The organism is Nocardia sp. JMUB6875, from assembly GCF_041154655.1.
Lineage (GTDB): Bacteria > Actinomycetota > Actinomycetes > Mycobacteriales > Mycobacteriaceae > Nocardia.
Genome location: NZ_BAAFGR010000007.1, coordinates 1 through 87875 on the forward strand (window position 1 = coordinate 1; position 87875 = coordinate 87875).

Annotated in this window: 88 protein-coding genes; 34 read left to right on the forward strand and 54 right to left on the reverse strand. The window is 67.9% G+C overall.

What is annotated here, in order from left to right; translation table 11 throughout:
• On the forward strand, window positions 1–163 hold a 163-nt coding region (locus ACAM49_RS03190), incomplete at its 5' end, for a VOC family protein (protein WP_369634014.1).
• Window positions 164–207: 44 nt separating this feature from the next.
• Here ACAM49_RS03190 and ACAM49_RS03195 read toward each other — a convergent pair.
• The 8 genes from ACAM49_RS03195 to ACAM49_RS03230 all read right to left on the reverse strand — a co-directional run bounded on the left by ACAM49_RS03195 (window position 208) and on the right by ACAM49_RS03230 (window position 5449).
• On the reverse strand, window positions 208–645 hold the full coding sequence (locus ACAM49_RS03195; RefSeq protein ID WP_369633939.1) for a GNAT family N-acetyltransferase: 438 nt from the start codon (window positions 643–645) through the stop codon (window positions 208–210).
• A 137-nt stretch (window positions 646–782) separates the two neighbouring features.
• Window positions 783–1355 (reverse strand): hypothetical protein, encoded by a 573-nt coding sequence (locus ACAM49_RS03200; RefSeq protein ID WP_369633940.1) that lies wholly within the window; start codon window positions 1353–1355, stop codon window positions 783–785.
• Window positions 1352–1858, reverse strand: a complete 507-nt coding sequence (locus ACAM49_RS03205) for a F0F1 ATP synthase subunit B (RefSeq protein WP_369633941.1) — start codon at window positions 1856–1858, stop codon at window positions 1352–1354. Before ACAM49_RS03205 ends, ACAM49_RS03200 begins: the two co-directional genes overlap by 4 nt.
• A gap of 8 nt (window positions 1859–1866) precedes the next feature.
• Window positions 1867–2124: a F0F1 ATP synthase subunit C gene (locus tag ACAM49_RS03210; protein WP_040810042.1), complete on the reverse strand. Its 258-nt coding sequence runs from the start codon at window positions 2122–2124 to the stop codon at window positions 1867–1869.
• Between the two features lie 47 nt (window positions 2125–2171).
• Window positions 2172–2846: a F0F1 ATP synthase subunit A gene (gene atpB / locus ACAM49_RS03215; protein WP_245568682.1), complete on the reverse strand. Its 675-nt coding sequence runs from the start codon at window positions 2844–2846 to the stop codon at window positions 2172–2174.
• Window positions 2847–2956: 110 nt separating this feature from the next.
• The gene (locus ACAM49_RS03220; RefSeq protein WP_245568681.1) at window positions 2957–3268 is read right to left on the reverse strand and encodes a hypothetical protein; all 312 of its coding nucleotides are present in this window, start codon (window positions 3266–3268) and stop codon (window positions 2957–2959) included.
• A gap of 232 nt (window positions 3269–3500) precedes the next feature.
• Complete coding sequence (locus ACAM49_RS03225) at window positions 3501–5114, reverse strand: cation acetate symporter (protein WP_369633942.1); 1614 nt, start codon at window positions 5112–5114, stop codon at window positions 3501–3503.
• Window positions 5111–5449 carry a DUF485 domain-containing protein gene (locus tag ACAM49_RS03230; protein WP_369633943.1) on the reverse strand — a complete coding sequence of 113 codons (339 nt, stop codon included), beginning with the start codon at window positions 5447–5449 and terminating at the stop codon, window positions 5111–5113. The genes ACAM49_RS03225 and ACAM49_RS03230 overlap by 4 nt, the downstream gene beginning before the upstream one ends.
• 212 nt (window positions 5450–5661) lie before the next feature.
• Here ACAM49_RS03230 and ACAM49_RS03235 point away from each other — a divergent pair, with 212 nt between their 5' ends.
• From ACAM49_RS03235 to ACAM49_RS03245, 3 genes are all read left to right on the forward strand, one after another.
• Window positions 5662–7197: a methyltransferase gene (locus tag ACAM49_RS03235; RefSeq protein ID WP_369633944.1), complete on the forward strand. Its 1536-nt coding sequence runs from the start codon at window positions 5662–5664 to the stop codon at window positions 7195–7197.
• Window positions 7198–7593: 396 nt separating this feature from the next.
• On the forward strand, window positions 7594–8562 hold the full coding sequence (locus ACAM49_RS03240; RefSeq protein ID WP_040810046.1) for a sigma-70 family RNA polymerase sigma factor: 969 nt from the start codon (window positions 7594–7596) through the stop codon (window positions 8560–8562).
• A 232-nt stretch (window positions 8563–8794) separates the two neighbouring features.
• Window positions 8795–9169, forward strand: coding sequence for a hypothetical protein (locus ACAM49_RS03245; protein WP_369633945.1), 375 nt, complete (start codon window positions 8795–8797; stop codon window positions 9167–9169).
• Between the two features lie 8 nt (window positions 9170–9177).
• On the opposite strand, the gene ACAM49_RS03250 is transcribed toward ACAM49_RS03245, so the two are convergent.
• Window positions 9178–9996 carry a helix-turn-helix domain-containing protein gene (locus ACAM49_RS03250; RefSeq protein WP_369633946.1) on the reverse strand — a complete coding sequence of 273 codons (819 nt, stop codon included), beginning with the start codon at window positions 9994–9996 and terminating at the stop codon, window positions 9178–9180.
• Window positions 9997–10082: 86 nt separating this feature from the next.
• Between ACAM49_RS03250 and ACAM49_RS03255 the strand changes: the two genes are divergently transcribed.
• Window positions 10083–10934, forward strand: coding sequence for an NAD(P)H-binding protein (locus tag ACAM49_RS03255; protein WP_369633947.1), 852 nt, complete (start codon window positions 10083–10085; stop codon window positions 10932–10934).
• 6 nt (window positions 10935–10940) lie between these two features.
• On the opposite strand, the gene ACAM49_RS03260 is transcribed toward ACAM49_RS03255, so the two are convergent.
• Entirely contained in the window at window positions 10941–11513 is a 573-nt protein-coding gene (locus tag ACAM49_RS03260) for a TetR/AcrR family transcriptional regulator (protein ID WP_369633948.1), read from the reverse strand.
• A gap of 135 nt (window positions 11514–11648) precedes the next feature.
• Between ACAM49_RS03260 and ACAM49_RS03265 the strand changes: the two genes are divergently transcribed.
• Window positions 11649–13100: a DHA2 family efflux MFS transporter permease subunit gene (locus ACAM49_RS03265; protein ID WP_369633949.1), complete on the forward strand. Its 1452-nt coding sequence runs from the start codon at window positions 11649–11651 to the stop codon at window positions 13098–13100.
• 20 nt (window positions 13101–13120) lie between these two features.
• Here the strand turns inward: ACAM49_RS03265 and ACAM49_RS03270 are convergent, their stop codons facing one another.
• The 6 genes from ACAM49_RS03270 to ACAM49_RS03295 all read right to left on the reverse strand — a co-directional run bounded on the left by ACAM49_RS03270 (window position 13121) and on the right by ACAM49_RS03295 (window position 21466).
• Window positions 13121–13564, reverse strand: a complete 444-nt coding sequence (locus ACAM49_RS03270; RefSeq protein WP_369633950.1) for an SRPBCC domain-containing protein — start codon at window positions 13562–13564, stop codon at window positions 13121–13123.
• Window positions 13564–13929, reverse strand: a complete 366-nt coding sequence (locus ACAM49_RS03275; protein WP_369633951.1) for an ArsR/SmtB family transcription factor — start codon at window positions 13927–13929, stop codon at window positions 13564–13566. Before ACAM49_RS03275 ends, ACAM49_RS03270 begins: the two co-directional genes overlap by 1 nt.
• A gap of 118 nt (window positions 13930–14047) precedes the next feature.
• On the reverse strand, window positions 14048–14458 hold the full coding sequence (locus tag ACAM49_RS03280; protein WP_369633952.1) for a hypothetical protein: 411 nt from the start codon (window positions 14456–14458) through the stop codon (window positions 14048–14050).
• A gap of 188 nt (window positions 14459–14646) precedes the next feature.
• Window positions 14647–17409, reverse strand: coding sequence for a phosphoenolpyruvate carboxylase (gene ppc, locus ACAM49_RS03285; RefSeq protein WP_369633953.1), 2763 nt, complete (start codon window positions 17407–17409; stop codon window positions 14647–14649).
• Between the two features lie 60 nt (window positions 17410–17469).
• Window positions 17470–20148, reverse strand: a complete 2679-nt coding sequence (locus tag ACAM49_RS03290) for a GNAT family N-acetyltransferase (protein WP_369634015.1) — start codon at window positions 20146–20148, stop codon at window positions 17470–17472.
• Window positions 20149–20227: 79 nt separating this feature from the next.
• A complete protein-coding gene (locus ACAM49_RS03295) occupies window positions 20228–21466 on the reverse strand; it encodes an acetoin utilization protein AcuC (protein WP_369633954.1) in 1239 nt (412 codons plus the stop codon).
• 252 nt (window positions 21467–21718) lie between these two features.
• On the opposite strand from ACAM49_RS03295, the gene ACAM49_RS03300 reads away from it, so the two are divergent.
• Together ACAM49_RS03300 and galE are read left to right on the forward strand one after the other, a co-directional pair.
• Window positions 21719–22405 (forward strand): metal-dependent transcriptional regulator, encoded by a 687-nt coding sequence (locus tag ACAM49_RS03300; RefSeq protein WP_040810066.1) that lies wholly within the window; start codon window positions 21719–21721, stop codon window positions 22403–22405.
• Between the two features lie 3 nt (window positions 22406–22408).
• The gene (gene galE, locus ACAM49_RS03305) at window positions 22409–23389 is read left to right on the forward strand and encodes a UDP-glucose 4-epimerase GalE (protein WP_369633955.1); all 981 of its coding nucleotides are present in this window, start codon (window positions 22409–22411) and stop codon (window positions 23387–23389) included.
• A 31-nt stretch (window positions 23390–23420) separates the two neighbouring features.
• Here the strand turns inward: galE and ACAM49_RS03310 are convergent, their stop codons facing one another.
• Window positions 23421–24557 carry a DUF4192 domain-containing protein gene (locus tag ACAM49_RS03310; RefSeq protein WP_369633956.1) on the reverse strand — a complete coding sequence of 379 codons (1137 nt, stop codon included), beginning with the start codon at window positions 24555–24557 and terminating at the stop codon, window positions 23421–23423.
• Between the two features lie 282 nt (window positions 24558–24839).
• Between ACAM49_RS03310 and ACAM49_RS03315 the strand changes: the two genes are divergently transcribed.
• Entirely contained in the window at window positions 24840–25277 is a 438-nt protein-coding gene (locus tag ACAM49_RS03315; protein ID WP_369633957.1) for a hypothetical protein, read from the forward strand.
• 3 nt (window positions 25278–25280) lie between these two features.
• Here ACAM49_RS03315 and ACAM49_RS03320 read toward each other — a convergent pair whose 3' ends face one another.
• Window positions 25281–25688 carry a VOC family protein gene (locus tag ACAM49_RS03320; RefSeq protein WP_369633958.1) on the reverse strand — a complete coding sequence of 136 codons (408 nt, stop codon included), beginning with the start codon at window positions 25686–25688 and terminating at the stop codon, window positions 25281–25283.
• Window positions 25689–25781: 93 nt separating this feature from the next.
• Between ACAM49_RS03320 and ACAM49_RS03325 the strand changes: the two genes are divergently transcribed.
• Window positions 25782–26732, forward strand: coding sequence for a helix-turn-helix transcriptional regulator (locus tag ACAM49_RS03325; RefSeq protein WP_369634016.1), 951 nt, complete (start codon window positions 25782–25784; stop codon window positions 26730–26732).
• A 124-nt stretch (window positions 26733–26856) separates the two neighbouring features.
• A complete protein-coding gene (locus ACAM49_RS03330; protein WP_369633959.1) occupies window positions 26857–27441 on the forward strand; it encodes a hypothetical protein in 585 nt (194 codons plus the stop codon).
• Window positions 27442–27505: 64 nt separating this feature from the next.
• Here ACAM49_RS03330 and ACAM49_RS03335 read toward each other — a convergent pair whose 3' ends face one another.
• Window positions 27506–28219 carry a sensor domain-containing protein gene (locus tag ACAM49_RS03335; RefSeq protein WP_369633960.1) on the reverse strand — a complete coding sequence of 238 codons (714 nt, stop codon included), beginning with the start codon at window positions 28217–28219 and terminating at the stop codon, window positions 27506–27508.
• Between the two features lie 182 nt (window positions 28220–28401).
• On the opposite strand from ACAM49_RS03335, the gene ACAM49_RS03340 reads away from it, so the two are divergent.
• From ACAM49_RS03340 to speD, 4 genes are all read left to right on the forward strand, one after another.
• Window positions 28402–29355, forward strand: coding sequence for a proteasome assembly chaperone family protein (locus ACAM49_RS03340; protein WP_369633961.1), 954 nt, complete (start codon window positions 28402–28404; stop codon window positions 29353–29355).
• 69 nt (window positions 29356–29424) lie between these two features.
• Window positions 29425–31935, forward strand: a complete 2511-nt coding sequence (locus ACAM49_RS03345; RefSeq protein WP_369633962.1) for a DEAD/DEAH box helicase — start codon at window positions 29425–29427, stop codon at window positions 31933–31935.
• A gap of 204 nt (window positions 31936–32139) precedes the next feature.
• The gene (locus ACAM49_RS03350; protein WP_369634017.1) at window positions 32140–33240 is read left to right on the forward strand and encodes a type III PLP-dependent enzyme; all 1101 of its coding nucleotides are present in this window, start codon (window positions 32140–32142) and stop codon (window positions 33238–33240) included.
• 12 nt (window positions 33241–33252) lie between these two features.
• On the forward strand, window positions 33253–34467 hold the full coding sequence (gene speD, locus ACAM49_RS03355) for an adenosylmethionine decarboxylase (RefSeq protein ID WP_369634018.1): 1215 nt from the start codon (window positions 33253–33255) through the stop codon (window positions 34465–34467).
• A 103-nt stretch (window positions 34468–34570) separates the two neighbouring features.
• On the opposite strand, the gene ACAM49_RS03360 is transcribed toward speD, so the two are convergent.
• Window positions 34571–35608: a beta-ketoacyl-ACP synthase III gene (locus ACAM49_RS03360; RefSeq protein ID WP_369633963.1), complete on the reverse strand. Its 1038-nt coding sequence runs from the start codon at window positions 35606–35608 to the stop codon at window positions 34571–34573.
• 116 nt (window positions 35609–35724) lie between these two features.
• Here ACAM49_RS03360 and ACAM49_RS03365 point away from each other — a divergent pair, with 116 nt between their 5' ends.
• Genes ACAM49_RS03365 through ACAM49_RS03375 form a run of 3 tightly spaced genes read left to right on the forward strand, consistent with a single transcriptional unit; the run spans window position 35725 to window position 37822 of the window.
• Window positions 35725–36309, forward strand: a complete 585-nt coding sequence (locus ACAM49_RS03365) for a TetR/AcrR family transcriptional regulator (RefSeq protein ID WP_369633964.1) — start codon at window positions 35725–35727, stop codon at window positions 36307–36309.
• A gap of 42 nt (window positions 36310–36351) precedes the next feature.
• A complete protein-coding gene (locus ACAM49_RS03370) occupies window positions 36352–37350 on the forward strand; it encodes an aldo/keto reductase (protein ID WP_369633965.1) in 999 nt (332 codons plus the stop codon).
• 34 nt (window positions 37351–37384) lie between these two features.
• Window positions 37385–37822 (forward strand): RpiB/LacA/LacB family sugar-phosphate isomerase, encoded by a 438-nt coding sequence (locus ACAM49_RS03375; protein WP_369633966.1) that lies wholly within the window; start codon window positions 37385–37387, stop codon window positions 37820–37822.
• On the opposite strand, the gene ACAM49_RS03380 is transcribed toward ACAM49_RS03375, so the two are convergent.
• From ACAM49_RS03380 to ACAM49_RS03395, 4 genes are read right to left on the reverse strand one after another with little or no spacing between them, the layout of a single operon-like run.
• Window positions 37823–39436 (reverse strand): acyl-CoA synthetase, encoded by a 1614-nt coding sequence (locus ACAM49_RS03380; RefSeq protein WP_369633967.1) that lies wholly within the window; start codon window positions 39434–39436, stop codon window positions 37823–37825.
• A gap of 34 nt (window positions 39437–39470) precedes the next feature.
• Window positions 39471–39932, reverse strand: a complete 462-nt coding sequence (locus tag ACAM49_RS03385) for a gamma-glutamylcyclotransferase family protein (RefSeq protein WP_369633968.1) — start codon at window positions 39930–39932, stop codon at window positions 39471–39473.
• Window positions 39929–40714 carry an MBL fold metallo-hydrolase gene (locus ACAM49_RS03390; RefSeq protein ID WP_369633969.1) on the reverse strand — a complete coding sequence of 262 codons (786 nt, stop codon included), beginning with the start codon at window positions 40712–40714 and terminating at the stop codon, window positions 39929–39931. The genes ACAM49_RS03385 and ACAM49_RS03390 overlap by 4 nt, the downstream gene beginning before the upstream one ends.
• Window positions 40715–40726: 12 nt before the next feature.
• Window positions 40727–41650: a hydrogen peroxide-inducible genes activator gene (locus tag ACAM49_RS03395; RefSeq protein WP_369633970.1), complete on the reverse strand. Its 924-nt coding sequence runs from the start codon at window positions 41648–41650 to the stop codon at window positions 40727–40729.
• 112 nt (window positions 41651–41762) lie between these two features.
• Between ACAM49_RS03395 and ACAM49_RS03400 the strand changes: the two genes are divergently transcribed.
• From ACAM49_RS03400 to ACAM49_RS03415, 4 genes are all read left to right on the forward strand, one after another.
• Complete coding sequence (locus ACAM49_RS03400) at window positions 41763–42350, forward strand: peroxiredoxin (protein ID WP_369633971.1); 588 nt, start codon at window positions 41763–41765, stop codon at window positions 42348–42350.
• A 55-nt stretch (window positions 42351–42405) separates the two neighbouring features.
• Window positions 42406–42945, forward strand: a complete 540-nt coding sequence (locus ACAM49_RS03405) for a carboxymuconolactone decarboxylase family protein (protein WP_369633972.1) — start codon at window positions 42406–42408, stop codon at window positions 42943–42945.
• A gap of 157 nt (window positions 42946–43102) precedes the next feature.
• Window positions 43103–43852: an HNH endonuclease family protein gene (locus ACAM49_RS03410; protein ID WP_369633973.1), complete on the forward strand. Its 750-nt coding sequence runs from the start codon at window positions 43103–43105 to the stop codon at window positions 43850–43852.
• Between the two features lie 21 nt (window positions 43853–43873).
• Entirely contained in the window at window positions 43874–44566 is a 693-nt protein-coding gene (locus ACAM49_RS03415) for a PhzF family phenazine biosynthesis protein (protein ID WP_369633974.1), read from the forward strand.
• Between the two features lie 9 nt (window positions 44567–44575).
• Here the strand turns inward: ACAM49_RS03415 and ACAM49_RS03420 are convergent, their stop codons facing one another.
• Window positions 44576–44929: a VOC family protein gene (locus ACAM49_RS03420; protein ID WP_369633975.1), complete on the reverse strand. Its 354-nt coding sequence runs from the start codon at window positions 44927–44929 to the stop codon at window positions 44576–44578.
• 126 nt (window positions 44930–45055) lie between these two features.
• On the opposite strand from ACAM49_RS03420, the gene ACAM49_RS03425 reads away from it, so the two are divergent.
• A complete protein-coding gene (locus tag ACAM49_RS03425) occupies window positions 45056–46606 on the forward strand; it encodes an MFS transporter (protein WP_369633976.1) in 1551 nt (516 codons plus the stop codon).
• An 18-nt stretch (window positions 46607–46624) separates the two neighbouring features.
• On the opposite strand, the gene ACAM49_RS03430 is transcribed toward ACAM49_RS03425, so the two are convergent.
• Both ACAM49_RS03430 and ACAM49_RS03435 read right to left on the reverse strand, forming a co-directional pair.
• Window positions 46625–47851 (reverse strand): aspartate aminotransferase family protein, encoded by a 1227-nt coding sequence (locus ACAM49_RS03430; RefSeq protein ID WP_369634019.1) that lies wholly within the window; start codon window positions 47849–47851, stop codon window positions 46625–46627.
• 98 nt (window positions 47852–47949) lie between these two features.
• Window positions 47950–48636 (reverse strand): DUF5134 domain-containing protein, encoded by a 687-nt coding sequence (locus ACAM49_RS03435; protein WP_369633977.1) that lies wholly within the window; start codon window positions 48634–48636, stop codon window positions 47950–47952.
• 156 nt (window positions 48637–48792) lie between these two features.
• Here ACAM49_RS03435 and ACAM49_RS03440 point away from each other — a divergent pair, with 156 nt between their 5' ends.
• Window positions 48793–49029 carry a hypothetical protein gene (locus ACAM49_RS03440; protein ID WP_369633978.1) on the forward strand — a complete coding sequence of 79 codons (237 nt, stop codon included), beginning with the start codon at window positions 48793–48795 and terminating at the stop codon, window positions 49027–49029.
• On the opposite strand, the gene ACAM49_RS03445 is transcribed toward ACAM49_RS03440, so the two are convergent.
• From ACAM49_RS03445 to ACAM49_RS03460, 4 genes are all read right to left on the reverse strand, one after another.
• On the reverse strand, window positions 48988–50817 hold the full coding sequence (locus ACAM49_RS03445; protein ID WP_369633979.1) for a hypothetical protein: 1830 nt from the start codon (window positions 50815–50817) through the stop codon (window positions 48988–48990). The genes ACAM49_RS03440 and ACAM49_RS03445 overlap by 42 nt on opposite strands.
• Before the next feature lie 2 nt (window positions 50818–50819).
• On the reverse strand, window positions 50820–51878 hold the full coding sequence (locus ACAM49_RS03450; protein WP_369633980.1) for an ATP-binding protein: 1059 nt from the start codon (window positions 51876–51878) through the stop codon (window positions 50820–50822).
• A gap of 94 nt (window positions 51879–51972) precedes the next feature.
• Complete coding sequence (locus ACAM49_RS03455; protein WP_369633981.1) at window positions 51973–52701, reverse strand: IclR family transcriptional regulator; 729 nt, start codon at window positions 52699–52701, stop codon at window positions 51973–51975.
• 6 nt (window positions 52702–52707) lie between these two features.
• Window positions 52708–54177, reverse strand: a complete 1470-nt coding sequence (locus ACAM49_RS03460) for an APC family permease (protein WP_369633982.1) — start codon at window positions 54175–54177, stop codon at window positions 52708–52710.
• Between the two features lie 232 nt (window positions 54178–54409).
• Between ACAM49_RS03460 and ACAM49_RS03465 the strand changes: the two genes are divergently transcribed.
• Window positions 54410–55927 (forward strand): APC family permease, encoded by a 1518-nt coding sequence (locus ACAM49_RS03465; RefSeq protein WP_369633983.1) that lies wholly within the window; start codon window positions 54410–54412, stop codon window positions 55925–55927.
• Window positions 55928–56232: 305 nt separating this feature from the next.
• Window positions 56233–56697 (forward strand): GNAT family N-acetyltransferase, encoded by a 465-nt coding sequence (locus tag ACAM49_RS03470; protein ID WP_369633984.1) that lies wholly within the window; start codon window positions 56233–56235, stop codon window positions 56695–56697.
• Here the strand turns inward: ACAM49_RS03470 and ACAM49_RS03475 are convergent.
• The gene (locus tag ACAM49_RS03475) at window positions 56683–57318 is read right to left on the reverse strand and encodes a Pr6Pr family membrane protein (protein WP_369633985.1); all 636 of its coding nucleotides are present in this window, start codon (window positions 57316–57318) and stop codon (window positions 56683–56685) included. The two genes, ACAM49_RS03470 and ACAM49_RS03475, sit on opposite strands and share 15 nt — an antisense overlap.
• A gap of 161 nt (window positions 57319–57479) precedes the next feature.
• On the opposite strand from ACAM49_RS03475, the gene hrpA reads away from it, so the two are divergent.
• Window positions 57480–61619 (forward strand): ATP-dependent RNA helicase HrpA, encoded by a 4140-nt coding sequence (gene hrpA, locus ACAM49_RS03480; RefSeq protein ID WP_369633986.1) that lies wholly within the window; start codon window positions 57480–57482, stop codon window positions 61617–61619.
• A gap of 17 nt (window positions 61620–61636) precedes the next feature.
• On the opposite strand, the gene nrdR is transcribed toward hrpA, so the two are convergent.
• The 3 genes from nrdR to ACAM49_RS03495 all read right to left on the reverse strand — a co-directional run bounded on the left by nrdR (window position 61637) and on the right by ACAM49_RS03495 (window position 63950).
• Window positions 61637–62113 carry a transcriptional regulator NrdR gene (gene nrdR / locus ACAM49_RS03485; protein ID WP_369633987.1) on the reverse strand — a complete coding sequence of 159 codons (477 nt, stop codon included), beginning with the start codon at window positions 62111–62113 and terminating at the stop codon, window positions 61637–61639.
• A 104-nt stretch (window positions 62114–62217) separates the two neighbouring features.
• Window positions 62218–63441, reverse strand: a complete 1224-nt coding sequence (locus ACAM49_RS03490; protein WP_369633988.1) for a hypothetical protein — start codon at window positions 63439–63441, stop codon at window positions 62218–62220.
• A 104-nt stretch (window positions 63442–63545) separates the two neighbouring features.
• Entirely contained in the window at window positions 63546–63950 is a 405-nt protein-coding gene (locus tag ACAM49_RS03495; protein ID WP_369633989.1) for a hypothetical protein, read from the reverse strand.
• A gap of 371 nt (window positions 63951–64321) precedes the next feature.
• On the opposite strand from ACAM49_RS03495, the gene lexA reads away from it, so the two are divergent.
• On the forward strand, window positions 64322–65002 hold the full coding sequence (gene lexA / locus ACAM49_RS03500; RefSeq protein WP_369634020.1) for a transcriptional repressor LexA: 681 nt from the start codon (window positions 64322–64324) through the stop codon (window positions 65000–65002).
• Window positions 65003–65099: 97 nt separating this feature from the next.
• Here the strand turns inward: lexA and ACAM49_RS03505 are convergent, their stop codons facing one another.
• From ACAM49_RS03505 to ACAM49_RS03585, 17 genes are all read right to left on the reverse strand, one after another.
• A complete protein-coding gene (locus ACAM49_RS03505; protein ID WP_369633990.1) occupies window positions 65100–65564 on the reverse strand; it encodes a DUF2231 domain-containing protein in 465 nt (154 codons plus the stop codon).
• Between the two features lie 103 nt (window positions 65565–65667).
• Window positions 65668–66441, reverse strand: a complete 774-nt coding sequence (locus ACAM49_RS03510; RefSeq protein ID WP_369633991.1) for a hypothetical protein — start codon at window positions 66439–66441, stop codon at window positions 65668–65670.
• 162 nt (window positions 66442–66603) lie between these two features.
• Window positions 66604–68271, reverse strand: a complete 1668-nt coding sequence (locus ACAM49_RS03515; protein WP_369633992.1) for an alpha/beta hydrolase — start codon at window positions 68269–68271, stop codon at window positions 66604–66606.
• A gap of 45 nt (window positions 68272–68316) precedes the next feature.
• Window positions 68317–68625 (reverse strand): hypothetical protein, encoded by a 309-nt coding sequence (locus ACAM49_RS03520; RefSeq protein WP_369633993.1) that lies wholly within the window; start codon window positions 68623–68625, stop codon window positions 68317–68319.
• Between the two features lie 87 nt (window positions 68626–68712).
• Window positions 68713–69687, reverse strand: coding sequence for an acyl-ACP desaturase (locus ACAM49_RS03525; RefSeq protein ID WP_369633994.1), 975 nt, complete (start codon window positions 69685–69687; stop codon window positions 68713–68715).
• A 106-nt stretch (window positions 69688–69793) separates the two neighbouring features.
• Window positions 69794–70396, reverse strand: a complete 603-nt coding sequence (locus tag ACAM49_RS03530) for a hypothetical protein (RefSeq protein WP_369633995.1) — start codon at window positions 70394–70396, stop codon at window positions 69794–69796.
• Window positions 70393–70932, reverse strand: a complete 540-nt coding sequence (locus ACAM49_RS03535) for a hypothetical protein (RefSeq protein WP_369633996.1) — start codon at window positions 70930–70932, stop codon at window positions 70393–70395. The genes ACAM49_RS03530 and ACAM49_RS03535 overlap by 4 nt, the downstream gene beginning before the upstream one ends.
• A 12-nt stretch (window positions 70933–70944) precedes the next feature.
• Entirely contained in the window at window positions 70945–71562 is a 618-nt protein-coding gene (locus ACAM49_RS03540) for a hypothetical protein (protein WP_369633997.1), read from the reverse strand.
• Between the two features lie 35 nt (window positions 71563–71597).
• Entirely contained in the window at window positions 71598–72551 is a 954-nt protein-coding gene (locus ACAM49_RS03545) for an MlaD family protein (RefSeq protein ID WP_369633998.1), read from the reverse strand.
• Window positions 72548–73702: an MlaD family protein gene (locus tag ACAM49_RS03550; RefSeq protein WP_369633999.1), complete on the reverse strand. Its 1155-nt coding sequence runs from the start codon at window positions 73700–73702 to the stop codon at window positions 72548–72550. The genes ACAM49_RS03545 and ACAM49_RS03550 overlap by 4 nt, the downstream gene beginning before the upstream one ends.
• A gap of 5 nt (window positions 73703–73707) precedes the next feature.
• A complete protein-coding gene (locus ACAM49_RS03555; RefSeq protein WP_369634000.1) occupies window positions 73708–74865 on the reverse strand; it encodes an MlaD family protein in 1158 nt (385 codons plus the stop codon).
• 21 nt (window positions 74866–74886) lie between these two features.
• Entirely contained in the window at window positions 74887–75951 is a 1065-nt protein-coding gene (locus tag ACAM49_RS03560) for an MCE family protein (protein WP_369634001.1), read from the reverse strand.
• Window positions 75948–76952: an MlaD family protein gene (locus tag ACAM49_RS03565; RefSeq protein ID WP_369634002.1), complete on the reverse strand. Its 1005-nt coding sequence runs from the start codon at window positions 76950–76952 to the stop codon at window positions 75948–75950. Before ACAM49_RS03565 ends, ACAM49_RS03560 begins: the two co-directional genes overlap by 4 nt.
• Entirely contained in the window at window positions 76949–77977 is a 1029-nt protein-coding gene (locus ACAM49_RS03570) for an MlaD family protein (RefSeq protein WP_369634003.1), read from the reverse strand. The genes ACAM49_RS03565 and ACAM49_RS03570 overlap by 4 nt, the downstream gene beginning before the upstream one ends.
• A 3-nt stretch (window positions 77978–77980) precedes the next feature.
• On the reverse strand, window positions 77981–78841 hold the full coding sequence (locus ACAM49_RS03575; RefSeq protein WP_369634004.1) for an ABC transporter permease: 861 nt from the start codon (window positions 78839–78841) through the stop codon (window positions 77981–77983).
• On the reverse strand, window positions 78841–79767 hold the full coding sequence (locus tag ACAM49_RS03580; RefSeq protein WP_369634005.1) for an MlaE family ABC transporter permease: 927 nt from the start codon (window positions 79765–79767) through the stop codon (window positions 78841–78843). Before ACAM49_RS03580 ends, ACAM49_RS03575 begins: the two co-directional genes overlap by 1 nt.
• Window positions 79768–79823: 56 nt before the next feature.
• A complete protein-coding gene (locus ACAM49_RS03585) occupies window positions 79824–80435 on the reverse strand; it encodes a hypothetical protein (RefSeq protein WP_369634006.1) in 612 nt (203 codons plus the stop codon).
• A 108-nt stretch (window positions 80436–80543) separates the two neighbouring features.
• Between ACAM49_RS03585 and ACAM49_RS03590 the strand changes: the two genes are divergently transcribed.
• The 5 genes from ACAM49_RS03590 (at window position 80544) to ACAM49_RS03610 (ending at window position 85993) form a co-directional block, all read left to right on the forward strand.
• Complete coding sequence (locus ACAM49_RS03590; protein WP_369634007.1) at window positions 80544–81074, forward strand: hypothetical protein; 531 nt, start codon at window positions 80544–80546, stop codon at window positions 81072–81074.
• 8 nt (window positions 81075–81082) lie between these two features.
• On the forward strand, window positions 81083–83278 hold the full coding sequence (locus ACAM49_RS03595; RefSeq protein WP_369634008.1) for an efflux RND transporter permease subunit: 2196 nt from the start codon (window positions 81083–81085) through the stop codon (window positions 83276–83278).
• Window positions 83275–83679: a hypothetical protein gene (locus ACAM49_RS03600; protein ID WP_369634009.1), complete on the forward strand. Its 405-nt coding sequence runs from the start codon at window positions 83275–83277 to the stop codon at window positions 83677–83679. Before ACAM49_RS03595 ends, ACAM49_RS03600 begins: the two co-directional genes overlap by 4 nt.
• A 64-nt stretch (window positions 83680–83743) precedes the next feature.
• Complete coding sequence (locus ACAM49_RS03605; protein ID WP_369634010.1) at window positions 83744–84808, forward strand: hypothetical protein; 1065 nt, start codon at window positions 83744–83746, stop codon at window positions 84806–84808.
• A 159-nt stretch (window positions 84809–84967) separates the two neighbouring features.
• On the forward strand, window positions 84968–85993 hold the full coding sequence (locus ACAM49_RS03610; protein WP_369634011.1) for a YbhN family protein: 1026 nt from the start codon (window positions 84968–84970) through the stop codon (window positions 85991–85993).
• Window positions 85994–86009: 16 nt separating this feature from the next.
• Here ACAM49_RS03610 and ACAM49_RS03615 read toward each other — a convergent pair whose 3' ends face one another.
• A complete protein-coding gene (locus ACAM49_RS03615) occupies window positions 86010–86267 on the reverse strand; it encodes a hypothetical protein (RefSeq protein WP_040810149.1) in 258 nt (85 codons plus the stop codon).
• Window positions 86268–86437: 170 nt separating this feature from the next.
• Here ACAM49_RS03615 and ACAM49_RS03620 point away from each other — a divergent pair, with 170 nt between their 5' ends.
• A complete protein-coding gene (locus ACAM49_RS03620; RefSeq protein ID WP_369634012.1) occupies window positions 86438–86713 on the forward strand; it encodes a YggT family protein in 276 nt (91 codons plus the stop codon).
• Here the strand turns inward: ACAM49_RS03620 and ACAM49_RS03625 are convergent.
• Complete coding sequence (locus ACAM49_RS03625) at window positions 86615–87874, reverse strand: MFS transporter (protein WP_369634013.1); 1260 nt, start codon at window positions 87872–87874, stop codon at window positions 86615–86617. The two genes, ACAM49_RS03620 and ACAM49_RS03625, sit on opposite strands and share 99 nt — an antisense overlap.
• Window position 87875 lies beyond the last annotated feature (1 nt).

Sequence of the window (87875 nt, forward strand, 5' to 3'; positions counted from 1 at the left end):
CCCCACCACAGCCCACCCCGACCTGGCCTGCACAGACATCGAAGCCACCGCCGCCTGGCACGAAAAACTCGGCGCCTCACGCACCAACCGCGGCAAACACTGGATAGTCATGTCCGACCCAACAGGCCAGCCCTACTGCCTAACCAGCCGCAAACCCGCCTGAGCCCGAAGAATCACCCGAATCGAATCGACGAACGCTAGTCGCGGTCAGTCGGCCGGAGTGAAGCGATAAACCTGAGACTCGCGAGCCCGGAATCCCAAGCGCTCGTACAGGCGATTGGCTGCGACCCTGGACGCCCGGGAGGTCAGATCCAACGTTCGCGCGCCAGCGGCCGCTGCTCGGGTCTTGGCCTCCTCGAGCAACGCCGCCCCAATACCCTGCCCCCGAGCCGAATCGTCGACCACGACGTCCTCAACCCGCGCCCGAAGTCCCGACGGGATCGGAAACATCACCAAACTCAATGTCCCGACGATCTTTCCGTCGCTACGGGCGATCAGCACCGTGGTCGCCCCACCGGAAACCACCCGCGCCAACGCTTCTCGATCCAACTGCTCGGCGGTCTGTGACAGCTGGGGCAGCAGTCTGCCGAAAGCCTCCACAATCTCGTCGTCGATCTCGGTCAGCGCTTCCACAGTGACTGCCATCCCGGCACTGTACCCAGCCGGGGATCTGCGGTGGCGAGAGTGGGTGACAGGGAGGAGCCTTGGCCGGATCGGGTGGGGAATGATCCGGGCCAGGGCTGATCCCGACTGTGGGACAGGGGGTTTGGGCCCCCGGGTGGTTATTTGCGTTCGGTTTGGGGTTGTTTGCGGGCCTCGCCGGAGTTGGCTAGGGCTTCGAGGTCTTCGAGGAATTTGTCGATGCTGTCGGCTCGCTGTTGGGGGGAACCCAGTTGTTCGCGGACCTTTTCCTCGGTTAGGGCCAGCATGGCGGCTGCCAGGTCCGCCTCGAGGTCTCGGATCATTTGCCTGCGGTATTGCAGGATTTGGTCGCGGCCCTGTTTGCGGACTCTTTCTACTTCGGCGGCGGCTGCTTCGCGCATCTGGATGATGATGCGGTCGGCGTCGGCGCGGGCCTCCTCGCGCATGCGGTCGAGTTCGGCCTGGGCCTCGGCTACCGCGTTGTCGTAGGCGGCCTTGGCGGTGGCGAGGCGGTCGGCTGCCGCCTCGGACTCCTCGAGCTGCCGGCGGATCTGGTTCTGGGCGTTGGTCATGATCCGCTTCACCGGTGGCACAACGTATTTCGCGAAGAACCACACGATGACGGCGAATCCGAATAGCTGACTGAAGAAGACGGGCCAGTCGAATCGAATGTCATAGATACCCTCGGCGAGATGGGTACTGGTGAGGATCATTCCGACCCCCGTCCTCTCTGCTGGCCCGCGCTGGTCCGGGCACGATCGTTGCTGCCGAGGACCCGGCCGGCCAGGTCCTGGGCGAGCGGTTCGACGGCTTCGCGTAGTTCGGCGGCCACCTGGTCGGCCTCGGCGCGCAGGTGCGCCGTGGACTCGGCCACGATCTGGTCGGCCTCTTTCTGCGCCTCGCCACGCATTTCCTCGAGAATGGCCCGCCCCTGCGCCCGTGCCTGGTTGCGGATGTCGGCCGCTTCGGTGCGGGCCTTCTCGAGTGCGGATTCGTAGCGTGCCTCGGCTTCGGCGAAGGTTTCGCTGGCTTCCTTGGCGGTGGCCGTCGTGACCTCGACTCGTGCCTCCCGCTCCGCCAGCACTTTTCGTATCGGCGGAACCACGAAGAACCAGATGACCGCGAGCACGATCAGGAAGATCAATAACTCGGCGAAGAAGGTGCCGTTGGGGACCAGGAAGTTCCCCGCGGCCTCCACATCTGTTCTGGGAGACATGATGACGTCTACTTACCGGGAGTAGCGAATACGAACAGGGCCATGAACGCTAGATTGATGAAGTATGCCGCTTCGACCAGACCGACGGTCAGGAAGAAGTTCACGCGCAGTCGGCCTTCGGCCTCGGGCTGCCGGGTCACGCCGTTGATCAACGCGGCGCCGGCCAGACCGTCACCGATTCCCGCGCCGATGGCACCGCCCGCCAGAATGATGCCGCCGCCGATGAGAGCGCCCTGGACGATACTCGCGGTTGCTGGATCTGCCATTTTTTCACTTCCTTTTGCAAAAGGTTAGCCCTGAGTCGCCGAGCGGCTCAGTGGTTTTCACTCTCCAGCGACATCGACTGGCTGAAGTAGAGGATGGTCAGCAGGGCGAAAATGAACGCCTGAATGGCTCCGACGAACAGGTCGAAGATCTTCCAGATGGCATTCGGACCCCAGCTGATCCAGAACGGGAACAAGGTGATCACCGAAACCATGACGCCGCCGGCGAACATGTTGCCGAATAGTCGCAGCGACAGCGACAGCGGTTTGGCGATTTCCTCGACCACATTGATGAAAACCATGGGGCCCCACCCGGTGTGCCCCTTGAGCAATTGCTTCACGTGCCCGCCCGGCCCGCGCCGCCACGCGCCCGCGGCGTGGTAGAGCAGGAATACGAACAGCGCCAGCGAGAGCGTGAAGTTGAAATCGGACGCCGGCGGCGCGATCAATTCCCCCGAACCGTACTGAACGGGCAAGACCGACAACCAGTTCGACAGCAGGATGAAGGTGAACAGCGTGACCGCCAGCGGCAGCACGAACGGCGCGATCCGCATGCCGATCGCCGTCTCCACCTGATTGCGCATCTGGACCGTGACGGCCTCGAAGAACAGCTGAACGCCGTTGGGGACGCCTGAGGTGATCTTGGCGCGCAGGTAGAAGGACAGCCCCAGCACGATCAGCGCGGCGACCCCGGTGGACACGATGGTGTCCACATTGAAGGTCATGCCCCACAGATGCGCCTGGGCGTGCTCACCGACGTGGATCTTGGACTCACCCGAGGACTCCTCGGCGGCCAGCAGAGCCGGAAGATGGGCAAGAGAGGCAACGGGAATGCTCATGATTGCTGTCGAAGCCCTTTCACCTCGGGCAGAACGGTATGCAGTACCAAGATCAATTGAAAGAGGGCCAGCCCGAAGAAGATTCCGACGCCGTAGGGACGGGTCAGGAACGCCACCAGAATCGACAATCCGGTCAGAATCACCAGGCGCGATGCCGAGGACAGCGCCAGCTTTTGTTTGCTGGGAGTTTCCGCATCGGTGATGCGGACAATCGCCATCCAGGTGAGCCGGGCATTAACCCAACCGAGTACCAGTCCGGTGGTTATGAAAACACCCAGCAACAATCGATCGAACGCCCCTGTGACCATCAATGCCAGTATGCCGAAAGCGATTGCGATAGCAGTCGCTCTGCGCATCCGGAGCCTGTTGAGGTCCAATACGACACCGCCTTGCCGTCATCCCACCTCGTAGTGGGGCTGTGCATGATCAATAGCATACACAGCCCAACCTCGTTGCGGGCCAGTATTTTTGATCTTCAAATAGTTGATCTTGTAATTCCGAAACGCCTTTCAGCTAACTTTTCGCCATTTTAATCGGACTTTACTGTTGCACAGCCTTTTCCGCTCCGACGCCGGTCAGTGACCGCACCTGTATCTCGGCGTACTTGGAATCGTCGCGTTCCTTCGACAAGATCGTTCCCAGCCAGCCCAGAGCGAACGAAACCGGGATGGACACCAGCCCGGGGTTCGACAGCGGGAACCAGTGGAAGTCATGGGATTTGATCATGGCGCTGGGTGCCCCGGAGACCGCCGGGGAGAACACGATCAACACGACGGTGACCGCCAGCCCGCCGTAGATGCTCCACAGCGCGCCCGCCGTATTGAAGCGTCGCCAGAACAGCGAGTACAAAATGGTCGGTAGGTTTGCCGAGGCCGCCACCGCGAACGCCAGCGCCACCAGGAACGCCACATTCTGGTTCTTAGCCAGAATGCCGCCCACGATGGCCAGCGCCCCGATCACCACCGCGGTGATCCGCGCGACCCGCACCTCGTGCACCTTGCCCTCACCGCTGCCGCGCTTGATGACATTGGCGTACACGTCGTGCGCGAACGACGCCGACGCGGTGATGGTCAGACCGGCGACCACCGCCAGAATCGTCGCGAACGCCACGGCCGCAACGAATCCCAGCAGCACCGGCCCGCCCAGCTCCAACGCCAGCAGCGGCGCGGCCGCGTTCTCCTTGCCGGGCGCCTTGGCGATCTTCTCCGGCCCGACCAGCGCGCCCGCGCCGTAGCCGAGGATCAGGGTGAACAGGTAGAAGACGCCGATCAGCCCGATCGCCCACACCACCGATCGCCGCGCTTCCTTGGCCGTCGGCACGGTGTAGAACCGCATCAGCACATGCGGCAGCCCGGCCGTGCCCAGCACCAGAGCCAGTGCGAGGGAAAGGAAGTCGATCTTCGTGGTACCGGTCTTGCCGTACTTGAAGCCCGGTTCCAGCAGCTTCGCGCCGGTCTTGCCGCCGTGGTTCACCGCGTCCTGCAGCAGGCTCGACACATTGAAGTCGTAGCGCCCCAGCACCCACACGGTCATGGCCGCGGCCGCGCCGATGAGCAGCACCGCCTTCACGATCTGCACCCAGGTGGTGCCCTTCATACCGCCGACGAGCACGTAGACGATCATGATCGCGCCGACGATGGCGATCACCAGATTCTGTCCGGCGGAAGTGGATACGCCCAGCAGCAGCGAGATCAGCACCCCCGCGCCCGCCATCTGGGCGAGCAGATAGAACAGGCTCACCGCCAGCGTCGAGGTGGCCGCCGCGGCCCGCACCGGCCGCTGCCGCATGCGAAACGCCAGCACGTCACCGAGGGTGAATTTGCCCGTATTGCGGAGCAATTCGGCCACCAGCAGCAGGGCCACCAGCCACGCCACCAGGAATCCGATGGAGTAGAGGAAGCCGTCGTAGCCGTAGAGCGCGATGGCCCCGGCGATGCCGAGGAAGCTGGCCGCCGACAGGTAGTCGCCGGAGATGGCGATCCCGTTCTGCGGCCCGGAGAACGCGCGCCCGGCGGCGTAATAGTCCGCGGCCGTGCGGTTGTCGCGGCTGGCCCACACCACGATGCCGAGGGTGATGGCGACGAAGATGGCGAAGATGGTGATGTTGAGTCCGGGCCGGCTGCCCTCGACTCCGGCTGCGAGCAGAGCGTTCATCGCCGCTCCCCTTCCAGTTCGGCGCGCATCGCCTCGGCCATCGGGTCCAGCTTGCGGTCGGCGTACCAGACATAGAGGCCGGTGATGACGAAGGTCGAAAGGAACTGCCCCAGGCCGAACAGCAGCCCGACGGTGATGTTCCCGGCGACCTTGTGCGACATGAAGCCGTGCGCGTAGTCGGCCAGCAGCACATACAGCGCGTACCAGAGCAGGAACAGGGCGGTCATGGGGAAGACGAAGCGCCGGAAGCGGGTACGCAGGCGCTGGAACTCGGGGCTGTCGTAGGCCTGGGACCAGTCGGGTTCCGGTCCGCCGGTGTGGATTTCAGTTGTCAACTGCGATACCTCCTGGTGATCCGGGTCACACTAGCAACGGAGGGCGGCCCGAGCGGGGCGAATAACCGCAGGTGAGATCGCAAATTCATCGGGAAGTGAGCCGGAATTCCCGGCCTCGGTCCGCAGCAACCAACCGGTTTCCACCCCTGCGGACCGAGCGAACCGGGCCCGCTGCCGAATGCCCACCGGTTGCGGTGGCAGAGTTCCTGCTCATGCCGACGAATCGCTCCGTCGTCCCGCGCTTGACGACCACCTCGTCCCTGCTCGCCGACCTCGCGCCCGACCTACGCGCGGCGCTGACCCGCGTCCGCTACGACGCGGACACCCTCCTGGAAGCGCTGGGCGACGCCGCCCACGCCGCCCTCGGCCGCGGCGAACCCGTCCCGGTCCGCCGGGCCGCCGCCGACCTCGGCGAACTCGGCACCCTGGTGCGCCTACTGCTGCTCGGCGACCCCGTCACCGAACATGAAGCCGCCGCGGCCTTCTCGCCCCTGAGCATCGACCGGGCCGTGGCCGCCGGACTGTTGGAGCGCGACGGCAACGAGATCCGCGCCGCCCTGGACCTGCGCCCCCTCGACCTCGGCCACGGCACCCGCTGGGTGCTGTCCGACCTCGACGACTCCATGCGCCGCCGCAGCCTCGACACCGATCACGTGCTCGGCGTCGGCCAGGCCTCCCTGTCCCTGCTGCGCACCACCCCGACCCATAAGGTCGGCACCGTCCTGGATCTCGGCACCGGCTGCGGTGTCCAGGCCGTCCACGCCGCGGCCTACGGCCGTAAGGTCACCGGCACCGACCTCAACGAGCGCGCCCTCTGGCTGGCCGAGGCCACCGCCGCCCTCAACGACCTGGATATCGAACTGCTGCAGGGCTCCTGGTTCGAGCCGGTCGCGGGCCGCCGCTTCGATCAGGTGGTCGCCAATCCCCCGTTCGTGGTCGGCCCGGCCCGCGTCGAACACACCTACCGCGACTCCGGCCTGCACCTCGACGGCGCCAGCGAACTCGTCATCTCCGGCATTCCGGACATGCTGAATCCGGGCGGCACCGCGGCATTGCTCGCCTCCTGGGTCCATGTCGAGGGCGAGGATTGGCGCTCCCGTGTCGCGAGCTGGCTGCCCGCGGACGGCATCGACGCCTGGATCGTGCAGCGCGACATCGCCGATCCCGCCCTCTATGTCGGAACCTGGCTGCGCGACGCCGGATTGGACCCGCGCGAGGGCGCCGCCCAGGCCCGCGCCGAACGCTGGCTCGACGCCTTCGCCGAATCCGGCGTCGTAGGCATCGGATTCGGCTTCGTCTATATGCGCGCCATCGACGGCCCGACCGAACTGCTGGCCGAGGACCTCACCCACGGCTTCGACGACCCGCTCGGCCCCGAGGCGCTCGCGTACTTCGAGCGCTCGGCCTGGCTGCGCGCCGCGGCCGCCGACCCGGACCTCATCCTCGACTCCCGCTACGAGGTCGATCCGGCCACCGCCCTCGAACGCGTCTACCTCCCCGGCGACGAGGGCTGGGCGCAGGCGGTGGCCCGGCTGCACCGCGGCGACGGCCCGCGCTGGCAGCACGAGGTCGACGACACCATCGCCGCGCTACTGGCCGGCATGCGCCCCGACGGCCTGCCGCTGCGCGAGCTCGTCGATCTGCTGGCCTTCAGCGAGACCGGCGACGCAGCGACCGAGGAATTCGAGACCGCGGCCATGACCGTGGTGGCCGGGCTGGTCCGCCACGGCCTCATCCATCCCCGCTGAGAAGCACCCGGAACAGTGCCCTGAGCGGCGGTGAGGTCCGTCACGATCGCGTGTCGCCCGCATATCGATGCGGAACCCCTAAGGAATGCGGGCGACCTGCGAATCGTTTCAAGCTCTGCTCGGATTTCGACGCGACGCCAAGGCCCATTCACACACGTCGGACACGTATTCGCTTGTCGCGTCAGGAAGTTCGGGTCCGGCGGGTGGCAACCACCCGGACACCGAGGGCCGTCCGCCGGGGGCGCGAGTTCCACAGGATACGCGCTTCTCAGGAACTTCTCAGACGTGCGCCGTAAAAACCGCAGCTCAGGTGCGGTTTACCGGTAGTCCGTCGGGGAACTTTCCTGTTGTCGGGTCCGTTGAACGGAGCGAGACACCACCGACAGGAGGCAAGTCATGACAAGCCCCGCCACCACTGACGTGCGCACCAGCGAACAAGACCTCGACGCCGCCAGCCCCGCCGCCGACCTGGTACGCGTGTACCTGAATGGGATCGGCAAGACGGCGCTGTTGACGGCGGCCGACGAGGTCGAGCTGGCCAAGCGCATCGAGGCGGGCCTCTACGCTCAGCACCTGCTGGAGACGAGCAAGCGTCTGTCCGCCGCGAAGAAGAAGGATCTGGCGATCCTGGTTCGCGAGGGTCAGGCCGCCCGCCAGCACCTGCTGGAAGCGAACCTCCGCCTCGTGGTCTCACTGGCCAAGCGCTACACCGGCCGCGGCATGCCGCTGCTGGACCTGATCCAGGAGGGCAACCTGGGTCTGATCCGCGCCATGGAGAAGTTCGATTACACCAAGGGCTTCAAGTTCTCGACCTACGCCACCTGGTGGATTCGTCAGGCGATCACCCGCGGTATGGCCGATCAGTCCCGCACCATCCGCCTCCCCGTCCACCTGGTCGAGCAGGTGAACAAGCTGGCCCGCATCAAGCGCGAACTGCACCAGCAGCTCGGCCGCGAGGCCACCGACGCGGAACTGGCCAGGGAATCGGGTATTCCGGTGGAGAAAATCGCCGACCTGCTCGACCACAGCCGCGATCCGGTATCCCTCGACATGCCGGTCGGCAATGACGAAGAGGCCCCGCTCGGCGACTTCATCGAGGACTCGGAGGCCACCTCGGCCGAGAGTGCCGTGATCGCCGGACTGCTGCACCGCGACGTCCGCACCGTGCTGGCCACCCTCGACGAGCGGGAGCAGCAGGTCATCCGCCTGCGCTACGGCCTCGACGACGGCCAGCCGCGCACCCTGGATCAGATCGGCAAGCTCTTCGGGCTGTCCCGCGAGCGGGTCCGCCAGATCGAGCGCGAGGTCATGTCCAAGCTCCGCAAGGGCGAGCGCGCCGACCGGTTGCGCGCGTACGCGAGCTAACCCTCCGACGTCGGGCCATCTACGAGGCGCTGGCCCGATTCCGCCGACCGATCCGACTCCCCGTACGTCCCCCTCCGGAGAGCCGAATCGGTCGGCGTTTTTGTGCGCCGACCGGTGACACCGTAGGGATTTGCGCGGTATGCCCGGCTTTCCATGCCGCCCGGCGTGATCGACACGCGGGCGCGAGTGAGGTTGCGGGCCAGCGGCTCTCGGGAGTGGGACTCTGGCGCGTGTGACCGATTCGCTGACGATGATTGCCATGGACACCCTGTCGCAGTTGGTGAACTCCTATGCGAGCGAGGTCGCCGGGGCATCGCTACCGCCCGTGAGCTGGATGTGGGACTGCCGCGCCCGCCTGGACGCCAACGGCGCGGACGCCGAATTCTGCGGCACCGTCCACCCGGATCTGCCTGCCGCCGAATCGAATACCCACCTGATGACCTGGGCCCGCGCCCTCGAACTCACCGACGCCACCGACCACCGCGACGCCTCCGCCGGCCGCCGCGTCTTCACCGGCCAACTCGGCGAATCCCGCATCCGCCTCACCGCCGTCATCGAATCCGTCTATCCCGCAAGCGAAACCCAGCCGCTCATCGCCCTGATCTGAGCGACCAATCAGTTCGTGAAGCGGGTCAGGGACTGGCAGGGGCCCGGCGCGGGGATGTCGCCGCGAAAGTAGGCGGTGGGCGGGACGCCCATCAGGGAGCGGAAGTCGGCCGTCATGTGGGATTGGTCGTAATAGCCGCTCTCCATGGCCAAATCCGACCATGGGGTATTGCCGGCGGCGGCCAGGACCTGACGCAGTCGGACGATGCGGGCGTAATGCTTGGGCGAGACGCCGATTCCGGCGGTGAACAGGTTGCGGAGTTGGCGTTCGCTGATGGCCAGGCTGGTGGCCAGTTCAGTGATCGGGCCGGCAGTGTCCATCGCGGCGACGGCCGAGCCGAGCAGGCGGCGGTGGTCGCGGCGGGTGCGGTCCTCGGAGAGGCGCTGCGGCAGCTCGGATTCCAGGAACGGCAGGATCTCGTCCTGATCCAGTTCGGTGAGCGCCTCCGCGAGATCGGCGGCGGCACCCGGGAGGTCGGCGAGCAGCGCGACCCGGTTGGTGAGGTCGGCTGCGGGCATACCCAGCAGCGGCTGGGACGCGCCGGGGGCCAGGCGGATTCGCGTGCATCCGGCGGGCTTGCTGGGATTGGCGTAGCTGGCACGGGTGCGCGGGCCGACGACCAATGCGTCGCGGCGGCCGGATTCCTCGGTGCGCACCACGATCGTAGTGACCGCCTGCGGAATATGCGTGTAGGCCTGTGCTCCCGGCTGAACGGTCGGGATGTGCGCGATGTCGGTGATCCACGGCCGCAGGGATTCCGGGGTGGTCAGCCGGTGTTCGAGCTCGTCGGCGGTGACGACGGGGGCCGGGAGTTGCGCGATGGTCACCCGATCGACTCTAGGCAGTTTCGCGGTCCGCCGCTGTGCCGGTTTTTCCTAGAGCCCGAGGGTGCGGGCTCGGCAGGCTGATGAGCATGATCGTTATCACCGGTGCCACGGGCACCATCGGAAGTGAAGTTGTCCGGCAGCTGAGCGTGCGCGGCGTGAAAGTGCGCGCGGTGACCCGGAATCCGGAGAGCATCGAGGCCCCCGAGGGCGTCGAGGTGGTGCGCGGCGACTACGCCGACACCGAGTCCATGGCCGCCGCCTTCGCCGGCGCGGAGGCCGCGTTCCTGGTCGGGCTGCTCGGCCCGGACTACATCGAACTGGATCGGGCGCTGGCCACCGCCGCCCGCGAGGCGGGAGTGCAGCGGCTGGTGAAGCTGTCCGCCATCGGCACCGGCGATCCCGCACTGGGCCCGGTCGGCACCTGGCACCTGCCCGGCGAGCAGGCCGTGCGCGAGAGCGGGGTGGCGTGGACCATCCTGCGCCCCAGCAGTTTCGCGTCCAACACGCTGAGCTGGAGCGCCCCGCTCGCGGCCGGGCAGCCGGTGCCGAACATGACCGGCGAGGGACGACAGGGCGTCATCGATCCGCGCGACGTGTCCGCCGTCGCGGTGCAAGCGCTGCTCTCGAATCGGCATGCGGGCCAGATCTACACGCTGACCGGACCCGAGGCGATCACCACGCGCGATCAGGCCGACGCCCTCGCCGCCGCACTCGGCCGCACGATCGAGGTCGCCGACATTCCGCTCGAGCTGGCCCGCGGATTCATGCTCGACTCCGGCATGTCCGAGCAGTTCGCCGACGGCGCGCTGGCCGGGCAGGCGTTCGTCCGCGACGGCGGAAACGCCGTCGTCACAGGCGATGTCGAGGAGGTGCTGGGCCGTGCGCCGCGCACCTACGCCGAGTGGGCGCGCGATCACGCGGAAGCCTTCAAGGGTTGAGCGCCCTCAGGGGTTGACGATCGAGCCCCATCCGTTCTCGATCAGCTCGAAAATCCGGGCGAGGTCGCCCGCCGGATCCTCTCCTCGGCGGGCGACATCGAGCGCACCGAACACGAAGTGCGCCAAGGCCGTCACGGCCACATCATCGGGCTCGCGGCCCAACTCCTCGGCGATGGCCCGGGCCAGCGCGCCCTCGTGCCGCTGCCACATCTTGCGGAAGTAGCTCGACAGCGCGGGGGTCTCCTCGACCAGGCGCATGAAATCGCGCATCTCCTCGGTCTCCGCCGGACGCGGGAACTTCAGGAAGCCGTCGCGCAGACCCTCGAGCACGGTTGTCCCCGGCGCGCGGTCGCGGACCGCGCTGACCACCGCGGTCTCGCGGTCGGCGTCCATATCGAAGACCAGCGATTCCTTCCCGTCCGGGAAGTGCGCGAAGAGGGTGGGCACCGAGACGTCGGCGGCCTCGGCGATCTCCTTGACACTGACCGCGTCGTAGCCGCGTTCCAGCATCAGGCGCAGGGCCGCGTCGGCCAGGGCCTTACGGGTCTGGGCCTTCTTCCGCTCTCGGAGTCCGCTCATGACCGCACCCTACACGGGAGTCCTTAGTCATACAATTTTCTAAGCGGTTGAATTTCTTTATTCGTTATGGTTTTCTGGATCGCGGGGCCGCTCGGTCCCCGAATCAGACTTCGACGAATGAAGGGAGGGACCGCTATGACCTCGATAACCACAGCTCAGGCACCGCGCAACGTGCGGTGGATCCTGCTCGGCGTGATGCTGGCGATGCTGCTCGGCATGCTCGACAACATGATCATCGGCACGGCCATGCCGACGATCGTCGGCGAACTCGGCGGCCTCGACCGGCTGTCCTGGGTGGTCTCCGCGTACACCCTCGCCACGGCCGCATCCACCCCCATCTGGGCCAAACTCGGCGACCTCTTCGGCCGCAAGAACAACTTCCTGGCCTCCATCGCCATCTTCCTGGTCGGCTCCGGACTGTCCGGGGCCGCGCAGAACATGGATCAGCTCATCGGTTTTCGCGTGCTGCAGGGCATCGGCGCGGGCGGGCTGGCCGCGGGGGCGTTCGCCATCATCGGCGAGCTCATCCCGCCGCGCGAACGCGCCAAGTACATGGGCATGACCGCGTCGGTGATGGCGCTGGCCACCATCGGCGGGCCGCTGGTCGGCGGGTTCGTGACCGATCACCTCGGCTGGCGGTGGGCGTTCTATCTGAACCTGCCGCTGGGTTTGATCGCCTTCGTGTGGTGCCAGGCCACGCTGCATCTGACTGCGCGGCGACCCAACGCCAAGATCGACTATCTGGGCGCGGCGCTGCTGACGGTCACCATCTCGGCCATCGTGCTCGTCGCGACCTGGGGTGGGGCGCAATACAGTTGGGGCTCACCGCAGGTGCTCACGGTGATCGCGGTCGCGGTGATCGGCTTGCCCGCGTTCCTGTGGTCGCAGACCCGTGCGGCCGAGCCGATCATTCCGCTGAATCTGTTCGCCAGCCGCAATTTCGCGCTGGTCTCGGTGCTGTCGGTGGTGGCGGGCGCGGCCATGTTCGGGGCGGTCAGCTTCCTGCCGCTGTTCCAGCAGACCGTGCAGGGTGCGTCGGCCTCGAATTCGGGGCTGTTGCTGCTGCCGATGATGGTGCCGATCATCGTGGTCTCGCAGATCGCGGGCCGCGTGATGAGCAAAACCGGGCGGTACAAGGTGTTTCCGATCGCGGGCGGTGCGCTGCTCACCGCGGGCAGCATCGCGCTGGCCACGGTGGGCACCGACACCAGCCGGTTCATGACCGGCGTCTACATGGCGCTGCTGGGCGCGGGCATGGGATTCCTCATGCAGATGACCGTGCTGATCGCGCAGAACAGCGTGGAGATGAACGACATCGGCGCGGCGTCGGGCGTGCAGACGCTGTTCCGGACGCTCGGCGGGTCCTTCGGTGTGGCGCTGTTCGGCGCGTTGTTCAACCGGCAGGTCAACGGGCACGAGCGGCTGGCGGGAATGACCGCCGGGATCGACAGCATCTTCACCTGGTCGGCTGTGCTGTGCGCGATCGGCCTGATCGCGGCGCTGTTCATCGTCGAACTGCCGCTGCGGCAGGGACCGCCCGCCAAGGCTCCGGAGGCACCGGCGAAAGAGCCGGTGCCGCAACCCTGATCGCCGCGATTCCCCGGGTCTCAGGCCCGGGGAATCACCGTCTCCAGGCGGTCGAGCATGCCCGCCCAGCCGTTGCCCATGATGCTGCGCGCCCGCTGCATGACCGCGTCCTCCGGGTCGAAACCGGTGTGGCTGAACAGGATCCGGGTGCCGGTGCCCTCGGGGTGCAGCGCCCAGCTGATCACCCAGCCGCTCGGGTGGTCGGCGTTCGCGTCGTTCCAGGTGATGCTGAGCAGTTCGGGGGCGACGACTTCCAGCACCTCGCCGCGGATCTCGCCGGAGAAGTTCTGACCCGGCATGGGCTGAGTCTTCATCTCGAAGACATTGCCCACCACCGGTTCGAAGCCGATGGGCTGCATCATCCACTGCCCCATGAGTTCCGGGGTGGTCAGCGCCCGCCACACCTTCTCGGGCGGGTGCGGGTAGAAGTGGTCGAGCTCGATCTTGGTGATGTCGTCGGTCATCATCGGTCCTTCTCCTCAGGCATATCGGGTTCGTCGGGCATGGCGTCGAGCACCGCACCCAGGTCGCGCAGCCGGGCCCGCCAGAACCGTTCGAACGGATCGAGCCAGGACTGCAGGTCGTGCAACGGATCCGGTTCCACTCGGTAGAACCGCTGCCGTCCGCGCTTGTCCTCGGCGACCAGCCCGGCGTCCCGCAGCACCTTCAGATGCTCCGAGACACTGGGCCGCGCCATATCGAAACGCTCGGCGATCACCTGCACCGACTGCTCCCCCTCGAGCAGCAGCTCGAGAATGTCGCGCCGGGTCGGATTGGCCAGCGCCCCGAACACTCGATCGGCGCTTCCGGATTTCAAGCGGTACGGCATGACCATCACGATAGGTAGGAAATCACCTACCCGTCAACCGTAGGTTTTTACCTACCTATCGACTCGAACAATGGCCACGGCAACGAATGCCGTGGCCATCAGGACCCGAGAGCCCGAGTCAGAATCCGAGGCTGCCGGTCCCGGCACTGCCGCTACTGCTACACCCCGGGGTCGACGGAGTGGGAACCGCGGTTCCGGCGGGCGCGGCCACGACCGTAACCGTCGTCGAATCCGAGTGGCCGTTCTGCGTCACAGTGAGAGTGTGACTACCCGCGGTGGTCGGGATCCAGGTGACCTGAATCTGACTGGCGTTCTGACCCAGCGGGGTCTTCGCGTAGAAGCAGGATCCATTGTCGGTGAAGGTGTATCGAGGTCCCGGAAGAAACGAGACCCCGCCGATCAGCACCATCCCGTACACGGTCACCGGAGTGCCCACCACGAAACCACCGGAGGGCGGCGCCTGGACGCCGATTCCGGGGAGCGGATCGACCGACGCGGTCGCGGTGGTGGACGCGACCACAGTGGTCATGACAATCAGACCCGTTGCACCCCAAGCGATTCGGCGAAAATACGTGCTACTCGCACTCATCTGGAACTCCTGTTCGACACCCCGACGACGAGATCGCCGAACACTAACTTTCCCGCAGTGCGAAAGCATCATGTTCCACACAATTCCTCCGCCCCCTCTTCCCGGGGCAGAGGAATTGTGGGATGTGGCTAGCCGGAGTTGCGCAGGGCGGTGGCCAGGCCGTTCATGGTGAGGAGGATGCCGCGTTCGACGAGTTCGGAGGTGTCGCCCGCGCGGCGGCGGCGGAGTAGTTCGACCTGGAGTTGGTTGAGGGGTTCGAGGTACGGGAAGCGGTTGTGGATGGATTCGGCCAGGGCCGGGTTGTCGGCGAGCAGTTCGTCGGTGCCGGTGATGGCGGCGTGCATGCGCACGGTGCGCGAGTACTCGTCGCAGATCATGCCGAAGACCTTGTCCCGCAACGCCTTGTCCGGAACCAGGTCGGCGTAGCTGGCGGCGATGTCCATATCCGCCTTGGCCAGCACCTGGGCCAGATTCGACAGCACGGTCTGGAAGAACGGCCAGCGGCGGTAGAGGTCGGTGAGGGTGGCCAGGCGGGCCGGATCGTCGCCGATCCACTGCTCGAACGCCGAACCCGTGCCGTACCAACCCGGCAGCATGACCCGGGACTGACTCCAGGCCATGACCCACGGAATCGCGCGCAGGTCGTAGACGGAATTGGTCGGCTTGCGGGAGGCGGGACGGCTGCCCAGATTGAGGTCGGCGACCTCGGCGATCGGGGTGGAGGCGCGGAAGTAGTCGACGAAGCCGGGGGTCTCGTGGACCAGCTTCGAATAGGCCGCGCGCGCGGATTCGGCCAGCTCGTCCAGCATTTCGTAGGCCGGTTCGGCATCCGCGCCCAGGCCCTCGACATCGAGCAGCGTGGATTCCAGGGTGCCGGCGACCAGGGCCTCCAGATTGCGGTAGGCGGTACCGGGATCGGCGTACTTGGTGGAGATGACCTCGCCCTGCTCGGTCAGGCGCAGCGCGCCGCGCACCGCGCCGGCGGGCTGGGCCAGGATGGCGTCGTAGCTGCGGCCGCCACCGCGGCCCACGGTGCCGCCGCGACCGTGGAAGAGCCGCAGGCGGATTCCGGCCTTGCGGGCCACGTCCACCAGGTTCAGCTCGGCGCGATACAGCGCCCAGTTGGCGGCCAGATAGCCGCCGTCCTTGTTGGAGTCCGAGTAGCCGAGCATGACTTCCTGCTGCATCCCGCGCGCGGCGACCAGACGCTGGTAGGCGGGCACTTCCAGTGCGGCGGAGAGGATTTCGGCTCCGCCACGCAGGTCGTCGATGGTTTCGAAGAGCGGCACCACCCCGACCGGGCTGGACGGCGGGGTGTTCGCGTCGCCCGGATCGAGAATGCCCGCCTCCTTCAGGAACAGGGCGGCCTCGAGCATGTCACTGACCGAGGTGCACATGCTGATGATGTAGTTGGGCACGGTATCCGGGCCCAGATCGTCGAGCGCGGTCTTCGCGGCGCGCACCACGCCGAGTTCCTTCGCGGCCAGCTCACTCAGCCGCGCGTTCGGTCCGACCAGCGGACGGCGGGTGGTCAACTCGGCCGCCAGCAACTCGATGCGTGCGGCCTCGTCGAGCGAGGCGTAGTCGGAATGCACTCCGGCCCAGGCGAACAGCTCGGCCACCACCTGCTCGTGGGTCTCGGAGTTCTGGCGCATGTCCAGGCCCTGCAGGTGGAAGCCGAAGGTCTCCACGGCGGCCCGCAGCGCGGCCAGCTGGTCATCGGCCAGCAGGCCGTCGCCGGAGGCGCGCATGGAGGCGTCGACCACGTTCAGATCGGCCAGCAGCTCGCCGGGTCCGGCGTAAGGCTGTGCGCCGACATCGATTCCGTCGGCGGGGATCTCCCCCAGCGCCCGGCACGCCGAGGCGCTGAGCCGGGCCCGGATGCCGCGGATGGCCCGGCGGTACGGCTCGTCGGCGCGCTGCGGCGAATCGTCGTATCCCGCATCGGCGATGGCCGCCAGCTCCGGGGTCACCGGCACCAGCCGCGCCGATTGCGACAGCGACTTCTCCAGCTCCACAAGCGATTTCAGGTATCGATCGAAGGCCACCGCACCCGCTCGGTGGGTGGCGCGGTGCACCACTTCCGCGGTCACGAACGGATTGCCGTCGCGGTCGCCGCCGATCCAGGAGCCGGGCCGCAGGATCGGCCGGTTCAGCAGCTCGTGCCCGGGCCAGCGCGAGCGCAGTGCCGCGCGCACCTGATCGTTGATGCGCGGGATGACATCGAACAGCGTCAGGTCGTAGTAGCGCAGCCCGACCTCGATCTCGTCCTGAATCCGCAAGCGCGCCAATCGGATCAGCGCCGCCCGCCACAGCTGCAGCACCTGCCGCCGGATATCGACCTCGAGTTCGGCGAACTCGGGCTCGTACTGGTTGTAGCGCTGCCGCTGCCGCATGAGCTCGGTGATGCGCCCCTGCACGTCGAAGATGGTGCGCCGCCGGGTCTCGGTCGGATGCGCGGTGATGACCGGCGACACCAGGGCGTCGGCGAGCAGATCGGCCACCGCGTCCCCGTCGGGTCCGATGGCGTCGAGCTTGCGGTAGGTGGCGGCCAGGCTGGAGTCCTGGGGCGGCTCCCCCGCCGCGATGTGCACCGCGCGCCGCCGGTCGCGCTGCAGGTCCTCGGACAGATTGGCCAGCAGCAGGAAGTGGCTGAAGGCGCGGATCACCGGGATGGCGGTGCGGATGTCGAGATCGCGCAGCATATCGGCCACCGCGCTGCGCTCCACCTCGGAGCGGCGAATCTTGAACGCCTCCACCCGGACCCGTTCGATCAGGTCGAAGATCTCCGCGCCCTCGTGGTCGCGAATGGTGTCACCGAGGATCCCGCCGAGGAACCGGATATCGTCGCGCAGTGGCGCGGTCGCCGTCTCGATCTGGTTTACCTGCACTACGTTCACCTCTCCGAAGCGTTCGCTTCTTTTGTGTCGCAAGCCGTTTGTGACGGTTGCTCAACCCATTCGGCGCGGACCGATATCGAACCTGTTGGGCTCCGGCCCGATCCGCACCCGTCCGTACAGCACGGCCGCGCCGTCGGGCGAGGCCAGCACCGGTTCGCACTGCAACTCCCGGACCTCCGGGAGGTCGTCGCAGAGCGCCGAGATCCGTTGCGCCAGTTCGGCCAGCGCGGTCTTGTCCACCGGCTTGCCGATATCGCGGCCGCCGACGGTGCCCGACAGCAGCGGGGCGGCGCGCGGCGCGTCGATGAGTTCGGCCGATTCCGCCTCGGTCAGCGGCAGCGCCCGGTACACCCGGTCGCCCAGCAGATCGATGATGGTGCCGGACAGGCCGAAGCTGATCACCGAGCCGAACGACGGGTCGTCCTGCGCCCGGAAGGTGCAGCCGACGCCCTTGGTCGCCATGCGCTGGATGTGCACCGGATTGCCCGAGATCTCGGTCAGATCCGTGAACGCCCGGCGCACGGCATCGGGCCGCCACAGATCCAGGCGCACACCGGTGAGATCGGGCCGGTTACGCCACATCTCGCCGGTGGCCTTGGCGGCCACCGGGTAACCCAGCTCCTCGGCGGCGGCCACCGCCGCCTCGGTGTCGCGCACCTCCCGAAACTCGACCACCTGAATCCCGTAGCAGGCCAGCAGTTCCGCGGCCCGCAGGTCGTCCAGCCACTGCGTCGCGTCGTCGGACATCCACCCCGCCACCAGCTCTCGTGCCCGCGCGGTGTCGACGCCGCCGGGCCGCGCGATCGGCGACAGCGGCCGGGTGCGCCAGTCGGCGTAGCGCCGCACCCGCGCCAGCGCCCGCGCCGCCCGCTCCGGATCGCCGAAGGAGGGAATGGAGCCGCGCTCGAGGATGCCGCCCAGCCCGCGGGTGGCCAGCAGGTTGGACATGCCCTGGTCGGCGACGAAGGTGGTGAGAACCGGTGTGTCCGGATCGGATTGGGCTCCCGAGCGGATGGCCTCGGCGTAGGAGGCCACGGCCGCGGGCACCGGCGGCGAGTAGATCACGATGACCGCCTGCACCGCCGGATCGGTGACGGCCGCGGCGACCGCGGTCAGATAGTCGGCCGGACTCGCCTGCGGCCCCAGATCGATGGGCTCGCCCACCTCGAGGCCCTCACCTCGGGCCGCGTCGACCGCCAGCCAGCTCAGCGCGGCGCTGTTGCCGATCACCGCGAGACACGGACCGGCCGGCAGCGGCTGATAGGCCAGCAGCATGGCGCAGTCGAAAAGCTCGGTGATGGAATCGACCTGGATGATCCCGGCCTGCGCGAACAGGTTGCGCACCAGCGAGCGGTCCAGGTCCCGATCGCCGTCCATGCGAGCCACATTGCGGCCGCTGTTCACGGCCACAATGGGTTTGGTGTGCGCCAGCCGCCGCGCGATGCGGGAGAACTTGCGCGGATTGCCGAAGGTCTCCAGATACAGCAGCACCACATCGGTGTTCGGGTCGGAGTCCCAGTACTGCATCAGGTCGTTGCCGGACACGTCGGCGCGGTTACCGGCGGAGACGAAGGTCGACAGCCCCAGCTGCCGGGCCGCGGCCTCGCCCAGGATGGCCGCGCCCAAAGGGCCGGACTGACAGAAGAATCCGATCCGACCACGTCCCGGCAGCACCGGGGCGAGCGTCGCGTTCAGCGCGATCGACGGATCGGTATTGGCGATGCCGAGCGCGCTCGGGCCCACCACCCGCATGCCGTGCGCCCGGGCGGCGTCGACCAGTTCCCGTTCGGCCTGGTAACCGCGCGGCCCGGATTCGGAGAACCCGGCGGTCAGCACCACCAGCCCCTTCACGCCCTTGGCCATGCAGTCGTCGAGCACCGACCCGATCTCGGCGGCGGGCACCGCGATCACGGCCAGATCCACCTCGTCGGGAATGTCGCGCACCGTCGGATACGCCCGGACTCCGCGCACCGCCGTGCGATTGCGGTTCACCGGGAACACCGGGCCCTGATACGCACCCGACAGCAGGTTGGCCAGCACCGCGCCGCCCACCCGGCTGGTGGAGGGCGTCGCGCCGATCACCGCGACGGACCTGGGCGACAACAGGTTCCCGACACTGCGGGCCTCGGAGGCGCGCTCGCGCGAGTCCCGCACCGACAGCAGCGCCTCGGTCGGGTCGATGGCGAACTCCAGGTGCAGTACCGAGCCGTCGCGGCTGCGCTGCACCTGGTATCCGGCGTCGCGGAACACCTGCACCATGGCGTTGTTCTCGGCCAGCACCTCGGCCACGAAGGTCTCGATATCGTTCTCGGCCGCCGCGCCGTTGAGATGCTCGAGCAGGATCGAGCCCAGCCCGCGCCCCTGATGCTCGTCGGCCACCACGAACGCCACCTCGGCCGCGCGCGGTCCCGGCCGATCCGCCAGGTACTCGTACCGGCCGACCGCGATGATCTCGTCGCCGAGCTCGGTCACCAGCCCGACCCGGTCGTGGTAGTCGACGTGGGTGGTGCGGTACAGGTCCTTCGGCGTCATCCGCGGATACGGCCCGAAGTAGCGCAGGTACCGGGTGCGGTCCGAGAGCCGGGTGTGGAAGCGCTCCAGCGCCTCCGCGTCCTGGGGCGTGATCGGCCGCAGCCGCACGACGCCGCCGTCGGAGGCCAGCACATCGGCGAACCAGTGTTCCGGCGGCGGAGGCGGATTCACCGGCGTGCCCGGGGTATCGGGCGGCAGCGGCGGCGGGCTGGCCGCCGCGGCGGTGCTGCCATTGGCGGACAGCGCGGCGTCCGCGGGATCGGCGGGCTCGGCGGGATCAGTCACGGGGATCCTCCGGATCCAGGCCGAGCAGGCCGAAACTCGCCCGGCGCGTTGCCAATACGGATGTGTCCAGGGCCCGGCGGGCGCGGTCGGCGCGCTCGTCGCCGGTCTCGCGGCCGCCGCCGGGACCGTCCCAGCGAGCGAAGGCGATATCGGCGCCGTCGCCCATGGTCTCGGGCGCGGCCACCATCGGTGCGTACCTACCCACCTGTGCACGCCATTCCGGCGGGGTCGGGGTGGCCGGATCGATGGTGCGGTCCAGGGCGGTGGCCAGCAGATGCGTCCACGCGCGCGGCACCACCCGGATCAACCCGTATCCTCCGCCGCCCACCGCGAGCCAGCGGCCCTCGGCGTACCGGTCGGCCAGCTCCCGCATGGCGATGAACGCCGCGCGCTGACCGTCCACGCTGAGTTCGAGGTCCGCGAGGGGATCCTCCCGATGGGTGTCGACACCGCACTGGCTGATCACGATCTGCGGCCGGAAGGCCGCCAGCGCACCGGGCACCACGGCGTGGAAACCGCGCAGCCACAGCGGGTCCCGGGTGCCGGGCAGGATCGGCAGATTGATCGAGGTGCCCTCGGCCGCGCCCGCCCCGGTCTCCTCCGGCCAGCCGGTATTGGGCCACAGCGTCGCCGGGTGCTGGTGGATGGACACGGTCAGCACGCGCGGGTCCCCGTAGAACATGCGCTGCACGCCGTCGCCGTGGTGCACGTCCACGTCGATATAGGCGATGCGGTCGAAACCGTTGTCCAGCAACCATGAAATGGCCACCGCTACATCGTTGTACACACAGAACCCCGCTGCCGAGGCGGGCATGGCGTGATGCATGCCACCGCCGATGCTCACCGCCCGCCGGGTGCGCCCGGCCGCGATCTCCTGTGCCGCGGCCAGGGTCCCGCCGACGATCACCGACGCGGCCTCGTGCATGTGCGGGAAGACCGGATTGTCGGCCGAGCCGAGACCGAAGGGCGGGGCGGCCGGGACCGGGCCGGAGGGTTGCCGGACGTGCTTGACCGCCTCGATGTAGTCGTGGGTGTGCACCCGCAGCAGCTCCGATTCCCCGGCCGCCTCGGGTGTGATTCGCTCCACCCCGTCGAGCAGTCCGAGCCCCTCGGCGAGCGCCATCGTGAACTGCAGTCGAACCGGGCGCATCGGGTGCTCCGGCGTCCAGGTGTAGTCGAGGAACCTATCGGTCCAGACAACGGTTCCGTCACCACCAGCGAGGCCAGGCATACCTGCCACGCTAATGCGTCCGGCGCCTTCGTAGGCTTTAGGCACCGCATGCTGTCGCACCGGGATGGCGGAGCTGTCGTACCGGGATGGCAGGATGCCGCTCGCATGCCGACCGGCTCCACGCGTTGTCGACAAACCCGCAGGGAACACGCTGCCCGTCCTGGGTGTTGACAGTGCGTTCGCGAAATAAGCTGTCGCCCGGTGCAGCCGCCGTGCATGGGTAGAATTCGTGCCGACGAAGGGGTTTAACAGGTGAAGGATCTGGTCGACACCACGGAGATGTACCTCCGTACCATTTACGACCTCGAGGAGGAGGGTGTCACGCCGCTGCGCGCCCGCATCGCGGAGCGCCTCGAGCAGAGTGGCCCCACCGTGAGCCAGACGGTCGCGCGGATGGAGCGCGACGGTCTGCTGACCGTGGCCGGGGATCGCCATCTCGAGCTGACCGACAAGGGCCGCGCCATGGCCGTCGCCGTGATGCGCAAGCACCGGTTGGCCGAGCGGTTGCTGGTCGACATCATCGGGCTGGAGTGGGAGAACGTGCACGCCGAGGCGTGCCGCTGGGAGCACGTGATGAGCGAGGAGGTGGAGCGCCGCCTGGTCGAGGTGCTCAACCACCCCACCACCTCCCCCTACGGCAATCCCATTCCGGGCCTGGACGAGCTGGGCGTGGTGCCCAACTCCGGCGCCGAGGAGAAGCTGGTCCGGCTCAGCGATCTGCCCACCGGGCAGGCGCAGGCCGTGGTCGTGCGTCGCCTCTCGGAGCACATCCAGACCGATCCGGAGACCATCAACCAGCTCCGCGAGGCGGGCATCGTGCCGGACGCGCGGGTGACCGTGGAGAACAAGCCGGGCGCGGTGATCATCTCGGTGCCCGGTCATGAGGGATTCGAACTGTCCGACGAGATGGCGCACGCCGTCCAGGTGAAATTGGTCTGATACGTGAAGCTTCTGGTGACCGGAGGCGCGGGCTACGTCGGTAGCGTGTGCGCGCAGGTGCTGCTCGAGGACGGCCACGAGGTCGTGGTCGTCGATGATCTGTCCACCGGCAATGCCGACGGCGTCCCGGCCGGCGCGAAGTTCGTCGAGGGCGATATCGCCACGGCGGGCGTCGAGCTGATCGGGGCCGAATCCTTCGACGGCGTGCTGCATTTCGCGGCCCAGTCGCTGGTCGGCGAGTCGGTGGTGGCTCCCGAGAAGTACTGGCACGGCAATGTGGTGAAGACCCTCGCCCTGCTCGAGGCCATGCGCGCCGCGGGCACCCAGCGGCTGGTGTTCTCCTCCACCGCGGCGGTGTACGGCGAGCCCGAGCAGGTGCCGATCGTCGAGGACGCCGCCAAGGCGCCGACCAATCCCTACGGCGCCTCGAAGCTGTCCATCGACTACGCCATCACCTCCTACACGGTGGCGCACGGGCTGGCCGCGACCAGCCTGCGCTACTTCAATGTGGCCGGCGCCTACGCCGGGCTCGGCGAGAACCGTGTGGTGGAAACCCATCTCATCCCCCTGGTGTTGCAGACCGCGCTGGGTCAGCGCGAATCCATCTCGGTCTTCGGCGACGACTACCCGACGCCGGACGGCACCGCGGTGCGCGACTACATCCACATCCTGGATCTGGCGCGGGCGCACCAGCTGGCGCTGGCGCAGTCGCAGCCGGGCGTGCACCGCATCTTCAATCTGGGCAGCGGCACCGGTTTCTCGGTGCGCGAGGTCATCTCGGCCTGCGAGCGGGTGACCGGCCTGCCGATCAACCAGGTCGACGCCCCGCGCCGGGCCGGTGATCCGGCCGTGCTGGTGGCCTCGAGCGCCAAGGCGATCGCCGAACTCGGCTGGCGGCCCGAGCACACCGATCTCGACGAGATCGTCTCCGACGCCTGGGATTTCCTGCGCGGGCTCGGCGACCGCGCGCACAGCGCCCGCTGAGGCCGCTCCGCCCTTCGGAGGGCACCGCATTTCACGACTCCGGCCCGAGGTCGATGCCGAGCTCGGCCGCGGCCTTGCGGCCGGAGTACGCGAGCCTGCGCAAGCGTTCGGGCCGCATGCCCGCCCGCAGCCCGGCCTCCAGCAGGACCGCCAGCCGATGCTCCGGATCGGCGGCGATCGCGGCGTCCAGCGCCACGCCCGCCAGCGGCCCGTCCCCGCGCGCGTAGGCGCAATACCCCAGCAGCGCGGCCGCTTCCGCGCGATCGGGATCCGGCAGGGCGCGGGTCAGCTGCAGCCACAGCGTCTCGGCGGCATCGGCGCGCGGCCCCGGGGCCAACGCGAGCATGATGTCGCGCAGGGCCGAATCCCGCAGCGCCACCGCCACATCGGCGATCTCGGCGGGCAGCAGCCGGGCACCGGCCTCCACCCGTTCCAGATATCGCAGCACCCGGCACACCTCGAACCGCAACGGCAGCAACGGGTCACCGTGCTCCGCGGTGCGGGCCAGCCGCCGGGCCGCCGCGCACTCGGCGATCTCCAGCGCGACGGCAGTGGCGTCGCGTTGCACCGGATCGGCGGCGAGGAAATCGTCGAGCTCCCCGCGTGAGCCGCGCACCGGCCGTCCCGCCAGCACCTGCCGCAGGGTGACCATCGAGGCCGCCGGATCGGTTTGGCTGCCGCGACACCGCGGTCCGATCACACTCCACCACGGCAGCTCCGGACCGATACCGCTCACCGCCCAGGCTCCGCCGAGCGGCACCGCCTCGGCGTCGAGCCGATGCTCCAGTGCCGCAATCAGATCCCGATGCTTGCGCGCCCGCACGCCGCGATGCTGCGGGGTGGGCGGGGTGGCGCGATCATCGACGATGACCGCCATGGCGGCGACGGCGTCGTGCCGCACGCAGATGGCCGCGACCTGATCGACCATGGCTCCCGTCGCGGTGCGCCCCGGATTGTCGAGATCCATACGGGTCACCACCTCCACGCCCGCCATTCCGGACCGCATCGGGTCGGCCCGCAGGGCGGCCACCACCAGCGAGCGCACGGGCATGAAGCCCAGCAGGGCGGGCACCGCCGCGATCAGATCGCCGGGCGCGTGCAGGCGGACGTCGGGTTCGGGTTCGGGGTTGACGGATTCGGGTGGGGGCGAGTCGATGTGGGCTGTCATGCGATCGAGCGTGCGCCGGGGCTCCGCCACGGCCCGGAGGCCGACCTGCGGTTTCACTGCGCCTGTGGATGTTTCGGCGCGCCGTGGATCATTCGGCGTGGCACGGGCGGGACGGACCCGGGTTTGTCGGTGGCGGTTGTTATCGTGCCCGCCGCTCGATGATCAGAAGATGATCAAAACATGAAACAGATTCATTTCATTTTGCCCGGACAGGCGTGTTCCCGCTGTTAAAGTCCGGCTCGGCACTCGTCATCCGAAGTGCCGGAAGGAGTATCGCGTGCAATGAAGAGCACGACTTTCACCGCCGCGGCGGCCGCGCTGACCGCGGCGGCGGTGCCCGCGCTGCTGGCCCCGGCCGCCTCGGCCGACACCAGCCAGGTTCGCATCGACAATGTCTCCGACAGCCAGCAGTGCACCGTCGGCAAGGCTTGCTACGTGCGGGTCCGGCTGACCGGGGACAATCGCCTGAACCAGGTCGCGGTGGCGGTGAACGGCAATGTCATCGGCTATGCCGTTCCGGTGCAGGACGACTGGGACAGCAACGCCGCGACGGCGCAGGTCACCTGGGTGCCCTCGGATTACGGCAACTTCACCGTGAGCGCCGCGCAGGACAACTCGACGGCGTCGATCGGCTACACCCTGACGAACCCGAATCCGCCGGTGGGCACCGGCTCGCTCGCCAACCTGTTGCCCTCCGGCTCTTCGGGTTCCGCGCACTGAGCCCTACTCGGAACGGCCCTGCGCCAGGATCTCGAGGTAGTGCGGATTGGTCATGATGGCCAGCACATTGCCGAACGGGTCCACCACCGAGGCGGTCACGAACCCGGTCCCCGCACCGCGTTCGGTGATCGGCTCGAACTCGGTGGCCCCAAGCTCGAGCAGGCGCGCGAAGGTGGCGGCCACGTCATCGACATGCCAGTTCACGATCTGACCGCCCGGCCGATCCGGGCGCGACGGCGCGAACTTGGCATTGATGATCCCCAACTCGGCCTGGTAGTCGCCGATGCGGAACTCGTAGTACCCGCCCGGCACGGCGAAATACGGTGCGACACCGAGCAATTCGCTGTACCAGTCCTTGGCTGCCTCCAGGTCGTCGGCGTAGTAGTTGACGGTCGCCATGCCACGCAGCATTTTCGTTCTCCTCGATCGGGTTTCCGGTGATGAATACATCCTCTCGCCCAAAGTGCTCACCGAATGAGCACTTTTTCCGGGAAGATTTCGGGCATGCGCGCGGATCGTCTGGTGGCCACCCTGCTGTTCATGCAAACCCGGGAGCGGGTCACCGCCACCGAGGTGGCGACCGAACTGGAGGTGTCGGTCGCGACCGCGCGGCGCGATCTGGAAGCCCTGTCGGCGGCCGGGATTCCGGTGTATTCGCAACCGGGTCGCGGCGGCGGGTGGTCGCTGATCGGCGGGGCCCGCACCGATCTGAGCGGTCTCACCGCGAGCGAGGCGCAGGCGCTGTTCCTGCTGCTCGGCCCGCTCGCCACCGCCGCCCCGGCCACCCGCTCGGCACTGCGCAAGCTGTTGCGCGCCCTGCCGCAGCCGTTCCGCCTCGAGGCCGAGGCGGCGGCGGGCGCGGTGGTGGTCGACGCGGCGGGCTGGGGTCGCGGGGATACCGAAATGCCCGCCCTGGTGGACGAATTGCAGCGCGCGGTGGTGCGCCGCCGCCGCATCGCGTTCGACTACGACCGCCGCGGGCAGCGGACCCGGCGGCTGGTCGACCCGTGGGGCCTGGTCGACAAGGACGGCATCTGGTACCTGGTGGCCGGAACCGAACGCGGGCGGCGCACCTTCCGAGTGGATCGGATCGCCACGCTCGAGATCACCGACGAGATCGCCCACCGGCCACCGGATTTCGACCTCTCGACGGCCTGGTCGGAGGTGGTGGAGGAGGTCGAGCGGCACCGTTCCACCCTGGCCGCGACCGTGCTGATCCCGGCGGCGCTCGCGCCGGTGCTGCGCGATCGGCAAGGGCGGCACTGCGTTCTGGAAGGCGAGGCCGCCGACGGACGGGTGCGCGCCCGGATCACCGCGCCGACACCGCTCATGATCGCCCAGGAGCTGGCGGGCTGGGGCGCGACTGTGGAGGTGCTGGAGCCGGAATCGGTCAAGGCCGAACTGGCCCGACTGGGCAGCGAACTCGTCGAACGCTACGGAACTACCGGGCGGTAGCGCTGCCCGGTCATGCGATAACCGAATCATGTTGCAGCAGTGGCGATTTCGCGAAATTCAAGCGGCCGCCACTGTTACAGTCCGCCCGGCGCGACCCCTTCAACGCGCCGAAAGGATCCACCCCATGAGAACTCCGCTCCCCCGGCCCGCCCTCCGCGATATGCGACGCCCCGCCATGGGTGTCGGCGCGGCCGCCGCCCTCGCCGTGCTGGTCGGTTCGATGGCCGCCCCGGCCGGCGCCTCGATCGAGAACATCCAGGTCGCCGGTCTGACCAGCGACAAGCCGTGCTCGGTCACCGACGGCTGCATGATCCAGGCCTCGCTCAACGGTTCCGATCAGCTGAGCCCGGTCGACTTCCTGGTGAACGGCGCGGTCATCGGCACCGTCACCCCCACCTCCTACGGCGCCGGCGCCGCCGCGAACCTGCCCTGGCACCCGACCGACCAGGGCACCTACACCGTCGGCGTCCGGCAGGGGCTCGCTTCGGTGAGCACCGTCTACAAGGTCGGCGCCGGCGGCACCTGCCCGCCGATCTCCTCGCTGATTCCGGGCTCGTCCAGCGGCGGCTCCTCCGGCACCGGTTCGGGCGGCAGCGGTTCCGGCGGCACCGGTTCGCTCAGCGGTTCGGGCGGGAGCGGCTCGGGCGGATCGGGTTCGGCGGGCAACGGTTCGGCGTCGGGTTCCGACACTCCGCTGCCGGTCTGCTGATCGGGCAGGGAGCCGAAACAGGCAGGGGGTCGGCTCCCCTCCCGGAATGCTCCGGCCGAAATTCTCAGCCCTTGCGGACCTTCCGGAGCGCGGTGGTGAACAGCGCGTCGAGCCCTTCACCGTCCGAGGTGTTTCCGGACGTCATATAGGTCACATTGATTCGCACATCACCGATCTGGCCGACCAGCGATTGCATGGTGTGCTTCAACCCGGTCTGACCGTTCTCCATGCCCACCGTGCGCTTGATGGCCAGCGAGTCGTCGGCATTGGCCGGCGGCGGCGGATTCAGCTCGGTGGTCACGATCGAGGTGGCGCCGGCATGCCCGAGGCGCACGGTCCCGCAGCGCTGCAACTGATCTCGCAGCGTCGACAGCGGCTGCGTGGAGCGGGTCAGCACCACGGTCAGGGTGGTGCGGGCGTCGTCGTCATTGCCCACCGCGGCGACCGGTCCGCCGGAGGGGGTGGCGGGCATGCAGGTGCTCGGATCCACTTGCGCCCCCGGCAGATAGCCGTTCAGATCGTCGGCGGCCTGCTTGGCGGTCTCGGCGGGCAGCACGATCGCGGTGTAGCGCGAGGGGAATTGGGAGGGATCGGGCAGCAGCTTGGTCAGCCCGCCGTCCGCGCTCGCGGCCGGGGTGACCGGATTGCGCCCCGCCACCGGATGACCTGACACCGTGGTCCCGCACGCGGCCAGCAGACCCGCCGCTAGCGCGATCCCCGCCACGGGTGCGAACCTGCGGTACGGCCTGCGCGCGGGGATTCGGTGGGGCACGGTCACCTCGTCCACTATGCCGAAAATCGGCTGTTCACACCGAATGCCACGCCGCGTGCGGGGCCGCCGGGAATGCGTGTCACCGTCCGGCGTGTTGCACCCCTGGTGCGGGTGGTGCACACCTGTCATGCCCATGAGGGACAATGAGAGTTGGTCGCGCAAGTGGGCCACGCAGGAAGGAGTACGCGATGGACTACGAGTCGCGAATGTACGAGCTGGAATTCCCGGCTCCGCAGCTGTCGTCCGACGACGGCTCGGGTCCGGTCCTGGTACACGGCCTCGAGGGCTTCACCGACGCCGGACATGCGGTGCGCCTGGCCACCACCCATCTCAAGGAGAGCCTCGAGCACGAACTGGTCGCCTCGTTCGATATGGACGAGCTGCTCGACTACCGCTCGCGGCGTCCCCTCATGACCTTCAAGACCGATCACTTCTCCGACTACACCGAGCCGGAGCTGAGCCTGTGGGCCCTCAAGGACACCGCGGGCACCCCGTTCCTGCTGCTGGCCGGGCTGGAACCGGATCTGCGCTGGGAGAAGTTCGTCACCGCGGTGCGGCTGCTGGCCGAACAGCTCGGCGTGCGCCGGACCATCGGTCTGTCGGCGATTCCCATGGCGATTCCGCACACCCGTCCCCTCGGTGTGACCGCGCACGCGTCGGATTCCGATCTGATCGGTGATCACCAGCGCTGGCCGGGCGAGCTGCAGGTGCCGGGCAGCGCGTCCTCGCTGCTGGAATTCCGCATGGCCCAGCACGGGCACGAGTCGGTCGGCTTCTCGGTGCACGTGCCGCACTACCTGACCCAGACCGCCTACCCCGAGGCCGCGCAGACCCTGCTGGAGAACGTGGCCGAGAACGCGGGGCTGGAACTGCCGCTGGCCGCGCTCACCGACGCCGCCGCGCGGGTGCGCGAGCAGGTCAACGAGCACATCGCGGGCAACTCCGAGGTGGAGACGGTCGTCACCGCTCTGGAGCGCCAGTACGACAGCTTTGTCACCGCGCAGGAGAGCCAGTCCAGCCTGCTGGCCAGCGAGACCGACCTGCCCACCGGCGACGAATTGGGCGCGGAGTTCGAGCGGTTCCTGGCCGAGCAGGCCGGGTTCAGCGACGGCGACGGACCGGAGAACCCGCCCCTGCGGTAGCGGCCCCTGCCGGGATGCCGCGGTGGCCGTTGCCAGGATTCGCGGCACCGACCGGTAACGTTGGGCGACGTGCAGCTGTCCGAATTGGTTCCCGACCGTGCCGTCTCCGACGTGGACCCGGACTGGCTGTTCGAAACCTTCGCCGACTGGGCGAACTCGGAGGGCCTGAGCCTGTACCCGGCGCAGGAAGAGGCGCTGCTGGAACTGGTCACCGGCTCCAACGTCATTCTCAACACCCCGACCGGGTCCGGTAAATCGCTGGTCGCGCTGGGCGCGCACTTCGCCGCACTGAACAAGGGCGAGCGCAGCTACTACACCGCACCGATCAAGGCGCTGGTCAGCGAGAAGTTCTTCGCGCTGTGCGAGGTGTTCGGGGCCGACCGGGTCGGCATGGTGACCGGCGACGCGGCGGTGAATCCGGAAGCGCCCATCATCTGCGCGACCGCGGAGATCCTGGCGAATCTGGCGCTGCGCGAGGGCGCGGCGGCCGATGTCGGCCAGGTCATCATGGACGAGTTCCACTACTACGCCGATCCCGATCGCGGCTGGGCGTGGCAGGTGCCGCTCATCGAACTGCCGAACGCGCAATTCCTGCTCATGTCGGCCACGCTCGGCGAGGTCGACTTCTTCGCCGAGGACCTGACCAAGCGCACCGGCCGCGAGACCGCCATCGTGTCGGGCTCGGAACGGCCGGTGCCGCTGAGCTTCTCGTACGTGCGCACCCCCATCACCGAGACGCTCGAGGATCTGGTGACCACCAGCCTCGCGCCGGTGTACGTCGTGCACTTCACCCAGGCCGCCGCCATGGAGCGGGCGCAGGCGCTGATGAGCGTCAATATGTCCTCCAAGGCCGAGAAGGACGCCATCGCCGCGGCCATCGGCGACTTCCGCTTCGCCACCGGCTTCGGCAAGACGCTGTCGCGGTTCATCCGCCACGGCGTCGGCGTGCACCACGCGGGCATGCTGCCCAAGTACCGGCGGCTGGTGGAGAAGCTCGCCCAGGACGGGCTGCTGAAAGTCGTCTGCGGCACCGACACCCTGGGCGTCGGCATCAATGTGCCGATCCGCACGGTGCTGCTCACCGGGCTCACCAAGTACGACGGCGTGCGCACCCGCCGGCTCAATGCCCGTGAGTTCCACCAGATCTCGGGCCGCGCCGGGCGCGCGGGCTACGACACCATGGGCACGGTCGTGGTGCAGGCGCCCGAGCACGAGGTGGAGAACGCGCGGCTGATCGCCAAGGCGGGCGACGACCCCAAGAAGCTCAAGAAGGTCCAGAAGAAGAAGCCGCCGGAGGGTTTCGTGTCCTGGTCGGAGGACACCTTCGACCGCCTGGTGGCGGCGTCCCCGGAACCGATGCAGTCGCGGTTCAACGTCACCAACGCCATGCTGCTGAATGTGATTGCGCGCAAGGGCAATTGCTTCTACGCCATGCGGCATCTGCTCGAGGAGAACCACGAGCCGCGCGCGGCGCAGCGCAAGCACATCCTCAAGGCGATCCGCCTCTACCGGGCGCTGCGGGACGCGGGCGTGGTGCAGCAGCTCGACGAACCCGACCAGTACGGACGCCATGCCCGGTTGATGGTCGACCTGCAGCGCGATTTCGCCCTGGACCAGCCGCTGTCGCCGTTCGCGCTGGCCGCGTTGGAACTGCTGGACAAGGAATCGCCGACCTACACCCTCGATGTCATCTCGCTCATCGAATCCACGCTCGAGGATCCGCGCCAGCTGCTCATGGCCCAGCAGCACAAGGCGCGCGGCGAGGCGGTCGCGGAGATGAAGGCCGACGGGATCGAATACGAGGAGCGCATGGAACTCCTCGAAGAGGTCACCTGGCCCAAGCCGCTCGGGCCCGAGCTCATCGAGCCCGCGTTCGAGACCTACAAGGCCGGGCACCCCTGGGTGTCGGAGTTCGAGCCCTCCCCCAAATCCGTGGTGCGCGAAATGGTCGAACGGTCCATGACCTTCGCCGAACTCGTCTCCGGCTACGAGCTCGCGCGCTCGGAGGGCGTGGTGCTGCGCTACCTCGCCGACGCCTACCGGGCGCTGCGGCGGACCGTGCCCGAACAGGCCCGCACAGAGGAGCTCGACGACATCACCGAGTGGCTGGGCGAGCTGATCCGCCAGGTCGACTCCAGCCTGCTCGACGAATGGGAGCAGCTCACCAATCCGGGCGCGGAGTCCGACGAGCAGCAGGTGGCGTTCGGGGCCGAGACGGTGCGGCCGATCACCGCCAACGAGCGCGCGTTCCGGGTGCTGGTGCGCAATGCCATGTTCCGGCGCGTGGACCTGGCCGCGCTGCGGAACTGGGACGCGCTCGAGGCGCTGGGCGACGACCTGGACTGGGAAGCCGAACTCGGGCCCTATTTCGACGAGTACGAATCCATCGGGACCGGTCCGAACGCCCGTGGCCCGCAGCTGTTCCAGGTCGAGCAGCGGCCCGGATTCTGGGACGTCCGGCAGGTGCTCGACGACCCCAACGGCGACCACGGCTGGTCGCTGAACGCCATCGTGGATCTGGCCGAATCCGATGCCGCGGGTGAGGTCGTGTTCGACGATCTGACCATCACCGCGGGCTGAGCGGCGCTCATGTCGGACACCGAGGTCACACTCTCGTAAGACGTCACGCCGGGCAGATCCGCGAATCCCGGCGTTAGAGTGACGTAATCGATCGTCCACCGGTTCGTTTTTCCAGGCCCATCGCGTGTATCGTCTCGCAGGTTGCCTGAGTCCCAGCCGTTGCGGCCGACAGAAAAGAGTTCCCTTAGATTGCCCGGTCGAAACCTGCCCGAGTCGCCCTGTCTGGTCATCGACCTCGACAAGGTCCGCGCGAACTACCGCGCACTGCACGCCGCCCTTCCCGCGGCACGAATCCGCTTCGCCGTCAAGGCGAGTCCCGTGCCGGAGATCATCCGGCTGCTGAACGACGAGGGCGCGGAGTTCGACGTCGCCAGCGTCGGTGAGATCGAACTCTGCCTCGCGCAGGGCGTCGATCCGGCCGTCATGTGCTACGGCAATCCGATCAAGAAGGCTTCGCAGATCGCCACCGCCTACGCGGCGGGCGTGCGACGCTACGCCTTCGACACCGAGGACGATCTCGAGCGCATCGCCGAGCACGCCCCGGGCTCGGAGGTCGAATGCCGGTTCCTGTCCTCGGCCCCGCAGTCGCAGACGCCGTTCGGCACCAAGTTCGGCTGCGCGCCGGGCGAGGCCAAGCGGCTGCTGGTGCGCGCGCACGATCTCGGCCTGATCGTGGTCGGCCCGTACTTCCACGTCGGCTCCCAGCAGCTGGATCCGAAGGCGTGGGGCATCGGCATCGAGCAGGCGGGCGCCATCGCGGAAGCCTTGGCGGTCAAGGACATTCCAGTGACGGCGGTGAATATCGGTGGGGGACTTCCGATTTCGTACGCCGATCCGGCTCCCGGACTCGCGGAGCTGGGCGCGGCCATCGCCGAGGCGGCGAGCCGCTATCTCCCGGAACACACCGCGCTGGTGGTGGAACCCGGTCGTGCCCTGGTGGGCAACACCGGTGTGATCCACGCCGAAGTGGTGAATGTTCGTGTAGCGCCGGACGGGCGGCGCTGGGTATACCTCGATATCGGCCGCTACAACGGCATGGCCGAAACCGAGAACGAGTACATCGCCTACCGATTCCAGACCGATCGGGACGCGGATCCGAAGGGCGAGGCGGTCGTAGCCGGTCCTACGTGTGATGGCGACGATGTACTCTATCAACGCACGCGTGTCCTCCTTCCGACCACGTTGCGAGCCGGTGATCCCGTCCGGATCCTCGAAACCGGTGCCTATACGGCGAGCTATTCGTCGGTGTCCTTCAACGGTTTTCCGCCTTTGACTGTCCATGTCACTGGCGCTGAGCGAGAGTGAGTTTTAGCCATGATCACGGCAGAATTCACCGGCTGGCATGTGCTGGCCGAGTTCGGTGGTGTCGACGCCAACCTCTGCGACGACCTCGAACGACTCGAAACCGCGCTTCGAAAATCGTTGGTCGCCGCGGGGGTGACCATCTGCGATGTCGTTAGCAAGAAATTCGAGCCGCAGGGTGTCACCATCCTGGCCCTCCTGGCCGAGTCGCACGCCTCGATCCACACCTACCCCGAGTCCGGCGATATCTTCGTCGACGTATTCACTTGCGGCAGTATCGGTTCCGGCGCCACCAAGGCCGTGGAACTGCTGCAGCAGGAGCTGTCCCCGGGTTCGGTGAACATCGAGGTCATCCAGCGCGGCCACACCGCCCGCCGGATCCACGAGCCGGTGGGCGAGGGTCTGACCCGGGTGTGGAACACGACGGAAACCATCGTCGACACCAACACCCCGTTCCAGCACATGGTGATCGCGCGGACCGAGCAGGGCATCTCCCTGTTCTCCGACGACGACCGCCAGTCCACCGAGTTCTCGCAGCTCACCTACCACGAGGCCATGCTGGTCCCGGGTTACGCGCTGGCCGAGAAGCTGGACAAGGTGCTGATCATCGGTTCCGGTGAGGGCGTCGCCTCGCAGATGTCGGTGGCCGCGGGCGCCTCGCTCGTCGATCACGTCGACATCGACCAGCTGGAGGTGGAGCTGTGCGCCAAGCACCTCCCCTACGGCTACTCCGAGGCCGATCTGGCCGAGGCGGTCGCGCAGACCGGCCCGATCAAGATGCACTACGCCGACGGCTGGGACTTCCTGGCCAAAGCCGAGGCCGCGGGCGTGCGCTACGACATGATCTGTATCGACCTGCCGGACGAGCGGGTCGAGGACGCGCAGCACAACCGCCTGTACGAGGACGACTTCCTCAACCGCTGTAAGGCGCTGCTGGCCGAGGGCGGCGTGCTCGCCGCGCAGGCCGGCTGTCAGACCATGTGGCGCAACGAGACCCTCAAGCGGTCGTGGACCCGGTTCCACAACCTGTTCGAGACCGTCGTTCCGTACGTGTCCGACGAGCACGAGTGGACCTTCATCTTCGGCACCCCGAAGGCGATCGCGGATCCGGTCGCGAAGATGACCGAGACCCTGGCGGCGCTGCCGTACCAGGCCGAGACCATCGACGCGCAGGCCCTGGTCCGCGGCGCGATCGAGCCGCACGCCCTGCGTGTGGGCGTGAGCGTCTAGTCGAATCCGCTGTAACCGAAGCGCCCCGCACACTCAGGTGTGCGGGGCGCTTCGGTTTTCGTTGTCAGCGACGACGGATTCCGTTGTCCGACAGCGTTGAAGATCAAGAAATAGCGGGCATCCGGACGACCTGACCGGCATAGGCCAGGCCCGCGCCGAACCCGAGCAGCAGCGCGGTATCGCCCGGCTTGGACTCGCCCGAACGCAGCAGCTGCTCCATCGCCATCGGAATGGACGCGGCGCTGGTATTGCCCGTCTGCGCGATATCCCTTGCGACGGCGACACTTTCGGGCATGTGCAGAGCCCGGACCAGTGCGTCGGTGATGCGCCCGTTGGCCTGGTGCGGCACGAAGGCGTCCAGATCCTCGGCCGAGACACCCGCCTGGTCCAGCGCGTCACGACACGCCTTCTCCAAGAACGTGACGGCCCAACGGAATACGGCCGCGCCGTTCATCCGGATGTACGGGCGCACCGTGGTGCCGCCGATCGCCTCGGCCTCCGCCACCTCGGCGAAGTACTGCTGAAAGTCCTTGTCCTGCTTGATCGCCGCGGTCTGGCTGCCGTCCGAGCCCCACGCCACCGGGCCGATGCCCTCCTCGTCCGAGGCGCCCACCACGACCGCGCCCGCACCGTCGGCGAAGATGAACGCGCAGGTCCGGTCGTCCTGGTCCAGCAGGTCCGAAAGTCGTTCGACGCCGATCACCAGCACGTGGCGGGCCTGTCCGGCGCGCACCAGGTTGGCGGCGTTCGCCAGCGCGTAGCAGAAGCCCGCGCAGCCGGCCGAGACGTCGAAGGCGGCGGTGTCGTGCATGCCGAGTTCGGTGGCGACCACGGCACCGGCCGACGGGCCGAGCACCATCTGCGAGGAGGTGGCCAGGATGACCGCGTCGATCTGCTGGGCGGTGACGCCCGCGGCCTCGAGCGCGTCACGCGCCGCGGCCGTGCTCATGGACACGATGGTCTCGTCGGCCTCGGCCCAGTGCCGGGCCTCGATGCCGGAGCGGGTCCGGATCCATTCGTCCGAGGAGTTGATGCGGTCCACGATCTCGGCATTGGGGACCACCCGGCGCGGGCGATAGACCCCCAGCCCGAGCAGCGCGGCGTGGGCGACCGGGGTGGCGGTGGCGATCTGGGCTGGCATGCGCACTGAATCCTTCGTTCCCATATGAACCGATCGGTCCACATGGCTATGATTTAACATGGACCGATCGGTTCACACAAGTGCTCGAGGCATTTGCACGGGTCTGGAGGAATTGCATGACAGCGGGACCACGCGCCCGATTGATCGCGAGCACCATCACCACGGTCCAGGAGCACGGCGTGCACGCGGCCGGCCTGAACGAGCTGCTCAAGCGCAGCAATGCCTCCAGAAACTCGCTGTATCAGCACTTCCCGTCCGGCAAGGGCGAATTGGTGGCGACCGCGGCCCGCATCGTGTCCCGCATGGTCTATTCGCACGTGAGCCGCATGGCCGACGCCCTGCCGGGCGCGCCGACGCTGGCCGGGTGGGTCGACGAACTGCTCGGCTTCTGGCGCGGCCAGCTGGAGACCAGCGACTTCCGCGCCGGCTCGTTCATGATGGCCGCCGCCCTCGACGAGCTCGACCCCACCCTGCAATCGACCGCCGGCCAAGCCTTCTCCGAATGGACCGCCCGCCTCGCCGACGGCCTGGTCGAAGCCGGTGTCGACAACCACACCGCCTGCTCCCTCTCCGGCTTCATCCTCTCCGTCATCGAGGGCGCGATCGTCCAGAGCCGAGCCCTCAAATCCGTCCTCCCCTTCACCGACGCGGGCACCCAGCTCACCGTCCTGCTCCGCCACCACCTCCCGAACCGCCGCTGACCGGTTGACTTGGAGCACACTCCAGGTCGTAGCGTCGTGACCATGATCGCGACACGGAAACTCGGAGAACTCACCGTCGGCGCTCAGGGCCTCGGCTGCATGGGCATGAGCAGCGCCTACGGCGTCCACGACAACGACGCCGAATCCATCGCCACCATCCACCGCGCCCTCGACCTCGGCGTCACCCTGCTCGACACCGCCAATGTCTACGGCCCCGAAACCAACGAGCGCCTGGTCGGCCGCGCCATCGCCGACCGCCGCGACAAGGTCGTCCTCGCAACCAAATTCGGCATCGTCTGGGGCGACCAGGGCGCCATGGGCACGAGCCCCATGGGCGCGCGCGGCGACGCCGCGTTCGTCAAGGAATCCTGCGACGCCTCCCTGTCCCGCCTCGGCGTCGACCATATCGACCTCTACTACCAGCACCGCGTGGATCCGAACGTTCCCATCGAGGAAACCTGGGGCGCGCTCTCGGAGTTGGTGCAGGCGGGCAAGGTTCGCTACCTCGGCATCTCGGAGGCTTCGCCCGAGAGCATCCGCCGCGCCCACGCCGTTCACCCGGTGACGGCCCTGCAATCCGAATGGTCGCTCTGGACCCGCGATATCGAACCCGAAGTCCTCCCGACCTGCCGCGAACTCGGCATCGGCATCGTCCCCTTCTCCCCCTTGGGCCGCGGCTTCCTTACCGGCGCAATCACTTCCACCGCCGACCTCCCCGCCGACGACCTGCGCCACAACCTCCCCCGCTTCTCCGACACCAACCTCGACCGCAACCTCGCCATCGTCGAGGCCCTCCGCACCCTGGCCGCCGAAAAGTCCGTCACCCCCGGCCAACTGGCCCTCGCCTGGGTCCAGTCCCGCGGCGACGACGTGGTCCCCATCCCCGGCACCAAACGCCGCACCTACCTCGAACAGAATGTGGCGGCCACCGAGATCACCCTCACCCCCGAGGATCTGGCCCGCATCGAAGCCGCCGCCCCCGCCGAAGCCATCGCCGGAGCCCGCTACCCCGAACACCTGGCCCGCGCCGCCGGCCGCTGACCGAATTCGAGCCACCCCGGCGGATACTGCCTCCATGAGGATTTCGGTAGCAGCAGACGAGGACACCGGGGTGGCCGCGGCCGTGGTCGAGGAGCTGCGCGCCCGCGGCCACGACGTGACCGTGCACGGCGCGCTCGAACCCCGAGAGCGCGACGACTGGGCCTGGGCCAGCGAGGCGGCCGCCCGGGACGTGGCGGAAGGCCGCGCGGATCAGGCCGTCGTCTGCTGCTGGACCGGCACCGGCGCCTCGATCGCAGCCAACAAGGTGCCGGGAACCCGAGCCGCCCTGTGCGTCGACGCCTACACCGCCGAGGGAGCACGAAAGTGGAATGACGCCAACGTCTTGGCTCTCAGTCTGCGCTTGACATCGCGAGCCCAACTCTCGGAAATCCTGGACGCCTGGTTCGCCGGGGCCCCGAGCACTGACCCTGGCGATCAGGCCAATATCGAGCACGTCGATCGGATCGGGTGATCAGGCTCCGTTGGCGAGGTGGGCGTGGGCGATGCGGAGTTCGCGTTTGAGGATCTTGCCGCTGGGGTTCTTGGGTAGGGCCGCAACGAATGTCACGTATTTGGGGACCTTGTAGCCTGCTAGGCGTTGTTTGCAGTGGGCGATGATGGCGGCGGCGTCCGGCTCGGTTCCGGTGCGGGAGACCACGATTGCGGTGACGGCCTCGATCCAGTGGGGGTGAGGGATGCCCACGACGGCGGCTTCGGAGACGTCGGGGTGTTCGTAGAGGACTTCCTCGACCTCGCGGCTGGCCACGTTCTCGCCGCCGGTTTTGATCATGTCCTTCTTGCGGTCGACGACGCTGAGGTAGCCGTCGGCGTCCAGCACGCCCAGGTCGCCGCTGTGGAACCAGCCGTTGCGGAAGGCTTCCGCGGTTTTCACCGGGTCGTTCCAGTAGCCGAGCATGGCTTGCGGGGAGCGGTGGACGATTTCGCCGATCTCGCCGATGCCGACGGGGATGTCGTCGTCATCGACCACGCGGGTTTCGACATTGAGGGTGGGGCGGCCCGCCGAGCCGGGCTTGGTGAGCTGGTCCTCGGGCGCGAGAACCGTTGCCAGCGGGGATAGTTCGGTCTGACCGTAGAAGTTGGTGAGGCCGACGCCGGGTAGTCGCTCGGAGAGTTCCATCAGGACTTCGACGGGCATGATGCTCGCGCCGTAGTAGCCCTTGCGCAGGGAGGACAGGTCGTAGGAGTCGAAATCGGGGTGGCGCAGCAGGGAGACCCACACGGTGGGCGGGCAGAAAAGCTTGGTGGCGCGTTCGGTTTCGATGGTGCGCAGGATGGTCGCGGGGTCCGGGCCCGGCAGCAGGATGCTGGTCGCGCCGAGCCACAGGTCGGGGGTGAGGAAACAGTGCAGCTGGGCGCAGTGGTAGAGCGGCAGGGCGTGGACTTCGATGTCGTCGGCGCTCATGCGGCCGTCCACCACCACGGAGGTGTACTGGGCGATCAGCGCTCGACTGGACAGCACAGCGCCTTTGGGGCGGGATTCCGTGCCGGAGGTGTACATGATCTGGATGGGGTCGTCGTCGCCGACGAGAATCCCGGGCGCGGAAGCGTCGGAATGGTTTTCCCACTCGCGCACGTCCTCCCAGCCCGGCGCGGCGGGCAGGCCGCCCAGCCCGATCCACCCGAACAGCCGGATCTCGCTGTCGCCCAGCTGTTTCACCGCGGCCTCGGCCTCACCGGCGAGTGCGTCCTCGGTGATCAGCGCGACGGCGCCGGAATGCTCGAGAATGAACGCCACCTCGTCGGCGGTGAGCATGAAGTTGATCGGCACCGAGATCGCGCCCAACCGCGCCAGCGCGAAGAAGACGAGCACGAATTCCCGGCAGTTGTGCGAGTAGATCGCGACCCGATCCCCCTGCGCCACACCGCGATCGGCCAGGCTGTGCGCGACCCGGTTCACCGCCGCGTCGAGCTCGGCGTAGCTCTCGCGCCGCTCCCGCCACACCAGCGCGGTCTTGTCCGGAACCCGGGCGGCGCTGCGCCGCAGGAGATCTCCGAGCGCCTGTGACCGCGCGCCCGCCACCGTCAGATCCGTGCCATCCGGGACAATCCGGTCAGTGCCATTCATGCGACCAACTTCTACCGCATAAATGTGTCCCGCGTCATAGAGTCTCGCTGACCAGGATCAGATCGCGCCGCCACGCAGCGCATTTCCCCACGTAACTCAGCAGCTGCTCGGACGCGAACGAAGATGCCGACCAGTCTTGATCTTCCACCTCGGTCGTCCATACGTAGGTCCACGCGTAGACGACCCGCTCCCCCGCCGTCACCGTGACCGGCAGCAGATCGTATTCGTCGTCCTCGAAAGCATCGAGCACCAGCCACTCGTCGGCGTTCAACCCGGTGAGCAGGAAGCCCTCGGTGACACTCGCCGCCGCGGTGACGAGCCCGGGATACACCCGCCCCGGCAGCGCGGCCGCCCGCCGGCCGGGCAGCCGGGCGGGCTCCAGATCCGGTACCCGCCCGATCAATTCGGTCAGGACCTCGGCGAACCGGAGGGTTCCGTAGACGAAAAGCGCATCGCTCGCGAACGACGGTAACTTTCGTGCCCACCGGTCGGTCATCGGCCGACTGTACGCGCTGTCCGCGAGAAGATCCCGGCGTCGTGCGAGTTGATCACGGTGACCTCGTGTCCGTGCAGCTTGCGCAGCTCGCGCAGCCGCCGCTGGTTGGCCCGGTAGGCATCGCCGACGATGGCCCCGGTCTCGTACACCTTCCACCAGAACGGGGTGAACGGTTCCTCGGGATGAATGCTGGACTCCGGGAAGAACGCGTCCCCCGCGTGCAGCAGCCACCCGTTGCCGTGATCGATCGCGACCCCGGCGTGCCCGCGGGTGTGCCCGGCCAGCGGCACCACCAGAATCTCCGGCGGCAGCCCGGGCAGGTCGCGCACGGCGGTGAAACCGAACCAGTCCTCCGCGCCCTCGACCTCGTTCACCATCCACTTGGGCCCGTGCGCCCACTGCGCGGCGCGGTACCGCAGCTTCTCCGAGAGCGTGGGCGTGGCGGTCGCGGCCCGGAATTCGGGCCCGTGGATGTGCACGGTGGCCTCCGGAAAATCCGACAGTCCACCGGAGTGGTCGAGGTCGAGGTGGGTCAGGATGATGTGCCGCACGTCCCGCGGGTCGTAGCCGAGCGCCTGGATCTGGCGGAACGCCGTCTCGGACTCCCTCGGCTTCGCCCCCATCAGGAAACGGCTGGCACCGACCATCTTTCCGGGTTGTCGCACGGCCTCGAGCCCGAACCCGGTGTCGACGAGCACGAGCGCGTCGCGGGTCTCGATGAGCAGGCAGTGGTCGATGACGCCGAATCCCATGGTGCCGCAGTTCAGGTGGTGAATCCGCATGAACCGAGCGTTTCAGACCCTCTGAGACGGCGCAACCGCGCACTCCCGGATGATCGCGGCGAGCAGGTCGTAATCGTCGCCCCGGGCCGTCGAGGAGCGGAACGCCAGCCCGATGGTGCGCCCCGGCGCGGGCGCGGCGAACGTCGCGATCTCCAATGTGCCGCGCGCGGTTTCGGCCGCCACCGCCATGGCCGGAATCAGCGTGACCCCGAGATCGCCCGCGACGCACTGCACCACGGTCGCCAGCGAGGTGGCCCGGGTGTCGCCGACAGCGCCCGGATGCACCTCACTGGCCCGGCACAGATCGAGGGTCTGATCGCGCAGGCAGTGCCCCTCGTCGAGCAGCAGCAGCGGAAGCGCGTCCAGGTCCGCGGGTTTCAGGTTCTTGCGCCCGGCCAGCTCGTGCCCGCGCGGCAGCACCAGCACGAACTCCTCGGTATAGAGCGGTATCTCGACCAGCCCGGTGGCGTCGGCCGGGAGCGCGAGCAGCGCCACGTCGAGCACACCCGAGCGCAGGCCGTCGAGCAGCCGCGCGGTGCGGTCCTCGATGATGTGCGGCGCCAGATTCGGCATTCGCCTGCGCAATTCGGGCAGCAGCGTGGGCAGCACGTAGGGGGCGACGGTCGGGATGATGCCCAGCCGCAGGGTGCCGCCGAGTCCCTGCCCCGCCGCGGATGCGACAAATCGGTCAGCCGCTTCGAGGGTGGCAATGGCTTGCGGCAGTAGCCGTTTGCCGTCGGCGGTGACCAGCACCCGGCGCGTGCTGCGCTCGATCAACTGGAGCCCCAGTCCGTTTTCCAATGATGCCAGGGCCTGCGATAACGTGGGTTGGCTCACGCCGAGCCGGGACGCCGCGGTACCGAAGTGCCGGTATTCCGCGACGGCCACGAACGCACGCAGCTGTGACAGGGTGGGCTGATAAGACTGATCAGTCACGCCTATCAGTCTAGTGCGACCGATCACGTTTACCTCTCAGCACGGTTCGGCCAAGATCGAAATCGTATATACGTCTCGACACAATCGGCACGACTACATATGAGGAGCAAGCATGGCCCTGCTGACCATCGGCGACCAGTTCCCCGCCTACAACCTGACGGCAGTCATCGGCGGTGATCTCTCGAAGGTGAACGCTCAGCAGCCCGACGACTACTTCACCCAGATCTCGAGCGACGACTACGCCGGCAAGTGGCGCATCGTCTTCTTCTGGCCCAAGGACTTCACCTTCGTCTGCCCGACCGAGATCGCCGCCTTCGGCAAGCTGAACGACGAGTTCGCCGATCGCGACGCGCAGGTGCTGGGCGCCTCGGTCGACAACGAGTTCGTGCACTTCCAGTGGCGTGCCCAGCACGAGGATCTGAAGACCCTCCCGTTCCCCATGCTGAGCGACCTCAAGCGGGAACTGGCCACCGCCACCGGCGTTCTCAATGCCGACGGCGTCGCCGACCGCGCCACCTTCATCATCGACCCGAACAACGAGATCCAGTTCGTGTCCGTCACCGCGGGTTCGGTGGGCCGCAATGTCGACGAGGTGCTGCGCGTGCTCGACGCCCTGCAGTCCGACGAACTGTGTGCCTGCAACTGGAAGAAGGGCGACCCGACCATCAAGGCCGGCGAGCTCATGACCGCGTCCGTCTGACGCCGACCAGCACCCAGACGGTATCCGAGCACCAAGGCACCCAAGGAATTTCGCAGTGACCATCGAGAACCTGAAGAACTCGCTACCCGAGTACGCCAAGGATCTGAAGCTCAACCTGTCCTCGCTCGCCCGCACCACCGTGCTCAACGAGCAGCAGCTGTGGGGCACCCTGCTGGCGTCGGCCGCGGCCACCCGCTCGGCCACCACGCTGCGCGAGATCGCCGAGGAGGCGGCCGATGTGCTGTCGGCCGAGGCGTACAACGCCGCGCTCGGGGCCGCGTCGATCATGGGCATGAACAATGTGTTCTACCGCGGCAAGGCGTTCCTCGAGGGCCGCTACGACGATCTGCGCGCGGGCCTGCGCATGCAGATCATCGGCAATCCCGGTGTGGCCAAGGCCGATTTCGAGCTGTGGTCGTTCGCGGTCTCCTCGATCAACGGCTGCCAGCACTGCCTGGAGGCGCACGAGCACACGCTGCGCGAGGAGGGCGTGTCGCGCGAGGTGATCTTCGAGGCGCTGCGCGCGGCGGCGATCGTCGCGGGCGTGGGCCAGGCCGTGGCGTCGACCGAGGCGCTGGCCACGGTGTCTGCCTGATGACTACGGTCTCGGCCTGATTCACCGGCTCGAAGAAAGGGGCTGGACGCCGCGAAGTGTCCAGCCCCTTTCCTATTTGCTAATAGATTGCTGCAATCGGGTCACCGCTCGGCAACGATGACCGGATCGTCCGATTCCTCGCCCTAGACTCCCCCGCATGCCCAAGCGCTCCCGGACCACCGCCCGGCGTCGCTGGAACAGATTCCTCGCCACCTCCGTCGTTCTCATCGCGGTCGCCGCGGCCGGGATGGCGCTCTACCTGAACCGCCACGAGACGACCCATGCCGAAACCCCGTCGGCGGGAGATCCGGAGAGCACGCGCCTGCTCGACGCCGGGCAGGCGCGCACCGGACTGGATCGGCTCACCGTGGCCTGGAATCGCAATTGGGAGTCCTACGACCGCAATGCGTTCGGCCCCGGCTGGTCGGGACGCGGCGGTGAGCCGACCCTGTCCGACGGGTGCACCGCGCGCGAGGACGTGATGAAGCGCGATCTCACCGAAACCCGCGTGGGCGACAGCAATTCGTGCCTGGTGCTGACCGGAACCCTGATCGATCCGTACACCGGCGAGCGGCTGCCGTACGACCGGTTCAAGGCCTCGGACATCGAGATCGATCACGTGGTGGCGCTGGGCGACGCGTGGCGGTCGGGTGCGTCGGCGTGGAGTCCCGAGCAGCGCGAGAAGTTCGCCAATGATCTGGGCAATCTGCTGGCCGTGCAGAAGCAGGCCAATCAGGACAAGGGTTCCAAGACCCCGGACCAGTGGAAGCCGCGCGATGCGTACTGGTGCGAGTACGCGCGGCGGTGGGTGAGCGTGAAGTCCCGGTGGGGATTGACCGTGCAGCCCACCGAAAAGAGCGCCCTGGCCGACATGCTCGATTCCTGCTCGCCACCCGTGAATCGATAACTGTGGGTAAGCTCGGATGCCATGACGGTTCCGGAAAGCGATGGCTCCCAGATCGAAATCGTGCGCGTGTTCACCGATCCGGCCGGGCGCTTCGGCAACCCGCTCGGCATCGCCCGCTTCGCCTCCTTCGAGGGTGTCGACCACCAGGCGCTGGCGGCCCGCGTCGGCTACAGCGAGACCGTCGTGGTGCACGATCCGGTGAACGAGCGGGTGGCGATGCGCATCTACACCCCGGCCGTGGAACTGCCCTTCGCCGGGCACCCCAGCGTCGGCACCGCGTGGTGGCTCAATGATCAGCGCAAGCCGGTGAAGGTCATCGATGTGCCCGCCGGTCCGGTCGAGGTCGCGGTGGTCGACGGCATGACCTGGGCGCGGGCCCGCGCCGAATGGGCCCCGAACTTCGAATTCCACCAGTTCGAGGATGTCGCCGAGATCGCCACCCTGGACCCGGCCGACTTCCCCGCCGGCCAGCACTACTGCTGGGGCTGGACCGACGAACCGCGCGGCGCGGTCCGCGCTCGAATGTTCGCCCCCGCCATGGGAGTTCCCGAGGACGAGGCCACCGGCGCGGCCGCCATCCGGCTCACCGCCCTGCTCACCCGCGGCCTGAAGATCACCCAGGGCGAGGGGTCGCAGATCTTCACCGAATGGGATTCCGACGGCTGGGCCCGGGTCGGCGGGCGGGTGGTCGCCGATCACCCGATCCTGATCTAGATCCCTCGGCTAGATCCGCTGACCGAAGGCGAGCCGGTGACCGCCGGGGATGCGGAGCACGAAATCACGCAGTCCCCAGGGATGTTCGGTGAGCGGCGTAACGATATCGGCGTTGCGCGACACGCAGTACGCATGGAGCGCATTCACGTCTGTTACGCCGACATAGCCCGCGGTGGTCTCGTTGACGGCGGGATTCGGGGTGCGCACGATGCCCAGCCCGACCCCGTCGCGGCGCACCAGCGCCAGTCCCATGTCGGGCTCGTCGACCTCGACGACGAAACCCAGGACATCGCGCAGGAACTCGACCGTCGGCGCGAGGTCGGCCACCTCGAGGTTGGCCCGGTAACTCTCGAAGTCGGACATTTCCGCAGCATACCGCCGTGCGGGTACGGAAATTCGGTTGCGAACCTGTCGGTGGCGGATGAGATGGTTTATGCGCTGCCATCGGAATCGGCAGCCGCCCATCCCCCATCGGAAGGACCCTTCGCCGTGGACTCGACCGTCATCGCACCCGCGCGGTCCGATCGGGCGGGTCGGCGCGAATGGATCGGCCTCGGGGTGCTGGCGCTGGCCTGCCTGGTGTACGCCATGGATCTGACCGTGCTGCACCTGGCCGTGCCGCAGATCAGTGAGACGCTGCATCCGAGCAGCACGCAGCTGCTGTGGATCATCGACGTCTACGGGTTCATGCTGGCCGGTCTGCTCATCACCATGGGCACGCTCGGCGACCGCATCGGGCGGCGACGCTTGCTGCTGCTGGGCGGGGCGCTGTTCGGCATCGTGTCGGTGATCGCGGCCTTCTCCCCCACCGCCGAGTTCCTCATCGTGTGCCGGGCACTGCTGGGCATCGCGGGCGCGACCATCGCGCCCTCCACCCTCTCGTTGATCTTCAACATGTTCCGCGATGCCCGGCAGCGGTCACTGGCCGTGGGCACCTGGGTGAGCGCGTTCTCCGCGGGCGGCGTGGTCGGCCCGCTACTGGGCGGCGTACTGCTGGAACACTTCTGGTGGGGTTCGGTCTTCCTGCTGGCCGTGCCGGTCATGGCGCTGCTGCTGGTGCTGGGTCCCCGGGTGCTGCCGGAATTCCGTGATCCCGAAGCCGGTCGGCTCGACTTGACCAGTGCCGCACTGAGTGTGGTCACCATGATCTCGCTGGTGCTGGCCATGAAGAAGGTCGCGCAGGACGGGGTGGGCACGGCACCGCTGGTGGCCGTCGTGGTCGGCGTGGTGGCGGGCGCGCTGTTCGTGCGGCGTCAGCTCACCCGGCCCGATCCGATGCTGGATCTGCGCCTGTTCGGGCTGGGCGCGTTCCGAACCGCCCTGGGCATCAATGTGATCGCCATCTTCGTGGCGTTCGGCTACTTCCTGTTCGTGGCCCAGTACTTCCAGCTGGTCCTGGCCATGACGCCGATGCAGGCCGGGCTCGCCATGGCCCCGTCCAGCGTCGGCTTCATCATCGGCTCGCAGGCGGCCCCGCGCATCGTGCGCGTGCTGCGCCCGGCCTACCTCATCGGCGTCGGAATGGTGCTGGCCGCAATCGGTTTGGTCATGCTCACCATGCTGTCGGTCGACGGCGGCCCGGCGCTCGCGGTGATCGCCTCGCTGCTCATCGCCCTGGGCCTGGCCCCGGTCTTCGGCATCACCACCGAACTCATCGTCGGCTCCGCACCGCCGGAGCAGGCGGGGGCCGCCTCGGGCATCTCCGAAACCGGCTCGGAACTCGGTGGCGCCCTGGGCATCTCGATCCTGGGCAGCATCGCCCTGGCCATCTACCGCGGCGATCTATCCGACACGCTGCCCCGCAACCTGCCCGGAGCCGACTCCGCCCGCGAAACCCTCGGCGAGGCAGTCCAGGTCGCCTCGACCTTGCCCGGCAATATGGGCGCCGCGGTCCTGACCGCCGCCCGCGAGGCCTTCATCCACGGCGTCCACATCACCGCCGGGGTGGCCGCGATCGGCGCGATCCTGGTGGCCGTCCTGGCCGTGGCCCGCCTACGCCACGTGCCCGCCGGAGAACTCTCCGGCGAGCACGGGCACTGATAAGCAGGCTGGAACGAATCAGCCCAGGGCTGCGGCGAAGCGGGAGGCCATCTCCGCGACCTCGGCCTCGGTGATGACGAAGGACGGGGAGATCTGGAGGGCTCCCTGGCCGGCCGCACGGGTCGAGACGCCATGGGCGCGGAGGGTTTTCACGAACGGCAGCGCCTCGGCCGGATCGGCGAGCTGGACGGCGGCGACCGCGCCCAGGCCGCTGCGGACCTCGGCGACGCGGGGGTGGTCGGCCAGCGGCGAGAAGTGCTCGTGCAGCAGGGATTCCAGGTTCTTGCTGGCGTCGAGGAGGTTCTCGCGCTCGAAGATGTCCAGGTTCGCCATGGCCGCGGCGGCCGCGCCCGCGTGCCCGCCGTAGGTGTAGCCGTGCCGCCACCAGACGCCGCCGGAGAAGAAGGGCTCGGCGATGTGCGGGGCGATGAAGACCGCGCCCATCGGGACATAGCCGGAGGTGAGGCCCTTGGCGGTGGTCATGAGATCGGGCTGGAGATCGAAACGCGAAGAGGCGAACCAGGATCCACCGATGCGGCCGAAGCCGGTGACGACCTCGTCGGCGACGAAGAGGATGTCGTTGTCGCGGCAGATCCGGCGGACCTCGGCGAGGTAGCCCTCGGGCGGCAGGTACACCCCGCCCGCGCCGATGATCGGTTCGGCGAAGAAGGCCGCGATGCGGTCCGCGCCGATCTCCTCGATGAGCGCGGTCAGCGCCTTGGCCTGATCCCATTCGATGGTGCGGGTGTCGGGCATGAAGACGCCCGTGTAGCCCTCGCCGTTGACCGGGATGCCGGCCAGCGAGGTGCCGCCGACATGCATGCCGTGGTAGGCCTTCTGGCGGCCGACCAGGATGGTCTTCTCGGGGCGGCCCATCTCCTGCCAGTAGCGGCGGGCCAGCTTGGCGGCGGTGTCGATGCCGTCGGAGCCGCCGGAGGTGAAGAAGATCTTGCTGCCCGGCACCGGGGCGAGCGCGGAGAGCCGCTCGGCCAGATCCCGGGTCACCGGCGAGACCAGGTCGCCGAAGTTGGAGTAGTGCGCGACCTGGGTCAGCTGCGCGGCGACCGCCTCGGCGATCTCGCGGCGACCGTGGCCGATATTGGCGAACCAGAGGCCGCCGGTGGCGTCGAGGTACCGCGTACCACCCTCGTCCCAGATGTGCGCGCCCTCGCCACGGGCGACCACGAAGGCCCCGTCACGCTCGACCGCACCCATGTCGGCGAAGCCATGCCACAGCGAACCCATCCAGAGCACCTCCATCACCCGGTTACCTATCCTCACCATCTCACCACTAGGACGGTGATCAGGTCGAACGGCCCCCGGGATCAGGCGGCCCCACAGGATCAGGCAACGACCGCGGCCACCAGCATGTAGGCGGTGCCGAGATCCATGACCAGGTGCGGGACCACGGCCAGCGACCCGGCCGACCCCGTCGGATGCGGGAAAACCCGAGGCAAACGGTGGCGCAGCGCGGGCACGGCCATCACGATCGCGTCCACCGCGAACAGCGCGGCGAGCGCGAGCATCGGCCCGGGCGCGGGCCCCCCGTGCGCGGACACGGCCATGCCCTGCCCGTGCGTCCCGTGCCCGCTCATCGCGTAGAGCATGGCCGCGGCCGCCACCACGTGATACCCGAACGCCCCCACCCCGCGGTCGGCATTCGCGATCCCGCTGCGCCACCGCAGCATTCGCTCTCCCAGCACCAGCGTGTACACGACCACCATGGCCGTCAGCACCCCGCGGACCGCCCGCGGATCGACGGCCACCGGAAACACCAGCATGCCCAGCATGACCAGGCACATCACCAGGTGCGCGGCATCGGACTCCCGATCCGCGCCCGCCTCCACCTCCGCCCCCTCGGCAACCAGGAGCGGGCGCCGCCCCAGCCGGGCCACCACCAGCGCGGCGGCCAGGCAGAAGGCGATCACCGCGGCCCAGCGCAGCGCCCCGTACTGCTCCACGAAAACAGCCACACCCCACCACCTCTCACCGCGGCGACCGGCTCCCACCTCCATGGTGACACCGCTCACGCCCGGTCCTTCCGCCCTTGCGCTGCCGAATCCCCCGCCCCGGCACCGCCACTCGGAACGGATTCGCCAGGGGGTGACCGATTACCCGGCCGATTCAGCGGGGCCGCCGCCCTGCCACGGTTGCTACGCATACGTATGAAACAGAGGAGTACCCGCATGCGCTCGCGCCCGAACGCCGAACCGATCGACCCGATCGCCGATCTACGAGCGAATCTGAACCTGCTGCGCTATTCGGTGGAGCAGATGGCCGAGGCCATGAAGGGCATCCTGCAGGACATGCGGAGCTTCGACGCCCGGCTCAGCGCGCTGGAAGCACAGGCGGGCACGGTCGATACTCGATCCGCCACCGCGTCAACGGATGTGGAAGACCGGCCCGTGGGGACGGAAGGGTAGCGAGGCGCCCGCGGGGATCAGGAAGGCGTGCTCGCGCCGAATGCGCAGCACATCGATCATGCCGTCGGTGATGACCAGGATCGGTCCGTCGGCCGGGAAGTCGTCGGCCTGTTCGAGCAGCCGGATACCCGGTTGCAGCACGGTGCCGCCGCGACCGCGCACCCGGACACCGGACGCGATCGCGTCGACGGGGAGATACCCGGCGTCGTGGGCGGCCGCGTCGCAGTAGACGACTCGCGCGCGCGGCACATCCCGGGCCGAGGCATAGGAGGCGATCACGCCCAGGCCCTTACCCATGAGTTCCTTGGACATCGACCCCGAGGTGTCCAGCACGACCCCGAAAGTGGGCAGCCGCACCGATTCATCCGGCCGCACCCACGCCGGGCGCGGAATATCGGGCGTGGACGACTGGCGGCGTGACGCGCGCGCATAGCTGCGGCGCTTCTCGACGGCGGGGATGTGCTCGTCGAACCAGTTCGCCAACTGGGCATCCCAGGGCAACGGGGGTTGATCGAGAGCGCGGATCTCCTGTTCCAGCCCCGCGGGCAGCAGGCCGCGACCGCTGGACAGATGAAAGGCCAGGCCCCTGCTCATGGCACTGCGGTAGTACTCGTCCAGATCCAGGTAGCGGCCCGGCGCATTGCCGTGCGGCAGCGGCTCTCCCATGATGTCGCCCTTGCCGCGTCCGCGCAGGGTGGCGATCTTGCGCAGCCGCCGTAGATCGGTGGCGATGCGGTCGTAGATGTGCTCGGCGGACAGCCCTTTCAGCTGCGGGTCGTAGAGCAGCCCCTCGGGCAACTGCCCGACGCCCATCTCCACCAGCCAGCCGTTGACCACGTAATCGCAGGCGACATTGAACAGGTAATGGTCACGCCACCCGGCGCGCTCACCGTGGCGCAGTGCCGCGTGCAACATCTCGTGCGCGAGAACGAATCTCCACTCCTCTTCGGACATCGTGCGCAGCGGATTGATATAGATCTCCGCCGCCTCGGCGTTCACCGCCGCGATCGAGATGTCCCAGCCGCGCGCCACATCCGCGTCCGCGACGATCTTCATCCCGGCCGCCAGCGCACCCAGCAGCGGATAGGACGAGACGAACCAGTTCAGGGCGCGGTCCCAGACGCGCAGGGTGGCGGCCCGGCCGCGGGTGACATCGCGTCCGGCGGCTTCGAGGGCATCGCGCGCGGCCTCGCCGATTCCGATGGCCAGTTTCGACTGGTGATCGAACTTCTCGGCGTTCTCGACGGTACCGACGAAGAAGTCCGGATACTCGCTGCGCCGGTAGGGTTCCGGAACGCTGGTCTGCCACCAGCGTTCGGCGAGGGCCCGCTCGTCGAAGCCGCCCGGCGCGGGCGGCAGATCGAGCGGCGGCCGCCCGATCTTCAGGGTCAGCAGGTACTGATCGATCAGCGTGCAGCAGGCGGCGCGATAGACCGGATGCGGTTGCTGCGGCGCACTCATCCAGGTGCGCGCGTACGCGTTCGCTTCCAGCGCCCGCCCGGGCACTTCGCGCGGGTCGAGGTGGCCGAACCCGGCGTGCAGCAGCAGATGCGCGAAGACCCAGGCCCATTCGTCGGCCGTGGCCCGCCGCTTCGAGTTGTAATGCACCGAGCCCGACGGTGAGATGACGGCCATCACATCGTCGGGCAGGCGTCCGTCGGATTCGGCCAGCCAGGTGTGCATCCGCCGGAAGACCGCCTGATTGACGACCTGCTTCCACCCGTTGTCGAGATGTTCCTTCCACGGGTCGATCACCTTGCCGCGCTTGCGTTTCGAGCCTGCGGCCATGGCTACCTCCGGGCGGCCAGGCGCGGCAGGTCGCGGGTGATCTCGATCAGGAACCAGGACGGCAGCACCGGCAGCCCGTCGTCGTCGGAGGCGATCACCAGCTGCGCGCACTCCACCGAGATCTCGGCGAGTTCGGTGAGCATGGTCTTGGCGCGCAACGAGAATCGCTTGATGCCGGGCGAGGCGTGCTCGCGCGATTCCGGGAGCTCCTTGATCAGCCGCGCCCGGAAGGCCTCGGACAGGAAGTACAGCAGGTCGCGGTCGGCGGGATTGCGCGGCCAGCCCGCGTCACCCTTGATGACGGCCTCCAGATCGAAGGCGTGCCGCACCGTCTTGACGAAGGCGCGGAACCCGGAAGCGTGTGCGGCGGTGAGGATTCCGGAGCACAGCACCCACAGCGTGGTGTCGTCGATACCCTCGCCGTAGGAGTGCAGGGCGTCGGAGAGCATGTGCCAGCCGCGCGGGGTGGAGAACGGCTGCTCGATCTTGGGCGGCTGCGACCACAGGTGATCGGGCCGCTGCATGAGGTATTCGATGACCCACGGGTGAATGTCGTTGCCACCGGCCCACTTCAGCCAGTCGTCGACATCGGCGCGCAGGTGCACGTGCACCATGCGGTTGACCAGCGCGGAGGCCATGGGCCGGGCGAGCGCGTTGTCGGTGGCGCGGTTACCGGCCCCGATGACCACGGATCCGGCGGGCAGTTCGTAGTTGCCCACGCGCCGATCGAGAATCAGCGAGTAGAAGGACTTCTGGACTTCGGCGGGCGCGGCATTCAATTCGTCGAGGAACAGGCAGTACGGCTGCTCGCGGGCGATCATCTCCGGCGGCGCGAACCGGCTGCGGTTCCCCACGATCTGCGGCACGCCGATGAGATCCTCGGGTGCGAGCTGGGTGCCCAGCAGCGTGACGCACTCCAGCCCGAGCGCCTCGCCGAACGCGCGCACCAGCGAGCTCTTCCCGATTCCGGGCGCTCCCCACAGAAAGACCGGACGCACCACCGCGACATGCAGCAGCAGCTCCGGCAACTGATCCGGAGTCACCGTGACAGTCGCTTCCAATTGATCCCTTCAGGTCGATGTCGTCCCAGGTTAGAAGCGGACGACGACCGAGAGCCACTGATTTTTAGCGACGTCTGTGTGGAAGGAAACCGGGTCAGTACAACAGCGGACCGAGCCCGGCGGCGCAGTCGCGGGCCGGATCGCGGTGGGTTTCCAAGGCGGGCAGGCGATTACTCGGCCCGGTCAGGCACAACGCCCCCGACAGCGTGCCGGTGCCGTTGTAGATCGGCAGCGCCAGGCACGCGACACCGGGCACGAGTTCGTCGGCGGCCTTGGCGTACCCGGTCTCGCGCACGGCCTGCAGATCGGTGGCCAGCGCCGCGTGATCGACCTTGGTACGCGCCGCGATCCGCACCGGATGCTCGACCAGCGTGCGCCATTCCGTGCGCGAGGCGAGCAGCAGTTTGCCCGCGGCGGAGGCGTGCAGGTGGCGGGACAGCTCGCGCTCGCCGGGGATGGGATGGTCGGGATCCTCGCTGAGCACCTGGACCGCGGCGGGCCGGAAGTTCATGAGGTGCACGGCGAATCGGGTGGAGGAACGGAAGTCGTCGAGCAGCGTGCGCACGGCCGTCGACAGCACCGGGACATTGACGGCGGCGGCGAAACCGCGCAGCCGCGCACCCAGCGCGAACCCGCGCAGATCACTGGTGCGGACCAGATATTCGTCCGCGACAAGGGAGTTGAGCAACCGGTACGTGGTGGCGGGCGCGATGCCGAGGCGCTCGGCGATCTCCTTGGCGGTGACGCCCACCCCGCAGTCGGCGACCGCCTCCAGGATGGCGATCGAGTTGGAGACGGTATTGGTGCGTCCGGTGTCCTTCATGCGCGCCTACCGGAAGGTCACCGTCGGCAGCAGGTCGCCACGCTGCGGCTCATCGTAGATTCCGATGCCGCGCAACCGATCCGGCGCGAGCACCCGCAACCCGATCGTGAAGACGACGGCGGCGACCAGCACGGCCGCGTACGCGATCACCACGGTGACATTGTCATTGCGGGCCGATACGGCCGCGGCGACCATGAGCGCGCCGAGCAACGCCGCGAGCACCGGCCCGAGAATCGTGATGGCGCGACTGGATTCACCGATCCGCCGCAGCAACGCCGGGGTGGCCAGGCACGCGGGCAGATACGAACCCAGATAGCCCAGCGCGCTCAAAGTCAGGAAGCTCCGAATCCCGTCCTGCGGTTCGGCTCCCGAGAGCAGGTACCACAGCGCGCACCCGGTCACCGCCGCCACGGCCACCACGATGGCGGGCGCGGGCGTGTGGAACCGCGGATGCGCACGCCCGGCGGCGGCCGGTGCGATGCCCTCGCGGCCCATGGTGAACAACACCCGCACCAGCGCGTTGATCGAGGCGACCGTGCAGGCGAAGAACGAGGCCGCCACCCCGAGATCCAGCACCGCGCCCAGGAATCGCGAATTGTCCTGCAGCAGCAGATCGGTGACCGGGGTCGAACTCGATGCCGTCCCCGCCGGCGCGGCGGCCAGCGCCACCGCCTGCGCGGCCACCGCGATCAGGTAGATCACGCCCGCCGCCACCGGTGTCCAGACCAGCGTCCGGGGCACCGAACGGAACGGACGGTACGCCTCGGCGGACAGCGTGGTCGCGCTCTCGAATCCGACGAAGGCGCTGATGGCCACGACGGCGCTCATGGCGAGAGTGCCGGTGCCGCCGTGCCATTCGAAGGCCGAGCCGGTGGGCGCGCCGTGCGTGTCCCGGGTCAGCAGATAGCCCATGAGCGCGAGCACCGTCACCACCGACACGCACTCCACCAGCAGCGTCGCCGACGCGGACAGCCGGATGCCGCGCACCATGAGCACCGCCGCCACCACGGCCGCGGCCAGCAGCAGCCCGATAATCGTTGCGGTCCCGCCGAATCCGGCGAACCCGGCCGTGACCGCGATCTGATCCAGATAGGTCCCCACCGCGATCAGGCCCGCCACGCTCACGCTCGCGTACCCGACGATCGCCGACCAGCCGACCGGCACCGCCACCGACGGCCCGAGTCCCTTGGCCACATACGTGTACAGCCCGCCGCTGACCGCCAGCCGCTGCGCCATGGGCCGGATCACCAGCGCCACACCCCAGGCCAGCAGCGCCGCCGCCAGGAACGCGGCCACGCTCGCGCCGCCCCCGGCCGCGCCGATCACGAAGGCCGGGGTCACCACGGCCGTGCCCGAGGGCGCGATGGCGGCCACCGACTGCGCGAACACCGGCACGAAAGGCAGTTCGCGCCGGGTCAATCCGCGCAGCGGCGACCGTTCGACCACCGGGGGTGGGCTCGGTGCGGCCGCTGTCATTCGCGCATGCCTCTCTGTTGGATAGCCACAGCGTCGCCGACGCGTATTGCGCCGACGTAAACGCGAGTAACGACGGCTTGTCGCGAGGCGAGACAAAACTCCCGCTCCTTTCTCGCCGACGGTCACCGTCGCATGCCCGCCCCTGTTACAGACCGCCTATAACGTTCCGGCCCATCGGAAATGAACCCGCCACCCGGTGTTTCGGGGGCGGGCGCAGCAGAGAGACGGATCCATGACGCAGCAGATCGACCGCGCCACCGCCGCGCCACCCGCCACCGCGCCACCCGACGGGGTGCATCGGCTGAAGGCCAATGCCGTCGGTTTGCTCGGTGTCGTCTTCATGGCCATTGCCACGGCCGCGCCGATCACCGCCATGACCGGCAATGTGCCCTTCATGATCTCGGCGGGCAGCGGTAAGGGCACGCCCGCCGCGTTCCTGATCGCCATGATCGTGCTGGCGGTGTTCTCGGTGGGCTTCACCACCATGAGCAAGCACATCACCGCGACGGGGGCGTTCTACGGTTTCATCTCCTTCGGCCTGGGCCGTTCGGCCGGTCTGGCGTCCGGAATGCTGGCGACCTTCGCCTACATGGTGTTCGAGGGTTCGCTGGTCGGCATCTTCTCCAGCTTCGGTGCGAGCACGGTGTCCGCGCAGCTGGGCTGGAATGTGCCGTGGTGGGTGTTCGCGGCCATCATGCTGGCGATCAATGCCATGGGCACCTGGTTCGGGGTGGCCGTCGCCGAGAAGTTCCTGGTCGTGCTGCTCGGCACCGAGTGCCTGGTGCTGGCCATCATGGGTGTCGCGGTGGCGCTGCACGGCGGTGGGCCGCACGGGTTCTCGTTCGCGCCGCTGAATCCGGTGAACGCCTTCGCCGGTCCGTCGGCGGGCCTGGGCCTGTTCTTCGCGTTCTGGTCGTGGGTCGGGTTCGAGTCGACGGCCATGTACGGCGAGGAATCGCGCGATCCCAAGCGGATCATCCCCAAGGCCACCATGATCGCGGTCATCGGCGTGGGCATCTTCTACGTGTTCGTGTCCTGGATGGCCATGTCCGGCAACGGCATTGCCGAATCGGCCGACCTGGCCGCCTCGGACAATCCGATGGACGTGTTCTTCCACCCGACCCAGACCTATGTCGGGCACTGGGCGGTCAGCGCCATGCAGTGGCTCATGATGACCGGTTCGCTGGCCTGCGGCATGGCCTTCCACAACTGCGCGGCCCGCTACCTCTACGCCCTCGGCCGCGAGGGTGTGTTCCCGATCCTCAAGCGCACGGTCGGCCGCACCCACGCCCGGCACGGCTCGCCGCACATCGCGGGCCTGGTGCAGACCGCGGTCGCGGTCGCGCTGGTCGCCGGGTTCGGCATCGCCGGGAAGGATCCCTACTCCGGCACCTACACGCTGCTGGCGATCCTGGGCACCATGGCCATCCTGGTCGTGCAGGCCACCTGCTCGTTCGCGGTGTGGAACTACTTCCGCAAGAACCATCCCGAAACCCGGCACTGGTTCAAGACCTTCGCCGCTCCCCTGCTGGGCGGGCTCGCCATGATCGGCGTGGTGCTGCTGCTGGTCACCAACATGGGCACCGCCGCGGGCACCGAATCCGGCTCGCTCGTCTTGAAGGCCACCCCGTGGCTGGTGGCCGCCATCGCGCTGGGCGGCTTCGGTTTCGCCGAATACCTCAAGCGCCGCTCCCCCGACCGCTACGCCCTCGTGGGCCGGACCGTCCTGGAGGAAACTCACGAACGCTGACTGATTCCTGCCAACTCCTCATCCATTGGCAACGGCCCGGCGCCTTTCGGCTGCCGGGCCGTCTTGGGTTTTCGGGGCGCCGTGCACGTATCCGACGCCCCGCGGTGGCACTCTCGGAAATAGTGCCCGCTGCGGTTCGCCCCACGACGTTCCGAACAGTCGGCGCGGGTTGCCCGAGGTGATCTCGAAACCCGACCGGCCACAACGAGTGTCACCGCTACGGGCGGGTGGCGCGCACCGCTACGGCGGGGACGGCACGGGAGGTCGCCCGGTTGGCGCTGGCGGTCAGTCGATAGCGTGGCCGCATGCGCATCGTGATCGACGATCTCACCGGCCCCGAGGTGATCGGGCTGCTCGAGGACCATGTGGCGGAGATGCTCGCCAACTCGCCCGAGGAGAGCATGCACGCGCTCGACGTCGAGGCACTGCGCAAACCGGAGCTCACCTTCTGGTCGGCGTGGGAAGACAGCGCGCTGGCCGGATGCGGGGCGCTCAAGGAGCTGGATCCGACGCACGGCGAGATCAAGTCGATGCGCACCACGGCGGCGTTCCGCGGGCGCGGGGTGGCGTCACAGGTGTTGCGGCACATCATCGATGCGGGCCGGGCGCGCGGGTACGAACGGCTGAGCCTCGAGACCGGGTCGTCCGAGTTCTATCTACCCGCGGTGCGGCTGTACGAGCGCTACGGATTCGAGTTCTGCGGCCCGTTCGCCGACTACACCGAGGATCCGCACAGCGTGTTCATGACGCTGGAGCTAGCTCGCGGCTGAGGCGCGGCGGTCCCGCCACTTCGAGGCCAGCTCACCCAGCGCTGTCACGGCGAACGCGATGATCACGAACGCGATCACCAGGATCACCAGTCCGAACGCCATCTCCCCGTAGCCCTGCTCCCGGGGGTCGATGAACGGGTACGGGTACCAGTCCACGATCGGGCCGCGGATCAGCGTGTACACGCCGTACACGATCGGATACGCGAGCAACGCGGCGATGAACCGCGCGCTGATCCCGAGCGCGGCCGGAACCAGCAGCCAGTCGGCCAGCGCCACCAGCGGGGTCACCCGGTGCAGCGTGTCATTGGTCCACGGGTACGCGATGCCGACATTGATCTTCGACAGCAGCAGCGCGTAGACGATGCCGGTGATGAGGATGTACAGCGTCGCCGCGCAGCGGATCACCTGCCAGCGGCGGCCCTGCGGATCGGCCAGCGCGATCACCAGCCACACCGCGATGATGATCAGGTTGGACTGGATGGTGAAGTAGCTGAAGAAGTTTCCCAGCGTCCCGCCGGCCGTCAGGTGGGTGGCGGTCCACACGGCCGCGGCGATGTCCAACGCGGCGAACGCCAGCAGCACCAACCGACCCCACAGCGGATGCACCGCAACGTCGTTCATTCCACGATATTCCCACGCCGGAGCCCGGAAATGCGGACGATACGCCGATACGAGCATCCTTCGGGCAATCACGGATTCGGCCCGCGCGCAAGCCCGGATCGCGGCCACCCGACACCGCGCCGACCGGCCCGGATCGACCCTTCGCTATCGTTGACGGTGCAATGACCAGGACCGCCGCCACCTCTCGCGAGCTTCGTTCCCGCCTGGCCGATCTCTCGATCCGCGACGAATATCGACTGCGTCGCCGGCTCGACAAGGCCCGCGGCGGCGATCTCACCGAACTCGAAGCCGATATCGACGCCGCCCAGCGCCGGGTGGACGCCCGCCGGGCCGCCGTCCCGGCCATCGCGTACCCGGAACAGCTACCGGTGTCCGCGCGCCGCGACGATATCGCCGAGGCCATCGCCGACAACCAGGTCGTGATCGTGGCCGGTGAGACCGGCTCCGGCAAGACCACCCAGATCCCGAAGATCTGCCTGGAACTCGGGCGCGGGATTCGCGGCACCATCGGCCACACCCAGCCGCGGCGACTGGCCGCGCGCACGGTGGCCGAGCGCATTGCCGAGGAGCTGGGCACCGAACTCGGTGACGTGGTCGGCTATACGGTCCGGTTCACCGACCAGGCGTCGGATCGCACGCTGGTCAAGCTCATGACCGACGGCATCCTGCTGGCCGAGATCCAGCGCGACCGGCTGCTGCGGCGCTACGACACGATCATCATCGACGAGGCGCACGAGCGCAGTCTCAATATCGACTTCCTGCTGGGGTATCTGAAGCAGCTGCTGCCGAAGCGGCCGGATCTGAAGATCATCATCACTTCGGCGACCATCGATCCGGAGCTGTTCGCGCGTCACTTCAGTGACGAGAAGGGCACGCCCGCACCGATTGTCGAGGTGTCTGGCCGGTCGTATCCGGTGGAGATCCGCTATCGGCCGCTGTCGCTGGAACTTCCGGTCACCTCCGAGGATCCCGACGACGAGGACACCCAGATCGTCGACCGCGATCCCACCGACGCCATCGGCGACGCGGTGCGCGAACTGCAGGCCGAGGGCGACGGCGACATCCTGGTCTTCCTCTCCGGCGAACGCGAGATCCGCGACACCGCCGACTCGCTGCGCGATATGCGGCTGCGGCACACCGAGATTCTGCCGCTGTACGCGCGGCTGTCGGCGGCCGAACAGCACCGGGTGTTCGAGGCGCACACCGGGCGGCGCGTGGTGCTGGCCACCAACGTGGCCGAGACCTCGCTGACGGTGCCGGGCATCCGGTACGTGATCGACCCAGGCACGGCGCGCATTTCGCGGTATTCCATGCGCACCAAAGTGCAGCGGCTGCCCATCGAATCGATCTCGCAGGCCTCGGCGCGGCAGCGGTCCGGCCGCTGCGGCCGTGTGGCGGACGGCATCGCCATCCGGCTGTACTCCGAGGAGGACTTCGAATCCCGGCCGCAGTTCACCGAACCGGAGATCCTGCGCACCAACCTGGCCGCCGTCATCCTGCAGATGACCGCGCTGGGCCTGGGTGACATCGAGAGCTTCCCGTTCGTCGAGGCGCCCGACAGCCGGGCCATTCGCGACGGCATCGCCCTGCTCGAGGAACTCGGCGCGCTCGGCCGCGCCGAGGCCGAATCCGGTAAGCGCCAGGACATTCCGGACGCGGGCCTGATCCTGACCCCCATCGGCCGCGAGATGGCGCAGATCCCGGTCGATCCCCGCATGGCACGCATGCTCGTCGAGGCCAACCGCGGCGGCTGCCTGGCCGAGGTGCTGATCATCGTCGCCGCCCTGTCCATCCAGGACGTCCGCGAACGCCCCGTCGAGCACCAGCAGGCCGCCGACACCAAACACGCCCGCTTCACCGTCGAGGGCTCCGACTTCCTGTCCTACCTCCGCCTCTGGGACTACCTGCGGGAACAGCGCAATGCCCTGTCCTCCAACCAGTTCCGTCGCATGTGCCGCGACGAATTCCTGCACTACCTGCGCATCCGGGAATGGCAGGACCTGCACGGCCAGCTCCGCACCATTACCCGGGGATTGGGCTGGAACACCGAAGGCTCCGACGCTCAATTCGACCGCACGGCAGCGATTTCCGGCGAGGACGAGAACAACTCACGCAACCGGCGAGGCCGGAATCAGGGCCGCGGGAACGGATCCCAAGGCGGCCGCGGCGGCCGCGCCGAGCTGGCCGAGCGCCTCGCGGCCAAGTCCGGGGTCGACAATGATTCGCTGCCTTGGGATATGACGTCGATTCATCAGGCATTGCTGGCGGGCATGCTGTCGCACATAGGCGTGCGGGAGGCCGAGACCCGGGAGTTCCTGGGTGCGCGCAATGCGAAGTTCATGATCTTCCCGGGATCGTCGCTGGCGAAGAAGCCGCCGCGATGGGTGATGGCGGCCGAGCTGGTCGAGACCTCGCGGTTGTGGGGGCGGACGGCCGCGCGGATCGAGCCCGAGTGGGCCGAGCGGTTGGCCGGGGATCTGGTGAAACGCACCTACTCCGAACCGCATTGGTCGGCCAAGCGGGGTGCGGCGGCCGCGTGCGAGCGGGTGACGCTGTACGGGATTCCGCTGGTGACGCAGCGGCGCGTGGACTTCGGGCGGATCGATCCGGAGCTGTCGCGCGAGCTGTTCATCCGGCATGCGCTGGTGCAGGGCGAGTGGCAGACCAAGCACCAGTTCTTCGAGCGGAACCGCGAATTGCTGGAGGACGTCGCCGATCTCGAGCACCGGGCGCGGCGGCGGGACATCCTGGTCGACGATCAGGTGCTGTTCGACTTCTACGATCAGCGCATTCCGGGCGACATCGTCTCGGTGCGGCATTTCGACAGCTGGTGGCGCAAGGCGCAACGCCAGGACCCCAACCTGCTGGACTTCACCGCCTCCACCGTGGTGAACGAGGATGCGGCCGTCCTGGATCCGACCGCCTACCCGGACAGCTGGCGGCAGGGTGAGCTGACCTTCCCGCTGACTTACCAATTCGAGCCGGGCCAGGCCGATGACGGTGTGACCGTGCACATTCCGATCGCCCAGCTGGCGCACGTGCGCTCGGTCGGCTTCGACTGGCTGGTCCCCGGCATGCGCGAGGAGCTGGCCGCGGCCTTCATCAAGACGCTGCCGAAACAGCTGCGCCGCACCGTCGTTCCCGCCCCGGACTTCGCCAAGGCCGCACTCGACAGCCTCACCCCGCGCGCCGAACCGCTGCGCACCGGCCTGGCCCGCGAGCTGTCCCGGCTCGGCTCGGTGACCATCACCGCCGCCCACCTGGATCCGGCGGGCCTACCCGAACACCTGCGCATGACCTTCGCCGCCACCGACCCCTCGGGCGCGATCGTCGCGCGCAGCAAGAGCCTGGCAGAGCTGAAAACCAAACTGGCCGAACAGGTCTCGAAATCGGTCGCGCGTGCCAACAATGCCGCCGAACGGGCCCCGGCCACGGTGTGGACCTCCGAATCGCTCGGCAATCTCCCGACCGCGGTGAAGCGCCAGGTCGGCGGCCAGACCATTACCGGCTACCCGGCCCTGGTCGCCGAGCCCGAGGGCGTGGCGGTCCGGGTGCTGAGCTCCCCGGCCGAGCAGGCCACCGCCATGCGCACCGGCACCCGCGCCCTGCTGCTGGGCGCGATCACCACCAATACCCGCGCCGTCACCGCGGGCCTGCCGCCCACCGATCGCCTTGCGCTGAGCCAGAATCCGTACGGCAGCCTGGACGCGCTGGTCGAGGACTGCCGCGCCTGCGCCGCCGACGAACTCATCGCCGCCAACGGCGGCCCGGTCCGCAGCCCCGAACAGTTCCAGGCGCTGGTGGAGAAGGTCCGGCCCCAATTCACCACGGCCGTGGCGAATATCGTCCGCTCGGTGGTCCCGGTCCTCGCCGAGGCCCACCGCCTACGCGCCGCCCTCGCCGAATCCCGCGACCCCGACGCCACCGACGACGTCACCCATCAGCTCGACGATCTGGTCTTCCCCGGCTTCATCGCCGAATGGGGCAGCGCGCGACTGCGGGAACTCCCCCGCTACCTGGCCGCCGCCCGCCTGCGCCTCGAGGCCCTCCCGGCCGCCGCCAACCGCGACCGCGCGGGCATGATCGAACTCGACCGCGTGCACGCCGCCTACGACCATCTGGTCGCCAACCTCCCCGAATCCCGCCGGGGCGGCCGCGACATCGTCGAAATCTGGTGGATGATCGAGGAACTCCGGGTGAGCCTGTTCGCCCAGCAGCTGGGCACGCCATATCCGGTCTCGGCCAAGCGAATCGAGAAGGCCATCGACGCCGCCCGCCGCCCGCCGCAGCAGAAGCGCTAGCAGCAGCGGACGCTCGGTTACTCCGCGGTCGCGCCGACCGCGGTCTCCTCGCGGTGCTTGCGTAGGTCGGCGATCTCGCGTTCGAAATCCTCGGCGGAACTGAAGGATCGGTACACCGAGGCGAAGCGCAGATACGCGACCTCGTCGAGGTCGCGCAGCGGGCCGAGGATGGCCAGGCCGACCTCGTGACTGGGCACTTCGGGGGAACCCTTGGCGCGCACCGCATCCTCGACCTGCTGCGCGAGCAGATTGAGCGCGTCGGAGTCGACCTCGCGACCCTGGCAGGCGCGGCTCACACCGCGAATGACCTTTTCGCGACTGAACGGTTCGGTGACGCCGCTGCGCTTCACCACCGACAGAATCGCGGTTTCGACTGTGGTGAACCGGCGCCCACACTCCGGGCAGGCACGCCGCCTCCTGATGGCGGTGCCTTCCTCGGCTTCACGTGAGTCGACCACCCTCGAATCGGGATGGCGACAATACGGGCAATGCATCCGGGATCCTTTGTCGATGCCTCGTTCGGCTAAAACCTCGAGCAATCTCGAGGATACCGTGACAGCCGAGGTCCGCGGCGTCCGCCCGGGTCACGCGGCCGGAATCAGGTGGTCAACTGCCATTGCGCGGTCATATCGGCCAGCAGGTCCGGCAGCCGCTGGATCAGCCGGCCGTTGCTCAGCATGGTCGAGAACGGCACCGCCAGAACCGGTCTCGCCACGGCCGGATTCGCGCACAGTTCCAGATAACGCGGCAGCAGGTCGTGGGTGATGTAGTTCCACCGCGTGTCGCGGTCGGCCCAGTTGAAGTCGGGCAGCGGGGCGCGCAGCGACATGGTGCCCGCGTGCAGGGTGGTGGGTGCGAACACGCCGGGCGCGAGCACGCCGGGCACCGCGGCCTTGCCCGCGACGGTGCTGACATAGGTCATGACCCGGCCCATGGCCCCGCGCCCGTGCGAGGTGACGTCCCACTGGTCGGCGATGATCTGGTTCTGCTCGCGGTCGGTCATGCGCAAGGCGGCGTCGGCCAGGCCGTCCTGGGTGCCCGCCGCGATATCGCGCCAGGCCAGGATGGCGTTCTCGTCGAGCACGCCCGCCCGGTACATCTCCTCGACCCCGGCCAGGCCCTCGGCCGCGTAGGCCTCGTGCATGGGGACCTGATCGATGAAGATGTGCTTCTGCATGATCATCAGCCGGGTCTGGTACCAGGCCAGATCCTCGGCGGTGAGCCGCTCGCCCTCGGTGCCCAGGGTCCGGATGTCGGCGGGCGCGATGTCCAGCAGCTGCGCCGGGGTGCCGCGCAGCAGGTCCGCCACCGCGTCGCCGAGCTGATGCACGCCCGGCACGCTGATGATGGCGGCGACATCGCCCATATCGAAGAAGCCCGAGGCGAAGGAGCCACCGGCCAGACCCGCCAGGCCCGTCCACCAGTACTCGGGGTGAGCGTTGTTGAGCCGCAAGTAGTTCACATAGACCTGGGTGAAGGTGCGGGTATTGGCGGCGACGCCGAGCGCGGGATCCCAGGTGGCCAGGTCGATATCGGCATTGCGGGTGGCGACCGCCAGCCAGTACTGGTGCAACAGCGTCGCGTAGCGCTGCGGCGCGACGCCCGCGGCGCGAGCCCCGTCGAGCGCGCCGCGCAAGACGTCCGGGTCGAGAGGCAGCGCCGGGTTCAGCCCACCGCCGCCCGCGCCCTCACCATTGATTGACGGTAGATCCAGGTATGCGACGTAACCGGATTCCGCGTGTGCGGCCGGTACCGTCACCGCCCCGAACATCAGGCAGGTGAGCACCCCTGCCAGCCGCAACAACCCTCGCACACTCGGCATTACGCCCCCTGTCGCGTTTGTAGCCTCAGTCACATTCAAGGGGACGGTAGCAACGTGTTTCAGTTTTCAATCTGCATTTTCGGCCAACTACCGGGCCGCATCGACTAGCGAGCGGGGACGGGCGCCATCTGCACGGCGGGCGGGGTGGTCTGCGAATCGAAGTCGCCGGAACGCAATTGGGCCAGACCGATGAGCCCGGCCACGGCGAGCGCGCTCACCAGTGCGGTGATGGCGAGGGCGGCGAAACCGGTCTGCGCGCGCTGCACGCGCTCGAGCGGATGGATGCCCCGGGCGCGTCCGGCCGCGTGTCGCACGACGACATGATCGCGTCGAACACGGACCCGGGCGGCGGGCCGCACCTGCGGACGGCAGGGGCGACGGTCCCCGGCGGGCATCGCCACGACGTCGGCCACGCGGGCCGGTGACCGATCGGAACGCAGCTCCCACGGGATGCTGTCGAATCCCAAATCGCTTCCGAGAGTGTCGATTTCGCTGACCACGGCGCGCATCGAAGAAACCTCCAAGGTAGGGCGGACCGGATGTTGCTGGACAACTGACTCGATCATGTGTTCGAAGAACTGATGTTCGAATTTCTACCACGCCCCACCGACAATGTCGACGATTTCCACGACATGCGTCGAACAGATGTTTGATCACTCGCGTCACACGGTCTACAGTCGAGACCACGAGTTCCCCGGACGCACGCGAGGACCCCTCCAGGCAGGAGACGGACCGCGCCCGGGAACGAATTCCGGTGAGCGACAGCAGTGAACGGAGGACGGCGGCGGTGAGCGAACACGGCGGCGCGGAAGGTGATAACGGACCTCTTGGTCTCGAAGGAGACGGCTCGTCCGCCGAGCAATCCGGCTCCGGCGCGGATCTGACCGTGCGCCAGCGCAAGGTGCTGGAGGTCATCCGCACCTCGGTGCACGACCGCGGCTACCCGCCCAGCATCCGCGAGATCGGCGATGCCGTCGGCCTCACCTCGACTTCCTCGGTGGCGCACCAGCTCCGGGCGCTCGAGCGCAAGGGCTATCTACGCCGCGACCCGAATCGTCCACGCGCCGTGGACGTCCGGGGCCTGGACGAGACGGCCATGCGCGCCGCGGCCGGCGCGCCGCAGCTACGCGCGGTCAACGGTGATGCGGCACGCTCTTCAGATTTCACAGCCTCCGATGAGCACCCGATCCCGACCTACGTCCCGGTCCTCGGCCGGATCGCCGCCGGTGGCCCGATCCTGGCCGAGCAGGCGGTGGAGGATGTCTTCCCGCTGCCGCGCGAACTGGTCGGCGAGGGTTCGCTGTTCCTGCTCAAGGTCGTCGGTCAGTCGATGATCGACGCGGCCATCTGCGACGGCGACTGGGTGGTCGTGCGTCAGCAGAACGTGGCCGACAACGGGGACATCGTGGCCGCCATGATCGACGGCGAGGCCACCGTGAAGACGTTCAAGCGCACCGGTTCCCAGGTGTGGCTGATGCCGCACAACCCCCTGTTCGAGCCGATTCCGGGCAATGACGCCCAGATCCTCGGCAAGGTCGTCACGGTCATCCGCAAGATCTGACCGTGCCGCACTGTCGTGACCCGGTGACCGCCCCGCAGACCGGCCGCCGGGTCACGACAGTCGCCCCGTCCGGGATCGCCTCGACGGATTTCCTCGGTCAGTGATCGACCACGCCGTTCCACACGGCGTGCGCCCCCGAATCCCCGACCCGATAGGTCTGCCACGCGGCCGCCCCGCCCGCCGCGATCGCCACCACCGCGAGCACCGCCACCACGGCCCGCCCGGTCGGCTTCCCGCGCCCCTGCCGGATGTGCGCGAGCACCAGCAGCGCGGCCGAGACCGCCAGCGGCACAACGAAGTACAGCATCTGCCGCCCGAGCCGCGCATGCTCGTCGAGCACCGGCGGCATGCCCAGCTTCTGCTGGAACCACTCCCCCGCCTCCACGGTCACCGGCGTCAGCGCGGTCACCACCACCGCCAGCACGGCCGTCGGCCAGATCAGCCGGGCGCGCGCGGCGGGCCAGAGCGCGCACAGGATCACCAGCCCCGCCGTCAGCGGCACCAGCACCACGATCAGGTGCACCAGCAGGACATGGGCGGGCAGCCCATTGATAGTCGACATATCTCGGCTCTTTCGAACTCGGCGAAAAGCCCGGCGTATCAGTACAACGTATGTCGACGGCCACCGGTTCGGCCGCTCGCCGAGTCGACTCGGCGAGTTCGGTTCACTCTGTTTCGGTCGGCACCACGATGCGGGTCAGCAACTGGGTGGGCGCCTCGTCGGCGTGCGCGATCGACTCGGCGGGCTCGGGCGTCGCCTCCTGGGCGGGAGCGGCTTCCGGGGCGGGAGCCGTGGACTCCGGGACCGCGGCCTCGACCGGCTGCGCCGCCGCGGCGTCCTCCGCCAGGGCGGCGACGTCCGAGGCCAGGGTGGCCAGGCGGCGGGCCCGCAGGTCATCGCTCAGCACCGCGGCCGATGATTCGGCCGGGGCGTGGACGATGCGGCGGGTGGGGGTGTCCTCCACGGGCGTGGCCTCGGCCCCGCTCGGCAGGCCCGAGCCCGCGGCGAAGCCCAGCACCTCGTACTGGGTGCCGATGGTCATGACGGCCGAATTCTTGTCGTGCGCAATGTATCCCTGGTTGGTGCCCATCACCCGGCGCAGCGACTCGAGCCAGCGGTGGTCCAGGACGCGGCAGTCGGCCCAGGGGAAGTACTCGAGGCCGGTGCGGAGGTAGAAGCGGTCACCGATGCGGGCCCCCCGCAACAGTTCCAGCAACCACGCGTCGATGAGATTCGGCTGGGCATTGCGATAGATGCGCGTGCGCGGCGCGACCGACCCGTTGGCGAATTCTCCGAAGGAGTTCAGCAACTCACCCGGAAACTCTTCTATCTTCCCAAAACCGACGACATCCAAACCGAGAAGTTGCTCCGGAAGTTGGGCGGCAATCCTGCGCTCGTCATGCAGTTTGAACTTCCTATTGATGTTCTCAGTGCGCATTTATCTCCGACTTCCCGTCCAAGCTTCACGGAACCCTAGCATGAACCCAACCGTTTCAAACCAGTTTGGTCAGCCGCCCAGACTACCGGTTGGGTAACGCCCGCTACGAACCCGCAACCAGGGGTTACGGCTATCACGGCGCAACGCGGGGCCCGCCGCGAGTCAGCGCGGCCGGTGGCCCGCGATGATTTCCCCCTGCGTCGTCAGCCCTGGATTGCCAGGGTCCCAATAGTTTCCGTGGGCGAGCACATCAAGGGGTAAGGCGCGCAACACCGGAAGGTCGATAGTGGCCCCCGAAGATCTGAAAACTGTTGCGCGGAATTCGCGATCCACCGGATCGACCCCGTGCAGAAACTGCCCGAACCTCGGCACCGGATCCGCGGGGTCGGCGGTGGCAAACACATGCGCACCGTTGCGGCCCGCAGGAATACCCCGCAACCGCAATTCCGAAACATCATCGACCTCGACGCCGGGGCTGCCCACGAACACCACCGCGTCGGCCGCCAGAGAGTTAGCTCCGGATGCCGCGGCTCCGATCACGGTGCTCCCGTAGCTGTGTCCGAGGACGGTGTTGTGCGAGGCGATCCCGGCGTGGGTGGCCCGCAACCCGTCCTCGAACAGGTCCAGTGCGGGCGCGCCCTCCCGCGCCCGCCGATCCCCCAGCGCCGCGGTCAGATCCGGCGGTGCGTCGTATCCGTACCAGGTGATCACCGAGCTACGCGCCGAGGGATCCGCGCGCTGGGCCGAACCGAGCAGCGCCCGGGACCGGTCCACACCTATCCCGATCGCGGTGAGCGGCGAACCGGTGCCGGGCACGAAGGTGGCGACATTGGCGGCGGTGTCCGGATTGTTCAGCGCGATCACACCGTGGCCCCGCGCATCCATCGACAGCAGCAAGCGCTGCTCGCCGGGAGTCCCGGCCGCGCCGAGTTGCTCGGCCAGCGCCGTGTACCCGGCCAGCCGCGTGTCGACCTCGGTCTGCGCGGCTTCCCACCGCCGCAGCGCAATCCAGCCCGCATCGGTGGTCGGCGGATTCTCCCGCCGCGACCAGTCGGGATGCTGTTCGGCCAGCCGCCGGAGCTCGGCCGTGGCCTCCTCGCGCAGCCGTGTCAGGGCGAGCCGGTTGTAATGGTCTCGGGCCAGGGCGGGCAATCCGTCCCGGGTGCCGATCAGCGGGTCATAGGCGAACAGCGCGTCCTGATCGGCGGCGGGCAGCGAGTTCCACAGGGCGTTCAGTTCTTTCGGATCATCGGGCAGGGTCGCCGTGCCCTCGAGGATTCCGGCGACCCGCGCGCTCGGCCCGCGCGGCGCGAGCGTGAGCGCCGCGACGGCCGCCGCCAGCCGCGCCCCGGCCCGCTCATCGGTCTCACCGGCGGCGTCGAGCAATGGCATCAGCCGCGCCTGGAGCTCCAGCGCCTTGGCGTCGACGACCGCCTGAAAGACCAAGTCCAGCGGCGCGTTTCCGGTATCGAACCGTGGCGCGGTGACGGTCCCGTCCTCGGCGATCCGGTACCCGTTGGCGTACCCCTCGTCCCAGATCTGCCGGACCAGCTCGCAGACCCGGTCCAGCGCACCCGCTTCGGCGAGCGCCTCGGCGATATCGACCAGCGCCGCGCCGAGGTGGTTGGCGGCCAGCTGGGACTCCAGCGCTCCCAGCGTCGCGGCCGCTCCCGCGGCACCCTGCCAGCCAGCTACGGCGACCTCGACCAACCGGCCGACCCGACTCATCGCCCCGGAGAACTCCGAATCCGCCTCGAGCACGGCCGCACTGGCCGCGATTGCCGCCTCCGGCCGCCAGGTCAGCACCTGCGACACCCTCGCCCGCCCCACACGCCCTCCCCCATAGGCCGGTACCGATCCGAGCTATCCCGGAACTCAGGAGGGGGTGTGTAGAAATGTGTCGAGCTGGGTCTTCAGGCTCTGCTCGGTGTCCTCGTAAGTGGCGTGAGCCCGATCGGTCGCCTCGGCGAGGGTGTGCAGTTGTCCCGCCATCTCACCCAGCGTGGCCGTCAGCGGTTCGCCCACGGTCTCGGCGGCCGCCCCGATGGCCGAATTGGGCATGGACCGGGCGACTTTCGCGATCTGATCCACCGGATCGATGACCGCGATCGCATCCGCCTCGTTCCGGATCCCCGCCGCCATGATTCGCAGCGCCACGATGTCGGCGCGCAGCATGTCCGCCATGCCTCCCCCTTCGTTGTGACCACCCTAGCGGGGGCGCGACAACCAGGTGAGATGAGAAGTTCAGGATGTGGACAACTCAGTCCCTGTTCACATCTTCTCGCGCCGGGCGGCCTCCCGGGCCAGCGCCCGATCGCGATGCTCCTCGAACCGGACCACGTCCTTGCCCAGTTTGTCGAGGAAGGTGGCCAGCCGGTCGCGGGTGCGTTCCCCGCGCCCGGTGAAGTCATTGCGCTCGAAGATGTTCCAGCGCCGCAGCACCGGCATGATCACCTCGTCGAGGTGCTGGCGCAGATCGTAGATGCCGTGTTTGGCGATGAGCACGCTGTTGCGCCGGAAATCGGGCATGCCCGCGCCGGGCATGCGGAAGTTCTCGATGACCGCGGTGATGGCGTCGAGCGCATCGTCGGGCACCAGGTCCAGGGCCGCGCCGCAGATATTGCGGTAGAAGACCATGTGCAGGTTCTCGTCGGCCGCGATGCGGGCGAGCATGCGGTCGGCGATCGGATCGTCGCAGGCCTTTCCGGTATTGCGGTGCGAGACCCGGGTGGCCAGTTCCTGAAAGGTCACGTACGCGACGCCGTGCAGCACGGCGTGGTCGCCGGTGCCGGTGGGATCGTCGACGCCCTGCCCCATGACCGTCATGCGTGCCTGTTCCAGCGCCACCGGATCGACGCCGCGGGTGACCACCAGGTAGTCGCGCAGCACGATGCCGTGCCGGTTCTCCTCGGCGGTCCAGCGGTCCACCCAGGTCCGCCAGACGCCGTCGCGGGAGAAGGAATCGGAGATGAGCCGGTGGTAGGAGGGCAGATTGTCCTCGGTGAGCAGGTTGGTGACCATGGCGGCGCGGGCCACCGCGCCGAGCCGGGATTGTTCGGGTTCCCAGTCGATTCCGCCCATGGCCGCGAAATTGCGGCCCTCGTCCCAGGGCACGTAGTCGTGCGGATGCCAGTCCTTGGCCATCGATAGATGGCGGTTCAGATTCGATTCCGCCACCGGTTCGAGTTCGGCCAGCAGTGCTCGTGCGGGAATGGTTTCAGCTCGTGCGGAAATGGTTTCAGCCACGTCGTATCCCTGCTCATGACGACTAGTCTCGTTTCGCGAGCCTACTCGGATATTCGCCGAATCGTGTTGGCGCTCTTGAAAGACGACCGTCCTGCAATGACGCCGATTATTTGCCAGGGGGTTGAGTCGCGGGCAGTCCGGGCAGTCCGGCCTCGGTTTGCCCGGCGCCGGATTTGGTCCCGATATCCTTGTACCCGAACACCTTCCATTGTCCGTCGACCTTCATCAGATCGACGTATTCGGTGACCGACCCATTGGTCGGATCGTTTTGCCCGGGCGCCCGGCCGGTCAGTTTCACCACGGCGAGAATCCGAATCAGATTGTCGTTCTGACTGATTACCGCCGAGTCGGACACCGCCCCGGTCATGCTGGCGTCGGCCTCGGTGAGCAGGCTGAGCATCGCCTTGGTCTGGCGCACCTGCTCCTTCAGCGTGTCGGCGGTCGCGGCCGTCATGGCGTCGTTCCACTTGGCCATGCCCTTGTCGTTGACGGCGTCCACGGTGTACGCGGTGGCCAGGAAGCCCGCGCACGCCTTCAGCGCCGCGTCGCGATCGGCGGCCTGGGCGTCCAGGTGCGCGGCGGTGGCCCGGATGTCATCCCGCGCGGCGGCGAAATGCCATGCGCCCAGACCCAGTCCGACGGCGACGGCCACGACCAGCGCGGCGGCGGCCACCGCGTACGTCGTGCGGACCTGCTCGATCTTCCTCACGGCTTACCTCCCGCGGGCCCGTAGCCCTGGATCTTCCACTGCCCGTCGATGCGGCGCAGGTCGACCAGCGCGGCACTGTCACTGGGGCTGGGTTGCGCCGCGGCCGGATCGGCGCGCCCGCTCGATTCGATGATCGCCAGCAGCGTCACCGCATCCCCGTTCTGCGACACCACGCCCACGTCCTTGACCGTGCTGCTCATGTCCACGTGCGCGCTGATCAACTTCTGCAGCACGGTCTTCCACTGTGCGAGCTGCTCGTGCATGCCGTCGGTGGTGGCGGCCAGCACCGACTTCTCCCACCGGTCCAGGCTGCCGTCGTCGATGGTGAACATGGTGGTCAGGAATTCGGACCCGGCCTTGATCGCCGCGTCACGGTCGGCGGCGCGCGCCTGCGCGGTCGCCACCTGCTCGGCCGCCCGCGCCTTCGAATAGGCGAAATACCCGCAGGCCGCACCGCTTCCGCCCAGCAGCAGCCCGACGGCGGCCACCAAGGCGATCACCCGCTGCCTGGTCACGGACTGTTCGATTTCATTCATTCCCTCGCCCTCCTAACGCGGCTGCTGCGGTGCGGTCGGCGGCTGGCTCGCGGTCACATCGCCTTTCAACGCCTGATCCCCCCGCCCGGAATCGATGGCCTTCCGCCCCGAGTCCTCCCGCCCCACTTCCACCCAGACCGCCGAGGTGGTCTTGACCGGATCGGTGGTCTGGAAGTTCTCGGTGCTCTCGGTCAATTGCGCGATCACCCGTATCCCCTTGTCGGTCTGCAATGCGCAGGCCGCATCGGCGACGGTGCTCGCCTTGTGCAGCTTCCCGGCCTTGATCAGCTCGCTATTGTCCTGCGCCACTTTGGGTGTCGCGAAATAGTCGTGAATGGGCCCGGTGGACAGCGCCGCCATGCGCGGTGTCCAGTCGTCGGGTTTGCGATAGTCGAAATTATTGGCCGCCAACAGGAAATCGGTGCCCGCCTTGATGGCGGCGGTGCAGTCGGCCTCCTTGCGCCGATAATCGGCGAGGCTGCCGGTGAGGTCGGCATTGCGGTCGGCGAGATCCCAGTTCCGGTATCCCATCACCCCGGCGATCGTCGCCACCGCGAGGATGACGGCGACCAGCCCGAGGACCGGAATCCGAATTCCGTTGTCGTTCCATTCGATCCAGCGAGACTTCATGAGTGCCCTTTCGGAAGTCTTGTCGCCTGTACTGCTCAGTGCGGAATGTCGACCAGCAGCCGGAAGCCCTTCCCCTCCGGGAAGGCGGCCAGCAGGCCGTCCATGGTCTTGCCCGGGTCCAGGTCCACGCCCTCGAGCGGATCCAGCAGATACGGCCGGATCACCTCGACGGCCGCGCCACCGTCGCCCACCAGCACGGCGATGTACTGCATGAGCCTCTTGAGCATCGGAATGAACGGAATCACCTGGGTGCCACCGCTGCTCACGGTGATGCCGATGAACTGGTCCAGCAGCGCCGGCAATTCGGGCGCGAAGGTGGTGGCCAGTCGTTCGGCGCTGGAGCGCAGCAGCGTCATCTTCTCGCCGTTGGACTGCGAGGCGGCCCCGGCCGCGAAGCTCAGCAGGCGCTGGATCAGTTCGCGGTTCTGGCGCAGCGTGGTCGAGAACATGCTGCCCGAGTTCACCAGCTTCGCGATGCTGGGCCCCACGTCCCGGATGGCGGTGTCGGCCCCGCGCAGGATCTCGTTGATGGCGTCGGTATCGAGCTGATTCATCACGCCCTGGATCCCGCCGAGTGCCTGCGCCATGGTGATCGGCTGGGTGACCTGCCCGTCGGGCACCAGCGCTCCGTCCGGAAAGTACGGCCCCACAGCCGATTTGGGGGCGAAGTTGATGTACTGCTCCCCTACCGCGGACAGGTTCGCCACGATCACCTGGGCGTCCATCGGAATCCGATACCGCGATTCCACCGCCAAATGAGCCAGCACCCCGTGCTCGGCCTTGGCCAGCCCCCGCACCCTGCCCACCTGCAGCCCGTTGAGGGTGACCGGCGAGGTCTCCATCAGCCCACCGGAATTGGGCAGCAGCACCGACAGCGCGTAGGTCCGCGCCCCGGGCTTGAACCCGAACACCCCGTAGGTCAGGTACAGCGTGGCGCTGACCGCCATGAGCGCCATGGCCAGCGCCGACACCAGGATCTTGCGGGTCATCGCACCAACCCCACCAGCTCGAGGACCGGGCGCACCCGATCACGGAACGCCTGCTCATTGGCAGCGGTAATCTGCGCGTCGGCCACCGGGTCACCGGTGAGCGCGCTCGCGGGTATCTGCGGCACCACATCGGTGATCTCGATATAGGGCCGCCCGCGCGCCGACAGGAACGGCACGATCTTGTTGCCGAGCAGCGCGTCGATCGAATTCAGCGTCCGCGGAACCTGATTCGGGGTGGCGATGAGCGCCTGCGCCAGCGGCGTCCACACATCGAGGAACCGGTGGATCCGGTCGACGCGGGTGGTCACCTTCGGATCGGAAGGGTCGATGAGCAGTTCGCCCGCGAAGGCCGCCAGATCGCGAATGGAGTCGACGAAGTACATGACATCCGGCAGCACCTTCCCGATGACGGCCAGCAGCACCGGCGCGTCGTCGAAGAGGAACTTCCACACGTCCTCGGCCTGCCGGAAGGTGTCCAAGGCTGCGGTGGCGTTGTTGAGGATTGTGCTGAGCGGCCCGGTGTTCTCCCCGATGCGCTGGATCGAGACCGACAGCTTGGCCATGAAGTCCCGGAAGGTCTCCGGATCGGCCGGGAACGCCTGGTTGACGCTGGTCACGAAGCTCTGCACGAACGGGATATTGCCGCCGGTGACCCAGCTGACCACCGCGCCCATGTACTCCTCGACCGTGGTCGGCTGTTTGGTCTGCTGGATCGGGATGACACTGCCCTGACTCAGCTCACGACCCGAAGAGTGTTCCGGCACAGTCAGTTTCACGTAGGTATCGCCGAACAGCGTCTGCTGCGCCATCTCCACCCGGGTCTCGGCGGGCAGGTGCACGTCCTTGTCGATGGCCAGGATGGCGGTCGGCTGGAAGTAGGGCTGTTGATCGGCGGGCAGTTCCGGCACGGTGGCATCGGGCCGCGGCCGTACGCTCACCGATTCGACGACGCCGACCTGCGCGCCATTGAGTTCCACCTTGGTCTTGAGCGGCAGCGACAGCACGTTCCCGAATTCGACCCGCACCTGATAGGTGGGTTTGCCGTATCGCGTTCCGGGCAGCGGCATGTCGAGCGGCCGCACCGCGCAGCCCGAGACGGTCGCCACCGTCAGCACCCCGAGAACCGCTGTCCGCCAGTGTTTTCCACGCATTCGATTCACCTCCCACCGGCGGCCGACAACAGCATCTGCACCAGCCCCAGATCGACGGTCTCCCCCGGCGCGAAGTCCCGGTTGCACGGCGGGAACCAGGCTTTCGCCATCGAGCACACGTCCCGCGCCAGCCCGGGATCGATCCGAATGCTCGGCGGCACGTACTGCAACGTCCCCGCCCCGAGGTTCTGGTCGAACATCTTCAGCGCGTTCTGGACCGCGGGCGGCACGTCCTTCAGCAGATCCACGAAATTCTGTGTTTTGCCTAGGATTCGGGTGATCACCGGCATCGCCCCGTCGAATCCCACCATGATCACGCGCAGCCATTTGTAGGCCAGTAGGTTCGCGATCGGCGGCACCCACACCGCGACATCGCTGACGATGCCCGCGATATCGGGCAGCATCCGATTGGCGATATCGAGCGCGTCGGTGGCGGCGTCCAGCAGGAAGTCGGCATCGCCGGTGCCCTGGTCCAGATTCTGGCTGACCTTGCGGAACTCCTTGAGAATCGCGCCCACGAGGTAGTTCGCGCCCGCCGCGGAATCGCCGAGGATCTCGGAGATATTGCGGATGGCCTGATTCAGCGGCACCGCGCTGTCGTGCACCTGGGTCGCGATGGCCCGCAGCGAATTTCCGAGCACCGGCGGTTCCTGCTGCTGCAGCGGAGCGCCCCGCGGCTTGCCGGTCAGGTCCACCGACAGATCGGCGATCGAGCGCATGGCCTCGGTGAATCCGACCGGAGTCTTGGTGCGCTCCTTGGGAATGCATTTCCGATAGTCGAAGGTCCCGCCACCGGTATACGCGGGCCCCAGCTCCACCCGCCGGTCGGTGACGATGGAATTGGCGATGGTCACCGCGCCCAGATTCTGTGCCAGCCGCACCTTCCGGTCCACCGTCATGCGCACGATCACGCCGTCGGCGAGCGGCTCGATATCGGTGACATTGCCGACCTGGATCCCCAGCATGGTGACCTTGTTGCCCTTGTAGAGCCCCACGGCATCCCGGAATTCGGCGCACACCGCCACCGGCGACTCGGTGCTGTCCCAGTACTGCTTGCCGGTGACGGCCACGATCAGCCCCATCACCACCGCGACCACCCCGACCGCGGCGGTCAGCTTGGCCCGCAACGACCGCGGCACCAGCCGACCCCTGAAGACACTCAACGGATTTCGTGTACTCACGGCTCAGCACCCCGGCTTTCCGTACGGGCACAGCGGTGTGTCGACGACGGTGGCCCCCGACTGGTCGACCGTCACGTACGGGTTGTCGGAATTGCGCGCGAACCACTCCAGCAGGCGGGCCAGATTCTGATTCATGCCCGCCAGCGCGTCCTTGTTGCGCACCAGTTCCGCGACCTCCTTGTCGATGGTGTCGTAGAGCGGTTCCAGCGCGGGCCCGAGCTGGTTCTGCGCGGCGGCGAAGATCGGCGTGAAGTAGTCGAAGAACCGCCGCAGCTGCCCGACCATGGTGATGAGCCCGTCCCGGTTGGCGGCGATCACCCGATACACCTCGAGCACGTGCTGCCCGGCCAACTGCAGCCGGTCCAGCTTGTTCATCAGCACTTCGAGGTAGTCCTTGGCCACGTCCAGGGCCCGCTGGAATTCGGTGCGCCGGGTGACCACGATGTCGGAGAGGTTGTTGACGCTGTGCAGGATCCCGTTGAGCGCCTGCGGCTGCTGTTCGAAGGCCCCGGCCAGTTTGGCGATGGTCTCGCGCAGTTTCCCGGCGTCGAGGCTGCCCAGCGCGGGCGACACCTGTTCGATCGCGTCGGACAGGTCGTAGGGGGTCTTGGTGTGCTCGCGCGGAATGATCCGCCCGGCGGCGTTTCCCGTGCCGGCGGGCTCGATCGACAGGTACCGCCCGCCGATGGGCGTGAGCAGCTTGACCACCGCCCGCGTGTCCACTCCAAGGTGCACCTTCGAATCGAGTCCGAAGGCGACCTCGGCATGATCACCCACCAGCGTCACGCCGCGCACCTTGCCCAGTTTGATTCCGGCCACCCGCACCTCGTCCCCGTTGCGCAGATCGCCGGAACTGGCGAAGTCGGCCCGGTACACGGTTTCCCCGAACGGGATGACGAACGCCCCGACCGAGGCGATGAGCGCCGCGACGGTGACGATGATGGCGGCGATGCCGATCCGGAACTCGAACTTCCGCTGCGCGTTGGCGCTGCGAACCGTCAAGCGCGGCAGACTGATTCGCGGAAAGGAGACGCGTTGCAGCGCCATGGTCCCCGAGGGCAGGTTCACTTGCACGCCTCCATACGTTCGGTGCCCATGAGGATCGTGGTGGGTATCGGCAGCCCGCTCAGACAGCTCCACTTGTCCCCCGCCTCGGGCTCGAGGGTGAGGCCGTTGAGGGTGTTCAGCGCCAGCGGCACCGCGGCCAGGGTCTGGCGGATGAAGGTCACCATGTCGGGGCCGAGCAGGGTGTCGTAGAGCCGCTGCATGCCGGGGAAGTTGTCGTAGTAGATGCCGACGAACTTGTCCAGCAACGGCATCGCGGCGTTCAGGCCCGGAATCGCCTTCTCGATCAGGCTGTTGAGCGAGTCGAGTTTGCCGTAGATGGTGTCAACCAGGCCGAGCACCTGATCGATCATGTGGTCGATCTTGGGCGACTGCCCCTGGAACCGGGTGAGCAGCCCGGACATATTGTCCGCCAACAGATTCACCACCGGTTCCTGGTTGGCGGCCACCGCGATGATCTGATTCAGGCTGTCCATGACCGGCCCCAGCCCGCGCCCGTCCCCGGAGGCGACCAGCAGCAGGTTCTCCAGGAACTTGTCCACCGACCCCGAGGACAGGGTCTCGAAGATGGGGCGCACCGCGTCGAACAGTTCGGAGATGTCGAACGAGCCGTGGGTGCGCTGGATCGGAATGGTGGTGCCCGGCGGAATCCTCTTGCCGGGCGCGACCTTCTGCTGCAGGGCCAGGTAGCGGTCGCCGTTGAGCGAGGAGAACAGCACCGCGACCTCGGTGTTGTCGTAGACCTCCTGGCCTTGCGCCACACCGAATTCCACGTAGGCGACCGCACCGTCGAGCTGGATGGCGGTCACCTTCCCGACCTGCACGCCCGCCATCCGCACATCCGAGCCCTTCTTCAGGCCGGAGACGTCGGAGATATTGGCGGCGTATCCGCGTACCTTGTCGCGCACCGGGGTTTGCAGTGCGGTCCAGATCATGGCGCCCATCACGGCGATGACAAGGCTGACGACGGTCAACCGAATCGCCGCTCCGCGAACGGGTTTCATCGCGCACCCCCCGCCAGGTACGGCAGTCCCGCGAGCAGCAGCTGTACGCGAAAACCCACGGACCCATCGGGATTGACGACGAACGCCTGATCCATCCGGTCGAGCAGCTGCGGCACCCGGTTGTAGAAGCTGGTGAGCCCGTCCACCGCGCCGGAGACCGGCCGCAGCAGGCTGAGCAGACCGTCGGCCAACGCCGGGAAACCGGGCTGCGGAATGATTTTCAGGGCATCGCCGATGAGCTGGGTGATGAGGGTGACGATGGCCTCGAGGTCATCGTGATGGTCGACCAGGAACGAGATCCGGCCCGCCTGTTCCCGGAACAGCGTCAGCGCATCGCGGGCGACCCGCTTCACATCACCGCTGAAATCGGCCCCCGATTGGATGCCCGGCCGCGGATCCAGCCCGACCAGCATCTGGTCGCCGACCTTCATGCGCCCGATATCGATGGCGGTGGCGACCATCTTGCCGATGCCGTCGGCGCTGCCCTCGAAGTTCAGCACCTGCCCGATGCGCCCGATCGGATCGGTGTCGATCTTGCCGAATTGCTCGCCCACCATGCGGATCACCGAGGTGACGGTGACGGTCTGGCTGTCGCGCGGCAGCGTGATGGTCGCGCCATTGCGCAGCGGTGTGCCGCGCGGCCCGAGGTAGAACAGTTCCAGCGCGGTCATGCCGAGGGTATTGGAGGATACGAACCGCGCCCGCACATTGTCGGCGAGGAATTTCGCGTTCTCCGGCCGCACCGACAACTGCACGAATTGCCGGTCGGTGCCCTGGGTTTCGATCCGGGCGACCGATCCGATGCGCAGCCCGTCCATCTTGACGTCCGCGCCCTCCACAATGCCCTCGCCGACCTGCTGGGCCTCGACATTGACCACGAACTGCTCCGCGAACCCGCCCTTCACATACGTGGTGAACAGCAGCGAGATGACCAGCAGCACCGCCCCGCCCACGACCCCGGTGATCAACAGCTGCCACGGCTTGGGGCCGCGCCCGTTGATCGCCTGATACTTCCCTATCCCCATGCGCTATCCCGTTATTCGTATATCGCTGACGAACATTCCCCACAGCGCCGTGGTGAGCGTCAGATCCAGCACGATGATCAACACCAGGCTCGCGCGAATCGCGCGCCCCGACGCCACCCCGACACCCTCCGGCCCGCCCGAGGCGTAGAAGCCGTAATAGGAGTGCACGAGGATGATGACGATGACGAACACGACCGCCTTGAACAGCGACAGGAACACGTCCTTCGGGTTCAGGAAGGCCTGGAAGTAGTGGTCGTAGGTGCCGCCGGCCTGGCCGTGCACCACCTTGATGAAGAACGCCGTCGCGAAGTAGCTGCACGCCAGCGACGCCAGATACACCGGGACCACGATGAGCACCCCCGCGATCACGCGGGTGGTCACCACGAACGGAATCGGTTCCACCGCGGTGGCTTCCAGCGCGTCGATCTCCTCCGAGATCCGCATGGACCCGATCTCGGCGGTGATCCGGCACCCGGCCTGCGCGGCGAAGGCGATGGCCGCCACCAGCGGGGCCAGCTCGCGGGTATTGGCGAACGAGGAGATGAACCCGGTCAGCGGACCCATGCCCAGCAGGTCGAGAATCCGGAACGCCTCGATGCCGATGGCCGCACCGGTCATCAATCCCATGAAGACCACCACGCCGACGGTCCCGCCGCCCACGATGACCCGGCCGTTGCCCCAGCCGATATCCATGAACACCACGCCGATCTGGCGGCGATAGCGGTGCACGGTCCGCGGAATCGCCCGCAGCACGTGATAGGCGAAGGCGAACTGATGCCCCAGCCCGACCACCGGGACCGCCACATTCGCGGCCTTGCGCGCCGAATGCAGGCCCAGCGCACGGTATTTCGCGGGAATGACCATCAGAAGCCTCCGCTGTCGGGGAACCAGATGGTGAGCAGCTGGGTGATGAGCACATTGGCCGCGAAGGTGGTCATGACGCCGAGCACCACGGTGGCGTTCACGCAGTCGGCCACGCCCTTGGGCCCGCCGGAGGCCTCGAAGCCGCGCTGGGAAGCCACCAGCACCACCAGAATTCCGAAGATCACGGTCTTGACCACGGCGATGATCAGATCGGTCGTACTGGCGAAGGCCGCAAAGGAATTGAAGAAAGCGCCCGGCACACCGCCCTGCACCAGGGTCATGCTGTAGATGGTCGCCATGCCGACGAACACCACCAGCACGCACATGAGCGGGCCGACCAGGAACATGGCCGCCAGCCGCGGGGCGACCAGCCGGTGATTGGGGTTGATGCCGAGGGTGCGGATGGCGTCGATCTCCTCGCGGATCTTGCGCGCCCCCAGATCCGCGGCCACCGCCGCGCCCACCGCGCCGCCCATGAGAATGCCCGAGATCATCGGCGCCGCTTGGCGAATCACGCCCAGACCACCGGCGGCTCCCGCCTGCGACGTCGCACCGACCTGCGAGGCCAACGAACCGGCCTGCAGCTGGATGATCGCGCCGAGCGGCACCGAGATGAGGATCGCGGGCCAGCCGGAGACGCTCATCATGAACCACGCCTGCGTGAGCGTCTCGCGCCACGGGTGATTGAGCTTCACGATGTCGCGCACCAGGCCGTACATCGAATCGACGGCGAGCAGGGTCAACCGGCCGAAGGTGCCGATCGATCCGAGCAGGGTGTTCCAGGCCCACAGCACCAGCGCGACGAACGGCCGCAGGATCTGCTGCGCCGGCGTCGGGGGCGGGTCGAACTTCGCGTCGAGCTCGCGCTGTAGCTCCGGATCCTCCCCTCCCACATCGGATTCCGACATCTGCACCACCGTCGCCATCTGAAACTCCCCACCATGTCGTCTGAGACAGAAAAGAACTGTGAATCGTCGAATTGCTAAGCGGCCCACCACTCCACGACCGGCTGCACCTCGGCCTCGCCGCCGTCACGGGCGAGGGTGAGCGCGGCGCGCGTCAGCTGGATCGACACCCCGCCGCCCGCACCGGACCAGGCCCCGCCGCCGCCCGCCATGCCGGTGCGGATCGGTGTCCCCGTCGCCAATTCATAGGCCTTGAAATAACTTCCGCACACCACGAACAGGGTGTTCACGGTCGAGCCGACCACGGTGGCGCGATTCCATTCGTCGCAGCGCGCGGAGACGCCGTCACCGCCGAACCAGCCGTAATTGTTGGCGGACTTGTTCTCGAAGCCGGGCAGGGCGCTGGGCACCGCACCGGTGTAGGCGGCGGCGTCGGGCAGCCGCGGCGGCACCGTCTCGTTCCGGAAGACCGGCGGTGGCGGGGTGGTCGTGGTGGTCATCCGCGTGGTCGGCACCGCCGACGTGGTGACGGCCGGGGCCTGCGCGACCACCACGATGGGCGGCGGCGCGCCCAGGTGGGTCCGGAACCAGATTGCCGCGCCCCCGCCGCCGCCGATCAATCCGATCGCCACCACGAGCGCCGACGCGTAGGCGAACGACGATCCCGGCGGTTTCCGCAACCCTGCCACCGGCCCCTCCTGACAAAACTTCCCATACCGACTGAGACAGTTGTTAGCATACTGTGACTCACGACCCAATCAAGGGCAAATTGCGATCACGGTCACTCTGGAGGGGACATGAAACTGACTCGGGGAACGGCAATCTCACTGGTGACGGTCGGAGCGGCACTGTCTCTGACACTTGCGGGTTGTGGTGACAACAATGTCCGCAGCAGCGAGGTGACCATCAGCGTCGCGCCCACCACCACCGCCGCGGTGACCGCCGGGAACGGCAAGCTGCCCGATCCGCTCAGCGCCGATCAGCTGGAGCAGAAGCTGCAGGGCCTGTTCGGCAAGGGCAAGCAGGTCAGCGATGATCAGCGCCTGGCGATCGTGCAGGGCGGGGAGAAGTTCCGCGGCGATCTGCCCAATCTGTCCAAGGCCATCTCCGAGAACCCGAATGCCGCCTTCGGCGTGGTCAAGGACTCGGTGGTGCTCAATGGCGAAACCCTCGAGGCCGAATTCTGGCTGGACAAGGACGGCAACGGCAATCGCCGGTCCGCGCCGATCAATCTGGTCGCGGTGAACGGCGAATGGAAGATCCCGGTCAGCGAGATCTGCGGCATTCTCGCCCAGACCGATTACAAGGCCCCGGCCTGCCAGTCCTAGGGGGAGTCGTGTTCCACCGGCTGGGGCGCTGGACCTACCGCGCCCGCTACACCGTCATCATCGGATTCATCGTGCTCATGGGGGTTTCGGGGCTCTACGGACTCGGCTACCAGGACGAGCTGACCGCCCAGGGCTTCTTCGACGACACCAGCGAATCGGTCGCCGGGGCGCATCTGGCCGACAACACCTTCGGACGCGACTTCGACGGCGATGTGATCGCGCTCTACACCGCCCCGGCAGGCAAGCACATCACCGACCCGGACATCGAGCAGGCCGGCAAGGACCTGACGCAGAAGCTGCTGAGCGACTACAGGACTCAGATCAAGGACGTCAGCGGGTACTGGAACGGCAGCCTGGGCAAGTCGCGGTTCGTGGACGAATCCAAGACGCGGGCGTTCATCAGCATCGGACTGCAAGGCACCGGCGATCAGGACAGCGTCGACTTCTACCACCGGATCCAGGACAAGCTCGCGATCCCGGGTCTGGAATTGCAAGTGGCGGGCCGGGTTCCGGTGGCCGACGCGGTCGGGCTCACCATGCAGTCCGATATCGCGCGCATGCATCTGATCGCTCTGCCGCTGGTGGCGGTGGTGCTGTTCTTCGTGTTCGGCGGCGTGATCGCGGCGTCGCTGCCGCTGATCATCGGCGGGCTCACCATTCTCGGCTCCTGGGGCGTGATGAAGGCGCTGACCGGGGTGATGCAGGTGCACCAGTTCGCCGACGCGGTCATCTCGCTGATCGGGCTGGGGCTGGCCATCGACTACGGGCTGTTCATGGTGAGCCGGTTCCGGGAGGAGATCGCGGAGGGGCGATCCACGGAAGACGCTGTGCGCATAGCGGTTTCGACCGCGGGGCGGACCATCGTGTTCTCGGCGACCATCATCGTGGTGTGCGTCGCGGGGGTGCTGATCTTCCCGATGACGTTCCTGCGGTCGGTGGCGCTCGGCGCGCTGACCGCGGTGGTGCTGGCGGCGCTGCTGTCGATCACCGTGCTGCCCGCCATGCTCGCCATCCTCGGAAAGCGGGTGGACGCGTTCGGATTCCGGCGCTTCGCCCGCACCAGGACGACCGCGCAGATCGACGCCTCGTTCTGGTCGCGGCTGGCCACCTGGGCGATGAAACGGCCGGCGCTGCTGGCGTATCCGATCATGTTGGTGCTGCTCGGGCTGATCCTGCCGTTCCTGCACGTGCAGTACGCGGGGCTGACCGAGAAGTATCTGCCGCCCGGCAATGAGACCCGCACGGCGCAGCAGAATTTCGACGCGGTGTTCCCCAAGGAGCGGACCTCGCCGATCAAGCTGGTCATCGACGGGGCCGACCGGGCCACGCTCAATGCCATTGTCGAGGCGGCGAACAAGACACCGGGGCTGACGGGGGAATTCCAGAAGCCGTTCTCCAACGGCGTCGCCAAGGAGGGCGTGAACGTCAAGGTGTATCAGGCGGGTCTGGCCGATCCGAAGAACGCCGACGACGTCATCGCGCGGCTGCGCGGCATCTCCCCGCCCGCCGGGGTGCGCATGTACGTCACGGGTCTGCCCGCGCTGGAACGGGATTCGATCCACGGGGTGATCCACCGGCTGCCCTGGCTGCTGGGCATTCTCGTGCTGGCCTCGTTCCTGATGATGTTCCTGCCCTTCGGCTCGTTCGTGCTGCCGCTCAAGGCGGTGGTGGTGAGCGCGCTGAGCCTTACCGCCACACTCGGATTCCTGTCGTTCGTCTTCTACGACGGCCACGGCTCCGGGCTGCTCGACTTCACCCCGCAGCCGCTGAGCTTCCCGGTGCTGGTGATCATCATCGCCATCATCTTCGGGCTCTCGACCGACTACGAGATCTTCCTCATGTCGCGCATGACCGAGGCGCGCGAAAAAGGCGCGGACACACCGGAAGCCATCCGCTACGGCACCGCGCACACCGGCGGCATCATCACCGCGGCGGCACTGGTCCTGATCGTGGTGACCGGCGCGTTCGGACTCTCGGACCTGGTGCTCATGAAGTACATCGCCTACGGCATGATCGTCGCCCTCGTCCTGGACGCCACCGTCATCCGCATGCTGCTGGTGCCGTCGATCATGCACATGCTGGGCGACCGGTGCTGGTGGGCGCCGGGCTGGGCGAAGCGGCTGCATGCCCGCATCGGGCTGGCCGAATCCGAGCGCGGGGCGGGCACGAAACCGGCCGCGCCGGCCGAGGAGGTCGCGGCATGAAACGGATCGCGGCGGTGCTGTCCGGTTCGGCGATCGTGGCGCTGGCGGTGACCGGCCCGCCGGCAAGCGCCGAACCCGGCCTGGCCTCCATCGATTGTTCTGCCACCCATACCGAGGGCTCCCAGCTGATCGTCGACTGCTTCAACCCGGACTTGGTACCCGGCGTGGTCGACGTCTTCTACGTCTGCAGCACCCCACTCGATTTCAATCGGCAGATCGTCTTCGACGAGCCCGGCAATCCCATTGGCGCGGGATCGAATCTGCGGCTGGTTCGCGACTGCGGCCCGGAGCAGGTGGTCGTCACCCGGCAGATCCTGGCCTTCACCCAACGACAGCAGGACGACCAGTCCGCACGGCAGCAGCAGATTCGCGAACAGCGCGATCGGGCCGCGGGCCGCTAGTTCGGTTTGCACCACCATATACTGTCTGAGACAATCGATTTCGACTTTCGACAGGGGAGGCCCAATGGCAAAACACTTGGCGGAGAACGGGATCGACGTCGACGCCGTCTCCGAACGGCTCGTGGACGCGGCGGTGACCTACATCCTCGAGCAGGTCACCGGCGAGGCCTTGGTCGCGCACACCGACGAGATCCTGCGCGACGCCTTCGTCGTCGCCGACACCATGCGGGTCGCCGATGTGCTGGATCGAAACGCGGTGCAGCAGACCACCTTGTCGATCATCGAACTGCTCGGCAGCAGCGCGCTGAACCGGCAGCTGTTCGAGGCGCTGGCCGATGCCATCTACGACCTCGCGGCCAATGACACCTTCCGGCTCGGCGATGTGGTCGACCGCGACGGCGTCGCCAAGCTCATCGCCACCGTGCTCGGCATGCACACCATGTTCGAGCGCGGTCTGGACCGCTTCGCGCAGAGCCCGCTGGTCGGCACCGTGGCCGCCACCTTCGTCAATCGGATCGTGTCCGGGGCGGCCGACGCCGCCCGCACCCGGGCCCAGAAGATTCCGGTGGTGAAATCGGCGCTCTCCCTGGGTGATCGGACGGTCGGCAAGGTGCTCAGCGCGGGCGACAAGGCCTTCGGCGAGCGGCTCGGCGAGGCGGGCGCGGCCGCGGCGCAATACGCGGTCAAGCGCACCAACCACGCGATCCTGACCGTCATCAAGGAGACGCCGCTGACCGACGCGGCGCTCGAGGTCTACGACCTGTTCGCCAATGAACCGGTCAGCGATCTACGCGAATTCATCGAAATCGAGGAATTGCGCGCGTTGATCGCCGCGATTTTCGATCTCGCCACCACGGTCAAGAATCACGAATATCTCGCCGAACTCGTCGGCGACGCGGCCGATATCCTGCTCGGCTACTACGGCGAGTACACCGTGGCGGGATTGTGGAAGGAACTCGGCATCACGCCGGAAATGCTGCGGGACGAGTTCGTCCGGTACGCACCGCCGGTGATCGAGATCGCCAAACAGGAAGGCGTACTGGCCGGTCTGGTCCGGCAGCGGGTGGAGCCGTTCTTCCGATCCGAAGCCGTCCGGGACATTCTCGGGGATTCACATCCCGTAGGATGAACCGGACCTCGGGGCGGCCCGCGGAACCTCTGATATCCGGCAAGTGCCCACTGTTACGCCGGAACGCGGGTCGTCCCTCCCCCGGGCACGTTAATGTGGTTCAGCGCGTGCGCGATTCACCGGGGAAATTACGTCTGCGATGTACCTGAGGAGGGGCAGATGGCGGCCATTCCCGCCACTGCGAGAAAGGCACTACCCACCGTCGTCTGCACCGTTCTGGTAGCGGCCGCGGCGGTGTGGCAGCGGGATGCGGTGCTCACCGGAGTCCACGCACTGCTGGGGGCGGATCCGCGCTGGCTGCTGGTCGCCGGGCTCGCGACGCTGGCGCTGTGGCCCACTTCGGTTTTCATGCTGCACGGTTCGATTCCGGCGCGGACCGACGCCCGGCAGTTGTTCGCCCTGCAGCTCGCGGTGCCTGCCATCGGACTGGTGCCCGCCGCGTCGCTGCTGCTGCGGATGCGGTTCCTGCGCAAGACCGGGCTCAGCCACACCGGCGCGATGGCGTCGATGGCGCTGATGGGATTCGCCGCGCTGATGGTGCGGGTGCCGCTGGTGGTGATCGCCGCGCTGGCCGCGCCGGGCCTGATGAGCCGCAATGGCGAGCCACCGCCCTGGCACGATCTGGGTGCGCGGGCCGGGGCGCTGTGGGATCACTACATCGGCGAGAATCTCTGGCGCACAGCGGGAATCATGATCATCGGGCTGGGCGTGCTCGGCACGCTCGCGCTGGTCCTGCATCGCCGGGTGCGCGCGCACGGCGGCTGGCGGCAGCTGCCCTCGCGCGTGCGCCACGCTCGTTCGGATGCCGGAATGGCGTGGAAATCAGTGGCCGCCACCGCGATCCGGCCTCGCCGCGCGGCCGCGCTCTGGATCTGCGCGCTGTTGCAGCCGCTGCTCATGGTGGTGGCGCTGTGGGCGGTGCTGCACGCGGTCGGCGCGGACCTGAGCCTGCCCGATACCTTCGTCGTCGAATTGGTGACCGTGGCGCTGGCGCCGCTGCTGCCCTCACCCAACGGGGTCGCCACCAAGGAGATCACCATTGCCGCGGGACTGACCGCGGTGGCGGGACTGACCGCCGGGGTGGCGGTCGGCGCGGCCCTGGGGTTCCGGCTCCTCACCTTCTGGTGCCAGATCCCCCTGGGCCTCGCGTCCTTCGCCTATCTGAACCACCGCCGCGCCATCTGACCGCGCGGCGGCCGCACTACTTGTTCAGCTTGCAGTCGATGGTCGCGTACTTCGCGACACCGCCCCACGTGGTCTGCGCGACGCCCATCGCCTGACGCTTGCTCCACTTGGCCTCGACGGCGGGCAGCGTCGGCAGCTTCTCCCCCGCCCAGGTCTCGGCATTGCAGGTGTAGGTCGGGACCCCTGCCTGGGCGGGCGCGGCATCGACGACGGCCGAGACCGGCGCCAGTGCGAACACGGCTACCGGCAGACCGATCCAATACTTCTTGCTCACGGCGACTCCTTGTGCGATCTCGGGGTGAGCTTGGCGAACAGCAGCCCAGATTCTCGCACGGCTTCGGCGAGCCCGCCCGCGAACGTCGCGATCATGACCGAGGATGAGGGGCACTTTCGGCGCTGCCGGAGCGTTGATCACATAAGGCGACCATCACGAAGGAGTGCGCCATGTCGTTCATCGGGGGCCTGCTCGGGCTGGTCCTGACCCTGTTCCTGCTGCTGCTGATCGCGCGCCTGATCCTGGATTGGATCGTCACGCTCAGCGACAATCCGCAGGGCGTCCGCAAGCCGCGCGAAATCATCTACAAGCTGACCGAGCCGGTCATCGCCCCGGTCCGCAAGTTCCTACACCCGATCCGCCTCGGCGGAATCCAGGTCGATCTGGCGTTCACGGTCGTGTTCATCGTCGTGCTGATCCTGCGGGCGGTCGCGTTCAGCCTCTGAGAACACGGGGCGCAGCAGTAAGGCCGCCGCGAGGATCAAGACGCCCGCCAGTGCGATGGCCGTTCGCGGACTGGTGACGGCGGCCAGCAGACCCCACAGCGCGGTCATCGCGGCGGTGGTGGCATTGCCGGTGATCGACCACGCGGACAGGACCCGGGCGGTGCGGTCGGCCGGGGTCCGCGTCAGGCGGAAGGTGGCGTAGATCGGGTTGAAGACGCCGCAGCAGGTGATGAGACCGAATTCCACGACGATCACCAGCAGCAGACCGGACGGGCCGGTACCGATGAACGCCAGCGCGATAGACCAGCAGGACCGCAGGATTCCGGCGACGATGAGGATCCGGCCCTGACCGAACCGGTCGGCGAGCGGTCTGGCGATCCGCGATCCGAGCAATCCGCCCAGGCACGGCAGTCCGAACGCGAGACCGTATTGCCAAGGGGCGAAACCGAGTTCGCGCAGCATGATGACGGCCAGCAGCGGCGCGGTCGCCATGATCAGCGAATTCACCAGCACGGTATTGAGGAACAGGGGCCGCAGCACGCGGTGGGCGAGGATATAGCGCCAGCCCTCGATCAGATCTCCCTTGCGGAAGCCCGCCGACGAGTTGCCTTCCGGCCGCGCCTCTACCCCGCCGATCGCACGAATCCCCAAGGCCGACAACAGAAAACTGACCGCGTTCGCCGCCACCGTCACCACCGGCCCGAAGATCCCGATCGCCGCGCCCCCGAGCGGCGGCCCCAGCACCGACGCCGTCCACATGGTCGATTCGAACCGGCCGTTCGCGACGAGCAGATCCTCCTTGGCCACCAGCGTTTTCAGATACGCCCCGGACGCCGACCGGAACGCGATATCCGCCGCCGCCACGATCACCGACACCACCAGCAGTTGCGCGAAACTCAGCACCCCGAGCGCGTAGGCCAGCGGCACGCTGAGCACCACCGCGAAGCGCACCACATCGGTGGCGATCAATACCGGCCGCTTCCTGCGGAATTCGACCCACGGCCCGAGCGGCACCGCGACCAGCGCGCCCACCGCCAACCCGGCCGCCGCCAGCAGCGACACCTCACCTGGACCCACATGCAGCACCAGCACCGCGATCAAGGGAAACGCATCGAACGCGAGCCAGGTCCCCGCGATGCTCACCGCGTACGCCGCCCACAAC

Bases quoted from the DNA above. Each gene is read 5' to 3' on its own strand.
- ACAM49_RS03195 (WP_369633939.1), bottom strand. From the start codon at position 645: ATGGCAGTCACTGTGGAAGCGCTGACCGAGATCGACGACGAGATTGTG.
- ACAM49_RS03200 (WP_369633940.1), bottom strand. From the start codon at position 1,355: ATGATCCTCACCAGTACCCATCTCGCCGAGGGTATCTATGACATTCGA.
- ACAM49_RS03205 (WP_369633941.1), bottom strand. From the start codon at position 1,858: ATGTCTCCCAGAACAGATGTGGAGGCCGCGGGGAACTTCCTGGTCCCC.
- ACAM49_RS03210 (WP_040810042.1), bottom strand. From the start codon at position 2,124: ATGGCAGATCCAGCAACCGCGAGTATCGTCCAGGGCGCTCTCATCGGC.
- atpB (WP_245568682.1), bottom strand. From the start codon at position 2,846: ATGACCTTCAATGTGGACACCATCGTGTCCACCGGGGTCGCCGCGCTG.
- ACAM49_RS03220 (WP_245568681.1), bottom strand. From the start codon at position 3,268: ATGGTCACAGGGGCGTTCGATCGATTGTTGCTGGGTGTTTTCATAACC.
- ACAM49_RS03225 (WP_369633942.1), bottom strand. From the start codon at position 5,114: ATGAACGCTCTGCTCGCAGCCGGAGTCGAGGGCAGCCGGCCCGGACTC.
- ACAM49_RS03235 (WP_369633944.1), top strand. From the start codon at position 5,662: ATGCCGACGAATCGCTCCGTCGTCCCGCGCTTGACGACCACCTCGTCC.
- ACAM49_RS03240 (WP_040810046.1), top strand. From the start codon at position 7,594: ATGACAAGCCCCGCCACCACTGACGTGCGCACCAGCGAACAAGACCTC.
- ACAM49_RS03255 (WP_369633947.1), top strand. From the start codon at position 10,083: ATGATCGTTATCACCGGTGCCACGGGCACCATCGGAAGTGAAGTTGTC.
- ACAM49_RS03260 (WP_369633948.1), bottom strand. From the start codon at position 11,513: ATGAGCGGACTCCGAGAGCGGAAGAAGGCCCAGACCCGTAAGGCCCTG.
- ACAM49_RS03265 (WP_369633949.1), top strand. From the start codon at position 11,649: ATGACCTCGATAACCACAGCTCAGGCACCGCGCAACGTGCGGTGGATC.
- ACAM49_RS03270 (WP_369633950.1), bottom strand. From the start codon at position 13,564: ATGACCGACGACATCACCAAGATCGAGCTCGACCACTTCTACCCGCAC.
- ACAM49_RS03275 (WP_369633951.1), bottom strand. From the start codon at position 13,929: ATGCCGTACCGCTTGAAATCCGGAAGCGCCGATCGAGTGTTCGGGGCG.
- ACAM49_RS03280 (WP_369633952.1), bottom strand. From the start codon at position 14,458: ATGACCACTGTGGTCGCGTCCACCACCGCGACCGCGTCGGTCGATCCG.
- ACAM49_RS03295 (WP_369633954.1), bottom strand. From the start codon at position 21,466: ATGCCTGGCCTCGCTGGTGGTGACGGAACCGTTGTCTGGACCGATAGG.
- ACAM49_RS03310 (WP_369633956.1), bottom strand. From the start codon at position 24,557: ATGACAGCCCACATCGACTCGCCCCCACCCGAATCCGTCAACCCCGAA.
- ACAM49_RS03315 (WP_369633957.1), top strand. From the start codon at position 24,840: ATGAAGAGCACGACTTTCACCGCCGCGGCGGCCGCGCTGACCGCGGCG.
- ACAM49_RS03320 (WP_369633958.1), bottom strand. From the start codon at position 25,688: ATGCTGCGTGGCATGGCGACCGTCAACTACTACGCCGACGACCTGGAG.
- ACAM49_RS03325 (WP_369634016.1), top strand. From the start codon at position 25,782: ATGCGCGCGGATCGTCTGGTGGCCACCCTGCTGTTCATGCAAACCCGG.
- ACAM49_RS03330 (WP_369633959.1), top strand. From the start codon at position 26,857: ATGAGAACTCCGCTCCCCCGGCCCGCCCTCCGCGATATGCGACGCCCC.
- ACAM49_RS03340 (WP_369633961.1), top strand. From the start codon at position 28,402: ATGGACTACGAGTCGCGAATGTACGAGCTGGAATTCCCGGCTCCGCAG.
- ACAM49_RS03360 (WP_369633963.1), bottom strand. From the start codon at position 35,608: ATGCCAGCCCAGATCGCCACCGCCACCCCGGTCGCCCACGCCGCGCTG.
- ACAM49_RS03365 (WP_369633964.1), top strand. From the start codon at position 35,725: ATGACAGCGGGACCACGCGCCCGATTGATCGCGAGCACCATCACCACG.
- ACAM49_RS03370 (WP_369633965.1), top strand. From the start codon at position 36,352: ATGATCGCGACACGGAAACTCGGAGAACTCACCGTCGGCGCTCAGGGC.
- ACAM49_RS03375 (WP_369633966.1), top strand. From the start codon at position 37,385: ATGAGGATTTCGGTAGCAGCAGACGAGGACACCGGGGTGGCCGCGGCC.
- ACAM49_RS03380 (WP_369633967.1), bottom strand. From the start codon at position 39,436: ATGAATGGCACTGACCGGATTGTCCCGGATGGCACGGATCTGACGGTG.
- ACAM49_RS03385 (WP_369633968.1), bottom strand. From the start codon at position 39,932: ATGACCGACCGGTGGGCACGAAAGTTACCGTCGTTCGCGAGCGATGCG.
- ACAM49_RS03390 (WP_369633969.1), bottom strand. From the start codon at position 40,714: ATGCGGATTCACCACCTGAACTGCGGCACCATGGGATTCGGCGTCATC.
- ACAM49_RS03400 (WP_369633971.1), top strand. From the start codon at position 41,763: ATGGCCCTGCTGACCATCGGCGACCAGTTCCCCGCCTACAACCTGACG.
- ACAM49_RS03410 (WP_369633973.1), top strand. From the start codon at position 43,103: ATGCCCAAGCGCTCCCGGACCACCGCCCGGCGTCGCTGGAACAGATTC.
- ACAM49_RS03415 (WP_369633974.1), top strand. From the start codon at position 43,874: ATGACGGTTCCGGAAAGCGATGGCTCCCAGATCGAAATCGTGCGCGTG.
- ACAM49_RS03420 (WP_369633975.1), bottom strand. From the start codon at position 44,929: ATGTCCGACTTCGAGAGTTACCGGGCCAACCTCGAGGTGGCCGACCTC.
- ACAM49_RS03430 (WP_369634019.1), bottom strand. From the start codon at position 47,851: ATGGGTTCGCTGTGGCATGGCTTCGCCGACATGGGTGCGGTCGAGCGT.
- ACAM49_RS03440 (WP_369633978.1), top strand. From the start codon at position 48,793: ATGCGCTCGCGCCCGAACGCCGAACCGATCGACCCGATCGCCGATCTA.
- ACAM49_RS03445 (WP_369633979.1), bottom strand. From the start codon at position 50,817: ATGGCCGCAGGCTCGAAACGCAAGCGCGGCAAGGTGATCGACCCGTGG.
- ACAM49_RS03455 (WP_369633981.1), bottom strand. From the start codon at position 52,701: ATGAAGGACACCGGACGCACCAATACCGTCTCCAACTCGATCGCCATC.
- ACAM49_RS03460 (WP_369633982.1), bottom strand. From the start codon at position 54,177: ATGACAGCGGCCGCACCGAGCCCACCCCCGGTGGTCGAACGGTCGCCG.
- ACAM49_RS03465 (WP_369633983.1), top strand. From the start codon at position 54,410: ATGACGCAGCAGATCGACCGCGCCACCGCCGCGCCACCCGCCACCGCG.
- ACAM49_RS03470 (WP_369633984.1), top strand. From the start codon at position 56,233: ATGCGCATCGTGATCGACGATCTCACCGGCCCCGAGGTGATCGGGCTG.
- ACAM49_RS03475 (WP_369633985.1), bottom strand. From the start codon at position 57,318: ATGAACGACGTTGCGGTGCATCCGCTGTGGGGTCGGTTGGTGCTGCTG.
- hrpA (WP_369633986.1), top strand. From the start codon at position 57,480: ATGACCAGGACCGCCGCCACCTCTCGCGAGCTTCGTTCCCGCCTGGCC.
- nrdR (WP_369633987.1), bottom strand. From the start codon at position 62,113: ATGCATTGCCCGTATTGTCGCCATCCCGATTCGAGGGTGGTCGACTCA.
- ACAM49_RS03490 (WP_369633988.1), bottom strand. From the start codon at position 63,441: ATGCCGAGTGTGCGAGGGTTGTTGCGGCTGGCAGGGGTGCTCACCTGC.
- ACAM49_RS03495 (WP_369633989.1), bottom strand. From the start codon at position 63,950: ATGCGCGCCGTGGTCAGCGAAATCGACACTCTCGGAAGCGATTTGGGA.
- ACAM49_RS03505 (WP_369633990.1), bottom strand. From the start codon at position 65,564: ATGTCGACTATCAATGGGCTGCCCGCCCATGTCCTGCTGGTGCACCTG.
- ACAM49_RS03510 (WP_369633991.1), bottom strand. From the start codon at position 66,441: ATGCGCACTGAGAACATCAATAGGAAGTTCAAACTGCATGACGAGCGC.
- ACAM49_RS03520 (WP_369633993.1), bottom strand. From the start codon at position 68,625: ATGGCGGACATGCTGCGCGCCGACATCGTGGCGCTGCGAATCATGGCG.
- ACAM49_RS03535 (WP_369633996.1), bottom strand. From the start codon at position 70,932: ATGAATGAAATCGAACAGTCCGTGACCAGGCAGCGGGTGATCGCCTTG.
- ACAM49_RS03540 (WP_369633997.1), bottom strand. From the start codon at position 71,562: ATGAAGTCTCGCTGGATCGAATGGAACGACAACGGAATTCGGATTCCG.
- ACAM49_RS03545 (WP_369633998.1), bottom strand. From the start codon at position 72,551: ATGACCCGCAAGATCCTGGTGTCGGCGCTGGCCATGGCGCTCATGGCG.
- ACAM49_RS03550 (WP_369633999.1), bottom strand. From the start codon at position 73,702: ATGCGTGGAAAACACTGGCGGACAGCGGTTCTCGGGGTGCTGACGGTG.
- ACAM49_RS03565 (WP_369634002.1), bottom strand. From the start codon at position 76,952: ATGAAACCCGTTCGCGGAGCGGCGATTCGGTTGACCGTCGTCAGCCTT.
- ACAM49_RS03570 (WP_369634003.1), bottom strand. From the start codon at position 77,977: ATGGGGATAGGGAAGTATCAGGCGATCAACGGGCGCGGCCCCAAGCCG.
- ACAM49_RS03575 (WP_369634004.1), bottom strand. From the start codon at position 78,841: ATGGTCATTCCCGCGAAATACCGTGCGCTGGGCCTGCATTCGGCGCGC.
- ACAM49_RS03580 (WP_369634005.1), bottom strand. From the start codon at position 79,767: ATGGCGACGGTGGTGCAGATGTCGGAATCCGATGTGGGAGGGGAGGAT.
- ACAM49_RS03590 (WP_369634007.1), top strand. From the start codon at position 80,544: ATGAAACTGACTCGGGGAACGGCAATCTCACTGGTGACGGTCGGAGCG.
- ACAM49_RS03600 (WP_369634009.1), top strand. From the start codon at position 83,275: ATGAAACGGATCGCGGCGGTGCTGTCCGGTTCGGCGATCGTGGCGCTG.
- ACAM49_RS03605 (WP_369634010.1), top strand. From the start codon at position 83,744: ATGGCAAAACACTTGGCGGAGAACGGGATCGACGTCGACGCCGTCTCC.
- ACAM49_RS03610 (WP_369634011.1), top strand. From the start codon at position 84,968: ATGGCGGCCATTCCCGCCACTGCGAGAAAGGCACTACCCACCGTCGTC.
- ACAM49_RS03620 (WP_369634012.1), top strand. From the start codon at position 86,438: ATGTCGTTCATCGGGGGCCTGCTCGGGCTGGTCCTGACCCTGTTCCTG.